Genomic DNA, 109,977 nt, shown 5'->3' with positions numbered 1-109,977 from the left:
AAGGCGCGGCATCTTCCTGGAGGCGGGCGAGGAATTCCGGCGTTTCCACCCGCTCGGCGATCAGCCGGGGCAGCAGGCCGTCCGCCGCCTCGCCGATGCGCACCGCCCGCCCGTTCTCGACATGCAGCACATGGATGCCCGGCACGCGGCTGATCGCCTGCAGCACCTGCGCCTCGCGCTCCTGTGCCTGTGCCGTCAGTTCCCGCTCGCGATAGATCCGCTCCAGCCGCGCATGCCGCGCGCCGAAAAGAATGAGGGCGACGAGCGTCAGGCTGAGGCCGCCGGCAATGCCCCAGATCGCGACGTGAAAATTGTGATTGTCGGAATTGATCTCCGCGCGATCCACCGCCACCGACACGAAGAAGGGGAAACGGTCGGAATGCATGGAATAGCCGACGCGCCCCGCATCGTCCCAGGCGAGGCCGCCTTCGGGGCCGTTGGCCGTGCCGGCGGTGATCGCCGCCTCCGGGAGGATGGTCGCGGCCTGCAACCCGTCGATCTGCCGGTTCGCCGGCACGATGGCCCGCACCACCCCGTCAAAGCCGACGAGAGCAATGAGTCCCTCGCCCTTCGGCAGCAGTTTTTCATAGAACTCGATGAAGTCGGAGATCTGGTAGGAGGCGGCGATGATACCGCGCAGCTTGCCGTCATCGGCGCGCACCGCGCGGGTGAACTGAAGCGACCAGGCCCCGCTGATCCGCCCCTTCACCGGCTTGCTGATGAAGATGCCGGTATCGGTCGGATCATCATTCATATGTACGCGAATATGTTCGCGGTCGGCCAGCGTCACGCCATTGCCCGGCGGCAGCAGATTGCTGGCGACGACGGCCCCGGTGGGATCGACATAGGTCACCTGAATGACCGAGGCGGGCAGGCGGGCGGTGAGCAGGCGGGAGTAGATTTCCTGCGGCGACGCGTCTTCCGGCAGGTTGGCGAAGCCGTCGAGGAAGGCTTCGATCGATTCGACCGTGCGCTCCAGATGAGAGGTCAGCGCGAAGGCCAGCTTGCGCGAGGCGGCGATGGCGACCTCTTCCTCATGCGCGGCATGCAGCTTGATGGCGATCAGCGCCACCGAGGCCGGCAGAACGACGGCCAGCACGAGCACGAACACCAGCAGAAGTCGGTACGAGGCGCCCTTCCATAGCGGCGCGGCAGGGGGAGCGTTCGCCGGCACGGCGGTGGGATCGGGCGGTAGCGTCACCGCCTGCGCTGAAGAATCCGACGTCATCGCCGCCATGTCGAAAAAGGCATGTCGCTGCCGCCTCACCCCGCACCTGTGTCTTCGGGACCGACGGCACCCGGACACTCTTGCAGTTCATTATGTCGTAGTCGCCCCGCCCTGTGGATGCAATCATGCGCACCCGTTAGCGCCTCGCACGACCTGAGATAGCCGAAACAACGCTGAAACCTTGCATTTTCTTGACAGCCGGCGCGGTTTTCTAGCCGGCGCGGTGCCTGCCCTCGCCAATTTGATCCAAAATGGAGCGATCTCCACCGTTTCCCCGCCGGAATGGCAGCGTTTCGGCAGGCTTGTCCGCACACCGCGTGCGATCCTAGCCGCGCTCGTGCCGGTTGAGCGGCGGGCTTTTTCCACGGAGCGGACGATGATGGTCAGGTTGATCTGCGCGCTCATTCTGGGGCTTGCATGCCTCGCCTTGCCGGAGGCCGCGCGCGCGCACGAACTCACCCTGCGCTGGCTCGGCGCCGACGGCCAGGTCGCGCTGGAGAAGACGCTGACGCTCGCCGAGATCGACGCGCTTCCCCAGGTGACCATCGAGACCAGCACACCCTGGACCGAGGGCGTTCAGCGCTTCACCGGCCCCTCGCTCGGCGCGCTCGCGGCGCTGGGCGGCCGGCCGGTGCGGGAGGCGAAAGTGATGGCGCTCAACGACTATGTCGCCCCCATTCCCGCCGAGGACTGGAAGGAGCATGGCGCCATACTGACCACCCGGGTCGACGGCAAGACCATGCGGGTGCGCGACAAGGGGCCGTTCTGGGTGATGTATCCCATCGATTCCGACCCGGCGCTGCGTCAGCAATATTACCAGTCGCGCATGGTCTGGCAGGTCAAGTCCATTGATTTTAGCGCGCAATAGTCGCTCGCCCGGCCTTCTCAAGCTCGGCCTCGTCGTCGCTTCCATTGCGCTCTTTCTCGCAACCGCGCTGGTCTATGTCCTGCAGACCCGCCAGCAGGCCTTTCTCACCGCGACGATCCGCTCCTCCGGCTGGGTGGCCTATCAGGCGCAGCTGGAGTTCGTGAAGACGCAGGCCGAATTCGCCAAGCTCGCCATCGTGCCGAGCACTCTGGGCATGGACAAACTGATGCTGCGCCTCGAACTGCTCCGCTCGCGGCTGCCGCTGCTCTATGATTCCGACGAAGGCCGGGTGCTGAGCGATGTCGTCGACACGCGCGGCCCGACGCAGATTTTCGAGGCCCGGTTGGATGAGATCATCGAGGAGGTGGGAAAGCTCGACCCGGAGGATGGCGGCACGGCGCGAGAGCTGAAGAAGCTAAGCCAGCAGCTGGAGCCGCTCGGCCAGGCGCTGCAGACCATATTGATGCAGTCGGTCGCCTATAATCAGGAAATCTTCCAGCGCGAGCGCGCCATGGCGCAACGACCCGGTGCGTTGCCGCTGGTGATGCTGTTCGTCAGCGGCGCCTGCCTTGCCGCCGTGCTCATCCTGCAGGCGCGCCGCGACCGTATGCGGCTGAACGACGTGCGGGAAGCGCAGGCGGCGCTGGCGGCGATGGAGGAAAATCTGCGCGCCGTCATCCAGGCCGTGCCGGCCTGCGTGGTGGTGACCGACCCGGACACCGACAAGGTGAACTTCATCAATCCGTCCGCCGCCGCCCTCGTCTCGCCCTCGCTGGACGACCCCGCCTGGCCGCGCTTCGTCCGGGCGATCCGCGCCGCCGCCGGCGAGCCCGACACCCGCCGCTGGGGGGCGCTGAGCATGGGCTATGCCCGCAACCCCGGCGACATCATCTCGCTGCGCGGATCGATCGGCACCGTCTTGTGGGAGCGACGCCCGCAGCAGCTCATCGTGGTGGTCGACACCTCGCAGGTGCGCAATGCCGAATTGCAGGTGATGCAGGCGGCGAAGCTGGCGACGCTGGGCGAGATGGCCACCGCCATCGCCCATGAGCTCAACCAGCCGCTGGCGGTGATCAAGATGGCGGTGGCCAATGCCCGCCGCCTGCTCGACCCCCTGCCGGGCGGGGAACCGGTGGCCGCCAAGCTGGAGCGCATTTCGGCGCAGGTCGACCGCGCCAAGCGCATCACCGACCAGGTCCGCCGCTATGGCCGCATGCCGACCCAGCAGCTTCTGCCCTTCTCGCTGCGCCATGCGGTGGAACTCGCCGCCGGCTTCGTCGCCGAGCAGTTCCGCGCCGCCAATATCGTGCTGTCGATCGAGGCGGGCGTGCCGGCCGAATTGCTGGTATTCGGCGAGCAGACCATGTTCGAGCAGGTCATCGTCAATGTGCTGATCAACGCCCGCGACGCCTTCGAATCGCAGGAGCTTCGCGAATCGCAAGAACTTCGCCAGGCGCAGGAAAACCGCGAGCCTCAGGAAAGCCGCGAAGCTCCGGACAATTCTCGGATGCCCGAGGCCGGCGACGCACCGCCGCTTACCGCGGCCGGCGCGGCCCGGCGCGAAGTGCAGGTGTCGATCGGGCGAGTGGAGGAGCACGCGGTGATCGCAGTGCAGGACAATGCCGGCGGCGTGCCCGAGGACATTCTGGAACGCATGTTCGAGCCCTTCGCCACCACCAAATCGACCGAAAAGGGCACCGGGCTCGGCCTGTCACTCGCCCGCAGCGTGGTGCGTGACATGAACGGTAGCATCGTGGCGGAGAATGTCGGGGCTGGCGCGCGCTTCACCATCACCGTGCCGGCCTCGCTCATCAACGCCGCGCGGGCCGCCGCATGAACGCCGCACCCAGCATGCTGATCTGCGACGACGAGGAAGAGCTCGCGCACGAGCTGGGCGAGTATTTCGCCTCGCTGGGCTGGCGTGTCGCCCTCGCCATCACGGCGGAGGAGGCGATCGGGCAGTTGCGCGGCGGGCTGGCGCCGCAGGTGTTGATCACCGATCTGCGCATCGGCGCTGTCGACGGGCGGCTGGTGGTGGCCGAGGCCCGCGCCCTGCCGCCGGCGCTCCGCCCGGCGATGGTCATCATCATCACCGGCCATGTCATGCACAATGTGACGGCGACCGACCTCGACAGCGACTTCCTCTATGTGAAGCCGGTCGATCCCACCGACGTGCTCGACGATATCGGCAGTTTCCTCGCCAGCGTGGCGCCGCCGCCCAACTGAGGGCGAAGGTCGCCCACCCCGCCGGACGACGCGAAGGAACCTCGCATACCGCAATTTGTCATTTCACAATGACGCAAGGCCCGCACTAACATAGTAGTTGTGGCAGTCGCCGAGCGAGACATTGTTTTCGTCGTGAGCGGGCGTGTGGCGGTGCGAATGGTGGGTGCAGCTGGGGTGGATTCGGAACTACCGCGCGTTCTGCTCGTCGATGACGACCCGGACGTGCTGATCGAACTGAGCGAGGGGCTGGCCATGCTCGGCCTGCCGAGCCTGACCGCGAATACGCCGGTGGAAGCCATCGACCTCGTGCAGCGTAACGAGCAGCTGCAGGTGGTGGTGACCGACCTGCAAATGCCGCGCATCGACGGCATCGAGCTGTTGCAGAAGCTCGCCTTGATGGGCCGCAAGCGCCCGCTCGCCACCATCATCATCACCGGCCACGCCTCGCTCGACCGGGCGGTGGGCGCGCTGCGTCTCAATGCGGTGGATTTCCTACAGAAGCCGCTGCTGCCCGAGGAAGTCGCGCAGGCGGTGCGCCGGGCCTTCTCGCTGGTCGAGGACAGCGTTCGGCAGGCCAATGGGCCGGCGCCGGTGGCGGAAAAGCCGGTGGCCCGGCCGAATTACCTGAAGACGCTGGTGGCCGCCCGCGCCGACCGCGACGCCATCTTCCAGTCCGACCTGTTCTCGGACCCGGCCTGGGACATGCTGCTCGACCTCGCGGTGGCCGAAGCCTCCGGCCGGCCGATTTCGGTCACCAGCCTGTGCATCGCGTCGGGCGCGCCGACGACGACGGCGCTGCGGCGGATCGATGAATTGCGCGACGCGGGGCTGATCGAGCGTCGCCCCGACCCCGCCGATCGCCGGCGGATCATCGTCGAGCTGACGGAAAGCGGGCGCCAGCGGATGGAAACCTTCGTCAAGCGCCAGGCCGAGCGTCTAGGCCTTCCCCTGGACTGAGCCGGGCGCTCACGGGCGGCCGGCGGCCGGCGTTCAGCCGACGAACTGGTAGCCGAGATAGCGCTTGGCGTCGATCACGTCATAGCCAAGCTTCATGCGCAGCTTCTTGCGCAGCTTGCTCATATGTCCTTCGACCACGCTCTCGTCGACATCGTCGTTGAAGATGCCGTAGATCGTGTTGAAGATCTGGGTCTTGGTCACCCGCCGGCGGGCGTTCTTGACCAGATATTCCAGCATGTGCCGCTCGCGGCGCGGCAGCGGCAGCGGGGCGCCGTCGATCTCGGGGTCACGGCCGTCGAAGAACACCTTCAGCCGGTCCTCGCGCGCCGCGGCCGGGGCGGCATTGGCGTTGACGCGCCGCCAGATGGCATCGGTGCGGGCGACGATCTCGCGGACATGGACGGGCTTGCGCACCACGTCGTCAATACCGGCGGTGAACAGTTCCAGCGTCTGCGCCAGGCTCTTCTGGTCGCTCAGCGCCAGGATCGGCGCGGCGCTGTGCGAGCGGATCATCTCCGGATAGGTGGGGCGCCGCTCGAAATCGCCGAGCAGAAAACCTTCCACCGCAGCAATATCATTTTCCGAAGCGCTCTCGATCCAGCCTTTGAACTCGTCTTCGTTCAGACCGAAGCTTGAAAAAACTTCCCGCGAGAAGCTGGAGACATAGCTTTCGGCAACAATAGAGCGATCGTCGACGATGACATACATGATTCAATTCCCCTGCCTTGAACCTGCAGTCATGCAATTCGTTGATTGCTGCCTGCACGTGTCCTTGGCCAAAGAACTATTTTGGTAAATATCTCCACTCAAGCCGAGTTGCTTCAGGGTTGGAGTGGGTTTCCCTCCATTCTGGCGGGTATCGCCGTCTCGGGCCGCGTCGCGGCAACGCAAAAGCCGCCCCTCGGGGTAAGCCGAGGGGCGTTGGCGTGAGATCCATCCAATGTGAATCGATCCGGACGACGCCAGCGTGCGCAGGCCCGGCGGCGATGCGCGCGTTACGTGCGCGCCGGGCCGACGGCCGCAACATCAGCCTTCGAACACGGTCTCGATCTTGCTCTTCAGCGTCTGCGCGTTGAAGGGCTTGACGATGTAGTTGTTCACGCCGGCCTTCTTGGCGGCGATGACGTTTTCCGACTTCGCCTCGGCCGTGACCATGATGAAGGGCAGCGCGTTGAGGTCGCTGTCGTCGCGCACCTGCTTCAGCAGTTCGTAGCCCGTCATCGGCTCCATGTTCCAGTCGGAAATCACAAGCCCGTACTGCCGCTCCTTCAGCTTGGACAGGGCTTCGACGCCGTCGGACGCCTCGTCCACGTCTTCAAAACCGATCTGCTTCAGCAGGTTGCGAATGATGCGGACCATGGTCTTGTAATCGTCGACTACAAGAACCGGCATCGACAAATCCACGGCCATAAAGCGCTCCGTCCCTCAGCTAACAAGTTCCACGGGACAGCCACATGCCGCCCTTTCCTAGGTTGATGTTCTGAATTGCAATGCTTGCGCGAAGCTTGCAGGGCGAAACCTAGGGTTATTCTCAGGCGATTGGCTTTGAACTATAAGAAATCATCGAACACTTGCGAGTTAATGGGAGAAATTACATGTCGTCTGCCCGGCGGCCGTTCCGGATTGAAGCGAATGAACGACACAATGGGGCGGGGGAGAAGCACGTCGCCAGCACAGTGACGATGCAGGGCTCCGTCTCCGCCCAAATAAACCGTGTGCTGGAAGAGCTGCACGAGCTGCGCGGCGTGATCGCGCGTTTCGACCGCCGCTGCCCCGAAGCCGACCCCGAATGCTCGCGCCACGCCATGCTGATGGATGTAGAGACGATCCGCCAAGCCATCGACAACACCAAGAACGAGCTTGCCACGCTGCAGGCGGGCGGCGCCAAGGGCGCACGCTTCAACCGCGCGACCGACGAGCTCGACGCCGTCGTCGCCGACACCGAGGCGGCGACCGAGGACATTCTGCAGATGGCCGAGAATATCGACGGCGCGGCGATTTCGCTGGTGGCGGAGCTGGAAGGCAGCCACAAGATGCTGGCGCAGGCGATCCACAGCTATGCCACCCGCATCTTCGAGGCCTGCAATTTCCAGGACATTAGCGGTCAGCGCATCCGCAAGGTGGTCGACCTCATGGTCTTCATCGAGGAGCGGGTCGAGCGCATGTCCAACATCTGGGGCGGGCAGGAAGAGGTCGCGCGCATCGCCGAGACCATCGCCCCCGAGCGCACCGGCGACGAAGCGCTGCTCAACGGGCCGGCGCTGGCGGATGACGCGAACGTCGTCTCGCAGGACGACATCGACTCCCTTTTCGCCTGAGATCAGGCGCAGAAGGCCCGCGACTGGGCGGTCCAGCTTCCGAAGCCGGACCGGACCAGATTGCGGATGACGGCACAGACATAGCGCTTCTGCGCCGGATCATTATCCGGCCCGGCATTGTAGCGGGCCGCCGCCATCGTCCAGTTGCCATGACGCTGCCGCAGTTCCGCAAGGAAGCGGGCGGCGTAGTCGACATTGCGCTCCGGATCGAACATCTCCGCTACCGAGGCGAACTGGTCGCCATGCCAGCGATGGTTGATCTGCATGCAGCCGAGATCGACCAGGTTCACCCCCCGCGCCTTGAACTCCGCCAGCTTGCGCGCGCCATCGGCGGGGCTGGTCGCGACAAGGCTTTTCCCCCCCGCATTCATCGCCAGAGGCTGCAGCGTGCCATTGCCGCCGGTCTCGGTCATGCCGACTGCATAGAGGATCGCCAGCGGCACGCCATGTTTGGCCGAGGCGCGCGCCATCGCCGCCTCGCAGACGCCGAGGCGCGCCCCGGCCGCCGCGCTGGCGGGCGTGCTTGGGGGCTTGCCGGGGGGCGTGCTTGCGGGCGTTTGCGTCGCCGAGGCGTTCGGCGCGGCGGCAAGCTCAGGGCTGCTGGTCAGCAGAGCCGCCATCAACAGCGCGGAAAGCTGCATCTTCATCCTGTCGTCTCCTTCGGCGCGGGTCGGAATCGCCGGAATTCCCCTCGCGGGACCCGCTCCCCTCGCGGCGCTCCCAGTCCGCCGGCGCAAAGGCGTCCTCGCCGGTGAGGCGGGGCGGCAAGCCGGTCTGGCTGATGGTCAGGTCGAGCGGGCCGGCATCGGCATCGGCCAGCGTGGCGATGAGGCTGGCGCGGTCCTGCTCCAGCAGGCGCGCCGTTTCGGCCCGCGCGGCATGAACATGGATCTCCAGCCCGTTGCGGCCGGTGCGCAGCCGCACCGTCACCAGGCCGAGTTCCAGCGGGCGGAGCTGGATTTCCAGTACCCGCACCGGGCCGCGCGCCGGGATGGCCGCGCCGGCGGCGGAGGCGCCCGGCGCTTCCGCGCGCACCGCCTCGGCAAGGATGCTGCCGAGCTGCACCGCCGCCGGCGACGGAGCGGCGCCGGCCGGCGCCGCGACAGGCGCGGGAATGGAGGCGGCGCTGCCGGAAGCCGGAGCGGGGGTCGGGATCTCGGCGGCGATCTCAGGTGCGCCGCGCGCCCGCTCCGCACCTGCCGCGGCCCGCGCAGGCATCCGCACGGCGGGGCGTTCCTCGAGCAGGGCCGTGTCGTTGGAAGGCGGCGGCGCCTCGCCCGCCTGGGCGAACATGTCGACAGCACGCGCGGCGGGACGACGCTCCGTTGAGGCGGGCGCCGGACGGTCGAGTCCCGGCCCTTCGGACGCAACCAAGGCGGAAGCGGCAGAGATGGAAGCGGCAGAAGCCGCTGCGACCGTGCCGGCCGGGACCGCGACGGTCGCAGCCTGCGCTTCGGCTTCCGCCGCCTGCGGAAGCGCGACGGAAGGCCGGGGCGCGGCCGGTGTTTGATCGGGCACGGAAGTCGGCGTCGGCCCGGCCTCGCGCGGCAGTACCGGCGCGAAATGGGTCTCGCACAGCACGACCTTGGCGGTGGGAACCGGCGCCTCGTCCAGCGTGGCCCCCTCCTCCAGCGTCGCGACCATGGCCAGGTCGCCCGTGCCTTCCGGCACATCCGCCTCTTCCGGCAACGCCGAAGGGGCGGGCAGCAGGGACGCGAACATCGCCGCCGGCAGCGGAGACGTTGAGGGCGGTGCGCCGCTGTCGGCAGCCGAAGCGGCGTGTAGCGCTTCCTCCGGGCGTTCCGGCGACGACGTGGCCGCGGACCGCTCGGCCTCGACCGGTAGAGGGCGCGGCGTGCCGTCCTCCGCCACCAAGGATGCGGGCGTCGCATCGAAGCGGGCGGTGGGTAGGCGGGTGGAATCGGCTCTCATCGGCACCGGCGAAGAAGAGGGCTTGGGCCGCTCCGGGCGGGGCGCGGCCTCGTCCGCCGCCATCGATGGCGGGACGGCAGAGGCCTGCGCACCCTCCCCCGCCCCGGCGTCGCGGTCGGACCGGACGGCAGGCACGGGGGCGGTTCGCGGCGGGGTGGGCGGCATCTGAGCCACGGTTTCCGCCTCCTCGCCCGGCAGGGAGAGGGTGGAAGGCGCAGACGGACGCAACGGCGCTGCCGGCGTCGAGATCGTGTGCGCCACGGTGCCGAACGCGGCAGGTCGGGCGGACGCCGGCGGCGCGCCGGAGGCCGCTTCCGCCGCCGGGGCAGGCGGGCGCATCGCCGACCCGATCTCGGCCAGCGCGTCGCCTGCGCCGTTGATGATCGGTTGGGTGGCGGGGGACGCCCCCTGCGGGGCAACCGAACGGGCGGAACGGGCGAGCAGCGCGCCGAGGTCCATCGCCGCCAGCGGCCGCTCCGTCTCGGTCATCGGGCCGGCGGACGCGGCGGCCTGATCCGGGGCCGGCTCGGGAGCGGGCACCGTCTCCACCGCCTCCAGCCGCACCGGCACGCCGAGGCGCGGCGCCGCCATCGCGGAGCGTTCGGGCCGAGAGCTGGCGGAAGGCGACGGCGCCTCGGGCGTGGCGGCGGGCCGTCCGTCCATCTCGGCGAGCAGGGCGGCGAAGGCGTCGCCGCCGTCCCCGCGCTCGGCGCGGCCGGGCAGATCGTCGGCGGTGGCGGTGCGGGCGGCGTTGAGCGGAACCGGGATCATAGCGGCGCGTCTCCCAGGGCTTTGTCGGCGGCCTCGAGCGCGGCCTGGGCCGAAGCCAGCACGGCGGGCGGCATGGCGTCCTTGCCGCCGTCCTTACCCGTCTCCGGGGCCACCGGCCCCTGGGCTTCCGGCGCGCCGGCCTCGCCCCCGAGCCCGGCCGGCGGCGGGACGGGCACATTGACGGCATCGGTGATCGACGCGGCCACCGCCAGCGCCGCGCCGAGCAGCCGCGTATCCTCGCTGCCGAAGCGCTCGCGCGCCACGCTGGCGAGGGCCGCGCTGGCCTCGTCGAAGCGGCCGGGCGCGGCGATGATCGCGGCGGCGCGGTACAGCGTGGCGCGGTCGGCTTCCAGGCTGCCGAACACCGTGCCCTTCAGCACCAGTTCGGAGGCCAGCGCCGCAGCCGTGGTCTTGCCCTGCGCCAGCGCCGCCTGGGCGATGAGCAGCGCGACCTCGCGGCGGCTTTCGGGTTCCAGCGGGGCGAGGAGTTCATGCACCCGGTGGAATTCGTCGGCGCTGTCGATGAAGCTCATCCGCGTCAGCGCGGCGGCGAAGCGCAGGCGGAAATTGCCGGCATAGACCGAGTGGCGGTAGCGGGCGAGATAGGTCGAGGTCAGGCGTTCGAAAGTGGCGAGTTCATTGGCCTGGGCGGCGATGAAGATCTCGCGGCGCAGCGCGGCCTCCTCCACCAGCGTGCCCGGCGCCAGCAGGCGGGCGCGGCCCAGCAGCACCGAGGCGCGCGGCGGGTCGCGACGCACCCACAAAGCGGCCTGCGCCAGCGCCACCTGGCCGGCGAGGCTGTCCGGCAGCTGGCGCGCGTCGATCTCGCCGAGTTGCTTCAGCGCCTCAGGCTCGCGGCCTTCGAGATAGGCGAGCGTGCCGCGCAGCAGCCGCTCATCCACGGCGGGACTGGCACCCTGGCCCAGCACGGCCCGCAGCACGCCCGGCCCGCCGCCGCTGAGCGCGAAGACGATGAGCGCGCGGGCATTTTGCGGGTCGTTCCAGGCGGAGGCGTCCGCTGCGCGGAAGCTTTGGTCGATGCGGGTGATCAGCGCGTTCTGCGCCGTCAGGGCGTTCGGCTCGCCCGCCGCCATCCGGTCCTGCAGGCGCTGAAGCTCGCGCACCTCGCGGTAGAGCGGCGGCGCGGGCGGCATTTCGGGCGCGTTCGCGGCGGAAGCTGCGGCATCCTTGGCAGGCCCGTCCTTGGCGGACGCTTCCTTGTCGGCGGCCTCCGGCGCCGTGGCTTCCGCCGCCTGCGCCGACGAGAACACGCCAAGCGTCGGCAGAGCCAGCAGCGCGGTGGTGCGCTCCATCGGCTCCGGCAGATCAGGCTCCGGCGCCGGCGCGGCGGCGGCCTCGGGTGCCGCGAGGGCGACAATCGGGGCGACAGGCTGGGCGACAGCCGGGGCGACCATCGGCGCCACCGCCGGAGAGACGACCGGGGACAGCGCCGGCGCGGCCGCCGCGCTCGAAGCCGCCGACACGGAAGGCGCGAAGGAACGGGGGTCGAAGGAGTCTGCCGTAAAGGCCAGCGCGGCGAAGGTGTCCGGCCCGACAGCCTCCGACGCCAGCAGGGCCGGCGCCGGCACAAGCCCGGCGAAGGGCTGCCGGATCGGCGCTTCCTCCGCCGCCACGATCGGCACCTCGACGGGCGCGGGCTGGAAGGCGACCGGCGACCGCGCCGGCGCGCCGCCCAGAGCCGGCCGCGCGGGGGGCAGCGGCACGCGCAGCGTCGCCACCCGCGCCACCGGCGCCTCGCTCGCCAGCACCGGCCGCGCCGACGGGAGCGGCACCGGCAGGGTGGTCTCCGGGGTGTCGCGCGCGGCAGCGTTCGGCAGATCGGCCGGTGCCTCCGCCAGCGCAAAAGGCTCCGGGGCACCAGCGTCCGTCTCCACCAGGACAGGGTCCGCAACGGCGGGAGCCTGCGCCGCGAGATCGGCGGGGCGCGGCAGCGGGAGCGGCGCCTCGAGCGGCATCTGGCGGGGCATCTGGCGCGGGGCCGCCGGGGGCATCACCGCCGGCTTCGGCAAAGGTATCGGCACCCGCACGGGCGTGAGTGCGGGCAGCGCTTCTCCATCGCCCGTCTCCTCCCCGCCCGCATCGGCCGGCGTGGCATCGGCGGGGCGCAACTCGCCCCACGGGTCCTTGGCCATGGACGGGCGGCCGGCCAGCAGCAGCGCGGCGAGCAGAGTGGCGAGCAAAGCGACGCGGCTCATCGGGCAGGCTCCTGCAGCACGATTTCGATCCGGCGGTTTTCCGGCGCGTTGGGGTCGGCCTTGTTCTTGAGATTGCGGTCGGCGAAACCGACGATCTGCTGGATGCGCCCTTCCGGGAGCCCGCCGCGCACCAGCATGTAATGGGCGATGTTGGCGCGGGCGGCGGAGAGCTGCCAATTGTCATAGGTCGGCGAGCGGAAGGGGCGCCCGTCCGTATAGCCGCGGATCACCACATCGCCCGGCCGGTCCTTCAAGGTCTGGGCGATGCGCGCCATGGCGGCAACGATGCGCGCATCCGGCACCGCCGAGCCGATGGGGAACATGGAGAAATCGAGGTCGTCGGTCAGGCTGATCACCGTGCCGTCGCCGGTCTTGCGCACCGTCACCTGCGGACCGGTGGCGCCGCCCATGGCGGCGGCGAGGTCGGCCTTGATCTGCTCTTCCAGCTTTTCCGCCGGCCCCTGCGCGCCCTCGGTGCGGGCCGGCCCAGTGGCCGCCACCGCCTTGGCGCTGTCGCCGTCGGGTGTCGACGAGGCAGCCTTGGTCGCGCCGGCAATGCCGCCGGCGCGGGCGGACTCCGGCGTCGGGCCGCCGGCGGGCGAACCGTCCATCCCCTCCACGGCGGGGTTGGGCGTGTCGCGCTTGGCGCCCGCATCCGGCCGTGTGCCCTGCGGCGCGCCGATGCCGGCGGTGCCGGGGGCGGTCGCCTGCGCCTTGCGGGTGGAGGTCATCTGCCAATAGACCGGGTCGAACGGGTCGCGCGTGGCGTCGCCGCTGCCGGTGCCCGGCTCGCTATTGACGCCGATCGGGGCGTCGAGCGAGGTCGGCGTGCCGGGCGGGGCGTCGGCGACGATCTCGGCCAGCACGGCATAGGGGTCCTGGAACAGCGCCGCCTCGCGCGGGCCCTGCTGCACCTCCTCGCCTTTGCCGGTGTTCTCGCCCACCGTGTCCTTGAGCGCGGACATCTGGTCGCCATCGTCCGAGGTGCCGACATCCTTGATGTCCTCGGGGTCGTTCAGTCCCTTGCGCTCGCTCACGCTGTCGGCAAGGTTCACCGGATTGAAGTAATTGGCGATCGCCTTGCGCACATCCTTGTCGGTGACGTTGATCAGCCACATGATCAGGAAGAACGCCATCATCGCCGTCATGAAGTCGGCATGGGCAACCTTCCAGGCGCTGGAATGATGCTCGTGCTCATCTTCCTCGTAGCGCTTGATGATGATCATTTCCTGGTGTTCGGGACCGGCCATGGCCGCCTACTCCTGCACCAGGGCGAGGCGCGCGGCCCAGGCCTGCATCTGCGTCTCGAATGTGGTGGCACCGGCGACGGCGACGATCTCGCCGCCCGCTCCGGCCTCGAAGCACACCGGCGCGCGCGGATCGAGCCGCGCCTGCAGCCCCTCCAGCAGGTCCGCCGGGCCACGCACGTGAAGCAGCGGCGTGGTGCCGTCCGCGAGGGCGCGGGTGATCGCGTGCGCCATGTCCGCCAGCACACGCTCGCGCAGGGCACTCGCGAGGAAGGGGGCGATCACCCGGCCGAGTCGGGTGGCGAGGTCCTCGCCCAGTTGCTCCAGCCCCTCGGCCAGCGCCTGCGCCAGCGGTTCGCTCTCCGCCTGCGCCCAGGCGCGGCGCATCTCGGCCAGCCGCTCCTCGGCCCGGGCGGCATCCTCGGTGCGCTGCCGGTCGAAGCGGGCGCGCGCGGCGGCTTCACCCGCCGCCCGCCCGGCCGCCTCGGCTTCCTGCACCAGCAGGGCGAGGTCCGGCGCCGGGGGAGCGGCGGGGATCGGCGCCGCAATGGGCGACGCCGGATGCGGCGCGGCGGGACGCGCCGGCGCCTCGCCCGTGCGGGGGGCCGCCGGCTCGGCGGCACGCGGGGCGAGGCCGGAATAGTCGGGCAGATGGTCGATGAGCGCCCGCATCAGACCCGGGCCTCTTGCTGCAGCCATTGCCGCAGGATGGCGGCGGCCTGCTCCTCATCGAAGTCGATGATCTGCTCCAGGCGCTTCTGCGGCGAACGGTTCATCTTGCTGGTCAGGTCCTCGATCAGACTGACCGGCTCGGTGACGCCGGGCGTCATGGCGCCGCCGCCGTCAGGCGCCGGCAATTCGCCCATCGCGCCGCCCGTGCCGGCGAGCATGGCGGTCTCGATCAGTTCGGCATCTTCAGGCCGGGCGACGATGGCGCGCACGGCGGGGCGCAGGCCGAACCAGATCAGCAGGACGGCGACGATGAGAATGGTGGCGGCGTTCACCAGCGTGCCGGCCTGGCGCATAAGCACTTCCGACCAGGGCAGCGCCGCCACCGGTTCGAGCTCGCCATTGCCATCGGCGAAGCCGACGGCGGAGACCTTCAGCTTGTCGCCGCGCGCCTTGTCGAAGCCGGAGGCGGCGGCGGCGAGCTGCTCGATCTCGTAGATCTGCGTCTCCAGCGGCACGGCACCATCGCCCGCCCCTTCCGCCGGCACCAGCCGGGCGCGGTTCACCAGAATGGCGATGGACAGGTTCTGCACGGTGAAGCCTTCGCGCACCGTCTCGGTGCTGCGCGAGGAAATCTCGAAATTGGTCAGTTCCTCGCGCCGGTTGGTCTCCTCATTGGAGTTGTTGCCGGCATCCCCGCCGCCCGACTGGCCGGGCATGTTCTGCTGCACCGAGGCCGCCGCCTGCTTGGAGCGGTTCTGCGACGTGCCGGTCTCCTTGACCACGCGCACCGAGCGCTCGGTCTTGGAGGCGGGGTCGTAGGTGGTCTCATTGGTGGTGACGCGATCGATGTCGAGGCGCGAGGTGACGCTGATCTGGAAATTGTCGATGCCGAGATAGGGGGTGAGCGCGCGGCGGATCTTCGCCTCGGTCTCGCGGTTCATCTGCTCCTGCAGCATCGCCTTCTTGCCGGAAGAGGCATTGGCCGGGTCGTCGCCGGAAGCGAGAATGGCGCCCTCGGTGTTGAGGACGGTCACGGCGTCGATCTTCATGCCCGGCAGGGCGGCGGCGACGAGATGGCGGATCGCTTCCGCCGAGGTACCGTCCTCCGCGTTCTCCGTGCGGATCACCACCGAGGCCGAGGCGCTCTGCTGGTCGCGGCGGAAGGAGGCGCGGTCGGGCAGCACGATATGCACCCGCGCCGCCTTGATGCCCTTCATGGTCTGGATGGTGCGGGCGAGTTCGCCTTCCAGCGCGCGCACCTTGGTCACCTCCTGCATGAAGGAGGTGAGGCCGAGCGAGTTCACGTCGTTGAACAGTTCGTAGCCGGAGCTGGAGCTCTGCGGCAGGCCCTTCTCCGCCAGCTGCATGCGCGCGCGGGCCGTGTCGGCGGGGGCGACCAGCACGGCCGTGCCATCGGCGTTCACGTCGAAGGAAATGCCGGCATCCTTCAGCGCGGCGCCGATGCGGGTCACGTCCTCGCGGCTGAGATTGGCGTAGAGCGTTTCGGTCGCGGGGCGGCTGAGATAATAGGCGCCGAGGCCGATGGCGGCGAGCACCGCCAGCCCGATCATCGCCAGCGCGAACAGGCGGCGGGCACCGAGCTGCCGCAGATTGCTCAGAAGCATATCGAGCTGCTGGCGTGCGAACATCTGCTCTCCCGCTCCCTAGATGATGCGAAGGGCCCTTGGCGCGGGCCGCGCGCGGGGCCCGCCAGTGGGGAGGGCCGTTCCGTCGGGAGGAGAGTGCGTCGGCGAGCTTGCCTGAGCGTTGCGCGGGGGAGCGCAAAAAAAGAGGGCCACGCTCCTGGGAGGTGAAGCGTGGCCCAAGGCGCGCCGTGGAACACGGCGGCGGGGTGGGAGAAACCGGGCGCGAACCCGGCCGTATCAGCCGCGGAACAGGCTGAGCACGCTCTGCGAGCTGGAATTGGCGATGCCGAGCGACTGAACGGCGAGCTGCTGCTGAGTCTGCAGCGCCTTCAGACGGGTCGACTCTTCTTCCATGTTCGCATCGACGAGCGAGCCGATGGCGCGGTTGTTGGCGTCCTGCAACGCCTGCACGAAGTTGGTCTGCGACTCGATACGGCTGGCCGTGGAGCCGAGGCTCGTGGACGCATCCGTAAGATCGGTCAGGGCGGCATCGACGATCGAGGTGTAGTTCGCGATCTGGTCGAGGTCGTTCTGGCTCGAGGTCAGCTTGGAAATGTCGATATCCATGATCGAGCTGACCGTCGCCTTGCCGTTGGCCGTGGCGGCCACGCGGGACTTGTCGAGAATGCCGAGGTTATCGGTACCCGACGCGCCGAGCGAGTTCTTCAGCGCGAGAACCGCGCCGTCGAGAGCCGTCTTCTTCGTGGTTTCGGCGGTGGTGAAGGCACTGTCACGGGTGTTCTTCGCCGTCGCATAGGCGGCGTCACGGGCGGCGACAGCCGCGGCGTCCATGGCGCTGCCGGCGAAGGTCGTGTCCGCCGTGCCGATGGCGGTGTCGTAGGCCGTCGTCGCCGTCGTCTTGGCGGTGTCGAAGGCCGTTGTCGCGGTGGTGGCGGCGGTGGAGTAGGTCGCCGACGCCGTGGTCACCGCGGAGTCGACCGCCGAGTGAACGGTGGTGTTCGAATCCAGCAGCTTGAACTTGCTGGTGTCGATGTTGATCGTGTCGACCTGCACCGATTCGCCGGTGCGGGAGAACGAGGCAACCACCGCCTTGTTGGCATTGTAGTTGGCTTCGCTCGAATCCACCGACAGCCAGTTGCTGCCGGAAATGACCGTGCTCTTGGCGTTGTTCTTCACCTCTTCGAGCAGGCTGCCGATTTCGGTCTGCAGCTTGGCGCGATCGGCGTCCGGAGACGCGGCGGTGATGAGCTTTTCCTTCACCTTCTGCAGGGCATTGCGGACGGTGTCGAGACCGGTGTTGACGGTGTCGACCGAGGACTTGGCGAGGCCGAGCGAGTCCTTCACCGCACCGAGCGCACCGTTGTCGGAGCGGGTCGTGGTGGCGATGGACCAGTAGGCCGCGTTGTCCGACGCCGAATTGACGCGCAGGCCGGTGGAGACGCGGTTGTTGGTGTCGTCGAGCGAAGAGTTGATGGTCCGCAGGGTCTGCAGGGCGACCATGGAGGACGTGTTGGTCATAAGGCTGGTCATAGGAATGTCCCTTGAGTTGATGTGAGTTTTTCACGGGACATACCGGGCTTACACCGGCATGGCAGAGGCGGCATCATGCCTTTGATGATCGGGCCCGAGAGCGCGATCCGAGTGCCGGCCCTGAGCGGGCGGGCAATCAATCTGCCATGAAGCGACCTTCGCACGGCAAGCTTGCGCGAGGCTTGCATCCGGCACGGGCCCCGAAATGGCGATGCGAAGCCGGCAAAACGCCGGCGGGGCGGCCCGCTCGCGCGCACCGCCCCGCCATGTTGTCAATCCGTCGGTCTATGAATTGCGTCAGTAGAACGAGCGCACCAGCCCGCCCACCAGAAGATTCCAGCCGTCGATCAGGATGAAGAACAGGATCTTGAACGGCAGGGCAATGACCGCTGGCGGCATCATCATCATGCCCATCGACATGACCAGCGTCGCCACGATCATGTCGATGATCAGGAACGGCAGCATGATCAGGAAGCCGATCTCGAAGCCGCGCCGTAGCTCGGAAATCATGAAGGCGGGGATGAGGATGCGCAGCGGCACCTTGTCCTCCGTCGCCGCCGGCGCCTGGCCGTTGGCGGCGGCGAGGTCGGCGAAGGTCTGCAGGTCCTTGGGGCGCACCTGCGACATCATGAAGTCCTGGAACGGCGCCGCCACCCGCGTCAGCGCCTCCTGCTCGGTGATCTGGCCCTCGGTCAGCGGCTGGATGCCCTGCTGCCAGGCGCGGTCGAAGGTCGGGCCCATGACATAGAAGGTCATGAACAGCGACAGCGAGATCAGCACCATATTCGCCGGCGTCGATTGCAGGCCGAGCCCCGAGCGCAGGAAGGACAAGGCGATGACCAGCCGGGTGAAGCTGGTGACGGTGATGAGCAGCCCCGGCGCCACCGACAGCACGGTGAGCAGGGCGATCATCTGCACGATGCGCCCGCTCGCCGCCCCGCCGCCGGACTGCTGGAGCAGGTCGTTCAGCCCCGGCAGCGACTGGGCGAAGGCCGGCGCGACGAGGACGGCGCTGGCGAAAAGGCCGACGGCGGCAAGGCCGGCCACCGCGAGGGGGCGGGCAAGACGGCGGGCAAACGCGCTCATTGCACCACCATCGTCTCGATGATCAGCTCGTCGATCTTGCCCTCGGTGCGCAGCTTGGCGCGCTCGCTCAAATCCTCGCGCAGGTGCAGAAGCCCGCTCGGCCCTTCCAGCTGGCTGAGCGAGAGCGTGCGCAGATACCCCATGATGTCGTCGCGGATCTGCGCGACGGCGATCTTCGGGTCGGGCAGCGCGTCCTTCTTGAAGATGATCGCGGCCTCGATACGCACGAAGGTCTGCGAGGGTGCGGCGAGATTGGAGACGATCGCCTTCATCGGCTCCATCACCACATCGGTGCCGGCATATTTCAGCGGCGGCGTGTCGGGCTCGGGCGGCTTCTCCTTCGCCTTCTCGCTCACCGTCTTCTCGACGCTGGTGGCGAGCTGGATGCCGAGCCCGCCGCCACCGCCGGCGGCGAGGAGCGTGAGGATGGCCAGCGGCACGATCAGCCCGCCGCCACTTTTCTTGTCGTCGCCTTTGACGGCGGCTGCCTTCGATGCCATGGCCCGCCCCCGTCAGAACGGCGCCACGACATCATAGATGCGCTGGCCCCAGGCGGGCTGCTGCACATCCATGAGCCGGCCGCGCCCGGCATAGGAAATGCGGGCTTCGGCGATCTTGTCGTAGGAGATGAGGTTGCGGCCGGAAATATCGAGCGGGTTAACCATGCCGGCAACGTTGAGCACGCGGACTTCGTAGTTCACCAGGATCTCCTGTGAGCCACTGATCATCAGATTGCCGTTCGGCAGGACGTCGGTGACCACGGCCGCGATCTGGACCTGCAGCTTTTCCGAGCGGTCGATCGAGCCCTTGCCCTTGGCCGCGGTGTCCGAATTCATGGTGAGGTTGCCATTGGCCGAGCCGGCCGCCCCGCTCCAGCCGAAGCCTTCGGCGGCGACGGCGACATCGAGCCCGGCCTGCTGCGCCGATTTGCGCGAGCGGTCGGTCTGGTTGTCGAACTGCGCCATGTCGTTCATGGCGATGGTCACCGTCACCACATCGCCGACCTTGCTGGCGCGGATGCTGCGATAGATGCTCTGCGTGCCCTGGTCCCAGGTCGAGGCGAAGCTGCGCTTGGGCGGCGCGGGGAAGCTCATGGGAATCGGGTCCGTGGGCTGGTTGATGCCGTAGCCGACCGGGGTGAGGCTCGGCCCGAAGGCCAGACTGTCATAAGTCTTCTGGCAGCCGCCCAGCGCGAGCGCGACGAGGGACACCGTGAGGGGAAGCGTCGAACGGGTGCGGGTCACGATGATTTTCCATCCGGAGGCGGCGGGCGCTTGGCGATTCCCACCATCACGCCGGTGAGGCGGGCGGCGCGGGCCGGGTCCATCTCGTTGAGGATCGCGCTGGCGACGCGGGGGTTCAGCTTTGCGAGGATGGCGGCGGCGGGATCGTCGCCCATGATGGTGAGCTGCGCGGCGGCGGCGTCGGGGCGCATCTGCGAGATGACCGAGATCACCGCCGCGTCCGCCTTGTTGAGGAAATCCTCGCGCCGGGTGAGCCATTTCTCGAATTCGGCGCGCTTGGCCTCCAGCCGGGCGATCCGGTCTTCGATGTCCTTCTCCAGCGCGGCCAGCGCCGCCCGCTGGCGGGCGAAGCGGGCATCGCGCACCGCGTCGACCATCGCCTCGCAATACTGGTCGGCATTGTCGCCCTTGGGCGCCGGCGGCGCCGGGCGCGAGGCGGCGATGGGCGCTGCGGCCTCAGGGGCCGGTGCCGTTTCCGCCCGCAGGCTCATCGCACCGAGAAAGCTGGTGCCAAGGGCGAGCGCGACGATGACCAGCGCCTTGACGATGCCGGCGCTGCCGTCGCGGCGCGGCAGCGGCAGGCGGCGGGCGGGCACCGTCCAGCCCATCGCCTCCGCCTCGTTATCCTCCCCGCCGGCCTCGCTGTCGCGGGCGGCGAAGCAGAGGGCGGCGGACAGAAGCCCGAGCAGGCAGCCCACGGTGAGGGCGGCGAGATGGGAGACGACCAGTATCATGCTCATGCGGGAACTCCCGGCTGATGCGCCCTGCGGCGCTTACTGGATGACCAGCTCGGCTTGCAGGGCGCCGGCTGTCTTGATCGCCTGAAGGACGGAGATGATGTCCGTCGGCCTCATTCCCATACGGTTCAGACCTTGCACGAGGGTGTCGAGATCGGGGCCCCGCACCACGCTGAGGTAACCGCCATCCTGCTCGACCTGGACCTCGGTATTGGGCACCACCACCGTCTCGCCATAGGAGAACGGCGCGGGCTGGGAGACCTGCGGCGTCTCGGTGACACGCACGGTGAGATTGCCCTGAGTGACCGCGACGGTGGAGATCTTGACGTTGCGCCCGATCACCACCGTGCCGGAGCGCTGGTCGATGACCACGCGGGCGGGCGCGTCGGTCTGCACCGCGAGATCGCCGACCATGGCGAGGAAGCGGGCGGCGCTGATGCGCGGGGGCCGCAGCACGACGATGGAGCGCTGGTCGCGCGCCAGCGCCGTCGGGCGCACCGGCCCGCCGATCTTGCCATTGTCGGTGACATTGTTGCCGAACCGGGCATTGATGGCATCGGCGACGCGAGCGGCGGTGGCGAAATCGGGGTTGTTCAGTTCCAGCACGAATTGCGGCAGCTCGGCCAGCTCCCCCGGCGCCGGCTTTTCCACCAGCGCTCCGTTGGGGATGCGTGCGGCGGTCGGCACGCCCTGGGTCACGCTCTCGGCCTCGCCGGCGGCGACATAGCCGGTGACGGCGAGCTGGCCCTGCGCCACCGCATAGGTCTGGCCGTCGGCGCTGTTCAGCGGGGTGATAAGCAGCGTGCCGCCCTTCAGCGAGGTGGCGTCGCCGAGCGAAGCGACATTGACATCGATACGCCCGCCGACCCCGGCGAAGGAGGGCAGATTGGCGGTCACCGCCACCGCCGCGACATTGCGCGAGCGCAGCGGCACGCCACGCGTGCTGATGCCCAGCCGGTCGAGCATGGACTGCATGGCCTGCTCGGTGAACGGCGAGTTGCGCAGCGTGTCGCCGGTGCCTTGCAGGCCGATGACGAGGCCGTACCCGATCAGCTGGTTGTCGCGCACGCCCTGCACGCTGGTAATGTCCTTGATGCGGGTCGCCGCCTCGGCCACCGGCGCGAAGGCGAGCACCAGCAGCAGCGCGCACAGGCTGCGCCCGCGCAGCAAGCGCCGTGTCCAGCCCATCATGGCGCGGTCACCTTCACCGAGCCGTCGGCCTGCACGATGCCGGCGACGACCTTGCCGCTGTCGGCGTTCTTCAGCTTCACCATCGCGCCGAGCGCGCCGGATTCGAGCGGGACACCAATCGCGCGGATGCTGAGCCCGTCCTGCTCGAAGCGCAGTTCGGTGGCGACGCCGCGCGTCACCAGCTGCGCCTCCGCGACGGCGGCGACGGGAATGGCGTTGCCCGCCGCCAGCGGGCGGCGCGCCACCTTGCCGACCAGCTGGCCCGGATTGACCGCCAGCGGGTATTGGTGCGCCATCGAGACCGGAAAGGCGCGCTCACCGAGCATGGCGGCGGTGATGGTCTCGCCCGGCGCGATATTGGTCGCGGCGACCGGCAGGCTGATCTGATCCGGCGCGGCGACGGCCGCCGGCGCGGGCGCAACCGGCGCCGGCGCGGGGGGCGCGTCGAGGCCGGACACCGTGTCGGCGATCGGCCGCTGGCGCGCAGTGGCCGGGGCCTGCGCCTGCGCCAAGGCCGGCAGCGTGGCCGACAGAACGGCGCAGGAAAGGGCGAGGGCGCGCACGCCCCCCGGCAGCAGCCGATTCATCGCAGCTATCCTTGTTTAGCGGATGCCCTTGGCAACCGTCGCCGCCATCTCGTCGGCGGCCTGGATCACCTTGGAGTTCATCTCATAGGCGCGCTGCGCCGTGATCAGCTCGGTGATTTCCTTCACCGGATCGACATTCGAGCCTTCGAGATAGCCCTGGTGGATCTTGCCGAAGCCGGCATCGCCCGCCACGCCGGTGACCGGCTGGCCCGAAGCGGCGGTCTCGCGGTAGAGATTGTTGCCGATCGGCTCCAGCCCGCCATCATTGGCGAAATTGGCGAGGCTGAGCTGGCCGAGCAGCTGCGGCGTCGCCTGCCCCGGCGTCTTGGCGTAGATATTGCCGGTCTCGTTGATGACGATCTCGGTGGTGTCGGCGGGAAAGGTGATGGCCGGCTGCACGACATAGCCGTCATTGGTCACCAGCTCGCCGGCCGGTCCCTTGCTGAAGGAGCCGGCGCGCGTATACAGCGTCTCGCCGGTCGGGCCGGTGATCTGGAACCAGCCGCGCCCGTTGATCGCCATGTCGAGCGGGTTGCCGGTCTGGGCGAGCGGGCCCTGCTGGTGCAGGTTGCGCACCCCGAGCGTGCGCACGCCGAGACCGATGAGCGCCCCCTCCGGGATCGGCAGGCCGCCTTCCGCATTGGGCACGCCCTGGGCGCGCTCGGCCTGGTAGAGCAGGTCGGAGAATTCAGCGCGGGCGCGCTTGAAGCCGGTCGTGTTGATGTTCGCGATGTTGTTCGCGATCACCTCGACATTGGTCTGCTGCGCGCTCATGCCGGTGGCGGCGATGGCCAGTGCTTTCATGTCGGCGTCCTCGGGGCAGCCTCGGGCGGCGCGGCGACGGCGCCGCCGGCCGGGATGCGGGAAACAGGGGCGAAGCGATGTCGCGGGCGGCGCTAGATCGCCATCCGCGAGATTTCCTGATAGGCGGCGACCACCTTGTCGCGCACCGCCAAAGCGGTCTGCAGCGTGGTCTCGGCCGCCATGATGGTCTGCACCACATGCTGCACGGAGGCCTTGCCCTGCAGGCCGGTGATGGCGGCGGCTTCCGCCCCCTGCAGCGAGCTGACCGCCTGGCCGGAGATGTCGGCCAGCATGTCGGAAAAGCCGGTGCCCGCCGCCGGCCGAACCGCCGAGGTCGCGGAGGTGGCCGCCGTGGAGCCGGTGCCGCCCACCCCGCGCAGGGTGGAGATCGAATTGAGTGCGTCCATCATCAGCCGGCCCTCAACAGGTCGATGGTCATGGAAATCATCGAGCGTGCCTGCTTCATCATCTGGAGATTGGCGGAATAGGAACGGCCGGCCTCGCGCAGGTCCGCCATCTCCATCAGCACATTCACATTGGGCAGCTTCACATTGCCCTCGGCATCGGCGGCCGGGTTGCCGGGGTCGTGCTCGATGGTGAAGGGCGTGGTGTCGTCGGTGCCGATGGCGCGGATCGCAACACCCGGCCCGGCGCTCAGGCCCTCCGGCACCCCCATATGCACCGTCTTGCGCCGGTAGGGGTCGGCACCGGGCGTGGTGCCGGTGGAGCGGGCATTGGCGAGGTTCTCGGACACCACCCGCATGCGGGTGGACTGGGCCTCCATGCCGGAACTGGCGATGGCGGAGATGGACTTCAGGGAATCGATCATCAGGCGTTCCTCACACTGGCGAGCACCATGCGGTGGAAGGCGCGCACGACGCTCGTGTTCAACGTAAAGGCCCCGCTCGTTTCGGCAGCTTTGACCATCTGCTGGTCGAGGCTCACCGTGTTGCCGGATTCGGAGACTTCCCAGCTGTCCGCCGGTTTCACCTCGGCGCGCATCGCCTCGGCACCCGCCGGGGAGAGATGCCCCGCCGAGGTGCGGGCCTGGGTCAGGTGGGTGCGGTCGAGCACCGTCGAGAACGGCTCCACATCCGCCGCCCGATAGGCCGGCGTATTGGCATTGGCGATGTTCGCGGCGATCGTCGCCTGCCGCACCGACGCCCATTCGGCGTGGCGGGCGGTGAGATCGAACAGGAAGATCTTGTCCAAGGGGGGGTCTCCGCATTCCTACGCGGGGACCGTAGGACCAGAACCTTGCACGAGGCTGGAGCGTTCAGTGCTCGCTGAGCCGGGCCGCCGCCAGCGCCGCCTCGAAGCGGCGGAGATTCTCGCTCTCCGATCCCGTCGCGGTGGCGAACTCGATGGCGTCGATATGCACGCCGACCGAATTCTCGTCGAACACCACATGGAAAGCGGTCGTCATCGCCGGCTGGCGGAAGCTCAGCGCGAGGGAGACATGCGGCGGGGCGCCCCAGTCGCTCTCGATTACCGCATGGCGGTCATAGCTGAGCTGGCCCGGCTTGAGGAACAGCTCGGCCGAGGAGGCGATGAGGTCGTCGATGTTACTGTCCTGGCCGCTGTTGATATAGGCCATCACCACCCCGGCATTGGTCAGGCACAGCTCGGTGAGAAAACCGCGCAGCACCTCGGCCAGCCGTTTTTCATAGGTGAGCAGCGTCAGTTCCGGCAGGCTGGCGATGTCGAGACGGCAAGGCCCCTCATTTCCGCGCATTTTGGCCTCGCGAGTAGATGAAGAAGAGAATCTTGGCGACCGGGCGGTAGAACTCCGCCGGAATCCACTGGTCGACCTCCACCGCCTCATAGAGCGCGCGCGCCAGCGCGCGGTCCTCCACAACAGGCACGCCGGACGTTTCGGCGATGGAGCGTATCTTAAGGGCGATCAGATCCACGCCCTTGGCGAGCACCAGCGGCGCCCCGCCCTTCACCCGGTCATAATGCAGGGCGATGGCGTAATGGGTCGGGTTGGCGATCACGAGCGAGGCGCGCGGCACCGCGCTCATCATGCGGTGGCGGGCGCGTTCCTTCGCCAGCGAGCGCATGCGCGCCTTGACGATCGGGTCGCCCTCGGCCTGCTTGAACTCCTCCTTCACCTCCTGCTTGGTCATGCGCAGTTCGGCGCGCCAGCTCAGCCGCGACCAGACGAGGTCGATGCACACCAGCGCGATGGTGGCGACGCAGACGGCGGAGACCAGCCGCACCGCGAGGCCGAGCAGCATGGAGGGAACGAGCGTCGGGTCGCTCGACATGGCGCCCATGATGCTGTCCTTGGCGGAGAGCAGCAGCATGACGCAGATCGCCGCGACCGCGCCGAACTTGAACAGCGATTTCAGGAATTCGACCTGGCCGTGCCGGCCGAAGATGCGGGTGAAGCCGGAGGCCGGCGAGACGCGCGACCATTGAGGTCGAATGCGCTCGCCCACGAAGCGCGGCATGTTCTGCGCCAGCGAGGCGACGAGGCCGAAGGCGGCGAGCACCAGCGCGATCGGCAGCAGGAAGCGGGCGGCAAGGCCGAAGGCGAGCCAGAACAGCTCCAGCGCATCCTCGCTGCCGGCGATGCGGAAGCCGCCGGGATTGTCGATCAGCCGCGCCATCCCCTCGGTCAGCAGCGTGACCTGCGGACCGGCGAAGAAAGACAGGCTGACGAGAATGCCGAGCAGCGAGGCGAAGAGCGGTGCTTCGCGCGAAAACGGAACCTGTCCCTTTTCCAGCGCGTCGGAGATCTTCTTCTCGCTCGCCTCCTCGGTTTTGCTCTCCTTGTCATTATCCTCGGACATGGCGGCCCCCGGGGTGGCCTGACCTAGCGCACATAGGCTTCGTCCTCGCCGCCGGCGTTGAGCTCGATCTCGCCGCGCCCGGCCATTTCCAGCGCCATGTCGGTGATGGCGCGGCGGGCCTCGTGCACGTCGCGGTGCGAGGCCGGCTCGCTGCTCGTGAGTTCCTGCTCGACCATGCGCCGCACGCGCGAGCCGAGCGACTGCAGGATGATCTCGCGGAACTGCGGATCCGTGCCCTTCAGCGCCATCACCGTGCGGTCGTTCGGCACCTGGTCGAACAGCGCCGTGCGGGCGCGCGGCGGCAGCGAGATGATGTCGTCGAAGGTGAACAGCAGCCCCTTGAGGATTTCCGCCGATTTCGGCCGCGTGCTCGCAAGGCTGGAGAGGACGTTCTCCATGTCGTCGCGCTCCATCTTGTTGATGATGTCGGCGATGCGCGCATGGGTGTCGGCGCCCGCATTGCGGGCGAGGTTCACCATGAAGTCCTCATGGATGGTGTTCTCGATGATCCGCATCGTCTCGTCGACGATCGGCTTGAAGCCGAGCATACGGCGCATCACGGCGTTGCGCATCGCCTCGGGCAGATGGCCGAGCACCTTGGCGGCGCAGGACGGCTTGACCTTGGACAGGATCAGCGCCGCGATCTGCGGGTGCTCCTTGATCACATAGGCGGCGATCGTGCCTTCGGCGACCCCGGAAATACGGTCCCAGATACTGTGATTGGTCGAGCCGAGAATGTCGGTCATGATCGCGGAGATCTGCTCGGGGGGCAGGACCCCGTCGAGCAGCCGCTCCACATCGCTGGGCGAGCCGACCACATTCGCGCCAGCGACGAACTGGGTGGCGAATTCCTCGATGGCGAGCTCGACCTGCGCGGTCGATACCGGGCGCATCTCCGCGATGGCGCGGGTGATCGCCTTGATCTCCTCGGGCTGGAAGTGCTTCATCAGCCGCGCCGCCACCGGCCGGCCCATGGTCATGAGCAAAGCGGCGACACGGTCGGAACCCTGTAGCGGGCGGGCCACCCGAGTGACGGCGGACATGCGCGCTCAACCGTCTCAGCGCGAGAGATCGGCACCGGACGCGCCGACGATCTCGGTCAGCGACACGCCGAAACGGGAATTGTCCTCGTCCACCACCACGACTTCGCCGCGGGCGATGATGCGGCCGTTGACGACGATGTCGACCGGCTCGCCGACGCGGCGGTCGAGCGGCACGATGGCGCCACGGCCCAGCTTCATCAGCTGCGCCACCGGCAGGTGCGCCGAGCCCAGCACCACCTGCAGCGTGACCGGAACGCGCAGCAGCGATTCGAGGCCGCGGCCGCCGAAGCTCTCCTCAACCGTGCCGCTGGCCGACAGCACTTCCGGGGCGAAGGTTTCGTGGCTCATCCGCGCGGGTCCTTGTTCACGGGGGTGGGGAGAACGGCGGCGGCCTCGGCGCGGGCACGGTCGAGCCGGGCGACCAGCGCCTCCGCCTCGCCGATGCGCGTGCACAGCGCCGAAATCAGCTCGCGGCTATCATTGTTGAGCAGGGCAACGGCATCGCGCGCCTCGCCCAGCGCCGCGGCGCTGTCATGCAGCGCCAGCCGGTAGTGGCGCCCGACCGTCGAGAGCTCGTTGAGCTTGAGATACATCAGCACGACGCAGCCGCTCGTCACCACGAGCGCCACGAACAGCACCGCCTCAGCGGGGGAGAATGTCATCGATGAACTCCTGATCGAGGTCGACCGCCTCTTCGATACGCAGCACATAAGACCCTTCAGCTTGCCCGAGGCTGCACCAGAACAGCGGCTGCTCGACGCTCTCCAGCTTGACCCGGCTGCGCGGCGTCGCTTGCAGCGGCAGGATCTGCCCGACTTCCAGCTGCGCGGCGTCGCCGAGCGTGATCTCGCGCTCTTCCAGCACCGCGCGCAGCCGCACCTCGGTGCGCTGCACCTCGCCGCGTATGTGCTTGGTCCAGATCGGGTCGCGCGGGGAGGATTCGCCGGCGGTGGTGCTGGCGAGCTGCTGGCGCAGCGGGGTGAGCGCGCCCTGCGGAATCAGCACGAACATCTCGCCGCCGCGATTGAGCGCCTGCAGCAGGAATTTGGCGCAGATGGCGAGGTTGTTGCGCCGGCCGACCACCGCAAAATCCATGCGGGTTTCCTGGCGCTGGAACTTGAAGCTGACCTGGCTCACCAGCGCGAAGCTGCCCTGCAGTGCCTTCGCCACCTGCTCGAACAAGGCGATGGCGATGCGCAGCTCGATATTGGAGAAGGAGCGCTCGTCATCCACCGGCGGTTCGGAACCGTCGGCGCCGAACAGAACCTCGACCATGCTGAACACGAAGTCGCGGTCGAAGCCGACAATGACGTGGCTGTCCCATTCCGGGGAGTGGAAGACGCCGACGATCGCCATGCCCTCATAGCTGTCGAGCACGTCGCCGATGCGCCCGCTCTCCACCTGGCTCAGCGAGTAATAGGCCTGCGAGGAGGCCAGCTGGCGCAGGCTCTCCGCGCACAGCGTCGCCATGCGGTCGAAGATGACGTGCAGCATCGGCAGCTTGTCGAGCGAAAGCCCGGCAGCGTCGAGCAGAAGGTCGCGAATATCGGCCGGCGTGCCGGTGGAGGGGGTGGCGCGCATGTTCATGTGATCAGGCTGCCTGGGGAACGGCCGTGAGGTTCGGCACGTTGGAAATCGCCTCGGCTTCCACCTCGTCGATGGTCGGGCGCTCGGAGGAAGAGATCGTCTTGCGCCCATGTTCGAGCGCGATCTGCGGCAGCGCCCCGTTCATGTAGGCGATGAGCGACTGCTTCACGATGATGTAGGGCTGGACCTGCTTCTCGCGCATGATCTTGATGTAATGCGCCATCGGCCCAAGGATCGCGTAGGAGGTGTAGATACCGATCAGGGTGCCGACCAGGGCCGAGGCGATGTAGTGGCCGAGGATTTCCGGCGACTGGTCGATGGCGCCCATCGCCTTGACGATGCCGAGCACCGCCGCGCAGATGCCGATGGCCGGCATGCCCTCGGCCACCGTGCTGAGCGCCCCGGCCGGCTTGGTCTTGTACTTCTTGATGGTCGAGATTTCCTGTTCCATCAGCCCCTCGATCTCGTGCGAGCGGGCATTGCCGATGACGATGAGCCGCGCATAGTCGCAGATGAACTGCGTCAGCTCCTTGTCCTTGAGAATGTCCGGGAAGTGCTGGAACAGCGCGGAATTGGCGGGGTCGTCGATATGGCCTTCGACCTCGTTGCGCGGACGGGTGCGCAATTCGCGCATCAGCGCATAGAGCAGGCCGAGCAGACCGAGGAAATCCTTGCGCTTGGGCGCCTTGCCGGCGAAGGCCTGACCCAGCGCCTTGCCGGTGTCCTTGACGGTGGACATCGGGTTGGCGATGAGGAAGGTGGCGAAGGCGATGCCGAAAATAATAACATATTCAAAGGGTTGCCAAATCACTTCGAGATGGCCGCCCATCGCGACGAAGCCGCCTCCAATCGAGGCAAACCCCAGGACGATGCCAATCAGAATGAACAATGCCGACCCCTCCGTTGTTGGCTGAGGGTCTAGGCAAGCAAGATTGCGCGAGGCTGGCCCTGCCCGGCCGGACGGCGCGGAAGCCCGGCGCAAGCTTGCCGCGCCAGGGTGGCGGCCGGACCGGAGCCGGGAACCGCCATGACCACCACCTTCGCGACCTTCCAGTCGCTCACGCGCAACATGACCCGCACGCTCTCGCTGAAGGCGGCGGAGCCTTCGGTGGCGCTGGAGACCAAGCACTTCCTCGCCACCATCCCGAAGATCAAAACGGTCGACGCCTTCCTCAAGAACACCCGCGTCTTCACCTATGCAATGAACGCCTTCGGGCTCGGCGACATGGCCTATGCCAAGGGCTATATGCGCAAGGTGCTGACCGAGGGCATCGTCGACCCCAAATCCTTCGCCAACCGGCTGAATGACGAGCGCTTCACCGCCTTCGCCAAGGCGTTCGACTTCGACAATTTCGGCCCGCTCACCACGACGCGCCCGGCGGCGCGGCAGGATGTGGTCGACGCTTATGTGCGCCAGAAGCTCGAAGTCGATGCCGGGGCGGAGAATGAAGGCGTGCGGCTCGCGCTTTATTTCCAGCGCGAGGCGCCCAAGGTGAAGTCGGCCTATGGGCTGCTCGCCGATCCCGCCCTGTGGAAGGTGCTGAAGACCGTCTACGGCTTTCCCACTGCCATGGCCTCCGCCGACATCGAGAAGCAGGCCTCCGCCGTCACCCAGCGCCTCAAGCTCGCCGAGCTGCAGGACCCGGCCAAGCTCGACCGGCTGATCCGCCGCTTCACCGCGCGCTGGGATGCCGACCAGGGCGTCGCCGCCTCACCGACGCTGGCGCTGTTTCCGGCCAATGGCGTCGGCATGCGCACCGGCATGGCGCTGCTGAACCTCAAATATGGAGGCTGATCCATGCCGAGCCTTTACGTCCCGCTGGCGGCACAGGTCGCGACCGAACGGCGCATGGCGACCATCGCCAACAACATCGCCAATATGAGCACCCCCGGCTTCCGCGCCGAGTCGATCAAGTTCGAGCGACTGCTCTCCACCGCCGGCGACCAGGAAGTGGCCTTCGTCTCCGAGGGCGAGACCTACACCTCGCTCGCCGCCGGCCCCGTCAACTACACCGGCAACCCGCTCGACGTGGCGCCGCAGGGCGACGCCTGGTTCGCGGTGCAGACCCCGGCCGGGCGGGCCTATACGCGCGACGGGCGTCTGCACATCGCCCCGACCGGCGAGTTGCTGACCGTCGATAACCTGCCGGTGCTCGATGCCGGCGGCACCGCGATGCTCGTCGACCCCGCCGGCGGCGAGATCCGCATCGGCGCCGACGGCGCGATGACCCAGGGCGCCAACCGCGTCGGCACGCTCGGCCTGTTCACCCTGCCGGCCGGTGCCAAGCTGACCCGCCAGGGCAATGCGGTCATCCCCGACCGCCCCGGCCTGCCGGTGCAGGACTTCTCCAGCCTCGGCGTGCGCCAGGGCTATGTCGAGGGTTCGAATGTCGACCCGATCATGGAGATGACGCGGCTCATCGCCGTGCAGCGCACGTTCGAGATGGCCGCCCAGGCGGTGCAGCAGAGCGAGGACCAGACGTCCGAGGCCATCCGCACGCTGGGGCCGTCATGAGATGAACGCGCTGGCGCGGCTGGAAGCGGCGGTTCAATCCGGGCTCGACGATCTGCCCTTCGTGCGCGTCTCCGGCACGGTGCGCGAGGTCACGCCGACGCATTTCCGCGTCTCGGGCCTGTCCTCCCATCTCACGCTCGGCGCCTGCGTGTCGGTGGAGGCCAATGGCCGAAACCTGATCGGCGAGGTGGTGCGGCTCGACGAGGGCGGCGCCACGGTGAAGCCGTTCGACGAGCGCGTGCCCATCGGCCTCGGCGCCCCGGCGCACCGCGCCCGCGCCCTCGCCTTCCGCCCGCATGAGGAATGGAAGGGGCGGGTGATCGGCGCGCTCGGTCAGCCGCTGGACGGGCTCGGCCCGCTCACCCTCGGCGACGAGGCGCGCGAATTGGAGGCCGACCCGCCGGAGGCGATGAGCCGGGCGCGCATCCACAAGCCGCTGCGCACCGGGGTGCGGGTGATCGACCTGTTCACCCCCATGGTCGAGGGCCAGCGTATCGGCATCTTCGCTGGCTCGGGCGTCGGCAAGTCCACCCTGCTCGCCATGCTGGCGCGCTGCGAGGGCTTCGACACCATCGTCGTCGCGCTGGTCGGCGAGCGCGGACGCGAGGTGCGCGAATTCCTCGAAGGTCCGCTGGCGCCCAACCGCCACCGCTCGGTGGTGGTGGTCGCCACCAGCGACGAGAGCGCGATGATGCGCCGCCTCGCGCCGCGCGCCGGCTTCGCCGTGGCAGAATACTTCCGCGACCGGGGCGAGCAGGTGCTGCTCATCATCGACAGCGTCACCCGCTACGCCCATGCCGCGCGCGACGTGGCGCTGGCGGCAGGCGAGCCGGCGGTGGCGCGCGGCTATGCGCCGAGCGTGTTCAGCACCCTGCCGCGCCTTCTGGAACGTGCCGGCCCCGGACCGGAAGGCAAGGGGGCGATCTCCGCCATCTTCTCGGTGCTGGTTGATGGCGACGACCATAACGACCCGGTGGCCGACGCGGTGCGCGGCACGCTGGACGGCCATATCGTGCTCGACCGCGCGATCGGCGACCAGGGCCGTTTTCCCGCCGTCAATGTGCTGCGCTCGGTCTCGCGCCTCGCCGACCTCGTCTGGAGCCCGGAGGAGCGCGACCTGATCCGCCGGCTGCGCAGCCTCATCGCCCGCTTCGAGGACACGCGCGATCTCAGGCTGATGGGTGGCTACCACCCCGGCGCCGACCCCGAGCTCGACCAGGCGGTGAAGGTGGTGCCGCGCATCTATGAGGCGCTGTCGCAATATGCCGACGCGCCGCCGAGCCGCGAACCCTTCGCCGAACTCGCCCAGGCGATCCGCGGCTAACCCTACGCGGCTAGCCCTACGCGGCCGCGCCGCGCACGCCAGTCTCGCGCAAGCCTGACAGGGTCAACTGCGGCAACGACACCGAGGAGTGATGAAATGAGCCTCTATGGCATGATGCGGACCGGTGTGTCCGGCATGGCGGCGCAGTCCAACAAGCTGGGCACCATCGGCGACAACATCGCCAATTCGGGCACCACCGGCTATAAGCGCGCGTCCACCGAATTCTCCAGCCTGCTGCTGCAGAGCGGGCCGGGCGAGTACAATTCCGGCGCGGTCAACACCAGCGTGCGCTACGCGGTGAGCCAGCAGGGCGCGTTCAACTATTCCACCTCCGCGACCGATCTCGGCATCCAGGGCAACGGCTTCTTCCTGGTCTCCGATCCAAACGGCACCTCCTATCTCAGCCGCGCCGGCTCCTTCACCGTCGATGCCTCCTCCGGCAATCTGGTGAACACCGCCGGCTTCACGCTGATGGGCTACGACATCACCAATGGCGACCCCAATGTGGTGCTGAACGGCGCCGGCGGGCTGAAGCCCGTGCGCGTCGCCGATGTGCGGCTCGCCGCCAATCCCTCGCGCACCGGCGCCTTCGCCGCCAACCTGCCGGCCGCCGACACGGCAGTGACGGGCAGCACCCCGGCGGCCAACGTCGCCGGCTCGTCCTATTCGCAGAAATCCTCGCTGGTGACCTTCGATAATCTCGGCAGCGAGGTCACCATCGACATCTATCTCACCAAGACCAGCGACAGCCCGATCGCCTGGGAAATGACCACGTTCGACCGCGCCGGCGCGGCGGCGGGCGGCGGCTTCCCCTACGCCAATGCCCCGCTGTCCACCCAGACGCTGGATTTCGACGCGCTCGGCAACCTCACCTCCGCCCCGACCACGGCGCTGAACGTGCCAGGCGGCCAGACGCTGACGCTCGACCTCACCGGCATGACCCAGCTGGCCGACCGCTACACCCCGCTCAACGCCACGGTGGACGGCAACGCCCCGAGTTCGGTGTCGAGCGTCACCATCGACAAGAACGGCGTCGTTTCCGCCGTCGATCTCAACGGGCGCAAGTCGCCGCTCTACAAGATCCCGCTCGCCTTCGTCACCAGCGCGGACAAACTCGCCCCCAAGGCGGGCAATGTGTTCGAGACCACGCGGGAATCGGGCGGGCTGCAGATCGGCTTCGCCAATGAGGGCGGGCTCGGCACCATGGTGTCCGGCGCCACCGAGCGCTCGAATGTCGACATGGCGTCCGAGCTGACCGAAATGATCAGCGCCCAGCGCGACTACACCGCCAACTCCAAGGTGTTCCAGACCGGCTCCGAACTGCTCGACGTGCTGATGAGCCTGAAGCGGTGATACGCCGATGAGCCTGTCGCTCGCCTTCAACACCGCCCGCGCTTCGCTCGCGGCGACCTCAACGCAGATCGAGACGACGACCCGCAACATCGCCAATGCGGGTCAGCCGGGCTCCTCGCGCAAGATCGCCGTCACCACGACGGAAGCGACGGGCGGCGCCTATGTCGTCACCGTGTCGCGGGCGAGCGACGGACCGCTCTATACGCGCATGCTCGGCGCGACCTCGAACGCGGCCGACCGGCAGGCGGTGCTGGATGGGCTCGACCGGCTGCGCACCGGCATGGGCGATGTCACCGGCGACAATTCGCCGGCGGCACGCCTTGGCGCGCTTGGCGACGCGCTCGCCCAGTTCGCCAACGCTCCGGACGATCCCGCGCTCGGCGCCCGCACCGTCACCATGGCGCAGGACCTCGCCACCACGCTCAACAGCGCCGCCACCACCGTGCGCACCGTCCGCTCCGAGGCCGATAGCGGCATGGCGCGCTCGGTGGCACGGGTCAACGATCTGCTCAAGCAGTTCGCCACCGAGAACGACACGGTGGTGCGCGGCACCGGCGCCGGGCGCGATGTCAGCGACGCGATGGACCGGCGCGACACGCTGCTCGCCAGCCTGGCCGAGGAAATGGGCGTCACCGCTGTCTCGCGCGGCAATAACGACCTCGTGCTCTACACCGATGGCGGCGCCACCCTGTTCGAGACCACGCCGCGCAGCGTCAGCTTCGCCACCACGCCGGTGCTCGCCGCCGGCATGGCCGGCAAGGCGGTGATGGTGGATGGCGTCAGCGTCACCGGCGCCGACGCCACCATGCCGCTGCGCTCCGGCCGGATCGCCGGCCTCGCCGAACTGCGCGACCGCACCGCCGTGACGCTGGAGACGCAGCTCGACTCCCTCGCCTTCGGCCTCACTCAGGCCTTTGCCGAGAAGGACCAGACCGGCGGTGGCGCGCCCGACGCGCCCGGCCTGTTCACCGATGGCACGGCGAACCTGCCGGCGGGCCCCACCGGCCTCGCCGCGCGTCTCACCGTCAACCCGGCGGTCGATCCCGCGCAGGGCGGCAGCCCGAGCCGGCTGCGCGACGGCGGCATCAATGGCGCGGCCTATGTGGTCAATACGAGCGGCCAGCCGAGCTTCGGCGCGCATCTGCAGGCAGGTGGCGCCGCGCTGGCCGAGGTGCGCGATTTCGACCCCGCCTCCGGCATTCCCGCCCGCTCCACCATGGCCGATTTCGCCGCCGCTTCCACCGGCTGGCTGGAAGGCCAGCGGCAGGTGGCGGCGCGGGAGACGGAAAGCGAAACCGCGCTGCTCGCCCATGCCTCCTCGGCGCTGTCCAACGCCACCGGCATCAACATGGACGATGAATATGCCCGGCAGCTCGACCTCGAACGCAGCTACCAAGCCTCGTCCAAGCTCATTGCCGTGGTCAGCAGCCTCTATGACGCGCTCTTCCAGGCTCTGAGGTAAGCGATGCACTCCAGCTTTATCTCCACCCTCTCGCTCAACAATGCGCCGCGCGCCGCCCTGCCCCGGCTGCAGAGCGAACTCGCCAAGGCGAGCCAGGAACTCACCACCGGCCGGCGCGCCGATATCGGCCGCGATCTCGGCGTGGCGGTCGGCGAGAACCTCACCCTGCGGCGCGACCAGACCTCGCTGCAGAGCCTGATCGACGGCAATGCCTCGACCGGCGCCGTGCTCGACCGCACCCAGACCGCGCTCGACGACATTCGCGGCCAGGCCGATCGTTTCCTCAGCGCCATGGTCGGCATTTCCGACGCCAATAGCGGCGCCGGCGTGCTGGCGGCGCAGGGACGTTCCGCCCTCGATGCGCTCACCTCGACGCTCAACCTCACCGATGGCCGGCGCTATCTTTTCGGCGGGCTGAACAGCGGCACCAAGCCGATGGCCGGCTTCGAGGAGGGGCCGGAGGCGGCGATAACAGGGGCCTTCGCCGCCCGCTTCGGGCTTGATCCCGCCGATCCGATGAAGGATCCGGCCGTGGCGCAGATCCCCGTCGCCGACCTCGCCGACTTCATCGACACCACCTTCGCCGCCTCCTTCGAGGAGCCGGGCTGGAGCGCCACCTGGTCGGACGCCAGCAGCGAGAACCGCCGCGCCGCCATCTCCTCCACCGCCCAGATCGAGGTCGGCGCCAGCGCCAATGAGCCAGCCATGCGCAAGCTCGCCATGGCATACACCATGATGGCGACGCTGGGAGGCGCCGGGCTCAAGGGCGACGCGCTGAACACCGTGCTCGACAAGACCCGTGGCCTCCTCGGCAGCGCCATTTCCGGCGTCACCGACATATCGACCCGGGTCGGCTCCGCCCAGAGCCGCATCGACGCCGCCGACACCCTGATGCGTAGCGCCATCGACGCCACGGATCGCCGCCTCAACGTGCTCGAAGCCGTCGACCCGGCCGAAGCCAAGACGCGGTTCGACACCATGACCACCCAGGTCGAGATGTCGTACTCGCTGACCGCGCGAATACTTAAACTGTCCATCATGGACTACGTCTAGGACGAAAGGTCTAAAGATGTACCGCTTCTCCTATGCCGAGATACTCGGCGATTCCGCTGCCGAAGCCCGGGACGAGGAGCGCCTCGCGCTCGACCGCGCCATCGACATGCTGACGCGCGCCCAGGCCAACGGCCCGTCCTCGCCGGAGGCCGCCGAGGCGGTGCTCTATCTGCAGAAGCTCTGGGGCTTCCTCATCCGCGACCTCAGCGATCCGCACAATGAGCTGGCCGAGCAGCTGCGCGGCAATCTGATCTCCATCGGCCTGTGGGTGATCAAGGAGGCGGACCAGATCGTTCAGGAACGCTCCTCCAATTTTGCCGCCCTCATCGAGGTCAACCGTTCCATCCGCGACGGGCTGATGTGAGGCGCGGCGATGCAGATTTCCCTCAAGCCCGGTGAACGCCTGTTTCTCAACGGCGCCGTCATCCGCGTCGACCGCCGGGTGACCGTCGAGCTGATGAATGACGTGGCCTTCCTGCTGGAAAGCCATGTTCTCCAGGTCGAGGACACCACCACGCCGCTGCGCCAGCTCTATTTCGTGGTGCAGATGATGCTGATCGAGCCGCACCGCATGAACCAGGCCCAGCGCCTGTTCCGCGAGCAGCTCGCCGCGCTCGTCGTCTCCTTCCGCACCGAGTCGATGGTCGCCGCGCTGACCCAGATCGGCGATCTCGTCGATACCGGCCGCTATTTCGACGCGCTGCGCTCTATCCGCCGCCTGTTCCTCGTCGAGGAGACCATCCTCGGCTGCGACGCGCCCCGGGCCGCCTGAACCTTTTCCGAGCCGCGCCAACGCTGCCGCCCCGCCGCCGCCTGTTGCGTGCGGCCCCAAGGGAGTTCCGCCATGACCAGCATCAACGCCCTCGGTGGCAGCACAAGCGCGGCCGCGCCGGCCAAGTCGGGCGGCAGCACGCTCGACTACAGCGCCTTCCTGCAGCTGCTCGTCGCCCAGATGAAGACGCAGGACCCGACCAAGCCGATGGACAGCGCCCAGTATCTGGGCCAGCTCGCCTCCTTCTCGCAGGTGGAACAGAGCGTCTCGGCCAATGCCAAGCTCGACCGGCTGCTCACCTCCTCCGCGCTGCAGATCGCCGATGCCGCCGTCGGGCGCACCGTCACCAGCGCCGATGGCAGCGTGACCGGACAGGTGGCCTCGGTGCGCATCACCTCGGAAGCGCCGGTCGCCACCCTCACCGACGGGCGGGAGATCACCCTCGGTTCCGGCATCCGGATCGCCTGAGCGATGAACGAGGCCGACGCTCTCGATATCGTCCAGTCCGCCATCTGGACCATCATCATCGCGTCCGGCCCCGCGGTCGCGGCGGCGATGCTGGTCGGCATCGGCGTCGCCCTGTTCCAGGCTCTGACGCAGGTGCAGGAAGTCACCCTCACCTTCATCCCGAAAATCATCGCGGTGCTCATCGTCACCGCCCTCACCGCCACCTTCGTCGGCCAGCAGATCCTCGCCTTCACGCAGGAGGTCTATGGCCGCATCGGCACCGGATTCTGATGCATCATGAGCGCCCTGACCGCCGCACCCGCCACTGAGCGCGCCTCCCGGCGCGACATAGGCTTCGCGGCGGGCATCGTCGCCATCCTCACCATCCTGTTCCTGCCCATCCCGGCCCCGCTCATCGATCTCGGGCTGGCGCTCTCCATCGCGCTCTCCGTGCTGATCCTGATGGTGGCGCTGTGGATCCAGAAGCCGCTGGAATTCAGCGCCTTCCCCACCGTGCTGCTGATCGCCACCCTGCTGCGCCTCGCGCTCGGCATCGGCACCACGCGCCTCATCCTCGCGGAAGGCGGCGAGGGCGTTCACGCCGCCGGACACATCATCAGCGGCTTCTCGCAGCTGGTGATGAGCGGCGATTTCGTCATCGGTATCGTCGTCTTCGTCATCCTGATCACCGTCAACTTCCTCGTCATCACCAAGGGCGCCACCCGCATCGCCGAGGTCGGCGCGCGCTTTACCCTCGACGCCATCCCCGGCAAGCAGATGGCGATCGACGCCGATCTCAATGCCGGCCTCATCGACGACAAGGAAGCCCAGAAGCGGCGCAGCGAGCTGGAGGAGGAAAGCTCCTTCTTCGGCTCGATGGACGGCGCCTCCAAATTCGTGCGCGGCGAGGCGGTGGCGAGCCTGATCATCATCGCCGTCAACATTTTCGGCGGCATCATCATCGGCGTCACCCGTCACGGCATGGCGCTGCACGAAGCGGCGGACATCTATACCCGCCTCTCCGTCGGCGACGGGCTGGTCTCGCAGATCCCCGCCCTCATCGTCTCGCTCGCCGCCGGCCTGCTGGTGTCGAAGGGCGGCACACGCGGCGCCACGGAAAAGGCGGTGCTCGGCCAGCTCGGCGCCTATCCGCGCGCGCTCTATGTCGCCGCCGCCCTGCTGTTCTGCCTGGCGCTGGTGCCCGGCCTGCCGCTGGTGCCCTTCGCCGGCCTCGGCGCCATCATGGCCTTTGTCGGCTACAAGGTGCCGCAGCACCTCGCCCGGCAGAAGGAGGCCGAGCAGGCCCGCGCCGCGCAGGCGCAGCAGCAGGCCGCTGCCGAGGCCAAGGATTCGGTCAAGGAATCGCTGCGCACCGCCGAGGTCGAGGTGGTGGTCGGCAAGCAGCTCGCCACCATCGTGCTGCGCAACCCGGCCGAACTCGCCCACCGCATCGGCAAGATGCGGCGCAAATTCGCCGAGCGCTACGGCTTCGTGGTGCCCGACATCCGCGTGACGGAAGGGCTCGGCCTGCCGGCGAAGAACTACCAGATCCGGCTGCACGGCACCGCCATCACCGGCCATGAGATGCGGATCGGCGAAGCGCTGGTGGTGATCGGCGAAGGCCCGCGCCCGGACGTGCCCGGCGACGAGACCCGCGAGCCGGCCTTCGGCATGAAGGCGCTGTGGGTGTCGGACGCCTATGCCGCCGAGGTCAAGCGCGAGGGCTTCATTCCCATCGACGCGCTTTCCATCATGCTCACCCATGTTAGCGAGGTGGTGTCGAACAATCTCGCCCAGCTGCTGTCCTACAAGGACATGCGCGCGCTGCTCGACCGGCTCGATCCCGAATATAAGCGGCTGATCGAGGATATGTGCCCCTCGCAGATCTCCTATTCCGGGCTGCAGGCGGTGCTCAAGCTGCTGCTGGCCGAGCGCGTCTCGGTCCGCAACCTGCACCTCATCCTCGAAGCCATCGCCGAGATCGTGCCGCATGCCCGCCGTTCCGAGCAGGTGGTGGAACATGTGCGCATGCGCATGGCGCAGCAGATCTGCGGCGATCTTTCCGAGGGCGGGGTGCTGAAGGTGCTGCGGCTCGGCGGCAAATGGGACCTCACCTTCCATGAGAGCCTGAAGCGCGACGCCAAGGGCGAGGTGGCGGAGTTCGACATCGACCCGCGCCTTGTCGAGCAGTTCGGCACCGAGGCCTCTACCGCCATTCGCGAGCGCATGCGCAGCGCCGGCAGCTTCGCCCTCGTCACCGCCCCCGACGCCCGGCCCTATGTCCGGATGATCATCGAGCGCATGTTCCCAGCGCTGCCGGTGCTCTCGCATGTGGAAATCGCCCGCGGGGTGGAAATCTCCTCGCTCGGGGCCATCGCGTGAACAGCGCGGCGGAGGCGCCCCTCGTCGCGGCGTTCCTCATCTTCTGCCGCCTCGGCGCCTGCTTCATGCTGATGCCGGCGTTTTCCAGCAGCCGTCTGCCGGCCAAGGTCCGGCTGTTCCTGGCGCTGGGTATTTCCTATGCCCTCTACCCGCTGCTCGGCGACGGCATCACCCGCACCGTGGCCGGCCTGTCGCAGGCCCAGTTGCTGCTGGCGATCGGCGGCGAACTCGCCACCGGCGGCATTATCGGCCTGCTCGCGCGCATTTTCTTTCTCGCCCTGCAGACGCTGATGACGGCGGCGGCGCAGGCGCTGAGCCTCGCCACCCCTTCCAGCATGATGGCCGACGATGAAGGCCAGGTGCCGGAGATCGCCACGCTGATGGGGTTGTCGGCCATCGCCCTGCTCTTCGCCACCGAGCAGCACTGGGAAATCCTGCGCGCGCTCATCGATTCCTATGCGCGTCTGCCGCCGGCCGGCACCTTCCAGACCGGCGCCTCGCTTGCCTTGGTGGTGGACCGGCTCACCGACACCTTCCTGCTGGCGCTGCGGCTGGCAAGCCCGTTCCTCATCTATTCCGTGGTGGTGAACTTCGCGGTCGGCCTCATCAACAAGCTGACCCCGCAAATACCCGTCTATTTCATTGCGATGCCCATCATCACCGCCGGCGGGTTGCTGCTGCTCTATGCGACGGTGGACGATGTGCTGCGCATGTTCCTGGAGGCCTTCGCCTCCTGGCTGGTGAAAGGCTGAACCATGGTCGCCACACTGCGCAAGGCACGCCGGATCGAATCCGTGCAGGGGCAGATGCACCAGCGCGCCGAAAGCGCGCTCGCCCAGCTGGAGCGGGCGCTGGCCGAGGTGCAGCGGGAGCGGGGCGAGGTGCTCGCCGTGCTCAACAACGAGGCCGTGCCCTCCTTCGTCATCGCCCTCGCCGCCCCGCGCCTGCGCGCGCTCGACGCGCAGATCGCCCGGCTGCAGCAGGAAGTGGCACGCCAGAAGGTGGTCGCGCTCGACGCCGCCATGCGGCTGAAGCGGGCGGAGCGCCTGACCGGCAAGGCCGCCGCCCACGCCAACGCCGCGCAGGAGCGCGCCGATCTCGACGACGCGCTCGAGGCTTTCATCGCCCGGAGTGGCGCAAGCTTCCCGCCAGCCTGACCTGCGAGGCTGCAACCGTCAAAATGTAACGGTGCAGCCGATGAGCATTCAGCCGCCATCCGATATCCTTCTCGACGTGGTGAAAGCCGCCGATCCGCACAAGGCGCAGGCCATGGCGGCGCGGCTGCGCGAGGTCGCGTCCGCCGGTCCGGCCGGGGCCGTGGACCTCGCGGAGGGCGCGCGTTTCGACGACGCCCTCGCCAGCGAAGGTGTCGCCGTTCCGGTCCTCGGTGAAGGCACCGGCCCGCTCGGCGGCTTCTCCGCCCGGGCGCTGTCCAACGCCACCGCTCTCTCCGCCCGTCACGAGGCGCCCGGCGCCTCGCCCTATCGGCGCTTCGAGGCGATGGTGCTGAGCGGCTTCGTCGAGCAGCTGCTGCCGAAATCGAGCGCCACCCTGTTCGGCGCCGGCACCGCCGGGCAGGTCTGGCGCTCCATGCTGGCCGAGCGCATCGCCGACGAAGTGGCGAAGTCCGGCGGCATCGGCATCGCCCAGCACCTCGCCGCCGCGCGGGGCGGGTCCAGCGCATCATGACCGCCAACCCCGCCCTTGCGACGCTGAAGGGCCTGCTCGACCGGCTGGAAGAGACGGTGAAGGAGGAAACCTCCGCGCTCGCCCAGCGCCGGCCGCTGGACTTCGAGGAGATCAACCGCCGCAAGAGCCGCAGCCTGCTGGAACTGACGCGCGCCATTCGCTCGCTGCCCGAAGCGTTCGACGCCGCCCGCGAGGGCGGGCTGTCCGCGCGGCTGGCGCGGCTGCGGGCCGGGCTGGAGGCCAATCAGGACATGCTGCGCATCCATCTTTCCGCCGCGCAGGAAATCGCCGCCCTTCTCGGCCGCGAAATGGGCGAGGCGGAATCCGACGGCACCTACTCCTTCGCCCAGCTCAACCGGCAGGCCGCGCGATGATGCGTCTGCTGTTCATCGGCCTCTGGGTCTGCCTGGTAACGCTGCTGGCGAGCTATGGCGGGGCCTATTGGATGGCGGGATCGGCCGGCGCCAAGAGCGAGGAACCCTACCTCGCCGGGCTCGAATATCGCCGGCTCGACCCCATCAACGTGCCGATGATCATCGACGGCACCGTGCGCGGCTATGTCATCGCCAAGCTGGTGTTCACCGCCGATGCGGGGACGCTGCGCAAGCTGCCGATCGAACCGCAGATCTTCGTCACCAACGCGGCCTTTGACGAGATTTACACTGAAGGCCGCATCGAATTCGGCAAGTTGTCGAAATACAACCTCGCCGAGATGATGGCCAACATTCGCAACAGGGCAAATGAAAAGCTGAAGGGCGAGGTCATAACCGAAATACTCGTCGACGGCATCAACTACATCGACAAGTCCGAAATACGTGCCCTTGTCGACAGGACCGGCGACGCGCCGAAGAAGAAATCATCCGCCGCCTCAGGCGAAAAAGCAACGCATTGATCTCACCCGGAAATGTCCACATGAAGATCACCGGTAAAATCTACTCCATCGTCGCCACGTTGGGCCTGACAACGGCGATCGTCGGCGGCATTTCGGTCTACACGCTGGCGCATGAAACCCGCCTGGCCAACAAGCTCGACCAATTGCACCGCCAGGCCTTCCTCGCCGAACGCATCAACGGCCTGGTCAGCACCGTCGTCATGGACGCGCGCGGCATCTACATGTCGAAGGACACGGAAGCCGCCAAGCCCTTCGTCGCCGGCCTGAAGCGCAGCCTCAACCAGCTGGAGGAGACCGCGCAGGAAGTGACCTCGACCAATGACGCCGATGTGCGCGCGAGCTTCGGCCCGGTCGCCAAGGATGTCGCCGACTTCGTCACCTTCCGCACCGAGACCGCGCGCCTCGCCACCCTGGAAGGCCCGCAGGCGGCTAACACGCAGGGCAACAACGAGGCCAACCGCGCCAACCGCAAGGCGCTGCAGACCTCGCTCAAGGAACATGTCGAGCGGCTGCGCGACATGACCGACCCGCTGCGCGAGGAGTTCAACACCGTCAGCGCCTGGGCCGGCTTCGTCATCCTCTCCGCGACGATCATCGGCCTTCTCATCGGCATCGGCACCGGCCTCTATATCGGCGTCGTCACGCTGAGCCGTCCCATCCGCCGGGTCATCGAAACGGTCAAGGCCGTGGCCAATGGCAAGCTCGATGTCGCGGTCGAGGCCAATCCCGGCAAGGACGAGATCGGTGACCTCTGGCGCTCCACCGGCGAGCTCCTGGGCAAGCTGCGCGATGCCGAGCAGCTGCGCGCCGAGCAGGCCACCAATGCCGAGCGCATGGAAGCCGAGAAGCGCGTCGCCATGCGCGATCTCGCCGACCGTTTCGACAGCGAAGTCTCCGGCGTCGTCCGCTCCGTGGCGGCCGCCGTCACCCAGCTCGAGCACTCCGCTTCCAGCATGAGCTCGTCCGCCGACGAGACCAGCAAGCAGTCCACCGTCGTCGCCGCCGCCGCCGAACAGGCGACGAGCAATGTGCAGATCGCCGCCTCCGCCGCCGAGGAACTCGCCGCCTCGGTGCGCGAGATCGGCCATCAGGTGGCCACCGCCGCCAAGATCGCCGGCGAAGCCACCGAACAGGCGACCGGCACGGCCGATGTGGTGCGCGGCCTTTCCACCAACGCCCAGCGCATCGGCCAGGTGGTGAACCTCATCACCGACATCGCCTCGCAGACCAATCTGCTGGCCCTCAACGCCACCATCGAGGCGGCGCGGGCGGGCGAGGCGGGACGCGGCTTCGCGGTTGTGGCGATGGAAGTGAAGACCCTCGCCGAGCAGACCTCGAAGGCGACCGACGAGATTTCCTCGCAGATCGCCGCCGTGCAGGGCGCCACCAACGACGTGGTGCGGGCGATCGAGAACATTACCGGCACCATCCGCCGCATCGACGAGATTTCCAGCGCCATCGCCACCTCGATCGACGAGCAGGGGGCGGCGACCGGTGAAATCGCGCAGAACGTCCACCAGGCGGCCCAGGGCACACAGGAAGTGTCCTCCAGCATATCGACGGTGAGCGTCGCCGCCGCCGATACCGGCCGCGTCTCCGCCGAGATCGTCCGCTCCGCCACCGATCTGTCGTCTCAGGCCAGCCGCCTGCGCACCCAGGTCGACACCTTCATCGAACGCATCCGCGCCGCCTGAGCCCCGCCGGCGCCGTGCGCGCCGGCTCCGAGATCACCCCAATCCAGTGAGTGTCATGGACGATCTGCTCCGCGAATTCCTGACGGAAACCAGCGAAAGCCTCGACGTCGCCGACGGCGAACTTCTGAGGCTCGAAACCGACCCGAACAACCGGGACATCCTCAACAACATCTTCCGCCTCGTGCACACCATCAAGGGCACGTGCGGCTTCATCGGCCTGGCGCGGCTGGCACGGCTCGCCCATGCCGCCGAGACGCTGATGGATGAGTTCCGCAACGGCCGGCCGGTGAAGTCGGGCGCGGTGGACCTGATCCTGCGCACCATCGACCGGATCAAGCTGATCCTGGCCGAGATCGAGCGCACCGACGGTGTCGAGCCTCCGGGCGCGGACGAGGACCTGATCACGGCGCTGGAAGCGGAAGCCGCGCAGGAAAGCGTCGAGGAAGAGGTGGTGGCCCCGCCGCTCGCCGCCGCCATGCCGGCACCGGTGGAGACCGCCTCCGCCGCCGGCACGCTGGAGCGCGAACTGCTGCCGGGCGAAGTGCCGCTGGACGAGCTGGAGCGCATGTTCCGCGAGACGGCGGTGGAAGCCCGCCCCAAGGCGGTCGCCACGCCCGCCCCCGCGCTCGCGCCGAAGGCCGCCGAGGGCGAGCCGGCCGCGGCCGGACACGACCCGGCGGCTGCGGCGGCGCAGACCATCCGCGTCAACGTCTCCGTGCTCGAACATCTGATGACGATGGTGTCCGAGCTGGTGCTGACCCGCAACCAGCTGATGGAAATCAGCCGCCGCAACGAGGACAGCGAGTATAAGAGCCCGCTGCAGCGGCTCTCCACCGTGACCGGCGAATTGCAGGAAGCGGTGATGCGCACCCGCATGCAGCCGATCGGCAATGCCTGGCAGAAGCTGCCGCGCATCGTGCGCGACCTCGCGCATGAACTCGGCAAGCATATCGAGCTGGAGCAGCACGGCGCCGAGACCGAACTCGACCGGCAGCTGCTCGACCAGATCAAGGACCCGCTCACCCATATGGTGCGCAATTCCGCCGATCACGGTCTGGAGCTGCCCGCCGCGCGGCGTGCCGCCGGCAAGCCGGAGAAGGGCACGATCCGCCTCGCCGCCTATCACGAGGGCGGCCATGTCATCGTCGAGATCGCCGATGACGGGCGCGGGCTCGATGTCAGCCGCATCAAGGCGAAGGCGGTCGAAAACGGCCTGTGCTCGGAAGCCGATGCCGCGCGCATGACCGATGCGCAGGCCTTCCGCTTCATCTTCCAGGCCGGCTTCTCCACCGCGCAGCAGGTCACCAGCGTGTCGGGCCGCGGCGTCGGCATGGATGTGGTGCGCTGCAATATCGAGGCGATCGGCGGCACGGTCGATGTGCGCTCTAAGCGCGGTGAGGGCACCACCTTCACCATCAAGATCCCGCTGACGCTGGCCATCGTCCCGGCGCTGATCGTCGAGAGCACCGGCGAACGCTTCGCCCTGCCGCAGACCTCGGTGGTCGAGCTGGTGCGGGTGCGCGGCGACAGCGAGCATTCGCTGAGCTTCATCAAGCACGCCCATGTGCTGCGCCTGCGCGACCGGCTGCTGCCGATCCTCGATCTCGGCGCGGTGATGGGCCTGTCCTGCCATTGGGGCGAGCGCCCCGAAGGCGAGCTGATCGTGGTGATGCAGGTCGGCAGCCAGCGCTTCGGCGTGGTGGTCGACAGCGTCTCGCACACCGAGGAAATCGTGGTGAAGCCGCTCGCCTCGGTGCTGCGTGGCATCTCCCTGGTCTCGGGCAGCACCATTCTCGGCGACGGGCGCGTCATCATGATCATCGATCCCAACGGCCTGTCCCAGCTCGCCGCCGCCCGCTCGGACAAGACCGGCGAAGCGACCAAGAGCGAGGCGGATGCCGCAAAGAGCGCCGATTCCAACCGCATGTCGCTGCTGCTCTGCCGCGCCGGCGCGGAAGGGCTCAAGGCGGTGCCGCTCGCCCTCGTCACCCGCCTCGAAGAACTCGACGCCGAGGATGTGGAGCGCCTGTCGGATCGCTGCGTCGCCCAGTATCGCGGCACGCTCATCCCGATCCTCTACGCCAATGACGAAGTGGAGCGGAAGACCTCCGGCAAGCAGCCGCTGCTCATCTTCTCGGAAGGCGAGCGGACCATGGGCCTCGTCGTCGACCAGATCGTCGACATCGTCGAGACCGCCTTCGAGCTCAAGCTGTCCTCGACCTCGCCGGACATCATGGGCGGGGCGATCATCAACGGCACCGCGACCGAGGTGCTGGATGTCGCCCATTTCGTGCAGCGCGCCTTCGGCGAAAGCTTCGACATTCCCGTCGGGCATGGCCATGAGCGCAACGGCCGTCTGCTGCTGGTGGACGACAACGCCTTCCATCGCGCCATGCTGGAACCGGTGCTGAAGGGCAACGGCTATGCCGTGACCACCTGCACCTCCGCCAGCGAGGCGCTGGAGAAGCTCTCCGGCGACGCCCGCTTCGACGCGGTGGTCAGCGAGGTCGACCTGCGCGGCCTCGACGGCATCGGCTTCGCCGAGCGCGTGCGCAGCGTGCTGCACATGGAGAACCTGCCGATCATCGCCATCGCCACCGGCGGCGACCCGGATTCCATCGAACGCGGCCGGATGGCCGGTTTCACCGATTATGTCGCGAAGTTCGACCGCAATGGCCTCCTCGCCGCCCTGCGCGAATTCGCGGTCCACGAGGATGAGGAGAAGGCGGCATGAGCACGGCAGCTGCCAATGTGGAAGGGCGCAGCGACGCCCATCAATATGTGACGGTCCGCGTCGGCGGACAGCTCTTCGGCCTGCCGATCTCGTCGGTGAACGAGGTGTTCGTCCCCGACCGCATCACCCCGGTGCCGCTCGCCTCGCGCGAGATCGACGGGGTGCTAAACCTGCGCGGCCGCATCGTCACCATGATCGACATGCGCCGCTTGCTCGGCCTGTCGGACGGCACCCTCGCCCGCATGGCGGTGGGGATCGAGCGCACGGGCGAGGCGTTCGCCCTGCTCATCGACGGGGTTGGGGACGTGCTGCTGCTCGACCCCAGCACCTATGAGAGCAACCCGCCCAATCTCGAGGAAGAGTGGACGCAGTTCGCCGAGGGCGTGCATCGCCTGGAGACGGAGCTGCTCGTGGTGCTCGACGTCGAGCGTGTGCTCGCCACCGTCGGTGGCGTGCGCAGCGCGGCATGAGGGGACGGAGCCGGGAACGAAGCCGATGAAGACGTTTCTTGTCGTTGACGACTCCAGTGTGGTGCGCAAGGTCGCGCGGCGGATGCTGGAAGAATGGGCGTTCGAGGTCGACGAGGCCGAGAACGGCGCCGTGGCGCTCGTGCGCTGCCGCCAGCAGATGCCGGACGGCATCCTGCTCGACTGGAACATGCCGGAGCTCACCGGCGTCGAATTCCTGGAGCAGCTGCGCAACGAGGCCGGCGGCACCGCGCCGCGTGTGGTGTTCTGCAGCACCAATAACGATGCCTCCCACATCGCCTCGGCCCTCTCGGCCGGTGCGGACGAGTACATCATGAAGCCGTTCGACGCGGACATCCTGCGGGAGAAGCTTGTCGAGGTCGGTCTGCTGGAGGAAGAGCCCACATGACGCTCGCACGCCCCCCGGGGGCCCCCGCAACGCCGGCGCAGGCGCAGCCTTCCGGTCCGCCGATCAAGGTGATGATCGTCGACGATTCGGTGTTCATGCGCGGCATCCTGAGCAAGTGGCTCGGCGAATCCGGCGAGTTCGCTGTGGTCGGCACCCATCCCAATGGCCGCCGCGCCGCCGACGATGTCCAGAGTTCGCAGCCGGACGTGGTCATCCTCGATCTCGAAATGCCCGACATGGACGGCCTCACCGCCCTGCCGCTCATTCTTGAGCGCAAGCCCAACACCGCGGTGCTGGTCGCCTCGGCGCTGAGCCGTCGCGGCGCAGAAGTCAGCCTGCGCGCGCTCACCCTCGGCGCGGCGGACTATCTGCCGAAGCCCGACAGCGCGCGCGGCCCGGTGGCGGCGGAAGAATTCCGCACCGAGCTTCTGGCCAAGGCCCGCAGCCTCGGCCAGCGCGTGCGCCGCCGCTCCATGCCGCGCCCGCCGGTCGGCTCGACGGCCGGCACACCCGCTGCCGGCACGCCCGCGACGGCCCCGGCCGCCGCCCCGGCGAAGATTCCCGGCCTCGGCCGTACCGACGGCAAGCTGCGCGCCTATTCGCGCATGCCGCCGGCTCTCCTCGCCATCGGCAGCTCCACGGGCGGGCCGCAGGCGCTGACCAAGCTGTTCGCCGATATCGGTCCCTTCATCAGCCGCGTGCCGGTGCTGGTGGTGCAGCACATGCCGCCCACCTTCACCGCCATCCTTGCCGAGCACATCGCCCGCGCCTCGGGTCGTCGCTGCGCCGAAGGGCGCGACGGGGAAGACCTCGTCGCCGGCCAGATCTATGTCGCGCCGGGCGGCCTGCACATGGACGTGGTGCAGAGCGGCGGCGTGAGCCGGATCCGCCTCATGGACAGCGCGCCGGTGAATTTCTGCAAGCCCGCCGTCGATCCGATGTTCGAATCGGTCGCCGGCATCTATGGCGCCGCGGCGCTGAGCGTCGTGCTCACCGGCATGGGCAGCGACGGCGCGCGCGGCGCGCTGAAGATCGCCGATCTCGGCGGCAGCGTCATCGCCCAGGACGAAGAAAGCAGCGTGGTCTGGGGCATGCCCGGCGCCACGGCGGCGATCGGCGCCTGCGCCGGCATTCTGCCGCTGGTGGAGATCGGCCCACGGGTCAACCGGCTGCTTACGGGAGGCCGTGAATGATCGCGCCTGTCGAATTCGACTTCCTCCGTCGCTTCCTCAAGGAAAAATCCGGTCTCGCCCTCTCTGACGACAAGCATTACCTGCTGGAGACGCGGCTCGACCCGGTGATGCGGAAGGCCTCGATCCCCAATGTGACGCGGCTTGTCGCTGCCCTGCGCGAGCGCGGCACCTCCCCGCTGGCCGAGGCGGTGATCGAGGCGATGACGACGAACGAGTCGCTGTTCTTCCGCGACAAGCGGCCCTTCGAACAGCTTGCCTCGCTGATCCTGCCGGGCATCGTCTCGCGTCGCCCGCCGGGCCAGCCGCTGCGCATCTGGTGCGCCGCCGCCTCGACCGGGCAGGAGCCCTATTCCATCGCCATGCTGCTGCGAGACAATGAGCGGCTGCTCGGTGGAAGGCGGGTGGAGATCATCGCCACCGATCTCTCCGGCGAGGTGATCGACCGGGCGAAGGAGGGTCTCTACACCCAGTTCGAGGTGCAGCGCGGCCTGCCGGTGCAGTATCTGCTGAAGTGCTTCAACCAGGAGGGCGACATGTGGCGGATCAATGCCGACATACGCTCCATGGTCCGCTTCTCCCGGCTGAACCTGCTGCAACCCTTCGGCCATCTCGGGCAGTTCGACATCGTGTTCTGTCGCAACGTGCTGATCTATTTCGACGCGCCGACGAAAAGCGACGTGCTGAGCCGCATTGCCAGCGTCATGGCGCCGGACGCCTATCTCGTGCTCGGCGGCGCCGAGAGCGTGCTCGGCCTGTCCACCGAGCTGGTGCCCGGCAGCCAGCACGGCTTCTACATCCGCAAGAACTGATCCGGCTCCGGCCGTCGCGGCGTCCCCGGCCCTGCCGGGGAAGGACGACGCGCGCCCGGACCGGGCAGGGCCGGCAAGCCGCACACAAGGAAGCCGCCCCCGCGGGCGGCTTCCGTTCTCACGCCCGGCGCGGCGTCACAGCAGCGATTTGCGCAGCAGCATGTGCACGCCCTTATTGCCGTCCACCATCTGCGTCACCCGCAGATTTCCCGCCAGCGAGCACAGCATATAGGCCTGGTTGCGCGAGAGATTGGTGCGCTCGCACACATGCTTGACCATCTCGCGCGTCGCCTGCTTGGCGGCGTCATCGAGATCCTCGTCGAGGCCGATCGACATCAGATGCGTTGCGCTCTCGGCGAAGGGCCAGTCGAGCGCCATGTCCTTGCGCACGGTCAGGCGGAACGTGCCGGTGACGCCGGTTTCCAGCGCGGTGATGCACACCTCGCCATCGCCCTGCACGCCGTGGCCGTCGCCGGCGAAGAACAGCGCGCCCTCGTTGAAGACAGGCAGATAGAGCGTGGTGCCGGCGCGCAGTTCCTTATTGTCCATATTGCCGCCAAAGGCGCGCGGCACCGGCGAGCCGCAACGCCCCCAGGCCGGCGGCGGGGCGGTGGCGATGATGCCGAAGAAGGGGTCGAGCGGAATCTCGGTGCCCCAAGGCATGATGCAGACATTCTTGGCGTGGTCGACCACCGGGTGGATGGTCTCGTAATCGGTGAACTCGTCCGGCAACGTGCCGAGCAGCGGCAGGATGGAGACGAAGCCCCAATCCTGGCGCACCTTCACGTCGAGAATGTCGACCTGCAGCGCGTCGCCGGGCTTGGCGTCCTTCACATAGATCGGGCCGGTGATGAAATGCGGGCCCGGCCCCTGCGGCAGCGTGTCGAGCGCCAGCCGGTAATCGTCCGGAACCGGCAGGGTCTCGGGCAGCGTCTCCTTGCCGCCGGCAGGGAAGGAATGCAGCGTGACCACATCCCCCGAGGCGACTTCGAGCACGGGCGGGGTCTGGCTGTCGAGATAGCCCCAGACCATGTTTTCCGGCGTGGCCGGGATTTCAAAGCGGCGCGACATGGGGAACTCCTGATGCGAGGCGCGAGCGCGTGTCAGACGGCGATGAAGCGGGTGAGATGGGCGCGGCTCATCGCCTCGGCGCGGCCGCGCTCCACCACGGCCCCGCGCGAGAGGATGAGGAAAGCGTCGGCGGTCTCGATGGCGAAGTCGAGATATTGCTCGACCAGCAGGATGGAGAGCCGGCCCTTCAGCGCGCGCAGCACCTCGCCGATGGCGGCGACGATGTTGGGCTGGATGCCCTCGGTCGGCTCGTCGAGGATCAGCACGCGCGGCCGTGTGACGAGGGCGCGGGCAATGGCGAGCTGCTGCTGCTGCCCGCCCGACAGCGCGCCGCCGGGGCGCTTCCACATCTCGGCCAGCACCGGGAACAGGCTCACCGCCTCCTCCATCGCCGCCGTGCCATAGGTGCCATGGGCCCGGGCGGCGGCCTCGATGTTCTCGCCCACCGTCAGTTCCGAGAAAATCTCACGGCCCTGCGGCACATAGGCGATGCCGGCGCGGGAGCGGCGATTGGGCGACCAGCCGGTGATATCCGCGCCGTCGAGCAGCACCCGCCCCGCGCTCGGCGCGATCAGCCCCATCACGCATTTGAGCAGCGTGGTCTTGCCGGCGCCGTTGCGGCCGAGAACGGCCAGGCACTCGCCCGGCGCGATCTCCAGCCCCACCTGCCGCAACACCTGCGAGGAGCCGTAATGCTGGTCGAGTGCCTCGATACGGAACTGCATGCTCAGCGCCCCAGATAGACCTCGATGACGCCGGCATCGGCGCGGACCTTGTCCATCGGCCCTTCGAACAAGGTGCGGCCCTCATGCAGCACGGTGACGCGGTCGGCGATGCGCTCGACGAAATCCATGTCGTGTTCCACCACGATGATGGCGCGGTCCGGTCGGTTGAGCCGTCGCACCAGCTGGGCCGTGCGCTCGGTCTCCTCATCGGTGAGGCCGGCGACCGGCTCGTCCAGCATCAGCACCTTGGGGTCGGAGGCCAGCACCATGCCGATTTCCAGCCATTGCTTCTGGCCATGGCTGAGCTGACCGGCAAGGTGGGTGGCGTGCCCGGCGAGGCCGACCGTCTCCAGCACCTCGCTCACGCGGTCCTCCAGCGCCGGCGCGTCGAGGGCGCGGCGAAAGCCGGCATCGGCGCCGATGGCGATGTGCTGGCGCACGCTCAGCCCCTCGAACACGCTGGGCTTCTGGAACTTGCGGCGGATGCCGGCGCGGGCGATGGCGGATTCGCTGGCCTCTGTGAGGTCGAACGCGCCGTCGAACAGAACCCGTCCCTCCTTCGGCCGCGTGATGCCGGAGATGACATCCAGCAGCGTGGTCTTGCCGGCGCCATTGGGGCCGATCACCGCGCGCACCTCGCCATAATCGATGGCGAGCGACAGGTCGTCGATGGCGCGGAAACTGCCGAAGCGCACGGTGAGGCCGTCGACAAGGAGAGCGGTGACCGCCATCAGCGCCCCTCCTCCAGCGCGGCCGCCGCGCGGCGCGGCCCGAAGGGGCGGACGAGTTTGAACGTCGCCAGATCCATCAAGCCGTTGGGGAAGACAAGCACGACGAGCACGATCAGGCCGGAGAGAATGAACGGCCAGATGTCCGGCGCGGCGAAGGACAGCCAGAACTTCACCGCATTGACCAGCAGCGCCCCGATCACCGCGCCGACGAGATGGCCGCGCCCGCCAATCGCCACCCAGACCGCGATTTCCAGCGACAGTTCCGGCGAGAGCACGCGCGGATTGATGATGCCGACCTGCGGCACATAGAGCATGCCGGCCAGCATGGCGATCAGCGCCGAGAGGCACCACACGCCGAGCTTGAGCCGCAGCGTCTCATAGCCCAGCGTGCGCAGGCGGGTCTCGTCGTCGCGCGTCGCCAGCATCAGCGCGCCGAAACGGCTGCCGACGAGCAGGCGGCAGCCGACCAGCACGCCGGCCAGCACAAGCAGCGAGGCGATGGCGAGCGCGGTGATCATGCCTGATGTGCCCATCGGCCAACCGAACAGCACGGCAAAGCCGGTCATGCCGTTATTGCCGCCAAAGCCGGTGTCGTTGCGGAACATCAGCAGCATGGCGACATAGACCAGCGCCTGGGTGATGATGGCGAAATAGACCCCGCCCACCCGCGAGCGGAACGACACATAGCCGAAGATGCCGGCGATCAGCCCGGTGACCGCCACGGCGACACACAGCGCATAGGGAAAGAACTCGAACCCGGCCCAGTAGAAGGGGAAGTCCTTCCAGCCCATGAACTGCAGGAAGTCCGGCACCGTCCCCGTCACCACGAAGGAGTGCTTGAGCAGGTACATGGCCATGACATAGCCGCCAATGGCGAAGAACAGGCCATGACCGAGCGACAAGATGCCGAGATAGCCCCAGATGAGATCGAGCGCGAGCGCCAGCACGGCGAAGGCGGCGAGCTGGCCGATGGCGTTGGCGAGGTAGCGCGACAGCGCGAATTGCGTGCCGGCGAGCAGCCCCATCGCCAGCGCCACGGCGACCAGCGCCAGAACCAGCGCGAGGAAGGGACGGTCCTTGGACAGCGGCATCATTTGCGGCGCCCCTTCACGGCGAACAGCCCTTCCGGCCGCCATTGCAGGAAGCCGATGATCATCAACAGCACGATCACCTTCGCCGCCACCGCACCCCACAGCGGCTCGATCAGCACGTTGATCTGGCCGATGCCGAGCGCGGCCACCACCGTGCCGGCGATGGTGCCGACCCCGCCGAGCACCACGACCATGAAGGCGTCGACGATGAAGTTCTGGCCCATTTGCGGATTCACCGAATAGATCGGCGACAAAGCGAGGCCCGCCAGCCCCGCAAGGCCGGAGCCGAGGCCGAAGGCCATCATGTCGACGCGGCGGGTGGGAATGCCGATGCAGGCCGCCATGTCGCGGTTCTGCGTCACCGCGCGAATGTTGAGGCCGAGCGGCGTCTTGCGCACCACCGCCCAGGTCAGCGCCAGCGTCACCACGGCGAAGAGAATCGCGAACATGCGGTTCCAGGTGAAGATGAAGTCGCCGATCACAGGCACGCCGCCGGTGACATAGAACGGCGTCTCGAATTGCAGGTTCTGCGTGCCGAACAGCACGCGCACCAGGTTCATCAGGAACAGGCTCACCGCCCAGGTGGCGAGCAGGCTCATCAGCGGGCGCTTGTAGAGATGGCGCAGCAGGCTCGCTTCGAGCGCGATGCCGATGGCGGCGGTGACAAGGAAGGCGACCGGGATGGCGAGCACGAGATACCAGTCGAGCAGGCCGGGCGCGAGGCTGCGCAGCCCCTGCTGCACCAGCCACGTCACATAGGCGCCAATCATGATCAGTTCGCCCTGGGCGAGGTTGATCACCCCCATCAGCCCGAAGATGATGGCGAGGCCGATGGCGGCCATGAACAGGATCGAAGCGAAGCTCACGCCATTATAGAGCGTCGCCAGCGCGTCCCCCAGCGCGATGCCGCGCTCGACCTTGGCGATGCCGGAATCCACCGCTTGGCGGAACGCCGTGTCCGAGGCATAGGCGGCATCGCTTTTCAGCCCGGTGAGCTGGGTCAGCGTGCGGCGGTTCGGGTTCTCGGCGAGGCGGGCGATGGCGGCGAGCCGCAGGGCAGGATCGGCGGCATTCAGCGCGGCGCTCTGGGCGAGGTTCTCGATCTGCGCCTTCAGCCCGGCATCGGTCTCGGCCTGCGCGGCACCCTCCAAAAGGCCCGCCGGGATCAGCGCCGGGCGGCGTTCCAATATCTTCAGCGCCGCCGCCCGCGCACCGACGTTTGGCGCCATGCGCAGCGTGAAGGCGGCGTCGGCGAGTTCATAGACCGGGCGGTTCTTCAGGCTCAGCAGCGGCGTGCGCGGCGTGCCTTGCGCGGCGCGCGGCGCGCCGGTGACGGCATCAATCCCACCACCCGCGAGTACGGCACCGGCCTCGTCGCAGGCGAGCGTGCGGTCGATGGCGGCGCGCGGCAGCGGCGCCGCCCAGGCGCGGTCAGCCGCGTCGCCGCCGGCCGCGAGAGCGGCAAGCGCCGTGCCCGCCTCGCCCATCGCCCCGGCATCGCCGCACATCTTGGCGACGAGCCCGGCGCGGTCCAGCGTCGCAGCCTGCACCGCGACGGGCAGGACCGAAACCAAGCCGGCAAAGACAAGCCAGAACCAGTGTTTCATGCGGAAACTCGAGACGGCCGCCCTCCTGCGAGGGCAGCCGTTTCTTCGGTCGGGAGGGACGGGAAGGCACTCAGCCATAGGGGCTGAACGGCACGGGCTTCGGCGTGTCCTTGGACTGCCAGAGAATGTCGAAGCCCTGCTTGTCGTTGACCGAGCCGATGAACACGCCGCGGGCGACGTAATTGTTCTCCCCGGTCATCGAGATCTTGTAGCCCGACGGGCAGTCGAAGCTCAGGCCGGCGAAGGCCTTGGAGACTTCCGGCACGTCGAAGGAACCGGCCTTCGCGGCCGCCATGGCCCACAGATGCACCGAGTCATAGGCCGACACCATCGGGTCGATGGAGACTTCGCCGCTGAAGGGCACGTTCTTGGCCTTCACATAGGCCGCCCAGTTCTTCAGGAACGCCTCATTGGCCGGGCCCTTGGCGTTCTGCAGATAGGCCCAGCAATTGAGGTGGCCGACCAGCTTGGAGGTGTCGAGGCCCTCAAGATCGGCCTCCACCATGTCGAGGCCGAGCACCGGAATATCGGTGGCGAGAATGCCCTGATTGGCGAATTCGCGCATGAAATCCGGGATCGAATTGCCGACCACGGTGAGGATCACCACCGGCTGGCCGCCGCCCTCATCGGCGAAGGCGCGGATCTGGTTGACCAGCGTCTGGAAGTTGGAGAAGCCGAAGGGGACATATTCCTCCTTCCACGCGCTCTCCTTGATGCCCTTGGACTTGAAGTAGCCCTTGAGCTGCTTGTTGATGGTGCGCGGCCACACATAGTCCGAGCCGAGCATGAAGAAGCGCTTGGCGGAGACGCCCTCGTCGCCCATCAGATAGTCCACCGCCGGCAGCACCGAGCTGGCGGGGGGCGAGTTCACATAGACGACGTTCTTGGAGTTCTCGTCGCCCTCGAAATGCAGGGGGTAGTAGAGCAGCCCGTTCTCCTGCTCGACCACCGGCAGCACGGTCTTGCGCGACACCGAGGTCCAGCAGCCGAACAGCGCCGCGACCTTTTCCTGCTGCAGCATCTGCTTGGCGGACTGGGCGTAGAGCGGCCAGTCGGAGGCGGGATCGGACACCAGCACCTCGATGGTGGAGCCGTTGACGCCGCCCTTGGCGTTGATCTCGTCGGCCGCCATCTTCACGACATAGTTCAGCCGGCCTTCCAGATTGGCCATGGTGCCGGAGGAGGAGAACAGGCAGCCGAGCTTCACCGGGCCGGCGGCGCGGGCACTGCGCAGATAGGCCGGCATGGCGAGGGGAGAAGCGAGGCCGGCGGCCGCAACGCCACTCGCCTGCAGGAAGGAACGCCGCGAGAACTTGACCATGGGACGGACACCTCGATGAGCGGAAGATGCCGCGAATTCTGTTGAACCCCCGTCCCGGCGCAACTTCATATAATGTTCAGCCCTGCCCAATGGCGCGGCACCGGGCCTGCCCTCGCGCCGTTTCTGGCAGGATTGCCACTTGCGGGCGCGCAACTCTCCTCGCCCGCGACCGCACGGGCCGGGGCGGCAACCGCCCGCACCATCCCATGCGGCCAAGCAACCGGGCCAGCTGTGACGCGGCGCAGGATTTCAGTCGCCGGGCGGGGCGAGACGCGGTACTGTGCCCATATTAAGCGCATGCTTATCTGATGTGCGGCTGACGGCCGCCGCGCCAGATGACCGGCTTGGGGTGTGGGGACAGGTTCGACCGTTCGATCCGTCGACATTCATGAGGACGATCCGATGCGACGTTCGCAGTTCACCGAAAGCGAGATCATCCACCTGATCCAGGAGGCGAATGCCGGCGTGCCGGTGGACGAGATCTGCCGCACCGCCCAGGTCTCGCTGCGCACCTTCTACCGCTGGCGCCGCCGCTTCGGCGGGCTGAGCGCGCCGGCGGTGATGCAGATGAAGGAACTGGAAGCCGAGAACCGCCGGCTGCGGGCGCTGGTGTCGAACCTGTCGCAGCAGTTGCACGAACCCCCGCGCACCGAACCGCCCGGCGAGCGGCCGCACCGGCCCGGCCGCCTTCCCTTGCCGGCCGGCGCAATGCCGCCGCACCGCGCCTCGATGCTGGCGGCGGAGCGGTGTGGCGGCGCGGTGGTCGGTCGCTTTGCCGCGGTGCGCGTCAGCCGCTGAGGCGCTGCCGCTTGTTTAGGCGCGCCAAATGGCAAAACTGACAGAATGATCCGGACCGCGCGGCGGAAATAATCATTCCGCCGACCGCGTGTGCGCGGCGCGGCCGCGAATGCTGCGACAGCATCTCCCATCCGCTCCTCTCGGTGGTGCAGCAAGAACATGCCGCCCCTCGCGGCAGATTACTGCGCTCTATTTGCGCTTGCGCCACGCGGCACCCGGTCTTTTCCTTTCCGCCGAGGCTCATGCGGCATTCAGCACGGTGGAGAGCAACCCATGTCCCGGATCACAACCGACGGCTTCAATCGTCGCGGCTTCCTCAAGACCTCGGCCCTGATCGGCGGCGGCCTCATCGCCGCGCCCTATCTCGGCGGGCGCGCCAGCGCCGCGGCGCTGAAGACGGTGAATTTCAGCGAGGCGGTGCATAATCTCGGCTACATCAATCTCTATGTCGGCATGCATTCCGGGATCTTCGAGAAGAACGGCCTCGACATGAAGGTCTCCGCCGCCGGCGGCGACACCCAGACCTTCGCCGCCGTGCTCGGCGGTTCCGCCGATTTCGCCATTGGCGATGCCACCATGGCGCAGATCTCGCGCGAGAATGGCGGTCCCGGCGTCGTGGTCGGCACGGTGGTGCAGCGCGCGCATTATTTCGGCGTGTCGAAGACCATGGAGCCCTTCACCGACCCGATGGCGCTGAAGGGCAAGAAGGTGGTCACCTCGCCCGAGCCCAACACCAATTATTCCGTCACCAAGCGCATGGTGGAAAAGGCCGGCATGAAGCTCGGCACCGATGTCACCATCGTGCCGGTCAATCCCGGCACCGAGATCGGCGCCATGCTCGCCGGCCAGGCCGATATGGCGGTGGCCTATCAGCCGAGCGTCGCCGCGGCCGAAGCCCAGGGCTCCAAGGTGGTGTTCGACTTCTCCAACTATATCGGCCCGTTCTGCAACACCGGCATCATGGTGCTGCCCTCCACCATCGCCAAGGACCCGGCCATGGTGCAGGCGCTGGTGACCTCCTTCGAGGAAGCCTCGCGCAAGACCTATGCCGACCCCGCCTTCGCCAAGAAGGTGGCGCGGCTCGAATTCCCCGACCTGCCGGGCGAGGTGGTCGACAAGGCGATCGACGCCGAGCTGAAATACCTCATCCCGGCGCAGTCGGTGATCACCAAGCCGGACCAGTGGGCCAATCTGATGGACATGCAGCTCTATCTCGGCAACATCAAGGGCACGGTGAAGTTCGACGAAATCATCGACAATTCCTTCGCCGAGAAAGCCATCAAGCAGCTCGGGTGAGCGCGGTGGCACCCCCCGCCATCGCGGGAGGGGCGGCCGCGCCGGCTGGCGCGCCGCCTCTCGTCGTCGAGCACGTGGCCAAGAGCTACGACGCGGACGGGCGCATCGTGCCCGTCATCGGCGATCTTTCGCTGAACCTGAACGAGGGCGAGATCGTCGCCATTGTCGGCCCTTCCGGCTGCGGCAAGACCACGCTGCTCAACACGCTGTGCGGGCTCATCTCCGCCGATGCCGGGCGCATACGCTGGCACGGGCGGGAGATTTCCGGCCAGCCCGCCGGCGTCGGCTACATGCTGCAGAAGGATTTGCTGCTGCCGTGGCGCACCGCGCTGCGCAACGTCATGCTCGGGCTGGAAATACGCGGCGTGCCGCTTTCCGACGCCGAGGAGCGCAGCCATGTGGTGCTCGACAAGCTCGGCCTGCACGGCTTCGCCGAGCATTACCCCACCACCTTGTCCGGCGGCATGCGCCAGCGCGTGGCGCTCGCGCGGACCCTCGTCAACGAGCCGGACGTGCTGCTGCTGGACGAGCCCTTCGCCGCGCTCGATTTTCAGACCAAACTGCTGATCGAGAGCGACACCGCCCGGCTGGTGCGGGAGAGCCGCCGCTCGGTGCTGCTGATCACCCATGACATCGAGGAGGCGGTCTCCATCGCCGACCGCGTCATCGTGCTGACCAAGCGGCCGACGCGGGTGAAGGCGGTGTACGACATCGCGCTCGACAGCGACCGCACCGACATGATCGCCGCCCGCGAGAGCCCCGGATTCGTCGACTATGTCCGACGCATCTGGGCTGATCTCGACGTGGCGCGGAACTAGGAGGAGCGGCATGGACGCATCCACCCGCTTCATTTCCGCCGACACACGCGCCGCCGACGACCACGCGGCGGCGCGCCTCGCCGCCCACCGGCGCGCCCGCCGGCGGGCCACGGCGCTGGTGATCCTCACCCAGATCGCCCTGCTCGCCGCCTTCATCGCCTTCTGGGAATACATGACCGCCTTCGACCGGCAGGCGGCCTTCATGTTCGGCTCGCCCTCGGCCATCGCCGGCTTCCTCGTGACCATGGCCAGCGACGGCAGCCTGTGGCGCGACACCTATGTCACCGGCGTCGAAACGCTGCTGGGCTTTGCCGTCGGCAATGTCATCGGCACGCTGATCGGCCTGTCGCTGTGGTATTCGCGCTTCGTCTCCCGCGTCATCCAGCCCTTCGTCATCGCGCTCGGCTCGATCCCGATCATCGCGCTGGCGCCGATCATCATCATCTGGTTCGGCACCGGGCTGATGTCGAAGATCGCTATGTCGACGCTCTCGGTGGTGATCGTGGCGCTGGTCACCTCCTACAAGGGCGCCATCGGGGTCGACGAGGACCAGATCAACCTGATGCGCACGCTCGGCGCCTCGAAATTCCAGATCTTCCGCAAGCTGGTGGTACCGGCCTCGCTCACCGACATTTTCGCCGGGCTGAAGCTCACCGTCGGCTTCGCGCTGATCGGCGCCATTGTCGGCGAGTTCATGTCCTCCTCGGAAGGGCTCGGCCACGCCATCTTCAAGGCCGGCTCGCTCTACATCATCCCGAAAGTGTTCGCCGCGCTGGTCGCCACCATCGCGCTTGCCCTTCTCCTCACCTTCATCGTCGGCAAGGTGGAAAAGCTGCTCATGCCCTGGCGCCGCCTCGGCTGAGCCGCCCCCCTGCCCCCAGTGCCCAACGGAGTGACCATGACCCAGCGCGTCGCCAAAGAAGGCAACATCAAATACGCCCTCTCCGCCGCCGATGCCTTCATCGCCCGCGTCGCGCCCGGCGAGACCTTCATCGTCGAGTGCGCCATCAACGCCAATGACGGCACCATCCGTCATGTCGGCCAGCAACTGACCGAGGCCGACGTGACCCTGCCCTTCGTCAACGGCGCCACCGGGCCGATCGAGGTCGCGGGCGCCAGGCGAGGCGACATGCTGGTGCTGGAGATTGTGAAGATGGAGGTCGACACGCTCGGCTTCACCGCGCTGTGGCCCGGCATCGGCATGTTCCCGGACTGGGTGCGGCAGAAGGAGTTCGGCCTGCGCACCCATGTGGTGGAGATCAAGGACGGGCTCGTTCACTGGAGCGACAAGGTGAAGCTGCCCATCCGCCCGATGATCGGCGTCGCCGGCGTCGCCCCGGTGCATGGCGCGGTGCTCACCGTGGACAATGGCACCCATGGCGGCAATCTCGACGTGCAGGAGATCACCGCCGGCAACAAGGTGATGTTCCGCGTCAACCATGACGGCGCCCATCTCTTCCTCGGCGACTGCCACGCGCTGCAGGGCGATGGCGAGGCCAATGGCATGGGCGCCATCGAGGTGGCGGCGACGCTCACCGTGCGGGTGACGCTGGAGACGGCCCCGGCGCGGCTCACCCATCCGCGCATCGAGACGCCGACGCATATCTGCACGCTCGGCTGCGCCCGCCCGCTGGAGGACGCGATGCGCACCGCCTTCCAGGAGATGATCTACTGGCTGGAGGACGACTACGGGATCCCGGCGGCGGAAGGCTACATGCTGCTCGGCCAGATCGCCGAGGCCCGCTGCACCCAGGTGGTGAACCCGAAATACACCTATATCTGCAAGGTCGACAAAGCGATCCTCGCCCAGTTCGCGGCGTGATCGGTGCACAGCGGCGGCTGTCACCGCCAGCCGCCGCGTTTGGCACACGCGCTCTACCGCGCCGTCCAGCCTCCATCGACACGCAGGCTGTCGCCGGTGATGAAGCGCGCCCCCGGCGACACGAGGAACAGGATGCCCTCCGCGATATCCTCGGGCGTCGGTAGCTCGTTCAGCGGCACCATGTCGTAGACGAAGCGCCGGAACTCGGCATCCTCGAACATGCCGTGGGTCATCGGCGTCATCACGAAGGTCGGCGCGATCGCGACGACCCGGATGCCGCGCGGGGCGAGTTCCACCGCCATCGCCTTGGTCAGCCCCTCCACCGCATGCTTGGTCATGCAGTAGACGGTTCGCTTGGGCGAGCCGACATGGCCCATCTGCGAGGACATGTTGACGATCACAGCCCCTTGGCCCATCGCCCGCGCCGCGGCCCGCGCCACCCGGTAGACCGAGCGGATATTGAGGTCGATCATCCAGTCGAGCGTCTCGTCATCGACATCGACCATCAGCTTGGGACGATTGCCGCCCGCATTGTTGACGAGAATGTCGAGATCGCGCATCGCCTCGATCCGCGTGAGCAAGGCCGCATCGCGCACATCCGCGGCCCAAGCTTCAATGCGTCCGCCGCCTTCCTGCGCGAGTTCGTCGAGATCGGCCTGCGTACGGGCAACCGCGATCACCTTGGCCCCCGCCTTCGCCAGGGCGAGCGCCGTCGCCCGCCCGATGCCGCGGCCGGCGCCGGTGACCAGCGCCGTCTTGCCCTGGAGCCGCATGGTTCAGCGCTCCTCGGTATCCGCGACGAGACCGGCCGCCTCGATGCCGGCGACCGCGCAGAATTCGTCGACATCCGAGGTATCGCCACTGATGCCGACCGCGCCGATGATCGGTCCGTCCGCGCCGGCGCGCACCAGCACGCCGCCGGGCACCGGCACCATCCGACCATCGGTCGCCGCGGCGAGCGCGGTGAAGAAGCCGGGCATCTTCGCCGCGCGCACCGACAGGCCCCGCGAGGAAATGCCCATGCCCAGGGCGCCCCAGGCCTTCCCGAAGGCGATGTCGAACCGCGCGATCCCGCTGCCGTCCTCGCGGCGCACCAGCGTCACATGACCGCCGGCGTCAAGAACCACCACGGTCAGTGGCTTGGCGTCGCGCCGCCGGCCGTCCTCCAGGGCGACACGGCCGATCACATCGGCCTGAGCCAGAGTGAGATTACCCATGTCACTCTCCCTTGTCGTGCGGCGCGGTCATGCCCTTGAGCACGGCGAACAGCGAGGCGGTGTCCTGCTTGCCACGGCCCTCCGCCAGCGCCGCGTAATAGAAGGGCAGGCTCGCCGCCATCAGCGGGGTGGGCGTGCGCATCTCGCGGGCGAAGTCCATGATGAGCTGCAAATCCTTGATGTAGATGTCCATCTTCATCGTCGCCGGTTCGTAGCGGTTCTCGATCATCATGGGCGCGCGCACGTCGAACATGCGCGAACCGCCGGCCCCGGGACGGATGGCGTCATAGACAAGGTTGAGATCGAGGCCCGCGCGCTCGGCGAGCAGCAGCGCTTCGGCGGTCGATAGATTGTGGATCGTGACCAGCAGGTTCGCGATGTATTTCAGCTTCATTCCGGTTCCGAAACTGCCGCAATAGCGCACGTCTCGGGCGAAGGCGCCGAATGACGCCTCAACCTTCCGGAATGCGGCCTCGTCGCCGCTGGCATAGATGGAAAGGTCGCGTCGTGCCGCCTGCGCGCCGGTGCCGCTCACCGGGCAATCGAGCACATCGGCGCCCTTCGCCGCCAGCGCAACGCGGCACGCCTCTTTCGCCTCGATCGGCAGGGTGCCCATCTCGCAGGCCACCGCTCCGGGTCGAATGGTGTCGGCGATCTCGGCCGTCACCGTCTCCAGTGCCTTCACCGAGGGCAGGGCGAGCAGGAGAATATCGGCGCCCGCCGCCACCTCCCCGGCCGAGCCGACCGGCTGGCCACCCTGCTCTGCCAGCGCGGTCCTCGCGTCGTCGGCGACATCGGTACCGATCACCCGAAAGCCGTCCGCCAGCAGATTAGCGGCATAGGCCGAACCCATAATGCCGAGACCGATGATGCCGACGGTCCCTTTGGTCTCGCTCGTCACGCGTCTCACTCCGCCGCTTGTCGGGAAATGTCGAGAAAATCGCCGACCGCCCGGTTGAAGCCGGCCACGTCTTCCATGTTCGCGATATGCGCGGCGGCCGGCAGCATGTCGAACCGCCCGCGCGGCGTTTCCGCCGCCATCTGACGCATCGCGTCGGCCGGCGCGGCGCCATCCTCGGCACCGACGAGGTAGAGCGTCGGCGGCGCCATGCGCTTGAGATGACGCAGATAATCGAGCCCCTTCAGAGCGTTGGCGCAGCCGATATAGCCGACCGGCGAGGTCGACAGCACCATGCGTGCCGCGCGATCGACGACTTCCGGCCGCGTCTCGCGCGTCGCGGCGGTAAACCAGCGCTCCAGGGTGCCCGAAAGGATCGCCGCCATGCCGCCGGCTTCCACCGCCGCGATCCGCTGATCCCAGCCCGCCACAAAAGGCGGCGGCGCATCGGCGCGCGCATCGGCGCAGATCAGCCGGCCGACGCGCTCGGGATAGCGCAGGCCAAGCCCCAGCGCCGTCATGCCCCCCATCGACAGACCGAGAATATCCGCCTGTTTGATGCCGAAATGGTCCATGACCGCGACGAGATCGCCGATGAGAATGTCGAAGCTGTAGGGCCCGGCCGGCGCCGAACTCTTCCCATGGCCGCGGGTGTCGTAGCGCAACACACGGTAGCTGCGGGTGAGGAACGGGATCTGGTCGTCCCACATGCTGAGATCGGCGGCGAGCGAGTTCGACAGCACGATCCAGGGCAGATGCGTCGCCCCATCGATGCGCACGGCGATCTCGGCATCGCCTGAAATGACGAAGTCGGTCGTCATGGGCGGCTCCTCTCCAACTGTGAGTGCCGGGGCGTTTGCCGCCTCCGGTCCGGGTGAACGCTAGCGACCTCCCCGTCGGGCTCGAAACCATGAGTTCTGATCCGGTCGATCATCAATGCTGATCGCCCGCGCCCTTGGCTCCGGCCCGCGGTGAGCGATTGACAAAACCGTCACGCCACCCTGATATTTATCGAACGATAAACAAACCGCACGGGTTTGAAAAGCCCGCACGTGATTGGCCCCGGCGGGAAAGTGCCTCCGCGTGCCTGCCCTGCCGCCCGGCCGACGCCGGTTCTCCCGGCCGGCGATCAAGAACCAGAAAAGAGAGGAAACCCATGAACATCAATGTCGGCCTTGCCGCCATCGAAGAGGCCTCCCGCACGCTCTCCAACTGGGGGCGCTGGGGCAAGGACGATCACAGCGGCACCCTCAATCACATCACGCCGCAGGACATCGTCGACGCCGCCGGGCTCATCAAGACCGGCCGGGTGTTCTCGCTCGGCATCCCGCTCGACCGCGAAGGGCCGCAAAACGGCCTGTTCGGCGGACGCTTCAATCCGATCCACCAGATGCTCGCCACCGGCACCGATGCCATCACCGGCCAGCAGGACTGGAACAAGATCCGCTATGCCGACGACACGCTGAATCTGTGCGTGCAGGGCGCCACCCATTGGGATGCGCTCGGCCACATCTTCTATGAGGACAAGGCCTATAATGGTCACGACCCCCGTCACATCAATGCGCGCGGTCTCAACGTTCTCGGCATCGAGCACTCCAAGTCGAAGATGAACGGGCGCGGCGTGCTGCTCGACATCGCCCGTTTCCGCGGCGTCGGCTGGCTGCAGGACGGCGAATCCATCTCGAATGACGAACTTGACGCCTGCGCCAGAAAGCAGGGCGTCGACATCCGCCGGGCCGATTTCGTGATCTTGCGCACCGGCCAGATGGAACGCTGTCTCGCCGAGGGCGAATGGGGCGGCTATGCCGGGGGCGACGCGCCGGGCGTGAAGTTCGAGAATTGCTACTGGTGCCACGAGAAGGAGATCGCGGCGATCTGCTCCGACACCTGGGGCGTCGAAGTGCGGCCGAACGAAACCACCGAGGCCAACCAGCCCTGGCACTGGGTGGTGATCCCCGCCATGGGCCTGTGCATGGGCGAGATCTTTTATGTCAAGGAACTCGCCGAGGACTGCGCCCGCGATGGCGTCTATGAGTTCTTCTTCTGCGGTCCGCCGCTGATCATCACCGGCGGCACCGGCTCGCCGATCAATCCGCAGGCGATCAAATAGCGCCGCCGCCTCGGCCAATATCGCAGGGCGGCGCAGACCCGCGCCGTCCCCTCGCTGCTCGCATCATTGGAGCCAATCATGGCTGCCGCCCGCAAGGTCATCGTCACCTGCGCCTGCACCGGCGCGATCCACACGCCTTCCATGTCGCCGCATCTGCCGATCACGCCGGACGAGATCATCGCCGACGCCATCGGCGCCGCTGAAGCCGGTGCCGCGATCCTGCATCTTCACGCCCGCGACCCGGAGACCGGCAAGCCGGACCAGACGCCCGAGGCGTTCGGGCGTTTCCTGCCGCAGCTCAAGCAGCGCACCTCGGCCGCCATCAACATCACCACGGGCGGCAGCCCCTATATGAAGGTCGAAGAGCGTGTGCTGCCGGCGGCGCACTTCAAGCCGGAGGTCGCCTCGCTCAATATGGGGTCGATCAATTTCGGCCTGTACCACCTGCTCGACCGCTACAAGGACTTCAAGTTCGCGTGGGAGCGCCAGCATCTGGAAGCGACGCGGGATCTGGTTTTCCGCAACTCCTTCAAGGACATCGAGTACATTCTCGAGACCTGCTATGGCAATGGCACGCGCTTCGAGTTCGAGTGCTACGACATCGCCCATCTCTACAATCTCAAGCATTTCCTCGATCGCGGCCTGGTCAAGCCGCCGCTCTTCGTGCAGTCGGTGTTCGGCATTCTCGGCGGCATCGGCACGCATCCCGAAGACATCATCCATATGAAGCGCACGGCCGACCGGCTGTTCGGCGACCAGTATCGCTGGTCGGTGCTCGGCGCCGGGGCCTCGCAGCTTCGGGTCGCCGCCATGGCCGCCTCTATGGGGGCCAATGTCCGCGTCGGGCTGGAAGATTCGCTGTGGCTCGGGCCGGGCGAACTCGCGCCTTCCAGCGCCGCGCAGGTGCGGAAGGCACGGCAGATCCTCGAAGGCATGGGTCTTGAACTCGCCACGCCCGATGAGGCCCGCGACATGCTCGCGCTCAAGGGCGCGGACCAGGTGGATTTCTAGACCATGCTGCGCACCGCGATCATCGGGCTCGGCCGCTGGGGCCAGTCTCTCGTGGGTTCTGTCCAGGGGAAAAGCGACCTCATCCGCTTCACCTGCGCCGCGACCGGGACCCGCGCCAAGGCAGAGGGCTTCGCCGCCTCCGCCGGCATCGAACTCAAGGACAGTTTTGAGGCCGTGCTGGCCGATCCCTCGGTCGAGGCGGTGGTGCTGGCGACGCCGCATCTCCAGCACGCCGAGCAGGTCGCGCGGGCGGCCGAAGCGGGCAAGCACATCTTCGTCGAAAAGCCCTTCACCCTGACGAAGGTGAGCGCCGAGCGAGCCGTCGCCGCGGCGGCGCGCGCCGGCGTGACGCTGGCGCTCGGCCATAACCGGCGCTTCCATCCCAACATGCACCGATTGCGGGCTCTCGTGCGGGCGGGCGAACTCGGCACGCCGCTGCATGGCCATGGCGAAATGGCCTCGCCGACCGGCCTGTTCCTGCCGCCCGGCGGGTGGCGCACCGATCCCGATCAGTCGCCGGCCGGCGGAATGACCGGGCTTGGCATCCACCTCGTGGATGGCATGATCGACCTGTTCGGCGCGGTGGAGGCCGTCGCCTGCCAGAGCGTTCACCGCGCCGCGCCCTCGGGCGCCGAGGATACAACCTCGGTGCTGCTGCGCTTCCGGAGCGGGCAGACCGGCTCGCTGCTCGCCTTCACCACCGCGGCGCCGACCTATCGCTTCATGGTCGCCGGCTCGGCCGCCACCGCGACCATCACCGGGGCGACGCTGGACAGTTTCAGCCTGCAGCCGGTGCCGACCGCCTCCGGGGTGCCGGCGGCGCCGACCACGCACGACACGGTGGCCGGCTTCGATACGTTGCGGGCCGAACTCGACGCTTTTGCGCAGGCCGCCCAAGGCGGCACGCCTTATCCCCTGACACCCGCAGAGATGATCCACGGCGTCGCGGTGCTGGAAGCCATCATTGCCGCCGTCGGTACGGACCGCTTCGTCACCGTCGCCTGAGGAGGCGTGCCATGCCTGTATCCGAAGTCCCTGCATCCGCCACGCCGCGCACCCTCATCGTCACGGGAGGCTCCAAGGGCATCGGCGCGGCCATCGCCCGTGCCGCGGGCGCCGCCCGTTATCGGGTCGCCCTCACCTACAAGGATGACGCAGCCGGCGCCGAAGCGGTTGCCGAGGCCGTCACGACGGCCGGCGGCGACGCATTCATCGTCAAGGCGGATGTCGCCGAAGAGGCCGACATCCTCGCGCTGTTCCGCACGGTTGATGCCCGTTTCGGCCCGCCCGACGTGCTGGTCAACAATGCCGGCGGTGTCGGTCCGCTCGGCCGCGTCGAGGCGATCACCGCCCGCGCGCTCACCGACATCATGGCCGTGAACGTCGTCGGCAGCTTCCTGTGCTGCCGGGAGGCGGTGAAGCGCATGTCGACGCGCCGTGGCGGGCGCGGCGGCCTCATCATCAACATGTCCTCGCGCGCCGCCGAACTCGGCGGTGCCGGCGAGTGGGTGCATTATGCGGCCAGCAAAGGCGCGGTGGACAGCCTCACCATCGGTCTCGCGCGCGAGGTGGCGGCGGAAGGCATTCGCGTCAATGCCGTCGCACCGGGTCTCATCGCCACCGATCTGCACGCCGCCGCCGGCGCGCCCGAACGGCTGGAGCGGCTCGGCCCGATGATTCCGATGCAGCGGCCGGGCACGGCAGGGGAAGTTGCCGATGTCGTGATGTGGCTGGCCTCGCCGGCCAGCGCCTATGTCACGGGCGCCATTATTCCCGTCGGCGGCGGGCGTTAGCCGGCAGCGCCATCCGCGCCTTACGGCTTGCGAACGATGACGAGATCATCTTGCATCGTTGACATGATCGAAAATCAGAGTGATTATCAATCGATAAATAAGCAGGAACTGCCGCGCGAAGAACCAGCGGCGGGTGACGCCAAGCCGACCGGGACGCTCGCCTCTCCCGCGCGGAGTCCGTGGGACGCCCCGATCTTCTCTGCTCAGAAACACGTGATCCGGCCAAAGCCCGGGCGCATCGGGAGAAAACGATCATGGCAACACGACGCGGCGCCTTGGCGCTCGCGGCCGCGACGGCGGCCCTCATCCTCGCCCCCGGCGGGTTGACCCCGGCAAAGGCCGACCCGGTCAAGATCCGCATCGGCTGGTCCACCATGCCGGGCCATCTCATTCCGGTGCTCTACAGCAAGCCGGACATCCTCAAATACTACGGCAAGAGTTACACGGTGGAGCCCATTCGGTTCCGCGGGTCCTCGCCGCAGATCACCGCCATGGCGGCGAACGAGATCGACATGGCCGCATTCGGCCCGTTGGTCCTCGCGCTCGCCGCGACCAATGCCCGGCTCGACGTGAAGGTGGTGGCCGACATCATTCAGGACGGGGTCGGCGACAGCCACAGCGAGACCTTCATGGTCCGCGCCGATTCCGGCATCAACAGCATCGCCGACATGAAGGGCAAGCGGGTCGGCACCAACGCCATCGGCTCGGCTTCCGACACCGGCATCCGCGCCATGTTCCGCAAGAACAACATGCAGGACAAGCGCGACTACACGATGGTCGAGGTCGCCTTCCCCAACATCCCGGCGATGCTGGATGAGAAGAAGATCGACCTCGGCACCGTGCTGCAGCCGATGTCGAAGCAGCTGCTCGCCACCGGCAATTACAAGGTGCTGTTCACCTCCAAGGATGCGATGGGGCCGTCGCAGCTCGTCTTTCTCGCCGCCAAGGGCACGTTCCTCGCGGACAACCGCCAGGCGCTGATGGACTTCTTCGAGGACCATGTGCGCGCCGTGCGCTGGTTCACCGATCCCAAGAACCATGACGAGGCGGTGAAGATCATCGCCAACTTCATGCAGCAGCCGCCGGAGTCGCTGAGCTACCTGTTCACCAACGAAGACTATTTCCGCGATCCCTTCATGGTGCCGAACGTGAAGGCGATTCAGGAAAGCATCGATATCGCGGTCGATCTCGGCCTCGCCCAGCGCGGCATCAAGGTCGATCCCGACTATGTCGACCTCAGCTTCGTCAAGGAGGCACAGAAGCGGATCGAGGCAAGCCAATGAGCAGGACCGACGCATCCGCCGCCCCGCGACAGGGCGCCCATCTCGCCAGCGGCATTTCGATCAGCGATGTGTCGCACAGCTACGGTGCGCAGGGCGGCAGCGGGGTACTGGCTCTGGACGGCATCAATCTCGAGATCGGCGATGGCGAGTTCCATTGCCTGCTCGGCCCCTCGGGCTGCGGCAAGAGCACGCTGCTCTATCTCGTCGGTGGCTTCATCCCGGTGCAGTCCGGGACGATCTCCACCGCCGCCGGCCTGGTGACGGCGCCGGGGCCGGACCGCAGCATCGTGTTCCAGAACTTCGCCCTGTTCCCGTGGAAGACGGTGAAGGACAATGTGCTCTACGGCCTGAAGAAAGCCGGCTACCCCAGCGCCGAACGCGAGCCGCGCGCCCAGCGCTATATCGACATGGTGCATCTCACCGGCTTCGAGAACGCCTATCCCTCGCAGCTCTCCGGCGGCATGCAGCAGCGCGCCGCCATCGCCCGCACGCTGGCGGTCGACCCGGGCATCCTGCTGATGGACGAGCCGTTCGGCGCGCTCGACGCGCAGACAAGGCGCGTGATGCAGGAAGAGCTGCGCGCGATCTGGCGCGAGAGCCGCAAGACCGTGGTGTTCGTGACCCATGACGTTCAGGAAGCGGTGTTCCTCGCCGACCGCATCTCGATCATGAGCGCGCGGCCGGGCCGCATCCAGCACGTCATCGATGTCAACCTGCCCAAGGATCGCGGCGAGGAGATCCTCGAAAATCGCGACTTCATCGGGCTCAGCGAGCACATCTGGCGTCTGGTGCGCGAGCAGGCGGTGGCCGCGACGCGGGGGGTGCACTGATGAGCGACATCTTCGCCGGCGGACGGCGATCCTCCGGCTTTGGCTATACCCTCATCGACACGGCCTTCCGCTTCTCGCCGCTGCTGCTGCTGGCGTTGTTCTGGGAGTTTCTCGGCCTCAGCGGCATCGTCTCGCAGCAGATGCTGCCCGGGCTCGGCGAGGTGTTTTCCGCCTTCGTCCAGATGCTGGTCAATGGCGACCTGCTCTACAACACCGCCCGCTCGATCAGCCGCGCGGCGGCAGGACTGGGCGCTGCGGTGATTGTCGGTGTGGTCATCGGGCTGATGATGGCGCAGTTCCGCCCCGCCCGGCTGCTGGTCAATCCGATCGTGCAGATCTTCTACCCCATGCCGAAATCCGCTCTGATCCCCGTCGTCATGATCTGGCTGGGCCTCGGGGATTCCTCCAAGATCCTGCTGATCTTTCTCGGCTGCCTGCTCCCGGTTGTGGTCGGGACGTATAATGGCGCGCGGGGCGTCAACCCGTTCCTGCTGTGGTCGGCGGCAAGCCTCGGTGCCTCGCGCTTCGACGTGCTGCGCGAAGTCGTGCTGCGCGGGGCGATGCCGGACATTCTCAACGGCTGCCGCACCGCGCTCGCCTTCTCCTTCATCCTGATGGTGAGCTCGGAATTCGTCATCGCCACCGATGGCGTCGGCTTCATGATTTCCTCGCTCGGCGACGGCGGACAGTATCCGGCCATGTTCGCCGCCATCTTTTTCGTCGCTGGCATCGGTTTCGCGGCAGATCGCCTCTACGCGATGTTCGCCCGGCGCTCGCTGCGCTGGAGGGAGGCGTGATGACCATGGCTCAGGCCCGCGACATCGCTCCCGACAGGCCCGCCAGGAAGGTGACGGCGCCGCGTCCGGCCGGCCCCCTCTCAGCGAAGACGGTCGACACCCTCGTTCAGATCGCGGTGGTCGCCCTGCTTGCCGGCATGTGGGAATTCGGCGCACGCTTCGGCGCGCTCAACCCGTTCCTGCTGCCGCCGCTCAGCGTGGTGCTGGGGCGGATCTGGGAGGATGTGCTCGCGGGCAACGTGCTGGTCGATCTCGGCCTCACCCTGTATCGCGCCTTGCTCGGCTTCGTCATCGGCGCGGCGATCGGCATTCCCGCCGGCATTGTGATGGCGCGTTCGGCAGTGATGCGCTGGTTCCTCGACCCGCTGGTTTCCATCGGCTTCCCGATGCCGAAGATCGCCTTTCTGCCGATCTTCATCCTGTGGTTCGACATTTACGACACCTCGAAGATCATCATGGTGTCGTTCTCCTGCTTCTTCCCGATCGTCGCGGCGACCTATGCCGGCTGCTCCGGCCTTGACAAATGGCCGATCTGGTCGGCCCGGTCGCTGGGCGCCAAGGAGTCCGCGTTGCTGTGGGAGGTGTATCTGCCCATGGCCATGCCGCAGATCATCACCGGCCTTCAGGTCGCCTTGCCGACCGGCATGATCACCACCATTGTCACGGAAATGCTGATGGGTGGACGCGGTGTGGGGGGCTCGATGATCATGGCCGGGCGCTTCGCCGACTCGGTCGGCGTGTTCGCCGGCATCGTCCAGATCATCCTTCTCGGTTTCATAGTGGTGAAGAGTCTCGAAATCGTCCGCCGCCGCCTGCTGATCTGGCATCCCGAGAGCCGGCGGTGACAGGCCGTCCCCCCACCCTGGCCGGCGCGCCGCCGCTCGTCGCCTATGGCGTCGCGAAGGCACCGGCCAATGGCTCCCTCGACGGTTTCCTCCGGATGCCCGTGCGTCCGGGGGAATTGCTGCGTCTCAACGACGAGGCGTTCGATCTGCCGCCGCCCGCGATCGGGCAGGAGAACACGCCAACGGATGTCCGGCTGGCCGAGCATCTGAAGCGGCTGGCCGGCGGGTGGAACCGCAGCGCCGGCCTGTTCATCGACTTCTATTTCGCGCATCTCCGCGCGATCATCGCTGGCCATCGCGAGGAGATCGGCGAGCGTTTAGGGGGGATGGCCGGGCTCTTCGTGCCGGAAGACGTGCTCTACGCCGCCCCCCTGCCGCTGCCGCGCGCACTGGTGCCGCTGGCTGCTGGGGTGCAGATCCCGGTGGACATGTTCCTGTGGCTTGGCGAGACCGCCGCGGCCGTGCTTTTCGAGCCCTCGGCCCTGCTCCCATCGGCCGAGCGCCGACGGCAGGAGCACCTCGCCGCGGCGGGAATAACCGTGCGCAGGATCAGCGCCGCCGATCTTAGCCGACCCGGCCTCTTCGCCGAACTGCTCGGCGAACGCGGCAACGGCTTCTGGCGCGACAATGTGCTGCCCATCGCGCCCGGAGCGCCCCGGCTGCCGAGCTTCTAAACCGATTACCGGCTCGCCGTGCGATACCAGTCGGCGATCGCCTCGCCGGTCATCATCGCCACCTGCGGCCGGGTGCGCACATAGTCCAGCAACTGTTCGAAATAGCCGATGCGGTGCGGCACGCCGGTAAGATAGGGGTGCGTGCTGATCGCCATCACCTTGGCGTTCTCCGCGCCCTCCTCCCACAACCGGTCGAACTGCAGCGTACAGCGGCGCAGAAAGGCGTCGGAAGGCTGATGCTGCACGGCATGCACGACGATGTCGTTGGTCTCCACCGAATAGGGGACCGACAGCATCGGCCCATGGGCGGTGGCGAGTTCCAGCGGCAGGTCGTCGATCACCCAATTGGCGACATAGCCGACGCCGGCCTCCTTCAGCAGGTCGAGCGTCGCATCGTTTTCGGTGAGGCCGGGACTTTCCCAGCCCGGCGGCGGGCGGCCGGTAAAATCACGGATCGCCTCCACCGTGTCGAAGATCGCTTTGCGCTGGTCCTCCGCATGATGCATGGGCTGCTGCACATAGCCGTGGCCCATGAACTCCCAGCCGGCATCGCGCGCCGCCCGCGCCACCCGCTCATAGGAACGGCAGACATGGCCGTTCACCGCGAAAGTGGCGCGAAGCCCGCGGGATTCGATGGCTTTAAGCAGCCGCCAGAAGCCGACCCGCATGCCGTATTCATGCCAGGCCCAGTTGGGCAGATCGGGCATCAGCGGCTGGCCCATGGGCGGCGGCAGCACGGTGCGCGGCATAGGCCGGGCGATGGACCATTCCTCGACATTGACGATGATCCAGACCGCGACGCGGGCATCATCGGGCAAATGCAGGCGCGGCCGGTCCGGAAAGGCGAGATAAGGCGCGCGGTCGCTGAGAAGGCTCATGCTGCGGCTCCGGGCATGGCAGAGGGAATCCGAGGGGCGCGGCGGGCCGGCGTCACCCGATCGTGTGGGCCGCAGCCGCCGCGTACTCGACATTGCCGCCGCCATAGCGGCGGACCCGGACATTGGCCTGCTCGGCATGGCCGAGGAAACCTTCGAGCACGCAGAGCCGCGAGCAGTACGCGCCAATTTCCGCGCTCGCTTTGTCGCTGGTCACCTTCTGATAGGTGCAGGTCTTCAGGAATTTGCCGACCCAGAGCCCGCCGGTGTAGCGCGCCGCCTTCCTGGTCGGCAGCGTGTGATTGGTGCCGATCACCTTGTCGCCATAGGCGACATTGGTGCGCGGGCCGAGGAACAGCGCGCCGTAATTGCGCATGTTGTTCAGGAAGTAGTCGGGGTCGGCGGTCATCACCTGCACGTGCTCGGATGCGATGCGGTCGGCCTCGGCCACCATCTCGTCGAGGCTGTCGCAGACAATCACCTCGCCGAAATCGCGCCAGGAAACCGAGGCGATCTCGCGGGTCGGCAGGATGTCGAGCAGTCGCTCGATCTCGGCCATGGTCGCGCGCGCCAGCGTCTCGGAATTGGTGAGCAGCACCGCCGGCGAGGTCGGTCCGTGTTCGGCCTGGCCCAGAAGGTCGGTCGCGCAGATCTCGGCATCGACCGTAGCGTCGGCAATCACCAGCGTTTCGGTCGGGCCGGCGAACAGGTCGATGCCGACGCGGCCATAGAGTTGCCGCTTGGCCTCGGCGACGAAGGCATTGCCCGGCCCCACCAGCATGTCGACCGGCGCGACCGTTTCGGTGCCCAGCGCCATCGCGGCCACGGCCTGTACCCCGCCAAGCACGAGAATTTCGTCGGCTCCCGCCAGATGCATCGCCGCGACGATGGCGGGATGCGGTCCGTTCTCGAAGGGCGGGGCCGCCGCCACGACGCTCTTCACGCCGGCGACCTTGGCGGTGACCACGCTCATATGGGCGGAGGCGACCATGGGATATTTGCCGCCCGGCACATAGCAGCCGACACGCTCCACCGGCACATTGCGGTGGCCGAGCACCACGCCCGGCAGGGTTTCCACCTCAAGGTCGGTGATGCAGGCGCGCTGCTTCTGGGCGAAGTTGCGCACCTGTGCCTGGGCAAAGCGGATGTCGTCGAGATCGGACTTCGAGACCTTCGACAGCGCCGCTTCGATCTCCGGCTCGGACAACTTGAAGCTCGCCGGCGACCATTTGTCGAAGCGCTCGGAAAAGGCGCGGACCGCCGCGTCCCCGCCGGCCTCGATCTCCTTCAGTATGGTCTCGACCGTGGCGCGCACCTGCGCATCGGCGTCGGCCCGCTCCGCGCTGGAGCGGGCGGTCTTCAAATGGCGGGGCATGTTTTCCTCCCGGCCCCTCGGTGGAGCCACATGTGGGCGCGAGCGGCGAGGCGCGGCGCGGTCCATCGCTATCCGTTCTTATTTATCGAGTGAAAACTAAATGACCGAGACGTGTCAAGCCTTGCCGGGGTCCACCCGCCCATGTTATTTATCGTTCGATAATTAATAGGAAGGGAACGCCATGCACGCCACCGGCCTGAACCATCTCTCGATCAGCGCCCGCGATGTCGACGAGTCCGTTCGCTTCTATGTCGAGCTGTTCGGGATGGAGATCATCCCGACCTATAATTTCGGCTTCCGCACCCAGTATCTGCGCTGCGGCAACCAGCAGCTGCACATCTTCGGCCTGCCCGACGCCACGCCGAACTTTCAGCATTTCGCTCTCAACGTGGACGACTTCATGGGCGTGTATGAGCGGGCGCGCGACGCCGGCCTCATCGACCACACGACCTTCGGCAATGGCGTGAACGAGATGCCCGACGGCACGGTGCAGCTTTATCTGCGCGATCCCGGCGGCAATCTCGTCGAGGTCGACTGGCCGGATGTTTCCAGCCTCGACACCTCGCGGATTCCCGAGCTCAAGCGTCTCGCCGACCGCTTCGAGCAGGTTGGCGAGAATCTCGAGGCGACCCTTTACCTCGACCGCCGCCGGCACGCGTGAGGGAGGCGGTGATGAGCGCCACGATCTCGGTGCCCGCCCTCGCCCGCTCGCCCGAGGAGCGGCGCCACGATGAACTGCTCGGGCGCGCCGTCGAACTCGCCTCGGTGTTCGCCGAACGCGCCCCGCGCACCGAGGATTTGCGGCGCCTGCCGCCGGAAAGCGAGCGCGATCTGCATGAGAGCGGCCTCTACCGGATGCTTCAGCCGCAGGCGGTCGGCGGCGCCGAACTCGGCTATGAAAGCCTGATCACCATCGGCGCCGCGCTCGCCGCCGGCTGTGCCTCGACGGCGTGGAATCTCACCAACCTCGCCAGCCATCACTGGATGCTGGCCATGTTCCCGCCGGCCGCGCAGGACCGCGTCTGGAACGAGGACCGTGACGCGCTCATCGCCTCCTCCTTCGTCTTTCCCGCCGCCAAGGTGACGAAGGCGCCAGGCGGCTATGTGCTTTCCGGGCGCTGGCCCTTTTCCTCGGGCGTCGATGTCTGCGGCTGGAACATGCTCGCCGGCATCCTGCGCGCGGACGGCGCGGCGCCGGACCACCGTGTGTTCCTGCTCCCCCGCGCGGACTACAGGATTCTCGACACCTGGCAGGTCACGGGGCTCAAGGGCACGGGCTCCAACGACGTGGTGTGCGAGGAGGTTTTCGTGCCGGAGGAGATGACCGTCTCGGTCGCGCATCTGAAAGGCGGCGGGACGCCGGGTGCCGAGCGGCATCCCGCGCCGCTCTACCGCCTGCCGGTATTCGCCCTGTTCCCGGCCATCCTCTCGGGTGTCGGGCTTGGCAATGGCGAAGGCGCCCTCACCGATCACGTGGCGTCCACCCGCAAGCGTGCGGCGAGCTATACCGGCGCGCGGCTGGCCGAACTGCAGAGCGTGCAGATTCACATCGGCAGCGCCGCGACCCGGCTGTCCCACGCCCGGCGCATGATGCTGGCGATCTGCCATGAGGCGATGCGCGATGCCGCGCGCGGCCATGTCCCCGACCCGGTGACGAAATTCGCCTATCGCCGGGATCTGGCCTTCGCGACCGGCTTGACGACGCAGGCGGTGGACGAAATCAATGGCGCAGGCGGCGCGCAGGCGCTCTATCTTTCGGGCAGCGCGCAGCGCCGCTTTCGCGACGCCCATGCTATAAGCGCCCATATCGCCTTCAGCACCGATGTCGCCAACGCCGCTTTCGGGCGCCTTGCGCTCGGCATGGAAGCCGACAACCCGGCCGTGTGAGACGCGCCGCGACAGGGATATCGACGCAAGATCAATGGACGGCCCGTCATCTCCCTCCGCTGAAGCCGCCGGCACGGTTCGCGCGGCCCGGCGCACCCGCAACAAGCCCGAAGACCGGCATCGCGAATTCGTCCGCAAGGCCATCGAGCTGTTCGCGGAGGTCGGGTTCGAGGCCGGCACCCGCGAACTTGCCCAGCGCCTTGGCGTCACCCAGCCGCTGCTCTACCGCTATTTCCCCAGCAAGGACGACCTGATCGCCGCCGTCTACCAGGAAATCTACGTCAATCGCTGGAAGAGCGAATGGCGCGAGGGATTGATGGACGAGAGCCGCCCGATCCGCGAGCGCATCATCCGCTTCTATGAGGACTACACGCGCACCATCTTCACGCCGGAATGGATCCGCATCTACATCTTCGCGGGGCTGCGCGGCGTCGACATCAACCGGCGCTATGCCGCGAAGGTGGAGGCTGAGATCCTGCGGCCCATCACCTTGGCAACCCGGCAGAGTTTCGGGCTGAGCGGGAACGAACCGCCGAGGCCGGAGGAGGTCGAATTGTTCTGGACCCTCCAGGGTGGCATCTTCTATTACGGCGTCCGCGAGATCGTGTACCAGTTCCCGATGCCGGTCGACCGGCCGACCATGATCCGCAACGCGGTCGACACCTTCCTCACCGGCGTCGGCCCGGTGCTGACCCACCTCGCCGGTCGGGAAACCGAGGACAACGCAAAGCGTTAGACGATTGGCCCATTGGGCCTCGAACATCTTCGCTTTGATCGAACGTCCCCCGCGCGTATGATCCACCGGTAATTGTAGCCGTGGAGAGTGCCCTGTGTCCCTTCAGCCCGTCGCGGTCGCGGACGACGAATCGACAACGCTCGGCATCGAGATTTACGCCCGGCTGCGCCGCGACCTGATCGCCGGTCATCTCAAGCCCGGCGAGCGGCTGCGCTTTCGCCAGCTGAGCGCGATCTATGGCGTCGGCATCGCGCCGCTGCGCGAGGCCCTGTCGCGTCTGGTGTCCGATCAGCTGGTGCGTTTCGAAGGCCACCGTGGCTACACCGTCGCCCCGCTCTCGCTGTCGGACCTGCATGATCTGTGCGCGCTGCGCACCGAGCTCAGCTGCAACGCGCTGCGCCGCGCCATCGCCCGCGGCGATGAGGATTGGGAGGCGGAGATCCTGGCCGCCCTGCACCGGCTGGAGCGCACGCCGCTGCCGCATTCGGTCGAGGACCGCAAGACGGTGGACGAATGGGAGCTGCGCCACGACCGCTTCCACTACAGCCTGATCGCCGCCTGCGACTCGCCCTGGCTGCTGCATTTCTGCGGGGCGCTGTCCGATCATTTCCAGCGCTATCGGCGCGGCGTGATCGTCGTGACCTCGTCGTCGCAGGAGCTGCTGAAACGCGTGCGCGACCAGCATCGCACCATCGCGGAAGCCGCGATCGCCCGCGACGCGGACCGCGCCACCGCCGTGCTCGCCGAGCACTTTCAGGGCAGCGTGGAGGTGGTGATCCGCAACTATGAGGAGGTCTCCCGAAGCCTCTCGGCGGGCAATGGCGACGAGGGAAACTAGCCGCGAGGCGAACAAACAACACTCGCCTTTATTGACATAGCTATTTTGTTCGAACATCCTTTTGATTAACAATCAGAAGGACCGTTCGACGGGTCTTGTCCGCGTGGGTCCATCCGGGAGGACTGCGCATGCTCGACCACACCAGGGTTGCCGACGTTAAGATCGACCTGATCTCCGGCATGAAGCTCATCGCCCATGACCCGATCGCCGGCTTCGGCGGCATCGGCGAGGGCATGTCGCTCCAGAAGGCACCGGATGGCCGCCGCATTCTCTGGCTCGCGCATGAAGGCCCGCCGAAGAACTTCACCGGCGTCGACGTCACCGATCCGGCCCGCCCCAGGGTAATCGTCCAGACCGACCTGCCGCATAACCGGGTGCGCTCGAACTCGCTGGAGACCTCGGGCAATCTGATGGCGGTGGCCTATCAGACCTATGAGCACGGCGCGCAGCCGGCCGGCATCGAGCTGTTCGACATCTCCGTGCCGGAGCATCCGCGCTCCGTCAGCTTCTTCGACTGCTCCGGCCCGCATTCGCGCGGCGTGCATCAGGTCTGGTTCGTCGATGGCGAATTCGTCCACTGCGCGGCCGGGGCGCCCGACTTCACCCCGCGCAACCCGCTCGACGACCAGCCCTACCGCATCATCGACGTGCGCAACCCGTCGAAGCCGGTCGAGGCCGGCCGCTGGTGGATGCCGGGTACGGCCGAAGGTGACGACGCCCCACCACCGCCGCGCCTGAAGATCGACACCGGGATTCGTTGCCACAACACCAATGTCTACCCGGCCCGCCCGGACCGCGCCTATGTCGGCTATATCGACGGCGGCTTCTTCGTGATGGACGTTTCGGACAAGTCCCGCCCGACCGTCATCTCCCGCTTCAGCCCCAATCCACCCTTCCCGGGCTTCGCGCATACGCTGATGCCGCTGTTCGGCCGCGATCTGGCGGTCGCAAGCCATGAGTGCATCCATGATGACGGCTTCGACTGGCCGAAGCTCACCTGGATTCTCGACATACGCTGCGAGGACAATCCGGTGCCGCTCGCGACGTTGCCCATGCCCTCCTTCGACGAATATTCCCGCAAGGGCGGCCGGTTCGGCTGCCACAATCTGCATGAAAACCCGCCACGCGAGACGGCGCTGCACTCCGAGACCCTGCTGTTCTCGACGCTGTTCAATGGCGGCCTGCGCATCCACGACATCAGCGACCCGCTGATTCCGCGCGAGGTCGGCGCCTTCGTGCCGGCCGCGGCGCCCGGTGCGCGCGTGCCGGCGACCCAGATCAACGAGGTCTATGTCGACGAGAACGGCATCGTCTACTGCGCCGACCGTCACGCGGGCGGGCTCTATATCTTGGAACTCGACCTCTAGGGGGAGACGCCGCCATGATCCCCGTCGTGCTGATCACCGGCTTCCTCGGCAGCGGCAAGACCACGCTGCTGAACCATTTGCTGCGCGATCCCGGCATGGCGGACAGCGCCGTGATCATCAACGAATTCGGCGATGTCGCCATCGACCATCTGCTGGTCGAGAGTTCGATCGAGAACACCGTCGTGCTGCAGAGCGGCTGCATCTGCTGCACCGTGCGCGGCGACCTTGTCGATACGCTGGACGACCTGACCGGCAAGGCGGCACGGGGCGAGGTTCCGCCCTTCTCGCGCATCGTCGTCGAAACCACAGGCCTCGCGGACCCGGCCTCGCTGGTGCAGATGTTCCTGACCGAGCGCACGCTGGCGGAGCGCTTTGCGTTGCGCGCGGTGGTCACCACGGTCGATGCCGCCAATGGCGCCGGCCAGCTCGACGAGTTCGAGGAGTCACGGCATCAGGTCGGGCTCGCCGATGTGCTGGTGCTCACCAAGTCCGATCTCGCCACGCCGGAGGCGATCGCGACGCTGCGCGAGCGGCTGAGAGCGATAAACCCCGGCGCTGAAATCCTGACCGTGGTTCAGGGACACATCGCCCCGGACGATCTGTTCGCCCACGCCGCGCGGGCACCGACGCGCGACAGCGGCGACGTGCTGCGCTGGCTGAACGACGCCGCCTTCGCGGCCGCTCACGCGCCCCACACACCGACCGGGCAGGCGCCTTCCCACCACGACAAGGGCATCCAGGCATTCGCGATCACGCTGGATCGGCCGGTCAGCCGCGACGCGCTGCGCGGATGGCTGCGCGCCATCCTCTCGCTGCGCGGCCGCGATCTCCTCCGCATGAAGGGCATCGTGGCGCTGCGCGGCGAAGCGGCGCCTCTCGTCGTCCACGCGGTGCAGAACGTGCTGCATCCGCCGGTGCAGCTGGAGGCGTGGCCGAGCGCGGACCACACCACGCGGATCGTCTTCATCACCCGCAATATACCGCCCGCCGCGCTACAGCGGAGTCTGGACACCCTTGCGATGGGAAACGCCGCGTGATGCCGGATCGCGCCCTTTGGAACGACCCACCCCCGCGCCCTCATCGGCCACGATGCAGTGCGAAGTTCCAGTAACGACTAAGCATTGGTATACATAATTCAATAATTTTGTAAGTAATGCTGACATTCCCGCTTCCTCCGGACTTTGTTTTATTTCTCTTATATTAGCACGGGAAATTTTCATTTAAAAGAATATCGGCTGTCGCTTTCTGGATTAGGCGCCAAAAGCGCTCCAGTTGACCTAGAGACTGACGCGCCTCCTGACCGTGGGGCGCGCAGTCAGACCGTGCGCCAGCGGAAGCCAGACCTCAAAACACCCGAGGAGGCTGGCGTTTTACATTATCGATACATAATCGATACCGATTTGTACTATACAAATGCCGTTTCGACATGGGTTACGTAGCATATTTATTTCATTTTAACTTGACATCACCGGACGGTCGCCATTTCCTCTGCACCACAAGACGTCAAAAGACGCTGTGCCGCCGCAAGCCTGGGAAGGAACGCCACATGATTCAGACAAACACTGAGATGCGGCCACGCGTGCCGCTTCATCTGCGCCTGAAGCACACCGCCATCGCGTTCGCGCTTGGCGCCGCCTGCCTCGCCGCGCCCACCGCCCTGCAGGCGCAGGGGGCCCCCACCGGCCCGATCGAAATCACCACGGGCACCAGCCCGGGTGGCACGCCGGATGTGCTGATGCGCCGTGCCGCCAAGATCCTCAACGAGCAGAAGATCATCACCAACCCGCTGGTGGTGCAGAACCGCACCGGCGGCTCGTGGATGGTCGCGGCCAATTTCGTCATGGGCAAACAGGGCGACCGCAACGTCGTGCTGTGCATCGCCCAGCCGATCCTGACCACGCCGATCACGCAGGGCCTGCCGACGCTCTATGACAAGCTGACGCCGATCAGCATGTTCATCCAGGGCGATCTGGTTCTGGTCGTCCAGGACAGCTCGCCGATCAAGGACATGAAGCAACTCGTCGAGCTGGCGGCCAAGCGCGAACGCTCGGTCAAGGTCGCTGGCGCCCAGTCGGGCTCCACCGACCACATGGTGTCCGGTCTGGTCGAAAAGGCCGGCAAGGTGAAGCTGAACTACGTGCCGTTCGACGGCGGCGGCGCCGCGCAGGCGGCCTTCCTTGGCGGCAATGTCGACTTCATGACCCTGACGCCGGGCGAAGCACTGCCTTTGGTGAAGGCCGGCAAGGCGCGGATCATCGCGATCCTCGCCAGCGAGCGTCGCACCGCGCCCGAGCTGAAGGACATCCCGACCGCGAAGGAGCAGGGCTACGATGTGGTGTGGGGTCAGGCCTGGGGCCTTGCCGGCCCGCCCGGTCTCGACGCCGAGACGGTGAAGTTCTGGGACGACGCCATCGCCAAGCTGGTCGCCAACCCGGAATGGCAGGCGAGCCTGAAGGAGAACTTCCTGCGCAGCCAGATGATCCCGGCGGCCCAGGTGAAGCCCTACATGCAGAAACTGCATGACGAGCATCTCGCTCTGCTGCGCGACCTCGGCCTCGCCAAACCGACCACGGTGCAGTGAGAAGCTGACCCGGCGGGCCGGGCGAACCCCGGCCCGCCACTGTCCGTCGTCACGCAGGGGTTCGGCATGCGCTCAACCAACATCATCGCCGCACTGGTGCTGCTCGTCCTCTCCGCCACGGTGCTGCTCGGGACATGGCAACTGCCCTATTGGGCGGACTTTGCCCCCGGCTCGTCATTCGCCGCGTTCTGGGTCGGCGTGATCGGCGTCGTTCTGGCACTCGGCCTTCTCGTCACGTCGGTGATGGAGGACAGCGCCGAGCCCCACAGCTTCCCCGGTCGGTCCGGCCTCCTGCGCATTGCCGCGCTCACCGCCGGGCTCTGGCTGATGGTGCTGTTGATTCCGTCGCTGGGCTTCGTCACCGCCAGCGTCCTGTTCTGTCTGTTCCTGCTGCTCGGCATCGAGCGGCGGCCGGTCATGGCCAGCCTGTTCACCACCGTGATCGTGGTCGGACTGGTCTATGGCGTCTTCATCGCGTGGCTCGGCATCGCTTTGCCGACCGGCCCGCTCGGCATCTGAGGCGAGGGACCGCACATGGACGCACTCGTCTCGCTCGCCAACGGTTTCGCCGTCGCGCTGACGCCCACCAACCTGCTGTTCGTGCTGATCGGCGTCACGCTCGGCCAGCTTATCGGCGCGCTGCCCGGCATCGGGCCATCGGCCGGCATGGCGCTGCTGCTCCCCATCACCTTCGGCCTCGATCCCGTCACCGCGCTCGTGATGCTGTCCGGCATCATGTATGGCGGCATGTATGGCGGCACGCTTACCTCGGTGCTGGTGAACGTCCCCGGCGAAGCTGCGAGCGTCATGACCGCGATCGACGGCAACCAGCTTGCGAAGCAGGGACGCGCCGGACAGGCGCTGGCCGTGGCGGCCATCGGCTCGTTCCTCGCCGGCATCGGCTCCGTCACCGCGCTGGTGTTCCTGACCCCGGCGCTCAGCGCCTTCGCGCTCAATTTCTCCGCGCCGGAATATTTCCTGCTGGCGCTGCTCGGCATCACCGCCACGGCGAGCCTCGGCACCGGCTCGGCGCTCAAGGCGATGATCGGCGCCACGCTCGGCCTGATGATCGCCCTGGTCGGCACCGACCCGATCCAGGGCACGTCGCGGCTCACCTTCGGCTCGCTGGAGCTGCTGGAAGGCATCGATTTCCTGCCCGTCGCCATCGGCGTGTTCGGCATCGCCGAGATCCTGGTGTCGATGGAGCAGACCCAGTCGGGTCAGGTCATCCGCACCCGGCTCAAGGATATGTGGCTGACGAGCAAGGACTGGGCGGAATGCCGGATGGCGATCGTGCGCGGCGGCTTCATCGGCTTGCTCATCGGGCTGATGCCCGGCGCCGGGCCGACGGTTGCGGCGCTGCTCGCCTATGTCGTGGAGAAGAAGGCGAGCCGCCACCCGGAGAAGTTCGGCCATGGCGCGCTCGATGGCGTGGCCGCGGCGGAATCCGCCAACAATTCCGCCGCCCATGGCGCGATGATCCCGATGCTCGCGCTCGGCATTCCCGGCTCGGCCTCGACCGCCGTGCTGCTTGCCGCGCTGGTGCTGCTCGGCATCCGGCCGGGGCCGATGCTGCTCACCGAGCAGGCCGATCTGGTCTGGGGCCTCATCGCCTCGATGTTCATCGGCAATGTGATCCTGCTCATCATGAACCTGCCGCTCGCCCCGCTGTTCGCGAGCGTGCTGCGCATTCCCTATTCCTACCTCGTCGCCGGCATCCTCATCGTGTCGCTGGTCGGCGCCTACGCCATCAGCCTCAGCCTGTTCAATGTCGGGCTGACGCTGCTGTTCGGCATGGTCGGCTATCTCATGATCCGCGCCGACATACCGCGGGCGCCGCTGGTGCTCGCCGTGGTGCTGGCGCCGATGATGGAAAGCTCGCTGCGCCAGAGCCTGATGCTGTCGGAAGGCAGCGCCGCGATCTTCGTGCAGCGCCCGCTTTCCGCGGTGCTGGCCCTGCTCGTCATCGGCTCGCTCTGCCTGCCCCTGCTCAGCTTTCTCCTCGCCCGCCGCGCGGCGCGCCGTGCCGGCGTTGCCGAGGCCCTGTCGCATTCCTCTGACTAGGACATCAGCATGACCTCTCTCGCGCCTGCCGCTCCCGTCATCGACGTTCACGCCCATATCCTCACCGAGGACATGATGGCTCGCATGCGGCGCGAGGCGCCCGAGATCGGGCCGACACTCTCGGAGGTCGATGAGGAGGGCGGCGTCCTGAAGGTCGGCGACATCGTGCAGCGGCCATTCCCGCGCGGCGGCTGGGATCTCGACCGGCGCTTCGCCGATCTCGATCATGCCGGCTTCGATCTGCAGGTGCTCTCCAACTGCCCGCAGACCTTCCTTTACGAGCGCGAGGCGGCGCTCACCGCCGCGCTGTGCCAGATCCAGAACGAGGCGATCGCCGATCTGGTACGGCGCCACCCGACCCGCTTCCTCGGCATCGCCACCCTGCCGATGCAGGATCCCGCCCGCGCGGCGGACGAGCTGCGGCGCGCCGTGACCAAGCTGGGGCTGAAAGGCGCGCAGATCGGCTCGCACATCGAAGGCAGGAACCTTGACGACCCGGCGCTGGAGCCGATCTGGGCCACCGCCGAGGAACTCGGCGCCTTCCTGCTGATCCATCCGCAGAAGACCGCGGCCGCCGACCGCACCAACGCGTTCTATCTCAAGAACCTGATCGGCAACCCGCTTGAAACCACCATCGCCGCGGCCTCGCTGGTGTTCGGCGGCGTGCTGGAGCGCTACCCCGACCTGAAAATCTGCCTGGTGCATGGCGGCGGCTTCCTGCCGTTCCAGACCGGCCGCATGATTCATGGCTGGAAGGAGCGGCCGGAATGCCGGCGCTTCATCGGCGAGAGCCCGGAAGTCTCGATCCGCCGGCTGTATTTCGACACGCTGACCCATTTCGGCCCGGCGCTGCGCTATCTCACCGATACGTTCGGCGCCGATCATGTGCTGCTGGGCAGCGACTACCCGTTCGACATGGGCACGCTGGAAGGGGCCCGGCAGGTCCGCGCCGCCGGCTTGTCGAAAGCGGACGAGACCACGATCCTTGGCCGCACCGCCGCCGGCTGGTTCGGTCTCGACGCGCAGACCCGCAAGGCGGTGAACGCATGAGCACGCAGCCATCCGCTCCCGCCATCCTGCGCCCGAACGACCTGCCCGTGACCGAGCGTGGTGGCGGTGCCCGCACCGTCCGGCTCGTAACCGCCGAGATCGGCTCGCAGAAGCTGCTGAACGGCATCACCCGCTTCGGGCCGGGCGCGGCCATCCCGCTGCACAGCCATAATTGCGAGGAGAGCGTGATCATCCTCGAAGGCGACGCGGAGTTCGAGATCGACGGCGTCACCTATCAGCTGTCGCAGCACGACACGACCTGGATTCCCCCTGATGTGCCGCACCGCTTCCGCAACGCCTCGGACAGCGCGCCGCTCGCCATCTTCTGGACCTATGCCGATGTCGAGGCCACCCGCACCCTGACGGCAAGCGGCGAGACCCGCTCCATCGCTTCCGAACATTCGGCAGGCCCGAAAACCCCTTCCGCAGGTACGCCCCAATGAACGCCGCCGTGAAGCCGGATTCCGGCGCCCCTGCCACTCTTCCCCCCGCCGCCCTTGAAGGTCTGATCGCCGACGCGATGGAGGTGTGCGGCCTGCCGGCCACGGACGCGCAGCGCGTGGCGACCCTCATGGTCGAGGCCGACCTGACCGGTGCCGACGGCCACGGCATTTTCCGCCTGCCGCAATATGTGAGGCGGCTAAAGGGTGGTGCGGTCAATCCCACCCCGACCATTTCCGTCGCGCGATCCGCCCCCGGCGTCGCGCTGGTCGACGGCGATAACGGCATGGGTCACCTGGTGATGTCGACCGCGGCCGATACCGCCGTGGCGATAGCCCGCGAGATCGGCGTCGCCTGGGTCGGCGTGCGCCGTTCCAACCATGCCGGCCCGGCCTCGCTCTATGTCGACATGCTGGCAAGGCGCGGCATGGTCGGCATCTACTCGGTGGTCGCGAGCTCCAACCACATGGCGATCTGGGGTGGCACCTCGTCCCTGCTCGGCACCAACCCGCTCGCCATCGCCATTCCCGCCGGCGAGGGCAAGCCGCCGGTGCTGCTCGACATCGCCACCACCGTCGTCTCCTATGGCACGGTGAAGAAGCATCTGTTGAACGACGTTCCGATGCCCGAGGGCTGGCTGGTCAGCAAGGCCGATGGCCGCGCCATCACCGACCCCAAGCGCAGCGGCGAGGGTCTGCTGCTGCCGATCGGCGGCTATAAGGGCTCTGGCCTCGCCTTGATGCTCGGCCTGCTCGCGGGCACGCTGAATGGGGCGGCCTTCGGCAGCGAGGTGGTCGATTTCAACGCCGATTCCTCCACCGAAACCAATACCGGCCATTTCATCCTGGCGCTGGATGTCGGCCGCTTCATGCCGCCGGATGCCTTCGCGGCGCTGCTGGCGACCCAGCTTGATGAGCTGCGCAACGACACTCCCCTGCCCGGCACGGACGGCGTGCGCATTCCCGGCGACCGCCGCGCCGCGCTGCGTGAGGCCCGCGCCCGCGATGGCGTTCCGATGCCAGCGGCGCTGCAACAGCAGCTGGACACGCTCGCCGCCGATCTCGCCATTCCCCCGCTCGCCCGCCGCGTATGAAGGAACGTCATCCTTTCCGCCAGGGCTGACGCCAAAGCGAACCACAGCGGTGCGTTCACGGCCGCGGACGGCAGGAGAACCGGCCGTCACGACGACGCGCCGGCGACCCCATAGAGCCCGGCGCGCTCGCCCCAGACCCGGCCGATCCGCGCCGTTTCCTGCGCGAGAATGTCGAGAAAGGCCGCGGCGGCCGGCTCCAGCGACCGCCGCGCCGGCTCGATCTGCACAAGGTCGATTCCGAGCGGGGGATCGTCGATCGGGTTGACGGTGAAGCGGCGCATGGCCTGCGCTCCGGCCGACCATTCGACCTCCTGCGCCATCATCAGCCCGGGCAGGATCGCCACCCAGTCGGTCGAGGCGACGAAGTCCAGCGTGCCCATCATGGCATCGAGTTCGAGCCGCTGCTCCACCGCGACGCCGTTCGAGGCGAGATAGGTCTCGATACTGGCGCGCCGGGCGTTCTGCGCGCTCGGCACCACTACTTTCAAGGGGCCGAGATCGGCCAGCCGCACCGGCCGCATATGCTCCCGCTCCGCGTCCACCGCCGAGACCAGAACTTCCGGCGTATAGGCGAACCGCGTGGTCTTCACGCCCACCGTCGCGGTCGAGGCCGGCACGATGGCGAAAGCGAGCTCGCCGGCCCGCACCTGCTGGGTCAGGATCGCCGAATAGGCTTCGGTCACGCGCACCACGACATTGGGATGCAACGCGACGAAGCGGGCGAGCGCCGGGGCCAGCACGGAGCGGGTCATGGTCGGCATCAGTCCCACCACCATCTCGCCGTCCAGACCGGTACCGAACCGGCCCACCGAGCGATTGGCCGCCTCGTTGAGCCGCAACAGCTCGATGCAGTGCCGGTAATAGCTCTCGCCGGCCGGTGTCGGCTGCACGGTGCCGCCACCGCGCGCGAACAGCTTCACCCCGAAGCGGTCCTCGATCTTGCGGATGTGCTGCGAGACGCCGGACTGGGTGGCGTTCTCGCGCTCGGCGGCGGCGGTGAAGGAGCGCTCCTCATAGGCCGCCACGAACAGTCGGATATCCCGCAGGGTCTCGCTCATCGCCATTATGTTTCCTGATGGAGGCGAGCATATCATATCATTTCTACAGCGAGCACGACCGTTCTAACGTCGTCCTCATGAGCGAACATGTCATCGATTTCCGGTCCAGCGACGATCATGGTCATTTCCGGCGGGCGCTCGGGCGCTTCGCCACCGGGGTCACCATCGTCACCACGCGCACGGCCGACGGAAAGCTCGAAGGGCTGACGGCCAACAGCTTCTCCTCGGTCTCGCTCGACCCGCCGCTGGTGCTGTGGAGCCTGCGCCGACAGGCGCCTTCCCTCGCGAACTTCACGATGGCGGGCCATTTCGCGGTCAATGTCCTCGGCACCCATCAGAAGCATCTGTGCCGGCATTTCGCGACGCCGCAGCCGGACAAGTTCGAAACCGTCGCGCACCGCATCGGTGATCACGGCGCGCCGCTGATCGAGGAAGCGATCGCCCGTTTCGAGTGCCGCACCGAGCAGATCATCGAGGCCGGCGACCATCTGATCTTTCTCGGCCGGGTGCTGCGCGCCGCGCATCGCGACGGTGAACCGCTGATTTTCGCCACCGGCGCCCTTTGCAGCGCCGCCACTCTGCCGGCCGACACGCCGGCCCATGACACCACCGCGAACAACGCTGTCGCGAACCGGGAACGCGCATCATGAAACTCGGCTTTTTCACCATGCCGATCCACCCGCTGCACCGTCCGCTGAGCGAGACGCTGCAGGAAGATCGGGAATTCTGCCTCATCGCCGAGAAGCTGGGGTTCTGCGAAGGCTTTTTCGGCGAGCATGTGACCGACGGCGCCGAGACCATCACCTCCTCGCTCATCTTCATCGCCTGGCTGCTGAACGAGACCAAGACCATCAAGCTCGGCTCCGGCACCATCAACCTGCCGAACCAGCATCCCGCGCGCGTGGCCGGCGAGGTGGCGATGCTCGATCATATGGCCAAGGGCCGCTATCTCATGGGCATCAGCCCGGGCGGCCTGCTGTCCGACGCCGAAGTGTTCGGCAATCTCGACAAGAACCGTACCGAGATGTTCGTCGAGGCCATCGACCACATCCTCGCCATCTGGTCGGGTGAGCCGCCCTACAGGCTCGAAGGCAAGTACTGGAACATCACCACCGAGCGCACCTACATCCCCGCGCTCGGACAGGGGGCGATGCACAAGCCCTATCAATCGCCGCACCCCCCCATCGTCGTCACCGCGGTCGCGCCGTTCTCCAAGGGCGTGACCGAGGCCGCGCAACGCGGCTGGGACCCGATCTCGGCGAACTTCCTGCTGCCGTGCTGGGTAAAGACCCACTGGCCGCGCTATGTCGAGGGTTGCGAGAAGGGCGGCCGGCCGGCCGACCCCGCCAACTGGCGCGTCGCCAAGAGCATCTTCGTCGCCGATGATCTTGCCACGGCGAAGCGCTACGCGACCGAGCCCGGCAGCCCCTATTATGCCTATTACAACTCGCTGGCGACCAAGCTGGTGAGCAATGGCCGGGCGAACCTGTTCAAGCGCGACCCCAACGCGCCGGACAGCTCGGTGACGGTCGACAGCGTGCTGTCCGATCTCGTCATCTGGGGCACGCCGGACAAGGTTGCCGACGAACTCGCCGCGTTTCAGGATGAGGTCGGCCCGTTCGGAACCCTGCTCTATGCCGGCCATGACTGGGCGGACAAACCGCTCGCCATACGTTCCCTTGAGCTGATGGCGGAGAAAGTGATGCCGGCAGTCAATGCCGGGCGCCATTCCGCAGCCGCCGAATAGCATTCTCAAGATCAAAAGCCGCCGGGCAAGGCGGCAGGGGAGGACCATATGATCCGCGCCGCAATCGCCGGCCTTGGCTGGTGGGGCAAGCACATGATCCGCCGCATGGCGGATTCCGACCAGCTCCGCATCGTCGCCGCCATGGACACCTCGGACGCGCAGGCCGCCTTTGCCGCCGAGCATGGCGTCCCGCTCACCACGAACTGGGACGACGTGCTGTCCGATCCCTCGATCGACGCGGTGATCCTGTGCACCCCGCATTCGCTGCACACCGCGCAGGTCGCCATGGTCGCGCAGGCGGGCAAGCATGTGTTCTGCGAGAAGCCGCTGGCGCTGACACGTGCCGACGCCGAACGTTCGGTCGCCGCCTGCCGCGCCGCAGGTGTCCGGCTCGGCATCGGGCATGAGCGCCGCTATGAGCTCGCCATGCTGCAGATCAAGGAGCTGGTACAGTCCGGCGCGCTCGGCACGATCATGCATGTCGAGGCGAATTTCAGCCACGACAAGCTCGCTTCCGTGCCGAAGACCGACTGGCGGGCCTCCACCGTGGACGCTCCCGCGGCCGGCATGACCGCCATGGGCATTCATCTGACCGACGGTTTTCTCGAACTGTTCGGCCCGATCAGCGAGGTCTATGCCGCGACCTCGACGCGGGCGACCGACCGGCCGAATGGCGATGTGGTCTCCGTTCACACGCGCTTCGCCTCCGGCGCCACCGGCTATCTCAACGCGATTCTGGTGACGCCGCTCTATATCGGCATCACCGTGTTCGGGACCGAGGCCTGGGTCGAGGCGCGCAACCAGACGCACCCCGACACGCCGGGCCCGACGACGCTGACCATCCAGCACAAGGACGGACGGCGGGACGTGCGCGAATATGAGTGGACCGACACGGTGCGCGCCAATCTCGAAGCCTTCGCCCGCTCGATCGAGACCGGCGCGCCCTATGTGTTCACCGACGAGCAGAAGATCGGCAACATCGCCGTGCTCGAAGCGATCTGCCGCTCGGTGGCGACCAACATGCCGGTCGCGGTCGAGGCCGCCGCGCCGTCCGGCCGTCCCTCCCTCGCCGCCAGCGCCTGAGGAGGTGACATGAACAGCCAGACCGGCACTCCCCCGCGCTACCGCGAACTGAACCCCGCCGATCTCGACGCCGAGCAGCTGCGCATTTTCGATGCCATCGGCCGTCCGAGGGCCGGCGCGGTGCCGGCGCCCTTCCACATCTATGTCGAGAGCCCGGAACTGGCCGAGACCGCGCAGGCGGTCGGCGCCTTCTGCCGCTATCGCACCGGCCTGTCGCCGCGCCTCTCGGAACTCGCCATCCTTGCCACCGCCTCCTTCTGGGGCGCGGAATATGAGTTTGGCGTGCATGCCGGCGAGGCGCGCAAGGCCGGGGTGCCGGAATTCGAGATCGAGGCGCTCGCCGGCGGACGCCGTCCGGATTTCACGGATGACGACGCCGCGCTGGTGCATGATTTTTCCGCCGCGATCTACCAGCACAAGGACGTGCCGGACGATCTGTTCGCGGCGGCGGTGACGCGCTTCGGCCGTCGCACGGTGATCGAGTTGACCGGATTGCTCGGCTACTACTCGATGCTTGCCATCGCCCTGCGAGTGTTTCGGGTTCCCTCGCCCGCGTGAGAGGATTTGCGTTCAGCACGAAGGGCGCGCCACAAAACAACAGGTGCCCTTCCCGGAGGAAGACGCCATGGAATTGCGTAGCATCGAAGCCTTCGTGCGCGTTGCCGAACTTGGCAGCATCACACGCGCCTCCCGCGATCTCGGTATCGTCCAGCCGGCGCTGAGCCGGCATATCCAGCGCATCGAGACCGAGATCGGCGCCCAGCTCCTGGTCCGGTTGCCACGCGGGGTGCAGCTCACCCTCGCCGGTCGTCGTTTCCTCCAGCACAGCCGCCGCATCCTCCAGGAAGTGGCGCATGCCGCGCAGGAGATGAACATTGGCGGCGACGGCGTGTCGGGCAAGGTGGTGGTCGGCATCTCGCCGACCCTGTCCTCGCTTCTCGCCCCCGGCCTCATCGAGCGCTGTATCGCGACCTACCCGGCAATCAACCTCACCATCGTCGAGGAATTCACCCGGCGGCTGCAGGTCGATCTGGTCAATGCCCAGGTCGATCTCGCCCTGCTCACCAACCCGCCGCCGAACCGTGCGCTGCGCTTCACGGCGGTGCTGACCGAGCCGATCGTCGTGGTGATGCCGCGCCAGCAGCGCGGTGTCTCGCCGGTGGTGACGCTGGATGAGCTGGCCTCGACCCCCATGCTGGTCACGCGCGGCATCCGCGCGCTGGTCGACGAACAGCTCGCCTCGCACGGCGTCTGCGTCGAGGTGGATTGCGAGATCGACGCGGTGGAAGCCATTCGGCGGATGCTGCTGCGTGGGCGTGGCGCCTCGATCATGCCGATCTCGACCTTTCGCAAGGAGATCGACGAAGGCCAGCTCACCGGGCTGGCGGTTGGCGGCGTCAATCTCAGCCGCACCATCATGCTCTCGCATGTCGGCGACAAGGTCAGCCCGGCGGCGCATGCGGTGATGGGACTGCTGCGCGCCGAAATCGACGCCCTGGCCCAGCGCGGCCTCTTCAGCGCGCTCCCCGACACCAACGCCTCGCACTGGGCGGCGCCGCAGCGCCGGACTCTTGCCGGCGTCGCCTGACTTCCCTTTCGCCTCCCAAAGCAAAACGGCCGGGCTCCCTGCCCGGCCGTTGTCGTTTGAGCCGGAGAGCGGCTCCTAATCCGCGCTCTCCTCGAAGGCACGCTGGCGCGTCATGCGGATCATCGGCGCCACCAGCACGATCAGCAGCAGCACCGTCAGCACCAGGAAGCTGAGGCTGATCGGCCGCTGGACGAAGACCATCGGGTCGCCATGGGAGATCAGCAGCGCGCGGCGCAGCGTTTCCTCGATCATCGGGCCGAGGATGAAGCCGAGCAGCAGGGGCGCCGGCTCGCAATGCAGGCGCTTCATCAGATAGCCGAACGCACCGAACACCGCCGCCAGCACCACATCGAGCGCGTTATTGTTGATGCTGTACACGCCGATGCAGCAGAACAGCATGATGGCGGGATAGAGCATGCGGTAGGGCACCGAGAGCAGCTTCACCCAGATGCCGACCAGCGGCAGGTTGAGCACCACCAGCATGAGATTGCCCAGCCACATCGAGGCGATGAGGCCCCAGAACAGATCCGGACGCTGGGTCATGAGCTGCGGGCCGGGCGACAGGCCCTGCATCATCAGCGCGCCGATCATCAGCGCCATCACCGCGCTCGACGGCAGGCCCAGCGTCAGCATGGGGATGAAGGCCGTCTGCGCTGCAGCGTTATTGGCCGCCTCCGGCCCGGCGACGCCGGCGATGGCGCCCTTGCCAAATTCGCCGGGGGTCTTCGACAGCTTCTTCTCCAGCGCATAGGTGGAGAACGACGCCAGCACCGGCCCGCCGCCCGGCAGCAGGCCGAGCGCGCCACCGAGCAGGGTGCCGCGCAGGGCCGGCGGCACAAAGCGGCGGAAATCCGCCCAGCGCGGCCAGAGCCCGCGCACTTCCTTCACGAAGCTGCGCTCCTCGTCCTTCTGCGTGAGGTTCGAGATCGTCTCGCCGATGCCGAACATGCCCATGGCGATCACGGCGAAGTCGATGCCATCGGCAAAAGCGGGAACGCCGAACGTATAGCGCTCCAGGCTGGTATTCGCGTCAATGCCCATCGTTCCGAAAAGGATGCCGACAAGGATCATCCCCACCGCCTTGACGACCGATCCGTGCGCAAGGATCACGGCCGCCACCAGGCCGAACAGCATCAGCGAGAAATAGTCGGCCGGCCCGAAATCGAGCGCCACCTCCGCCAGCGCCGGTGCGGCCACCGCGATCACGACGGTCGCCAGCGTGCCGGCGATGAAGGAACAGAGCGCCGCGGTGGCGAGCGCCAGCCCGGCCTGTCCCTTGCGGGCCATCTGGTAGCCGTCAATGGCCGTCACCACCGAGGAACTTTCGCCGGGAAGATTGACGAGGATCGCCGTGGTCGAGCCGCCATATTGCGCGCCGTAGTAAATGCCGGCGAGCATGATCAGCGCCGCCGGCGCCGGCAGCGCGAAGGTGACCGGCAGCAGGATCGAGATCGTCGCCACCGGCCCGAGGCCGGGCAACACGCCGATGATCGTGCCAAGCAGCACGCCGAGAAAACCATAGACCAGGTTCGCCGGCGTCATCGCTACCGAGAAACCGAGGAAGACATCGTTGAAAAGTTCCATGACCGCCCCTCACCACAGATGCGTGGCGGGCAGATGGAGGCCCAGCCCATAGGAGAACAGGAGCAGGCAGAAACCGACCAGCCCGACCGCGAGCAGCCCGGTCTCCAGCGGCCTGTAGTGTTTGCCGGCGATGCGCGCGCCAATGACGACCACCAGGCCGGCGACCGGGAAACCCCAGTCCTCGATCAGCAGGCCGAACAGCAGGATGCTGACGATCAGCAGCCCCAGCGGCCGGAAGTCGATGGACCCGACCTCTTCGGTCTCGGTAAGGAAGGACCGCAGGACGAGGATGCCGCCGAGCAGGATCAGCCCGCAGCTGATCATCAACGGGAAATAGCCGGCACCCATGCGGGCCGCGGTGCCGATGGGATAGTCGGAACCGATGATCATGGCGACCGCGCCGAGGGCGCAGAAGAACAGCCCGGTCACGAAATCGGAGGAAATCCTGATGTCCATGCACAACCCCAATGGATGGTTCGTCGCAGCGTCATGGCCGCGTCGAGGGGGGAGGATCGGTCGGAGCGACGAGGGGCCGACGCCGGGGGCGCGGCACCTTCGCCGGTGGGACATCAATCGGCCTTGGCGCCGATATCCTTGATGACGGCGCTCCATTTGTCGGCATCGGCCTGGATATAGGCCTTGAAGTCGGCCGGGCTGGGGCTCGACACTGCGCTGACGCCGGCATCCGCCATGCGCGCCTTGATGGTCGGATCCTTCATCGCCTCGACGATGGCGGCATGCAGCTTGTCGATGATCGGCTGCGGCGTGCCGGCCGGCGCCAGAATGCCCTGCCAGGACGAGGACACGCTCTTGGGGAAGCCCTGCTCGGTCATGGTGGCCACGTCGGGCAGTTGCGACACGCGTTCCTTGGTGGAAACGCCCAGCGCCTTGAGCCGGCCGCCCTTCACATGGTTGATGCCGGACGAGATGGTCACGAACATCAAGCTGACATGGCCGCCCATCACATCGGCCGTGGCCGGGCCGGCACCGCCCTTATAGGGGACATGGATCATGTCGAGCCCCGCTTCGCGACGGAACGCCTCCATCTCCAGCCGGTTCACCGAGCCGGTGCCGGGCGAGGCGAAGTTCACCTGCCCGGGGCGGGCCTTCACATACTCGACCAGTTCCTTGACGTTGTTCGGCGGGAATTGCGGGTTGGCGATCAGCAGGCCGGGCGTGTCGGCGACGATGGAGATCGGGATGAAGTCCTGCAGCGGCTTCACCCGCAGGCTTGAGAACAGCGACGGGTTGATCGACACCGTGCCGACATTGCCGAGGAACAGCGTGTAGCCGTCCGGCTTGGCCCGGGCGGCGAAGTCCATGCCGACATTGCCGGCCGCGCCGTCACGGTTCTCGATGACGATCTGCTGACCGAGGATCTCGGAGAGCCGCGGCTGCAGCAGCCGGGCCGCAAAGTCCGACGCGCCACCGGGCGCGAAGGGCACGATCAGCGTGATCGGCTGGTTCGGATAGTCGGATTGTGCCGAGGCGGGACGCGGGGTGGCCAGGCCGACGGCGAGTGCGGCGGCCGCGCACACGGCTAAGGAATTCACGGCACGGCGCGTGACGGACGTGTTCATCGTTCCCTCCCAGGATAGCCGCGCCGCTTATTGTTCTGGCTGACGCCGGCTCGCTTTGGCGATGTCAGGCACGGCACTTTCAGGCCATGACGGCCTCACGCATCATCTCGCGCTCGCCTTCCACTTCGAGCGGCAGCTTCACCGGACGCTTGAGTTTGGCGGAAAGATCGAGCGCCTTGGTCAGCATGAGCCGGTTATGGGCCTCGGCCGCGGTCGCGTGCTGGGTCGGAAGGTCGAGCGCGATGCGGTTGAGCCAGGATTCCGTCTCGGTGCGCATCGGGCCGCGCAGCTCGCCAAGGGCCATGTCGCCCGGCGGATAGCTGCCCATAAAGTCGACGAGCCGGGTCTTGTCCGGCAGATAGCCTTCTTCCTGCGGCGCCGACACCGCCAGCACGATATCGCGATGGGTGTCATCGATGGTGAGCACGCCGGTGGTGCCGACAATACCCACCTCGAGGCTGTAGACCGCGCCAGGCCAGGTCACCGGCAGCGCCCACGAGATGGCGAGGTGATAGACCGAGCCGTCGCTCATCATGATCATGCCGGCCGTGCCGTCGATGCCCTGCCAGTCGCTGCCGAGCACCTTGTCGACCGAGCGGGCATAGACCTCGACCGGGGTCTTCGCCTCCAGGTACCACATGACGATATCGAGGGCGTGGGTGCCGGAAATCACCATCGGCGAGATGGTCTTGGGCGCATCCGAGCGCCGGTAATTGTCGATGGCGACCAGCCGGTTCATGAAGGCGCGGGACGTCACCATGGTCACGTCGCCGAGCGCTCCCGTGCGCACCTTTTCCTTCGCGGCAAGCCAGCGCCGGCGGAAGCGCTGGGTATAGCCCACCACCGCGTCGACACCGGCATTCTCGATCTCGCGCAGCACCCGCAGGGAATCGTCGAGATGCGTGGCGAGCGGCTTTTCGATCAGCATCGGCAGGTTGCGCTCAAGCGCCGCCATGACAGGATCGACATGCAGATGCTCGTCGGTGGCGACGATCACCGCCGTCACCTCGGGCCGCTTGAGCAATTCGCGATGATCGGTGGTGATGAAGTCGGCGCCGATCTCGGCGCCGACGCGCTGGCCGCGTTCGGGATTGATCTCGGCGAGGCCGATCCACTCCACCGCCGGATGGCGCGCGGCGACGGCGCCGCGAAACAGGCCGACACGTCCGGCACCGACGATGGCGAGGCCGATACCCTTGGGCGACGGGCGACGCATCACCGCGCTCCCTCTGCCGTTGCGGCGCAGACATCGGCCTGCGGACGCGCGTTGATGGCGTCGTCGTCCATGTTCCTCATGGTTTCCACCCGTTCAATCATTGTTGTTGAGGGTGAGCGGACCATGCGTTTCCAGGCCGCGCAAATGCTCTTTCGCCATTGGGACATAGTGAAAGGGCATGGATGCTGGACCGGCACCAAGGCCGGAGCGGCACCTCCAGGCGACAATTCGACAATTCGTCGGAATTTATTGACTTGTGGAAAATGTTCAAACATCGTTCATATGTTAATCTGATCCGGCATGGCGCACCCTTCTGCCTGGAGCGTGCGCTCAACACGTCCGGACCTTGATCCCGACACGGCAAACCGAGAACGGGCCGGCGGGACTGCAACGGGAGGAAGCCACACATGTCCGCACAAGCCGCCATGTCGCGTGAAACCAAGAACGAAGGCGCGGTGAAAGCCGGCGAAGGCGCCTATTTTTTCGACCTGCTCACCCTCGACAAGATGGAAGCCGGCCCGACCTACAGCACCGCCATCGGTCCGGTGGTCGAAGGCGAGCGCACGCAGGTCGGCTTGATGCGCAAGGCGCGCGGCACGGGCGCCCGGCCGCATTCACACCCTAATGAGCAGTGGAACTACGTCATCCAGGGGCGGCTGCGCGTGAACATCGAAGGCGAGCCGGAACGGATCGCCGGTCCCGGCACGCTGATCTTCTTTCCCGCCAACAAGATCCATTCCACCGTCGCCCTGCCGGACGAAGACGTGATCTTCTTTGTCGCCAAGGATCTGTCCTTCGGCATTGCCGGTGTCGCCGCCGACGGCAAGAACACCGGCGCTTTCTATGAGAAGGGCTTCGAGCCCAAGGCCTGATGCAGGCCTGATCGCCCGGGAGACGCGGCTGCGCCAACACCCGCGTCTCTTCTCGACCGCCCGCACCGCGCCGGTGCGCGCGGGCCGGCAAGCGCACAAAAACCGCGCGGCCAAAACCTGGGAGGAAACCACATGATCAAACTCGCCGCCGGCCTTGCGGCCGTGATGCTGTCTGTCGCCGCCGCCCCGGCGGCGCAGGCGCAGGCCTATCCCACCAAGCCGATTGAACTTGTCTGCTCGACCTCGCCCGGCTCCACCGCGGCGCAATGGTGCCAGCTCATGGCGCAGGTGCTCTCCAAGCCCGACGTGATCGGCAAGCCGGTGAACGTGGTCTACAAGGGCGCCGGCTCCGGCAATGAGGCGGCGGTCTATGTCATGAGCCGCCCTGCGGATGGCTACACGCTGCTGCACGCCAGCGCGAGCTTCTCGGGCTACATGAACCTGCCGACCTTCTCGGCCAAGCCGGATGATTTCGAATTCCTGGTCAAGGTCGAGAAGTTCGTCTACGCGCTCGCCGTCCGCTCGGACAGCAAGTACCAGACCTTCGGTGAACTGGTCACCGCCGCCAAGCTGGCGCCGGGCAGCATCGGCGTCGCCGGCAACAAGATCGGTTCGATCCACCACAAGCACATCCTCTCCGCCTTCACGGCGGCGGGCGCCAACGTCAACCACATTCCCTATGAGGGTTCGGGCGACGCGATCCGCGACCTGCTCGGCGGCCATGTGCCGGCGGGGCTCGGCACGATCGGGCAGATCATGCCGCATCAGGAAGCCGGCAAGCTGCGCACCTTGGTGGTGCTCAACGAGACGCGCTCGCCCAAAATGCCCGATGTGCCCACCATTCAGGAGCTCGGCTACATCTACCCGATCTCGCATCAATGGCAGGGCATCTTCGTCAAGAAGGGCACCCCCGACGACGTGAAGGCCAAGGTGCGCGCCGCCTTCCAGAAGGTGGTCGATGGGCCGGAATATGCGGAATATCTGAAGAACAGCCCGCATGTCGAAAAGGCGTTCGAGACCGATGGCGCGAAGCTGAAGAAGTCGTTCGACGACGAACTTCAGGGCTACCGCACCTTCATGCAGCAGAACGGCATTCTCTGAGCCACGACCTTCTGTCCGCGCCCGGCCAAGGGGCGCGGACGGCCTGTCAACGGCCCCGATTCAAGGGAGCATCGCTATGGAAGAGCGTGGCATCGTCAATATCAATCGCGGCGTCGCGGAGGTGGTCACCGCCCTCGTGGTTCTCGCCGCCGTCATCGCCCTGTTCGTCAACAGCCTGAGCCTGCCGCCCTCGCCCATGCGCGGCTATCCCGGCCCCGGCTTCATTCCCCGCATCATCCTGCTCTTCACCGGCGCCTTCGCCCTGCTCTGGCTCGGCCGTCTCTATCTCGGCCGGGGAGGCCGCCGGCACGATCCCGGCTCGCCCGAAGCGGAAGCGGAGGCCGCACCGGTCGTCTTCGAGTATCGCGATTTCGCCCTCGCCATCGGCGCAGGCGCGCTGTTCGCGGTCGGCCTCGATACGGTCGGTTTCGAGGTCACCTGCGTGGCGATCACCTTCGCACTGCTCTATCCGCGGCTGGACTCCCCCGCGATGAGCGCCGTCGCCGCCGTCGCGACCATGCTGACGATCTATCTCGTCTTCGTGCTGGCCCTCGGCGTGTCGATCCCGCTGGCCTTCCTGCCCAGCTACATCACCTTCTGAGGAGGCCGCGATGGAGGTTCTACTCGACAACCTGATCCCGGCGACGCTTCTGGTCCTGTCGCCGACCAATATCCTGATCATGCTGGCCGGCGTCGTCGTCGGCACGGTGCTGGGCGCCCTTCCGGGCTTCGGCGCGGCGCAGGCGCTGGCGCTGATGTTCCCCTTCACCTTCTTCATGTCGCCGGAAGCGGGAGCGCTGTTCTTCATCTCGATCTATGCGGCGGCGGAATATGGCGGCTCGATTCCGGCCATCCTGATCCGCACGCCCGGCACCGCCGCGGCGGCGATCACGCTGCTCGATGGCTACCCCATGGCCCAGCAGGGCAAGGCGGCCCGCGCGCTCAAGATTTCGCTCTACACCGGCGTGGTCGGCTCGATCGCGTCCAGCCTGATCTTCCTGTTCGCCGCGTCGGGCCTCGCCTGGGTCGGCCTTCAGTTCGGCCCCAGCGAAATGTTCGCGGTCGGCGTGTTCGGCCTGTCGATGATCGGCTCGTTCTTCGGCAACAGCCCGGTGAAGGGTTTCGTCGCCACCGGCATCGGCCTGTTCCTCGCCACCATCGGGAGTTCCGGCTTCGCCGGCCTGCGCTTCACCTTCGGCCTGGAATCGCTGATGGAAGGCCTCCCGCTGATCGTCGTCATCACCGGCCTGATGGCGATGCCGGAAGCGTTCCGGCTGCTGATGGCGCGCAAGAGCGAGGCGGGGCTCGACCTGCAGTCGCTCAAGGGCGCGGATCGCGAGAAGAACCGTGTCGGCTGGAAGGAGATGAAGAAGCTCTCGCCGACCATGCTGCGCGCGACGGTGATCGGCACGGCCATCGGCGCTATACCCGGCCCCGGCGCCACCGTCTCCTCCATCGTCGCCTATAATGAGGAGCGCCGCGTCTCCAAGCACCCGGAGAAATTCGGCACCGGCTGCGATGAAGGCGTCGCCGCGCCGGAAACCGCCAACAACGCCATCGTCGCCGGCGCGCTCATCCCCTCGCTGGCACTGGGTGTGCCGGGATCGGGCGCCATCGCGATCCTGCTCGGCCTGCTGATCTCCAAGGGCGTGGTGCCCGGCCCGCTGCTGTTCGAGCGGAACGGATTGCTGGTGATGGCGGTCTTCGTCGGCCTCATCGCCTCGGCGCTGCTGATGCTGCTCGTCGGCATGGCGGGTATCCGGGTCTTCGCGCTGGTCGCGCAGATTCCCCGCTACATTCTCGGCCCGTTCGTGCTGATCCTTCTGACCGTCGGCGTGTTCGCCGACCAGACCTACACCCCGCACATCATCATGGCACTGATGCTTGGGGCGGTCGCCTTCTGGTTCGAAAAGATCCAGATGCCGGTGATCCCGATCGTGCTCGCCTTCGTCATGGGTCCGATCGTCGAATCCAATCTCAACCGGGCCATGGTGATCCATGGCGGCGATCTCAGCTTCATGCTGACCCGGCCGATCACGATGGGCCTGCTGCTGATCGCCTTGATCACCGTGGTTCTGGCCTTCCGGCGGTCGAGTCAGGCCCGCCGGAGCGGCACGCGCCCGGCGACGGCGTGACATGAAACGACCGGCGCCACGGGCGCCGGTCGCTTGACGGCATCGCTTTGCTGAAGGTCAGGAAGCGGCGATCATCGCCGCTTTCAGATCGTTGATCTGGGCGATGGAGCGGTTCGACAGCGGCAGGTCCACCGGCTCGTTGACCGCCGCCGAGAGATCGGCCGCCAGATAGCTCTCCATCACCATGCGGGCATGCTCGGGCGCCACCATGGGCGCGCGGTCGAGCAGCACCGATTCAAGGAAATGCAGCGTCTCCGGTCCCATCTGGCCGGCAAATACGTGATCGACCTGCTCGCCCGGCATGGTCGACATCGGGAAGCGCGTGCCCCCGCTTACCGTGCTCAGCCAATTGTCGCGCTGCGTGTCGTCGAGGATCAGCGCGCCCTCGGTGCCGGTGATCTCGATCCAGGTGCCGCAATAGTTGGGATAGGCCGGCGGCAGGTTCCAGCCGCCGCCGATCACCACCAGCATGCCATTATCCATGGTCACGGTGGACCACATGCAGTCATAGGAGCCGTTGACGGCCTGCATGTAGCCATAGGCGCCCTGCGAATAGACGCGGACAGGCTTGGCCGGCTCCAGGAGCCAGAACACGAAATCGAGGTCGTGGGTCGATTCCATCGCGGCCGGCGACAGCTTCACCCGCGAGGCGATCTTCTTGCCGAGGCTGCGCGACAAATGGCGTGACACCATCACATTGACCACGCGGCCCAGAGTCCCCTCGGCGATCTGCTTCTTGGCGTAGGCGATCTTGGGGTTGAAGCGCTGCGAATAGCCGATGGTGAATTTCACCCCGTTGCGGTTCGACAGCTCGATCAGCTCATTCGCCTCCCACAGCTCCATCGCGATCGGCTTCTCCAGCAGGACATGCTTGCCGGCCTTGAGACAGTCGCGGGCGATCGGGTAGTGCGTGCTCTCGGGCGTGGTCGAGATGTAGACCACCCGAATGGCGTCGTTTTCGACGATGTCACGATAGTCGAGGGTCGCCGTCGCCGCGTTGGTGAGGGTGCGCACCTCCTCGAGCCGCTCGGGCCGGATGTCACAGATGTGCAGCTTGTCCACCAGTGCCGATCGCGAAAGGGTCTCGGCGCGGATCCCGCCGCACCAGCCCGTGCCAATGACCGCTACCTCGACCTGCCGCATGATCTGATCTCCTTCCGACCCATCGCACCCGGCGATCGGGAATGCTGGAGACTACCGGAGCTAAATGCCGTAGCGGCAATGCTTTTCGGGCATGCAACCATCAGATCCGGGCATGCGAGACGGTCCGGCTGCGGGCGGGCGCGGGCGCCCGGCCGTCAACGCAGCGGGCGGGTCGCCACGCGGCGGAGGGCGGACCGCCCGAAAAACAAAACCCGCAGCCGAGGCTGCGGGTTTTGTCGTCTTAGTGGTTGCGGGGGCAGGATTTGAACCTGCGGCCTTCAGGTTATGAGCCTGACGAGCTACCGGGCTGCTCCACCCCGCGTCAGAGACGGGAAGTCGCCGTGGCGTCTTGCCGATGGCGGCTATCTAGCAATCCGCATGGCCAAATGAAAGGGGTCCGGGCTATCTTTTTGTCACCCTATCGTCGTCTCGGGCGTTGAGAAAGCACCTAACAGGCTGATTTGGAAAGGTGTTTCATCGTGGAGAAGGTTTCGGACAGCGCTGCGGCAACGGTGGATAGCCCCGCTCCGGCGGACGGGACGCCGCCCACGCGCCTGGCGCTGGCCCTGGAGGACGCCTTCACCGAGGCCCGCGACGCACTTGCTTTGAGCGATCCGGAAGCGGCGGTGCATGGGGTGCGCAAGGGCTTCAAGCGGCTGCGGGCGCTGTTGCGGCTCGCCGAGGCCGCCCGCGCGCGCACGGTTTCCCAGCGCGCCCGCGCCGCCCGGCGCGCTTTGGCGGAAACCGCGCGCCATCTCGCCCAGGCCCGCGACGCGGCGGCGCGGGAGGACGCGCTGGACGATCTCGTCGCCAAGGCGGGCCTTGCCAAGGCCACCCGCCGCGCGGCCGGCCGCGCTCTCGCCAGCACCGACGCGCCGGCGCCGCAGGGCGATGGCGTCGGCGTGCATCGCGCGGCGCTGGAGGCGGAGATGGCGGCTTTGGCCGAGGCGCTGCCCCGGCTCGGCGCCGCGCTAGGTGACGACGCGCTGTGTACCGCCCTCGCCCGCTCCTATGCCAAGGCGCGCCGCGCCGGCCGCGCGGTCGACCCCGCCGACGACGACAGCCTGCATGAGCTGCGCAAGGATGTGATCGCCCAGCGCTACCAGATGGAGCTGGTGATCGCCGATTGGCCGGCACTCGGCCAGTTCTGGGTCGACGAATTGCAGCGGCTGCGCGACAAGCTCGGCAAGCATCACGATCTCGCCGTGCTGCGCACGCTCGCCGAGGCGCAGCCTGCCCGCGCCGGCCGGCGCCCGGCCTGGTGCGCCCCGCTGCTCGCCGCCATCGCCGCGCGGCAGGGCAAGCTCGCCCATTCCGCCCAGTTGCTGCACGCCCGTCTGTTTGCGGAAAAGCCGAAGGCCTTTCGCCGCCGGCTTTCCGCCTATATGTCTGCTGTATCCGAGCGGAAATAGCGGGGCCGGGACGCCCATGCCGCGCCCTTGAGGAGCTTTGGAACCGCCCATGTTCGTGCGGCAGATGCACTATCTCGTCGCTTTGGCCCGCGAGAAGCACTTCGGCCGTGCGGCGGCCGCCTGCCATGTCACCCAGCCGACGCTGTCCGCCGGCATCCGCAAGCTGGAGCAGGAACTGGGCGTGCCCATCGTCGCGCGCGGCCATCGCTTTCTCGGCTTCACCGCGGAAGGCGAGCGGGTGCTCGGCTGGGCCCGGCAGATCGCCGCCGATTATGAAAGCCTGAAGCAGGAAAAGGTGGAGACCGGCAGCAGCATAACCGGCACGCTGCGCGTAGGCGCCATTCCCGCCGCGACCGCCGCCGCCCCGGCCCTGCTCGCCCCGTTCCGCGACCGCCATCCCGGGGTGAAGGTGCAGATGCTCACCCTCTCCTCGGCGGCGATCCAGCGCGGGCTCGACGCGATGGAACTCGACGCCGGCATCACCTATCTCGACAATGAGCCGCTGAACCGCGTGCGCCGCGTGCCGCTCTACCGCGAGCATTATGTCTTCATCACCCGCCCCGACGAGCCGCTCGCCCGCCGGCGCAGCCTGCGCTGGGCGGAGGCGGCGGCGCAGCCTCTGTGCCTGCTCACCCCCGACATGCAGAACCGCCGCATCATCGACCAGGTGATGGCCGAGGCCGGCCTCGCCTCCGCCCCGGTCATCGAGACCAATTCCTTCATGGGCGTGTGGTCTTTCGTGCGGCGCGGGCCGTGGAACAGCCTGGTGCCGGAGGCGAGCTTTCGCGGACTGGGCGACGGCGTCGATCTCGCCGCCGTGCCGCTGGTGGACCCGGTGCATGTGCAGCCGATCGGCCTTGTGCTCTCCGAGCGCGACCCGCTGAGCCCGGTGGCCGGCGCGCTGCACCGGCTGGCACAGAAGCTGGCGCGTGAAGGGACGCTGGAAGGCCTGTTCAGCTGAGGCAATTCCTGCCGGGCGCAGGACGGTTCTGCGATAGAAATTACGTCTCTTCAAACCGTTGCAGCACGCCGGCAGGCTCACAGCGCGGCGGACGCGCCCCGCCCCCCCCCCCCCCCACGCGTTTCGTCGCCCACGCCGAAGCCCGCCTCGCACGCAACGCATCACACCGCAGATGCGGCTACCAGAGCGGCGGTCCGGGACGGCCGCTCTCGCCCCAGCCCCGGACGAGAGGCGGCCGGCGGCGCGAACCTTCATATCCGCCGTCTATCAATTGTTCACCGCTTTCAATTTGAAGCGCCGTCGCCCGCGGGCCAGTGTCGGCGGGCCGGCGAGAGGCGGGGCCGATCACCCCGCGCCGCCCGGCACAAGGACGACCGCCGCGCCGTTTCGGGACTGTCACCCCGCACCGGCCACCCTGCAGACATGAGACGCCGGCCCGGCCGGCAGGCAGGCTCTGCCGCGTGACGCGGCGGCAACGTCCCCGCTCAACCCCAAGCGAGGAAATGGCCCGATGGCGAAGGTTCTGTGCGTTCTCTACGATGACCCGATCGACGGCTACCCCACCACCTATGCCCGCGACGACCTGCCGAAGATCGACCATTACCCCGGCGGCCAGACCCTGCCGACGCCGAAGGCGATCGATTTCACCCCGGGCACGATGCTGGGCAGCGTTTCCGGCGAGCTCGGCCTGCGCAAATATCTCGAATCCAACGGCCATACACTGGTGGTGACCTCCGACAAGGACGGCCCGGATTCGGTGTTCGAGAAGGAACTGGTGGACGCCGACATCGTCATTTCCCAGCCCTTCTGGCCGGCCTATCTCACGCCCGAGCGCTTTGCCAAGGCGAAGAACCTCAAACTGGCGCTCACCGCCGGCATCGGCTCCGACCATGTCGACCTTCAGTCGGCTATTGATCGCGGCGTTACCGTTGCGGAAGTCACCTATTGCAACTCGATCAGCGTCGCCGAGCATGTGGTGATGATGATCCTCGGCCTGGTGCGCAACTATCTCCCGGCGCATGACTGGGCGCGCAAGGGCGGCTGGAACATAGCCGACTGCGTGAAGCACTCCTACGATCTGGAAGCGTTGAGCGTCGGCACCGTCGCCGCCGGCCGTATCGGCCTCGCTGTGCTGCGCCGTCTCGCGCCGTTCGACGTGAAGCTTCACTACACCGACCGTCACCGCCTGCCTGAGTCGGTGGAGAAGGAGCTGAACCTCACCTGGCACGCCTCGCCCACCGACATGTACCCGCATTGCGATGTGGTGACGCTGAACTGCCCGCTGCATCCCGAGACCGAGCATATGGTGAATGAGGAAACGCTGAAGCTGTTCAAGCGCGGCGCCTATATCGTCAACACCGCGCGCGGCAAGCTGTGCGACCGCGACGCCATTGCCCGGGCGCTGGAGAACGGCACGCTCGCGGGCTATGCCGGCGATGTCTGGTTCCCGCAGCCGGCGCCGGCCGATCACCCCTGGCGCACCATGGCGTGGAACGGCATGACGCCGCACATGTCCGGCACCTCGCTCACCGCCCAGACCCGCTACGCCGCCGGCACGCGGGAAATCCTTGAATGCTTCTTCGAGGGACGGCCGATCCGCGACGAATATCTCATCGTCCAGGGCGGCAACCTCGCCGGCGTCGGCGCGCATTCCTATTCCAAGGGCAACGCGACCGGTGGCTCGGAAGAAGCGGCGAAGTTCAAGAAGGCGGTATAGATCGCGCCCAAATAAGCCGGCTATTCGTCGTTCGCCGCGAACGGACGACCGCTCTCCCAAAGGCCCGACTGGGGCGTGTCGTGTGAACCACGGCGCGCCCTTTTTGTTGCGTCGCCCGCCGCCCCTCGCGGGCGCGCGTCCCAGATGAAACGGGTGCCGGCGCGTGGGTTTGCAGCCTCTGCAGGTGATGGCCGGACTGGCGCTGAGCGTTTGGGGATGGGACGGCCAAGTGTTCAGGCGCGGCAGTGAGAGCCCCAGAGAGCAAAAGCGGGAGGCGAAGGGCCCGCCGCAGCCGATCTGCGTCATGTGGCGTTCCCCCGCCGAGCGAGAAGGACGTGGAGGGGAAGTCGCCCGGCGCGGAAGGGCGCCGGTTCCGCGTGGTGGTGACCCGGCTCAGGACCCGCGGATGAGACCGCGTCTCCTTGGTCGTCATGCCTCAGGCCGGCGGCGCAGCCGCTGGCTTTCGCACGTCGTGCGGCCCAGCGGATGTGGCCTTTGGCATTGCCCGCGCCTCGTCGCCCGTCCGCGAGGGGCGTCGGCTCTCGTCGGGGCGCGTCGCCGCTATGTCAGCAGCGCTCGCATAACGAAAACCCCGCCTGTGATTTCTCACGGGCGGGGTTTTCTTGGGTTGTGAAGAAGCTTTTTTGCTGTGCTTAGCAGGCCTGGCAGCGACCTACTCTCCCAGGTCTTGAGACATAGTACCATCGGCGCTGAGGAGTTTAACGGCCGAGTTCGGGATGGGATCGGGTTGGGGCTCCTCGCAATGGCCACCAGGCCGGCGAAGCACAGCATTTTGCGAAGCAAGGACCCTATTATTGGGTCGGCGCGTTTGCGCCTGGTCTTTGGATGTCTTTGATCCTTGATGGGATGGCCATCGAGGATGAGAACGATCAAGCCAATCGAACGATTAGTACCGGTAAGCTCAATATGTTGCCATACTTACACACCCGGCCTATCAACGTGGTCGTCTTCCACGGTTCTCAAGGGAATACTCGTTTTGAGGTGGGTTTCCCGCTTAGATGCTTTCAGCGGTTATCCCGTCCGTACATAGCTACGCTGCACTGCGGCTGGCGCCACAACAGCTCCACCAGAGGTACGTTCATCCCGGTCCTCTCGTACTAGGGACAAATCCTCTCAATATTCCTACACCCACGGCAGATAGGGACCGAACTGTCTCACGACGTTCTGAACCCAGCTCACGTACCACTTTAATCGGCGAACAGCCGAACCCTTGGGACCTGCTCCAGCCCCAGGATGTGATGAGCCGACATCGAGGTGCCAAACGATGCCGTCGATATGGACTCTTGGGCATCATCAGCCTGTTATCCCCGGCGTACCTTTTATTCGTTGAGCGATGGCCCGTCCACGTGGGACCACCGGATCACTATGGCCGACTTTCGTCTCTGCTCGACTTGTCAGTCTCGCAGTCAGGCGGGCTTATGCCATTGCACTCGACGACCGATTTCCGACCGGTCTGAGCCCACCATCGCGCGCCTCCGTTACTCTTTGGGAGGCGACCGCCCCAGTCAAACTGCCCACCATGCAATGTCCCGGATCCGGATGACGGACCGCGGTTAGACATCCATATCTATAAGGGTGGTATTTCAAGGATGGCTCCACGAGAGCTGGCGCCCTCGCTTCAAAGCCTACCACCTATCCTACACATACCGACACGAATGCCAGTGCAAAGTTGCAGTAAAGGTGCACGGGGTCTTTCCGTCTGACCGCAGGAACCCCGCATCTTCACGGGGAATTCAATTTCACTGAGTCTATGCTGGAGACAGCGGGGAAGTCATTACGCCATTCGTGCAGGTCGGAACTTACCCGACAAGGAATTTCGCTACCTTAGGACCGTTATAGTTACGGCCGCCGTTTACCGGGGCTTCGATTCAAAGCTTGCACCTCTCCTCTTAACCTTCCGGCACCGGGCAGGCGTCAGACCCTATACGTCATCTTGCGATTTCGCAGAGCCCTGTGTTTTTGCTAAACAGTTGCCACCCCCTGGTCTGTGCCCCTCCACACTGGTTGCCCAGAATGGAGGCCTCCTTATCCCGAAGTTACGGAGGTAAATTGCCGAGTTCCTTCAGCATAGTTCTCTCAAGCGCCTTGGTATACTCTACCAGTCCACCTGTGTCGGTTTCGGGTACGGTCTATGTTGTGGGAGCTATTTCCTGGAACCCCTTCGAAGCCAGAACAGAACCAATTCGTCTGACAACACACGGGATTCGTCACTACCCACAGGCTCAGGAATATTCACCTGATTCCCATCGACTACGCCTTTCGGCCTCGCCTTAGGGGCCGGCTAACCCTGCGCAGATTAGCTTTACGCAGGAACCCTTGGACTTTCGGCGACAGTGTCTCTCACACTGTTTGTCGTTACTCATGTCAGCATTCGCACTTCCGATACCTCCAGAGGCCCTCACGGGTCCTCCTTCGCAGGCTTACGGAACGCTCCGCTACCGCTTGCCCGAAGGCAAACCCTAAGCTTCGGCGCGTGGTTTGAGCCCCGTTACATTTTCGGCGCAAGAATCCTAGACCAGTGAGCTGTTACGCTTTCTTTAAAGGATGGCTGCTTCTAAGCCAACCTCCTGGTTGTTTTCGGACTCTCACATCCTTTCACACTTAACCACGACTTGGGGGCCTTAGCTGTAGGTCAGGGTTGTTTCCCTCTCGACGACGGACGTTAGCACCCGCCGTCTGTCTCCCGCGCAGTACTTCCAGGTATTCGGAGTTTGGTTAGGTTTGGTAAGATGGTAAATCCCCCTAGCCCATCCAGTGCTCTACCCCCTGGAGTATTCACGCGAGGCACTACCTAAATAGTTTTCGCGGAGAACCAGCTATTTCCGAGTTTGATTGGCCTTTCACCCCTAGCCACAAGTCATCCGAGACCTTTTCAACGGGCACCGGTTCGGTCCTCCAGTGCGTGTTACCGCACCTTCAACCTGCTCATGGCTAGATCACTCGGCTTCGGGTCTAATCCGACGAACTGAACGCCCTGTTCAGACTCGCTTTCGCTGCGCCTACACCTATCGGTTTAAGCTTGCTCGCCAGACTAAGTCGCTGACCCATTATACAAAAGGTACGCAGTCACCCAGGACGAACCTTGGGCTCCTACTGTTTGTAGGCATCCGGTTTCAGGAACTCTTTCACTCCCCTTGTCGGGGTGCTTTTCACCTTTCCCTCACGGTACTTGTTCGCTATCGGTCGCTGAGGAGTACTTAGGCTTGGAGGGTGGTCCCCCCATGTTCAGACAGGATTTCTCGTGTCCCGCCTTACTCGAGGATGAATGCTTGCATTACGTGTACGGGGCTATCACCCACTAAGGCTCGGCTTTCCAGACCGATTCCGACTAAACTCGCACATTCAGGCACTGGCCTGGTCCGCGTTCGCTCGCCACTACTGACGGAGTCTCTGTTGATGTCCTTTCCTCCGGGTACTTAGATGTTTCAGTTCCCCGGGTTCGCTTCAAACCCCTATGTATTCAGGATTTGATACCTTCATCATGACCAACCGTAATTCCAAAGACCTCAAGACTCGGGATCGCTCCGAAGGTCCAAGACTTCAGAGTCCACAATACGGAAGGTCGAAGGTGGGTTTCCCCATTCGGAAATCCACTGGATCAAAGCTCGTTCGCAGCTCCCCAAGTGACTTATCGCAGCGTACCACGTCCTTCATCGCCTCTCAGCACCAAGGCATCCACCGAATGCCCTTAAGACACTTGATCGTTCTCATCTTCGATACCCACCCCATGGAACTCTAAACACGAACCGGGCTCCGTCCGGGTGTGCAACCCGAGCGGCGGTGCGTGGGGGCGTGGCGGTTTTGAGAGACCCGCCACACGGCATCAAAGCTATTTCTAAAGACCAGCTTGCTTCGCAGTTGTCCGAGGAC

The 109,977-nt window shown here is 67.1% G+C and carries 110 protein-coding genes, 1 tRNA gene and 2 rRNA genes (1 of these 113 only partly in view); 65 read left to right on the top strand and 48 right to left on the bottom strand.

Annotation, left to right across the window (positions count from 1 at the left end; all coding sequences use genetic code 11):
- On the bottom strand, positions 1–1,228 hold the 5' portion of the coding sequence (locus ACP2AH_RS05175; protein WP_425104831.1) for an ATP-binding protein. It extends 947 nt beyond the left edge of the window; only the first 1,228 of its 2,175 coding nucleotides appear in the window; its start codon is at positions 1,226–1,228; the stop codon falls past the left edge of the window.
- Positions 1,229–1,604: 376 nt separating this feature from the next.
- Here ACP2AH_RS05175 and ACP2AH_RS05170 point away from each other — a divergent pair, with 376 nt between their 5' ends.
- The 4 genes from ACP2AH_RS05170 to ACP2AH_RS05155 all read left to right on the top strand — a co-directional run bounded on the left by ACP2AH_RS05170 (position 1,605) and on the right by ACP2AH_RS05155 (position 5,279).
- Positions 1,605–2,096: a hypothetical protein gene (locus tag ACP2AH_RS05170; RefSeq protein WP_425104830.1), complete on the top strand. Its 492-nt coding sequence runs from the start codon at positions 1,605–1,607 to the stop codon at positions 2,094–2,096.
- Positions 2,077–3,933, top strand: coding sequence for a sensor histidine kinase (locus ACP2AH_RS05165; protein WP_425104829.1), 1,857 nt, complete (start codon positions 2,077–2,079; stop codon positions 3,931–3,933). The genes ACP2AH_RS05170 and ACP2AH_RS05165 overlap by 20 nt, the downstream gene beginning before the upstream one ends.
- Entirely contained in the window at positions 3,930–4,322 is a 393-nt protein-coding gene (locus ACP2AH_RS05160) for a response regulator (protein ID WP_425104828.1), read from the top strand. Before ACP2AH_RS05165 ends, ACP2AH_RS05160 begins: the two co-directional genes overlap by 4 nt.
- 156 nt (positions 4,323–4,478) lie before the next feature.
- On the top strand, positions 4,479–5,279 hold the full coding sequence (locus ACP2AH_RS05155) for a response regulator (protein ID WP_425104827.1): 801 nt from the start codon (positions 4,479–4,481) through the stop codon (positions 5,277–5,279).
- A 33-nt stretch (positions 5,280–5,312) separates the two neighbouring features.
- Here ACP2AH_RS05155 and ACP2AH_RS05150 read toward each other — a convergent pair whose 3' ends face one another.
- Complete coding sequence (locus ACP2AH_RS05150; protein ID WP_425104826.1) at positions 5,313–5,987, bottom strand: response regulator transcription factor; 675 nt, start codon at positions 5,985–5,987, stop codon at positions 5,313–5,315.
- A gap of 318 nt (positions 5,988–6,305) precedes the next feature.
- Entirely contained in the window at positions 6,306–6,689 is a 384-nt protein-coding gene (locus tag ACP2AH_RS05145) for a response regulator (RefSeq protein WP_371347755.1), read from the bottom strand.
- Between the two features lie 185 nt (positions 6,690–6,874).
- Here ACP2AH_RS05145 and ACP2AH_RS05140 point away from each other — a divergent pair, with 185 nt between their 5' ends.
- Complete coding sequence (locus ACP2AH_RS05140; protein WP_425104825.1) at positions 6,875–7,597, top strand: protein phosphatase CheZ; 723 nt, start codon at positions 6,875–6,877, stop codon at positions 7,595–7,597.
- 2 nt (positions 7,598–7,599) lie between these two features.
- Here ACP2AH_RS05140 and ACP2AH_RS05135 read toward each other — a convergent pair whose 3' ends face one another.
- The 24 genes from ACP2AH_RS05135 to motA form a co-directional block, all read right to left on the bottom strand.
- Positions 7,600–8,244 carry a lytic transglycosylase domain-containing protein gene (locus ACP2AH_RS05135; protein WP_425104824.1) on the bottom strand — a complete coding sequence of 215 codons (645 nt, stop codon included), beginning with the start codon at positions 8,242–8,244 and terminating at the stop codon, positions 7,600–7,602.
- The gene (locus tag ACP2AH_RS05130) at positions 8,189–10,300 is read right to left on the bottom strand and encodes a flagellar hook-length control protein FliK (RefSeq protein ID WP_425104823.1); all 2,112 of its coding nucleotides are present in this window, start codon (positions 10,298–10,300) and stop codon (positions 8,189–8,191) included. The genes ACP2AH_RS05135 and ACP2AH_RS05130 overlap by 56 nt, the downstream gene beginning before the upstream one ends.
- A complete protein-coding gene (locus tag ACP2AH_RS05125; RefSeq protein WP_425104822.1) occupies positions 10,297–12,516 on the bottom strand; it encodes a hypothetical protein in 2,220 nt (739 codons plus the stop codon). Before ACP2AH_RS05125 ends, ACP2AH_RS05130 begins: the two co-directional genes overlap by 4 nt.
- Positions 12,513–13,766 carry a MotB family protein gene (locus tag ACP2AH_RS05120; protein WP_425104821.1) on the bottom strand — a complete coding sequence of 418 codons (1,254 nt, stop codon included), beginning with the start codon at positions 13,764–13,766 and terminating at the stop codon, positions 12,513–12,515. The genes ACP2AH_RS05125 and ACP2AH_RS05120 overlap by 4 nt, the downstream gene beginning before the upstream one ends.
- 6 nt (positions 13,767–13,772) lie before the next feature.
- Positions 13,773–14,435 (bottom strand): hypothetical protein, encoded by a 663-nt coding sequence (locus ACP2AH_RS05115; protein WP_425104820.1) that lies wholly within the window; start codon positions 14,433–14,435, stop codon positions 13,773–13,775.
- Positions 14,435–16,084 (bottom strand): flagellar basal-body MS-ring/collar protein FliF, encoded by a 1,650-nt coding sequence (fliF, locus tag ACP2AH_RS05110; RefSeq protein WP_425104819.1) that lies wholly within the window; start codon positions 16,082–16,084, stop codon positions 14,435–14,437. Before fliF ends, ACP2AH_RS05115 begins: the two co-directional genes overlap by 1 nt.
- Before the next feature lie 234 nt (positions 16,085–16,318).
- Positions 16,319–17,572, bottom strand: coding sequence for a flagellin (locus ACP2AH_RS05105; protein ID WP_425104818.1), 1,254 nt, complete (start codon positions 17,570–17,572; stop codon positions 16,319–16,321).
- 297 nt (positions 17,573–17,869) lie between these two features.
- A complete protein-coding gene (fliP, locus tag ACP2AH_RS05100) occupies positions 17,870–18,658 on the bottom strand; it encodes a flagellar type III secretion system pore protein FliP (protein WP_425104817.1) in 789 nt (262 codons plus the stop codon).
- A complete protein-coding gene (locus tag ACP2AH_RS05095; protein ID WP_425104816.1) occupies positions 18,655–19,158 on the bottom strand; it encodes a flagellar basal body-associated FliL family protein in 504 nt (167 codons plus the stop codon). Before ACP2AH_RS05095 ends, fliP begins: the two co-directional genes overlap by 4 nt.
- A gap of 12 nt (positions 19,159–19,170) precedes the next feature.
- Positions 19,171–19,902 carry a flagellar basal body L-ring protein FlgH gene (locus ACP2AH_RS05090; protein WP_421699465.1) on the bottom strand — a complete coding sequence of 244 codons (732 nt, stop codon included), beginning with the start codon at positions 19,900–19,902 and terminating at the stop codon, positions 19,171–19,173.
- Positions 19,899–20,642, bottom strand: coding sequence for a MotE family protein (locus tag ACP2AH_RS05085; RefSeq protein WP_425104815.1), 744 nt, complete (start codon positions 20,640–20,642; stop codon positions 19,899–19,901). Before ACP2AH_RS05085 ends, ACP2AH_RS05090 begins: the two co-directional genes overlap by 4 nt.
- Positions 20,643–20,675: 33 nt before the next feature.
- On the bottom strand, positions 20,676–21,827 hold the full coding sequence (locus tag ACP2AH_RS05080; protein WP_425105357.1) for a flagellar basal body P-ring protein FlgI: 1,152 nt from the start codon (positions 21,825–21,827) through the stop codon (positions 20,676–20,678).
- A complete protein-coding gene (gene flgA, locus ACP2AH_RS05075) occupies positions 21,827–22,417 on the bottom strand; it encodes a flagellar basal body P-ring formation chaperone FlgA (RefSeq protein ID WP_425104814.1) in 591 nt (196 codons plus the stop codon). The genes ACP2AH_RS05080 and flgA overlap by 1 nt, the downstream gene beginning before the upstream one ends.
- 15 nt (positions 22,418–22,432) lie before the next feature.
- Complete coding sequence (flgG, locus tag ACP2AH_RS05070) at positions 22,433–23,221, bottom strand: flagellar basal-body rod protein FlgG (protein ID WP_425104813.1); 789 nt, start codon at positions 23,219–23,221, stop codon at positions 22,433–22,435.
- 92 nt (positions 23,222–23,313) lie between these two features.
- On the bottom strand, positions 23,314–23,631 hold the full coding sequence (locus tag ACP2AH_RS05065; protein WP_425104812.1) for a flagellar hook-basal body complex protein FliE: 318 nt from the start codon (positions 23,629–23,631) through the stop codon (positions 23,314–23,316).
- On the bottom strand, positions 23,631–24,050 hold the full coding sequence (flgC, locus tag ACP2AH_RS05060) for a flagellar basal body rod protein FlgC (RefSeq protein WP_425104811.1): 420 nt from the start codon (positions 24,048–24,050) through the stop codon (positions 23,631–23,633). The genes ACP2AH_RS05065 and flgC overlap by 1 nt, the downstream gene beginning before the upstream one ends.
- Complete coding sequence (gene flgB, locus ACP2AH_RS05055) at positions 24,050–24,433, bottom strand: flagellar basal body rod protein FlgB (protein WP_425104810.1); 384 nt, start codon at positions 24,431–24,433, stop codon at positions 24,050–24,052. The genes flgC and flgB overlap by 1 nt, the downstream gene beginning before the upstream one ends.
- 64 nt (positions 24,434–24,497) lie before the next feature.
- Complete coding sequence (locus tag ACP2AH_RS05050; protein WP_425104809.1) at positions 24,498–24,956, bottom strand: hypothetical protein; 459 nt, start codon at positions 24,954–24,956, stop codon at positions 24,498–24,500.
- Positions 24,943–26,019 (bottom strand): EscU/YscU/HrcU family type III secretion system export apparatus switch protein, encoded by a 1,077-nt coding sequence (locus ACP2AH_RS05045; protein ID WP_244450436.1) that lies wholly within the window; start codon positions 26,017–26,019, stop codon positions 24,943–24,945. The genes ACP2AH_RS05050 and ACP2AH_RS05045 overlap by 14 nt, the downstream gene beginning before the upstream one ends.
- A 23-nt stretch (positions 26,020–26,042) precedes the next feature.
- Positions 26,043–27,062 (bottom strand): flagellar motor switch protein FliG, encoded by a 1,020-nt coding sequence (locus ACP2AH_RS05040; protein ID WP_244450435.1) that lies wholly within the window; start codon positions 27,060–27,062, stop codon positions 26,043–26,045.
- Positions 27,063–27,077: 15 nt separating this feature from the next.
- On the bottom strand, positions 27,078–27,410 hold the full coding sequence (fliN, locus tag ACP2AH_RS05035) for a flagellar motor switch protein FliN (protein WP_307021848.1): 333 nt from the start codon (positions 27,408–27,410) through the stop codon (positions 27,078–27,080).
- Positions 27,407–27,724, bottom strand: coding sequence for a hypothetical protein (locus ACP2AH_RS05030; protein WP_425104808.1), 318 nt, complete (start codon positions 27,722–27,724; stop codon positions 27,407–27,409). The genes fliN and ACP2AH_RS05030 overlap by 4 nt, the downstream gene beginning before the upstream one ends.
- Positions 27,705–28,649, bottom strand: a complete 945-nt coding sequence (locus ACP2AH_RS05025) for a flagellar motor switch protein FliM (protein ID WP_425104807.1) — start codon at positions 28,647–28,649, stop codon at positions 27,705–27,707. Before ACP2AH_RS05025 ends, ACP2AH_RS05030 begins: the two co-directional genes overlap by 20 nt.
- 4 nt (positions 28,650–28,653) lie before the next feature.
- Positions 28,654–29,538 (bottom strand): flagellar motor stator protein MotA, encoded by an 885-nt coding sequence (motA, locus tag ACP2AH_RS05020; RefSeq protein WP_425104806.1) that lies wholly within the window; start codon positions 29,536–29,538, stop codon positions 28,654–28,656.
- Positions 29,539–29,676: 138 nt separating this feature from the next.
- Between motA and ACP2AH_RS05015 the strand changes: the two genes are divergently transcribed.
- From ACP2AH_RS05015 to ACP2AH_RS04910, 22 genes are all read left to right on the top strand, one after another.
- Positions 29,677–30,444 carry a DUF1217 domain-containing protein gene (locus tag ACP2AH_RS05015; RefSeq protein WP_425104805.1) on the top strand — a complete coding sequence of 256 codons (768 nt, stop codon included), beginning with the start codon at positions 29,677–29,679 and terminating at the stop codon, positions 30,442–30,444.
- Positions 30,445–30,447: 3 nt separating this feature from the next.
- A complete protein-coding gene (flgF, locus tag ACP2AH_RS05010) occupies positions 30,448–31,164 on the top strand; it encodes a flagellar basal-body rod protein FlgF (protein ID WP_425104804.1) in 717 nt (238 codons plus the stop codon).
- A gap of 1 nt (position 31,165) precedes the next feature.
- The gene (gene fliI / locus ACP2AH_RS05005; protein WP_425104803.1) at positions 31,166–32,488 is read left to right on the top strand and encodes a flagellar protein export ATPase FliI; all 1,323 of its coding nucleotides are present in this window, start codon (positions 31,166–31,168) and stop codon (positions 32,486–32,488) included.
- Positions 32,489–32,584: 96 nt separating this feature from the next.
- Positions 32,585–33,841: a flagellar hook protein FlgE gene (locus tag ACP2AH_RS05000; RefSeq protein ID WP_425104802.1), complete on the top strand. Its 1,257-nt coding sequence runs from the start codon at positions 32,585–32,587 to the stop codon at positions 33,839–33,841.
- 7 nt (positions 33,842–33,848) lie between these two features.
- Positions 33,849–35,303, top strand: coding sequence for a flagellar hook-associated protein FlgK (flgK, locus tag ACP2AH_RS04995; RefSeq protein WP_425104801.1), 1,455 nt, complete (start codon positions 33,849–33,851; stop codon positions 35,301–35,303).
- 3 nt (positions 35,304–35,306) lie between these two features.
- The gene (locus tag ACP2AH_RS04990) at positions 35,307–36,356 is read left to right on the top strand and encodes a flagellar hook-associated family protein (RefSeq protein WP_425104800.1); all 1,050 of its coding nucleotides are present in this window, start codon (positions 35,307–35,309) and stop codon (positions 36,354–36,356) included.
- Positions 36,357–36,372: 16 nt separating this feature from the next.
- Positions 36,373–36,720 carry a flagellar biosynthesis regulator FlaF gene (gene flaF / locus ACP2AH_RS04985; protein WP_421699448.1) on the top strand — a complete coding sequence of 116 codons (348 nt, stop codon included), beginning with the start codon at positions 36,373–36,375 and terminating at the stop codon, positions 36,718–36,720.
- Between the two features lie 9 nt (positions 36,721–36,729).
- Positions 36,730–37,128, top strand: a complete 399-nt coding sequence (gene flbT, locus ACP2AH_RS04980; RefSeq protein ID WP_244450423.1) for a flagellar biosynthesis repressor FlbT — start codon at positions 36,730–36,732, stop codon at positions 37,126–37,128.
- Between the two features lie 72 nt (positions 37,129–37,200).
- Positions 37,201–37,596: a flagellar hook assembly protein FlgD gene (gene flgD / locus ACP2AH_RS04975; protein ID WP_244450422.1), complete on the top strand. Its 396-nt coding sequence runs from the start codon at positions 37,201–37,203 to the stop codon at positions 37,594–37,596.
- A 3-nt stretch (positions 37,597–37,599) separates the two neighbouring features.
- Entirely contained in the window at positions 37,600–37,866 is a 267-nt protein-coding gene (gene fliQ / locus ACP2AH_RS04970) for a flagellar biosynthesis protein FliQ (RefSeq protein WP_307021828.1), read from the top strand.
- 6 nt (positions 37,867–37,872) lie between these two features.
- Entirely contained in the window at positions 37,873–39,957 is a 2,085-nt protein-coding gene (gene flhA / locus ACP2AH_RS04965; RefSeq protein ID WP_425104799.1) for a flagellar biosynthesis protein FlhA, read from the top strand.
- Entirely contained in the window at positions 39,954–40,709 is a 756-nt protein-coding gene (locus ACP2AH_RS04960; RefSeq protein ID WP_425104798.1) for a flagellar biosynthetic protein FliR, read from the top strand. The genes flhA and ACP2AH_RS04960 overlap by 4 nt, the downstream gene beginning before the upstream one ends.
- A gap of 3 nt (positions 40,710–40,712) precedes the next feature.
- The gene (locus ACP2AH_RS04955; RefSeq protein WP_425104797.1) at positions 40,713–41,114 is read left to right on the top strand and encodes a hypothetical protein; all 402 of its coding nucleotides are present in this window, start codon (positions 40,713–40,715) and stop codon (positions 41,112–41,114) included.
- 40 nt (positions 41,115–41,154) lie between these two features.
- Positions 41,155–41,646 carry a rod-binding protein gene (locus tag ACP2AH_RS04950; protein WP_425104796.1) on the top strand — a complete coding sequence of 164 codons (492 nt, stop codon included), beginning with the start codon at positions 41,155–41,157 and terminating at the stop codon, positions 41,644–41,646.
- On the top strand, positions 41,643–42,020 hold the full coding sequence (locus tag ACP2AH_RS04945; protein WP_425104795.1) for a hypothetical protein: 378 nt from the start codon (positions 41,643–41,645) through the stop codon (positions 42,018–42,020). Before ACP2AH_RS04950 ends, ACP2AH_RS04945 begins: the two co-directional genes overlap by 4 nt.
- Positions 42,017–42,538 (top strand): hypothetical protein, encoded by a 522-nt coding sequence (locus ACP2AH_RS04940; RefSeq protein ID WP_425104794.1) that lies wholly within the window; start codon positions 42,017–42,019, stop codon positions 42,536–42,538. Before ACP2AH_RS04945 ends, ACP2AH_RS04940 begins: the two co-directional genes overlap by 4 nt.
- Before the next feature lie 20 nt (positions 42,539–42,558).
- Positions 42,559–44,232 carry a methyl-accepting chemotaxis protein gene (locus tag ACP2AH_RS04935; protein ID WP_425104793.1) on the top strand — a complete coding sequence of 558 codons (1,674 nt, stop codon included), beginning with the start codon at positions 42,559–42,561 and terminating at the stop codon, positions 44,230–44,232.
- Positions 44,233–44,287: 55 nt separating this feature from the next.
- Complete coding sequence (locus tag ACP2AH_RS04930) at positions 44,288–46,966, top strand: chemotaxis protein CheW (RefSeq protein WP_425104792.1); 2,679 nt, start codon at positions 44,288–44,290, stop codon at positions 46,964–46,966.
- Positions 46,963–47,436: a chemotaxis protein CheW gene (locus tag ACP2AH_RS04925; protein ID WP_244450412.1), complete on the top strand. Its 474-nt coding sequence runs from the start codon at positions 46,963–46,965 to the stop codon at positions 47,434–47,436. The genes ACP2AH_RS04930 and ACP2AH_RS04925 overlap by 4 nt, the downstream gene beginning before the upstream one ends.
- 25 nt (positions 47,437–47,461) lie before the next feature.
- Positions 47,462–47,842 (top strand): response regulator, encoded by a 381-nt coding sequence (locus ACP2AH_RS04920; RefSeq protein WP_425104791.1) that lies wholly within the window; start codon positions 47,462–47,464, stop codon positions 47,840–47,842.
- Positions 47,839–49,035, top strand: a complete 1,197-nt coding sequence (locus ACP2AH_RS04915) for a protein-glutamate methylesterase/protein-glutamine glutaminase (protein WP_425104790.1) — start codon at positions 47,839–47,841, stop codon at positions 49,033–49,035. Before ACP2AH_RS04920 ends, ACP2AH_RS04915 begins: the two co-directional genes overlap by 4 nt.
- On the top strand, positions 49,032–49,844 hold the full coding sequence (locus tag ACP2AH_RS04910; RefSeq protein ID WP_425104789.1) for a CheR family methyltransferase: 813 nt from the start codon (positions 49,032–49,034) through the stop codon (positions 49,842–49,844). Before ACP2AH_RS04915 ends, ACP2AH_RS04910 begins: the two co-directional genes overlap by 4 nt.
- Before the next feature lie 135 nt (positions 49,845–49,979).
- On the opposite strand, the gene ACP2AH_RS04905 is transcribed toward ACP2AH_RS04910, so the two are convergent.
- The 6 genes from ACP2AH_RS04905 to ACP2AH_RS04880 form a co-directional block, all read right to left on the bottom strand.
- Entirely contained in the window at positions 49,980–50,915 is a 936-nt protein-coding gene (locus ACP2AH_RS04905; protein WP_425104788.1) for an acetamidase/formamidase family protein, read from the bottom strand.
- A gap of 32 nt (positions 50,916–50,947) precedes the next feature.
- The gene (urtE, locus tag ACP2AH_RS04900) at positions 50,948–51,640 is read right to left on the bottom strand and encodes an urea ABC transporter ATP-binding subunit UrtE (protein ID WP_425104787.1); all 693 of its coding nucleotides are present in this window, start codon (positions 51,638–51,640) and stop codon (positions 50,948–50,950) included.
- A gap of 2 nt (positions 51,641–51,642) precedes the next feature.
- Positions 51,643–52,371: an urea ABC transporter ATP-binding protein UrtD gene (gene urtD, locus ACP2AH_RS04895; RefSeq protein WP_425104786.1), complete on the bottom strand. Its 729-nt coding sequence runs from the start codon at positions 52,369–52,371 to the stop codon at positions 51,643–51,645.
- Entirely contained in the window at positions 52,371–53,465 is a 1,095-nt protein-coding gene (gene urtC, locus ACP2AH_RS04890) for an urea ABC transporter permease subunit UrtC (RefSeq protein WP_425104785.1), read from the bottom strand. Before urtC ends, urtD begins: the two co-directional genes overlap by 1 nt.
- Positions 53,462–55,069 carry an urea ABC transporter permease subunit UrtB gene (gene urtB, locus ACP2AH_RS04885; protein ID WP_425104784.1) on the bottom strand — a complete coding sequence of 536 codons (1,608 nt, stop codon included), beginning with the start codon at positions 55,067–55,069 and terminating at the stop codon, positions 53,462–53,464. Before urtB ends, urtC begins: the two co-directional genes overlap by 4 nt.
- A 70-nt stretch (positions 55,070–55,139) precedes the next feature.
- Positions 55,140–56,390 carry a transporter substrate-binding protein gene (locus tag ACP2AH_RS04880; protein WP_425104783.1) on the bottom strand — a complete coding sequence of 417 codons (1,251 nt, stop codon included), beginning with the start codon at positions 56,388–56,390 and terminating at the stop codon, positions 55,140–55,142.
- 402 nt (positions 56,391–56,792) lie between these two features.
- Here ACP2AH_RS04880 and ACP2AH_RS04875 point away from each other — a divergent pair, with 402 nt between their 5' ends.
- The 5 genes from ACP2AH_RS04875 (at position 56,793) to ACP2AH_RS04855 (ending at position 61,124) form a co-directional block, all read left to right on the top strand.
- Complete coding sequence (locus ACP2AH_RS04875; RefSeq protein ID WP_425104782.1) at positions 56,793–57,188, top strand: transposase; 396 nt, start codon at positions 56,793–56,795, stop codon at positions 57,186–57,188.
- 273 nt (positions 57,189–57,461) lie between these two features.
- Positions 57,462–58,484, top strand: coding sequence for an ABC transporter substrate-binding protein (locus tag ACP2AH_RS04870; protein WP_425104781.1), 1,023 nt, complete (start codon positions 57,462–57,464; stop codon positions 58,482–58,484).
- Entirely contained in the window at positions 58,481–59,302 is an 822-nt protein-coding gene (locus ACP2AH_RS04865) for an ABC transporter ATP-binding protein (RefSeq protein WP_425104780.1), read from the top strand. Before ACP2AH_RS04870 ends, ACP2AH_RS04865 begins: the two co-directional genes overlap by 4 nt.
- 10 nt (positions 59,303–59,312) lie before the next feature.
- Positions 59,313–60,164 (top strand): ABC transporter permease, encoded by an 852-nt coding sequence (locus ACP2AH_RS04860; protein WP_425104779.1) that lies wholly within the window; start codon positions 59,313–59,315, stop codon positions 60,162–60,164.
- A gap of 36 nt (positions 60,165–60,200) precedes the next feature.
- Positions 60,201–61,124 carry an acetamidase/formamidase family protein gene (locus ACP2AH_RS04855; protein WP_425104778.1) on the top strand — a complete coding sequence of 308 codons (924 nt, stop codon included), beginning with the start codon at positions 60,201–60,203 and terminating at the stop codon, positions 61,122–61,124.
- A gap of 53 nt (positions 61,125–61,177) precedes the next feature.
- Here the strand turns inward: ACP2AH_RS04855 and ACP2AH_RS04850 are convergent, their stop codons facing one another.
- From ACP2AH_RS04850 to ACP2AH_RS04835, 4 genes are read right to left on the bottom strand one after another with little or no spacing between them, the layout of a single operon-like run.
- A complete protein-coding gene (locus ACP2AH_RS04850; protein ID WP_425104777.1) occupies positions 61,178–61,897 on the bottom strand; it encodes an SDR family NAD(P)-dependent oxidoreductase in 720 nt (239 codons plus the stop codon).
- A gap of 3 nt (positions 61,898–61,900) precedes the next feature.
- Positions 61,901–62,341 (bottom strand): GlcG/HbpS family heme-binding protein, encoded by a 441-nt coding sequence (locus tag ACP2AH_RS04845; RefSeq protein ID WP_425104776.1) that lies wholly within the window; start codon positions 62,339–62,341, stop codon positions 61,901–61,903.
- A 1-nt stretch (position 62,342) separates the two neighbouring features.
- Positions 62,343–63,242, bottom strand: a complete 900-nt coding sequence (locus ACP2AH_RS04840; RefSeq protein WP_425104775.1) for an NAD(P)-dependent oxidoreductase — start codon at positions 63,240–63,242, stop codon at positions 62,343–62,345.
- 5 nt (positions 63,243–63,247) lie between these two features.
- Positions 63,248–64,060, bottom strand: coding sequence for an alpha/beta fold hydrolase (locus ACP2AH_RS04835; protein ID WP_425104774.1), 813 nt, complete (start codon positions 64,058–64,060; stop codon positions 63,248–63,250).
- Positions 64,061–64,395: 335 nt separating this feature from the next.
- Between ACP2AH_RS04835 and ACP2AH_RS04830 the strand changes: the two genes are divergently transcribed.
- From ACP2AH_RS04830 to ACP2AH_RS04790, 9 genes are all read left to right on the top strand, one after another.
- The gene (locus tag ACP2AH_RS04830; RefSeq protein WP_425104773.1) at positions 64,396–65,349 is read left to right on the top strand and encodes a cyclase family protein; all 954 of its coding nucleotides are present in this window, start codon (positions 64,396–64,398) and stop codon (positions 65,347–65,349) included.
- A gap of 78 nt (positions 65,350–65,427) precedes the next feature.
- A complete protein-coding gene (locus ACP2AH_RS04825) occupies positions 65,428–66,360 on the top strand; it encodes a 3-keto-5-aminohexanoate cleavage protein (RefSeq protein ID WP_425104772.1) in 933 nt (310 codons plus the stop codon).
- A gap of 3 nt (positions 66,361–66,363) precedes the next feature.
- Positions 66,364–67,365: a Gfo/Idh/MocA family protein gene (locus ACP2AH_RS04820; RefSeq protein ID WP_425104771.1), complete on the top strand. Its 1,002-nt coding sequence runs from the start codon at positions 66,364–66,366 to the stop codon at positions 67,363–67,365.
- Between the two features lie 11 nt (positions 67,366–67,376).
- Positions 67,377–68,153, top strand: a complete 777-nt coding sequence (locus ACP2AH_RS04815) for an SDR family oxidoreductase (protein ID WP_425104770.1) — start codon at positions 67,377–67,379, stop codon at positions 68,151–68,153.
- A 254-nt stretch (positions 68,154–68,407) separates the two neighbouring features.
- Positions 68,408–69,436: an ABC transporter substrate-binding protein gene (locus ACP2AH_RS04810; protein ID WP_425104769.1), complete on the top strand. Its 1,029-nt coding sequence runs from the start codon at positions 68,408–68,410 to the stop codon at positions 69,434–69,436.
- Entirely contained in the window at positions 69,433–70,266 is an 834-nt protein-coding gene (locus ACP2AH_RS04805) for an ABC transporter ATP-binding protein (RefSeq protein ID WP_425104768.1), read from the top strand. Before ACP2AH_RS04810 ends, ACP2AH_RS04805 begins: the two co-directional genes overlap by 4 nt.
- The gene (locus tag ACP2AH_RS04800; protein WP_425104767.1) at positions 70,266–71,063 is read left to right on the top strand and encodes an ABC transporter permease; all 798 of its coding nucleotides are present in this window, start codon (positions 70,266–70,268) and stop codon (positions 71,061–71,063) included. Before ACP2AH_RS04805 ends, ACP2AH_RS04800 begins: the two co-directional genes overlap by 1 nt.
- Positions 71,063–71,908 (top strand): ABC transporter permease, encoded by an 846-nt coding sequence (locus ACP2AH_RS04795; RefSeq protein ID WP_425104766.1) that lies wholly within the window; start codon positions 71,063–71,065, stop codon positions 71,906–71,908. Before ACP2AH_RS04800 ends, ACP2AH_RS04795 begins: the two co-directional genes overlap by 1 nt.
- Positions 71,905–72,582 (top strand): hypothetical protein, encoded by a 678-nt coding sequence (locus tag ACP2AH_RS04790; RefSeq protein ID WP_425104765.1) that lies wholly within the window; start codon positions 71,905–71,907, stop codon positions 72,580–72,582. Before ACP2AH_RS04795 ends, ACP2AH_RS04790 begins: the two co-directional genes overlap by 4 nt.
- A gap of 5 nt (positions 72,583–72,587) precedes the next feature.
- On the opposite strand, the gene ACP2AH_RS04785 is transcribed toward ACP2AH_RS04790, so the two are convergent.
- Positions 72,588–73,460, bottom strand: coding sequence for a polysaccharide deacetylase family protein (locus ACP2AH_RS04785; RefSeq protein WP_425104764.1), 873 nt, complete (start codon positions 73,458–73,460; stop codon positions 72,588–72,590).
- A 52-nt stretch (positions 73,461–73,512) separates the two neighbouring features.
- Positions 73,513–74,832 (bottom strand): histidinol dehydrogenase, encoded by a 1,320-nt coding sequence (gene hisD, locus ACP2AH_RS04780; RefSeq protein WP_425104763.1) that lies wholly within the window; start codon positions 74,830–74,832, stop codon positions 73,513–73,515.
- A 181-nt stretch (positions 74,833–75,013) separates the two neighbouring features.
- On the opposite strand from hisD, the gene ACP2AH_RS04775 reads away from it, so the two are divergent.
- The 12 genes from ACP2AH_RS04775 (at position 75,014) to ACP2AH_RS04720 (ending at position 86,889) form a co-directional block, all read left to right on the top strand.
- The gene (locus ACP2AH_RS04775; protein WP_425104762.1) at positions 75,014–75,493 is read left to right on the top strand and encodes a VOC family protein; all 480 of its coding nucleotides are present in this window, start codon (positions 75,014–75,016) and stop codon (positions 75,491–75,493) included.
- A gap of 11 nt (positions 75,494–75,504) precedes the next feature.
- Positions 75,505–76,719 (top strand): acyl-CoA dehydrogenase family protein, encoded by a 1,215-nt coding sequence (locus tag ACP2AH_RS04770; RefSeq protein ID WP_425104761.1) that lies wholly within the window; start codon positions 75,505–75,507, stop codon positions 76,717–76,719.
- Between the two features lie 34 nt (positions 76,720–76,753).
- Positions 76,754–77,455: a TetR/AcrR family transcriptional regulator gene (locus tag ACP2AH_RS04765; RefSeq protein ID WP_425104760.1), complete on the top strand. Its 702-nt coding sequence runs from the start codon at positions 76,754–76,756 to the stop codon at positions 77,453–77,455.
- 94 nt (positions 77,456–77,549) lie between these two features.
- The gene (locus ACP2AH_RS04760) at positions 77,550–78,293 is read left to right on the top strand and encodes an FCD domain-containing protein (protein WP_425104759.1); all 744 of its coding nucleotides are present in this window, start codon (positions 77,550–77,552) and stop codon (positions 78,291–78,293) included.
- 128 nt (positions 78,294–78,421) lie between these two features.
- Positions 78,422–79,660 carry an LVIVD repeat-containing protein gene (locus ACP2AH_RS04755; RefSeq protein WP_425104758.1) on the top strand — a complete coding sequence of 413 codons (1,239 nt, stop codon included), beginning with the start codon at positions 78,422–78,424 and terminating at the stop codon, positions 79,658–79,660.
- A 14-nt stretch (positions 79,661–79,674) separates the two neighbouring features.
- The gene (locus ACP2AH_RS04750; RefSeq protein ID WP_425104757.1) at positions 79,675–80,697 is read left to right on the top strand and encodes a CobW family GTP-binding protein; all 1,023 of its coding nucleotides are present in this window, start codon (positions 79,675–79,677) and stop codon (positions 80,695–80,697) included.
- Between the two features lie 509 nt (positions 80,698–81,206).
- Complete coding sequence (locus tag ACP2AH_RS04745; RefSeq protein ID WP_425104756.1) at positions 81,207–82,241, top strand: Bug family tripartite tricarboxylate transporter substrate binding protein; 1,035 nt, start codon at positions 81,207–81,209, stop codon at positions 82,239–82,241.
- A 66-nt stretch (positions 82,242–82,307) separates the two neighbouring features.
- Positions 82,308–82,760, top strand: coding sequence for a tripartite tricarboxylate transporter TctB family protein (locus tag ACP2AH_RS04740; protein ID WP_425104755.1), 453 nt, complete (start codon positions 82,308–82,310; stop codon positions 82,758–82,760).
- Positions 82,761–82,775: 15 nt separating this feature from the next.
- Entirely contained in the window at positions 82,776–84,305 is a 1,530-nt protein-coding gene (locus tag ACP2AH_RS04735; protein WP_425104754.1) for a tripartite tricarboxylate transporter permease, read from the top strand.
- 9 nt (positions 84,306–84,314) lie between these two features.
- The gene (locus ACP2AH_RS04730) at positions 84,315–85,355 is read left to right on the top strand and encodes an amidohydrolase family protein (protein WP_425104753.1); all 1,041 of its coding nucleotides are present in this window, start codon (positions 84,315–84,317) and stop codon (positions 85,353–85,355) included.
- A complete protein-coding gene (locus tag ACP2AH_RS04725; RefSeq protein ID WP_425104752.1) occupies positions 85,352–85,798 on the top strand; it encodes a cupin domain-containing protein in 447 nt (148 codons plus the stop codon). The genes ACP2AH_RS04730 and ACP2AH_RS04725 overlap by 4 nt, the downstream gene beginning before the upstream one ends.
- Positions 85,795–86,889, top strand: coding sequence for an Ldh family oxidoreductase (locus ACP2AH_RS04720; RefSeq protein WP_425104751.1), 1,095 nt, complete (start codon positions 85,795–85,797; stop codon positions 86,887–86,889). Before ACP2AH_RS04725 ends, ACP2AH_RS04720 begins: the two co-directional genes overlap by 4 nt.
- Positions 86,890–86,975: 86 nt before the next feature.
- On the opposite strand, the gene ACP2AH_RS04715 is transcribed toward ACP2AH_RS04720, so the two are convergent.
- Positions 86,976–87,947, bottom strand: coding sequence for a LysR family transcriptional regulator (locus ACP2AH_RS04715; RefSeq protein ID WP_425104750.1), 972 nt, complete (start codon positions 87,945–87,947; stop codon positions 86,976–86,978).
- 77 nt (positions 87,948–88,024) lie between these two features.
- Between ACP2AH_RS04715 and ACP2AH_RS04710 the strand changes: the two genes are divergently transcribed.
- From ACP2AH_RS04710 to ACP2AH_RS04690, 5 genes are all read left to right on the top strand, one after another.
- Complete coding sequence (locus ACP2AH_RS04710; protein WP_425104749.1) at positions 88,025–88,597, top strand: flavin reductase family protein; 573 nt, start codon at positions 88,025–88,027, stop codon at positions 88,595–88,597.
- The gene (locus tag ACP2AH_RS04705) at positions 88,594–89,694 is read left to right on the top strand and encodes an LLM class flavin-dependent oxidoreductase (protein WP_425104748.1); all 1,101 of its coding nucleotides are present in this window, start codon (positions 88,594–88,596) and stop codon (positions 89,692–89,694) included. Before ACP2AH_RS04710 ends, ACP2AH_RS04705 begins: the two co-directional genes overlap by 4 nt.
- A 48-nt stretch (positions 89,695–89,742) precedes the next feature.
- Positions 89,743–90,777 (top strand): Gfo/Idh/MocA family protein, encoded by a 1,035-nt coding sequence (locus ACP2AH_RS04700; RefSeq protein WP_425104747.1) that lies wholly within the window; start codon positions 89,743–89,745, stop codon positions 90,775–90,777.
- Between the two features lie 9 nt (positions 90,778–90,786).
- The gene (locus ACP2AH_RS04695) at positions 90,787–91,335 is read left to right on the top strand and encodes a carboxymuconolactone decarboxylase family protein (RefSeq protein WP_425104746.1); all 549 of its coding nucleotides are present in this window, start codon (positions 90,787–90,789) and stop codon (positions 91,333–91,335) included.
- A gap of 67 nt (positions 91,336–91,402) precedes the next feature.
- Positions 91,403–92,365 carry a LysR family transcriptional regulator gene (locus ACP2AH_RS04690; protein ID WP_244450366.1) on the top strand — a complete coding sequence of 321 codons (963 nt, stop codon included), beginning with the start codon at positions 91,403–91,405 and terminating at the stop codon, positions 92,363–92,365.
- 75 nt (positions 92,366–92,440) lie between these two features.
- Here ACP2AH_RS04690 and ACP2AH_RS04685 read toward each other — a convergent pair whose 3' ends face one another.
- The 4 genes from ACP2AH_RS04685 to ACP2AH_RS04670 all read right to left on the bottom strand — a co-directional run bounded on the left by ACP2AH_RS04685 (position 92,441) and on the right by ACP2AH_RS04670 (position 96,745).
- Complete coding sequence (locus tag ACP2AH_RS04685) at positions 92,441–93,949, bottom strand: tripartite tricarboxylate transporter permease (protein ID WP_425104745.1); 1,509 nt, start codon at positions 93,947–93,949, stop codon at positions 92,441–92,443.
- Positions 93,950–93,958: 9 nt separating this feature from the next.
- A complete protein-coding gene (locus ACP2AH_RS04680; protein WP_425104744.1) occupies positions 93,959–94,405 on the bottom strand; it encodes a tripartite tricarboxylate transporter TctB family protein in 447 nt (148 codons plus the stop codon).
- 113 nt (positions 94,406–94,518) lie between these two features.
- Positions 94,519–95,529 carry a Bug family tripartite tricarboxylate transporter substrate binding protein gene (locus tag ACP2AH_RS04675; protein WP_425104743.1) on the bottom strand — a complete coding sequence of 337 codons (1,011 nt, stop codon included), beginning with the start codon at positions 95,527–95,529 and terminating at the stop codon, positions 94,519–94,521.
- 79 nt (positions 95,530–95,608) lie between these two features.
- Complete coding sequence (locus ACP2AH_RS04670) at positions 95,609–96,745, bottom strand: Gfo/Idh/MocA family protein (RefSeq protein ID WP_425104742.1); 1,137 nt, start codon at positions 96,743–96,745, stop codon at positions 95,609–95,611.
- Between the two features lie 407 nt (positions 96,746–97,152).
- Here ACP2AH_RS04670 and ACP2AH_RS04665 point away from each other — a divergent pair, with 407 nt between their 5' ends.
- From ACP2AH_RS04665 to ACP2AH_RS04650, 4 genes are all read left to right on the top strand, one after another.
- Positions 97,153–97,617 (top strand): cupin domain-containing protein, encoded by a 465-nt coding sequence (locus ACP2AH_RS04665; protein WP_425104741.1) that lies wholly within the window; start codon positions 97,153–97,155, stop codon positions 97,615–97,617.
- A 132-nt stretch (positions 97,618–97,749) separates the two neighbouring features.
- On the top strand, positions 97,750–98,718 hold the full coding sequence (locus ACP2AH_RS04660) for a tripartite tricarboxylate transporter substrate binding protein (RefSeq protein WP_425104740.1): 969 nt from the start codon (positions 97,750–97,752) through the stop codon (positions 98,716–98,718).
- A 76-nt stretch (positions 98,719–98,794) separates the two neighbouring features.
- On the top strand, positions 98,795–99,319 hold the full coding sequence (locus tag ACP2AH_RS04655) for a tripartite tricarboxylate transporter TctB family protein (RefSeq protein WP_425104739.1): 525 nt from the start codon (positions 98,795–98,797) through the stop codon (positions 99,317–99,319).
- A gap of 10 nt (positions 99,320–99,329) precedes the next feature.
- Entirely contained in the window at positions 99,330–100,853 is a 1,524-nt protein-coding gene (locus ACP2AH_RS04650; protein ID WP_425104738.1) for a tripartite tricarboxylate transporter permease, read from the top strand.
- A 57-nt stretch (positions 100,854–100,910) separates the two neighbouring features.
- Here ACP2AH_RS04650 and ACP2AH_RS04645 read toward each other — a convergent pair whose 3' ends face one another.
- Together ACP2AH_RS04645 and ACP2AH_RS04640 are read right to left on the bottom strand one after the other, a co-directional pair.
- Positions 100,911–101,996: a Gfo/Idh/MocA family protein gene (locus ACP2AH_RS04645; protein ID WP_425104737.1), complete on the bottom strand. Its 1,086-nt coding sequence runs from the start codon at positions 101,994–101,996 to the stop codon at positions 100,911–100,913.
- 245 nt (positions 101,997–102,241) lie between these two features.
- Positions 102,242–102,318 (bottom strand) — tRNA-Met (locus ACP2AH_RS04640).
- A 157-nt stretch (positions 102,319–102,475) separates the two neighbouring features.
- On the opposite strand from ACP2AH_RS04640, the gene ACP2AH_RS04635 reads away from it, so the two are divergent.
- The 3 genes from ACP2AH_RS04635 to ACP2AH_RS04625 all read left to right on the top strand — a co-directional run bounded on the left by ACP2AH_RS04635 (position 102,476) and on the right by ACP2AH_RS04625 (position 106,086).
- Positions 102,476–103,408 carry a CHAD domain-containing protein gene (locus tag ACP2AH_RS04635; RefSeq protein ID WP_425104736.1) on the top strand — a complete coding sequence of 311 codons (933 nt, stop codon included), beginning with the start codon at positions 102,476–102,478 and terminating at the stop codon, positions 103,406–103,408.
- 49 nt (positions 103,409–103,457) lie between these two features.
- Entirely contained in the window at positions 103,458–104,369 is a 912-nt protein-coding gene (locus ACP2AH_RS04630; RefSeq protein WP_425104735.1) for a LysR family transcriptional regulator, read from the top strand.
- 511 nt (positions 104,370–104,880) lie between these two features.
- On the top strand, positions 104,881–106,086 hold the full coding sequence (locus tag ACP2AH_RS04625) for an NAD-dependent formate dehydrogenase (RefSeq protein ID WP_425104734.1): 1,206 nt from the start codon (positions 104,881–104,883) through the stop codon (positions 106,084–106,086).
- 660 nt (positions 106,087–106,746) lie between these two features.
- Here ACP2AH_RS04625 and rrf read toward each other — a convergent pair.
- A 5S ribosomal RNA gene (gene rrf, locus ACP2AH_RS04620) occupies positions 106,747–106,861 on the bottom strand.
- 111 nt (positions 106,862–106,972) lie between these two features.
- A 23S ribosomal RNA gene (locus ACP2AH_RS04615) occupies positions 106,973–109,810 on the bottom strand.
- Between the last annotated feature and the right edge of the window lie 167 nt (positions 109,811–109,977).

It is taken from the genome of Ancylobacter sp. (assembly GCF_965249975.1).
Classification (GTDB): domain Bacteria; phylum Pseudomonadota; class Alphaproteobacteria; order Rhizobiales; family Xanthobacteraceae; genus Ancylobacter.
This window is presented reverse-complemented; position numbering and strand designations above follow the sequence as displayed.

What these genes read in the sequence shown, in the direction of transcription:
- ACP2AH_RS05170 (WP_425104830.1), top strand. Translation starts at nt 1,605, where the DNA reads ATGATGGTCAGGTTGATCTGCGCGCTCATTCTGGGGCTTGCATGCCTC.
- ACP2AH_RS05160 (WP_425104828.1), top strand. Translation starts at nt 3,930, where the DNA reads ATGAACGCCGCACCCAGCATGCTGATCTGCGACGACGAGGAAGAGCTC.
- ACP2AH_RS05155 (WP_425104827.1), top strand. Translation starts at nt 4,479, where the DNA reads ATGGTGGGTGCAGCTGGGGTGGATTCGGAACTACCGCGCGTTCTGCTC.
- ACP2AH_RS05150 (WP_425104826.1), bottom strand. Translation starts at nt 5,987, where the DNA reads ATGTATGTCATCGTCGACGATCGCTCTATTGTTGCCGAAAGCTATGTC.
- ACP2AH_RS05145 (WP_371347755.1), bottom strand. Translation starts at nt 6,689, where the DNA reads ATGGCCGTGGATTTGTCGATGCCGGTTCTTGTAGTCGACGATTACAAG.
- ACP2AH_RS05140 (WP_425104825.1), top strand. Translation starts at nt 6,875, where the DNA reads ATGTCGTCTGCCCGGCGGCCGTTCCGGATTGAAGCGAATGAACGACAC.
- ACP2AH_RS05135 (WP_425104824.1), bottom strand. Translation starts at nt 8,244, where the DNA reads ATGAAGATGCAGCTTTCCGCGCTGTTGATGGCGGCTCTGCTGACCAGC.
- ACP2AH_RS05130 (WP_425104823.1), bottom strand. Translation starts at nt 10,300, where the DNA reads ATGATCCCGGTTCCGCTCAACGCCGCCCGCACCGCCACCGCCGACGAT.
- ACP2AH_RS05125 (WP_425104822.1), bottom strand. Translation starts at nt 12,516, where the DNA reads ATGAGCCGCGTCGCTTTGCTCGCCACTCTGCTCGCCGCGCTGCTGCTG.
- ACP2AH_RS05120 (WP_425104821.1), bottom strand. Translation starts at nt 13,766, where the DNA reads ATGGCCGGTCCCGAACACCAGGAAATGATCATCATCAAGCGCTACGAG.
- ACP2AH_RS05115 (WP_425104820.1), bottom strand. Translation starts at nt 14,435, where the DNA reads ATGCGGGCGCTCATCGACCATCTGCCCGACTATTCCGGCCTCGCCCCG.
- fliF (WP_425104819.1), bottom strand. Translation starts at nt 16,084, where the DNA reads ATGTTCGCACGCCAGCAGCTCGATATGCTTCTGAGCAATCTGCGGCAG.
- ACP2AH_RS05105 (WP_425104818.1), bottom strand. Translation starts at nt 17,572, where the DNA reads ATGACCAGCCTTATGACCAACACGTCCTCCATGGTCGCCCTGCAGACC.
- fliP (WP_425104817.1), bottom strand. Translation starts at nt 18,658, where the DNA reads ATGAGCGCGTTTGCCCGCCGTCTTGCCCGCCCCCTCGCGGTGGCCGGC.
- ACP2AH_RS05095 (WP_425104816.1), bottom strand. Translation starts at nt 19,158, where the DNA reads ATGGCATCGAAGGCAGCCGCCGTCAAAGGCGACGACAAGAAAAGTGGC.
- ACP2AH_RS05085 (WP_425104815.1), bottom strand. Translation starts at nt 20,642, where the DNA reads ATGAGCATGATACTGGTCGTCTCCCATCTCGCCGCCCTCACCGTGGGC.
- ACP2AH_RS05080 (WP_425105357.1), bottom strand. Translation starts at nt 21,827, where the DNA reads ATGGGCTGGACACGGCGCTTGCTGCGCGGGCGCAGCCTGTGCGCGCTG.
- flgA (WP_425104814.1), bottom strand. Translation starts at nt 22,417, where the DNA reads ATGAATCGGCTGCTGCCGGGGGGCGTGCGCGCCCTCGCCCTTTCCTGC.
- flgG (WP_425104813.1), bottom strand. Translation starts at nt 23,221, where the DNA reads ATGAAAGCACTGGCCATCGCCGCCACCGGCATGAGCGCGCAGCAGACC.
- ACP2AH_RS05065 (WP_425104812.1), bottom strand. Translation starts at nt 23,631, where the DNA reads ATGATGGACGCACTCAATTCGATCTCCACCCTGCGCGGGGTGGGCGGC.
- flgC (WP_425104811.1), bottom strand. Translation starts at nt 24,050, where the DNA reads ATGATCGATTCCCTGAAGTCCATCTCCGCCATCGCCAGTTCCGGCATG.
- ACP2AH_RS05050 (WP_425104809.1), bottom strand. Translation starts at nt 24,956, where the DNA reads ATGCGCGGAAATGAGGGGCCTTGCCGTCTCGACATCGCCAGCCTGCCG.
- ACP2AH_RS05045 (WP_244450436.1), bottom strand. Translation starts at nt 26,019, where the DNA reads ATGTCCGAGGATAATGACAAGGAGAGCAAAACCGAGGAGGCGAGCGAG.
- ACP2AH_RS05040 (WP_244450435.1), bottom strand. Translation starts at nt 27,062, where the DNA reads ATGTCCGCCGTCACTCGGGTGGCCCGCCCGCTACAGGGTTCCGACCGT.
- fliN (WP_307021848.1), bottom strand. Translation starts at nt 27,410, where the DNA reads ATGAGCCACGAAACCTTCGCCCCGGAAGTGCTGTCGGCCAGCGGCACG.
- ACP2AH_RS05030 (WP_425104808.1), bottom strand. Translation starts at nt 27,724, where the DNA reads ATGACATTCTCCCCCGCTGAGGCGGTGCTGTTCGTGGCGCTCGTGGTG.
- ACP2AH_RS05025 (WP_425104807.1), bottom strand. Translation starts at nt 28,649, where the DNA reads ATGAACATGCGCGCCACCCCCTCCACCGGCACGCCGGCCGATATTCGC.
- ACP2AH_RS05015 (WP_425104805.1), top strand. Translation starts at nt 29,677, where the DNA reads ATGACCACCACCTTCGCGACCTTCCAGTCGCTCACGCGCAACATGACC.
- flgF (WP_425104804.1), top strand. Translation starts at nt 30,448, where the DNA reads ATGCCGAGCCTTTACGTCCCGCTGGCGGCACAGGTCGCGACCGAACGG.
- fliI (WP_425104803.1), top strand. Translation starts at nt 31,166, where the DNA reads ATGAACGCGCTGGCGCGGCTGGAAGCGGCGGTTCAATCCGGGCTCGAC.
- ACP2AH_RS05000 (WP_425104802.1), top strand. Translation starts at nt 32,585, where the DNA reads ATGAGCCTCTATGGCATGATGCGGACCGGTGTGTCCGGCATGGCGGCG.
- flgK (WP_425104801.1), top strand. Translation starts at nt 33,849, where the DNA reads ATGAGCCTGTCGCTCGCCTTCAACACCGCCCGCGCTTCGCTCGCGGCG.
- ACP2AH_RS04990 (WP_425104800.1), top strand. Translation starts at nt 35,307, where the DNA reads ATGCACTCCAGCTTTATCTCCACCCTCTCGCTCAACAATGCGCCGCGC.
- flaF (WP_421699448.1), top strand. Translation starts at nt 36,373, where the DNA reads ATGTACCGCTTCTCCTATGCCGAGATACTCGGCGATTCCGCTGCCGAA.
- flbT (WP_244450423.1), top strand. Translation starts at nt 36,730, where the DNA reads ATGCAGATTTCCCTCAAGCCCGGTGAACGCCTGTTTCTCAACGGCGCC.
- flgD (WP_244450422.1), top strand. Translation starts at nt 37,201, where the DNA reads ATGACCAGCATCAACGCCCTCGGTGGCAGCACAAGCGCGGCCGCGCCG.
- fliQ (WP_307021828.1), top strand. Translation starts at nt 37,600, where the DNA reads ATGAACGAGGCCGACGCTCTCGATATCGTCCAGTCCGCCATCTGGACC.
- flhA (WP_425104799.1), top strand. Translation starts at nt 37,873, where the DNA reads ATGAGCGCCCTGACCGCCGCACCCGCCACTGAGCGCGCCTCCCGGCGC.
- ACP2AH_RS04955 (WP_425104797.1), top strand. Translation starts at nt 40,713, where the DNA reads ATGGTCGCCACACTGCGCAAGGCACGCCGGATCGAATCCGTGCAGGGG.
- ACP2AH_RS04950 (WP_425104796.1), top strand. Translation starts at nt 41,155, where the DNA reads ATGAGCATTCAGCCGCCATCCGATATCCTTCTCGACGTGGTGAAAGCC.
- ACP2AH_RS04945 (WP_425104795.1), top strand. Translation starts at nt 41,643, where the DNA reads ATGACCGCCAACCCCGCCCTTGCGACGCTGAAGGGCCTGCTCGACCGG.
- ACP2AH_RS04940 (WP_425104794.1), top strand. Translation starts at nt 42,017, where the DNA reads ATGATGCGTCTGCTGTTCATCGGCCTCTGGGTCTGCCTGGTAACGCTG.
- ACP2AH_RS04935 (WP_425104793.1), top strand. Translation starts at nt 42,559, where the DNA reads ATGAAGATCACCGGTAAAATCTACTCCATCGTCGCCACGTTGGGCCTG.
- ACP2AH_RS04930 (WP_425104792.1), top strand. Translation starts at nt 44,288, where the DNA reads ATGGACGATCTGCTCCGCGAATTCCTGACGGAAACCAGCGAAAGCCTC.
- ACP2AH_RS04925 (WP_244450412.1), top strand. Translation starts at nt 46,963, where the DNA reads ATGAGCACGGCAGCTGCCAATGTGGAAGGGCGCAGCGACGCCCATCAA.
- ACP2AH_RS04920 (WP_425104791.1), top strand. Translation starts at nt 47,462, where the DNA reads ATGAAGACGTTTCTTGTCGTTGACGACTCCAGTGTGGTGCGCAAGGTC.
- ACP2AH_RS04915 (WP_425104790.1), top strand. Translation starts at nt 47,839, where the DNA reads ATGACGCTCGCACGCCCCCCGGGGGCCCCCGCAACGCCGGCGCAGGCG.
- ACP2AH_RS04910 (WP_425104789.1), top strand. Translation starts at nt 49,032, where the DNA reads ATGATCGCGCCTGTCGAATTCGACTTCCTCCGTCGCTTCCTCAAGGAA.
- ACP2AH_RS04905 (WP_425104788.1), bottom strand. Translation starts at nt 50,915, where the DNA reads ATGTCGCGCCGCTTTGAAATCCCGGCCACGCCGGAAAACATGGTCTGG.
- urtE (WP_425104787.1), bottom strand. Translation starts at nt 51,640, where the DNA reads ATGCAGTTCCGTATCGAGGCACTCGACCAGCATTACGGCTCCTCGCAG.
- urtD (WP_425104786.1), bottom strand. Translation starts at nt 52,371, where the DNA reads ATGGCGGTCACCGCTCTCCTTGTCGACGGCCTCACCGTGCGCTTCGGC.
- urtC (WP_425104785.1), bottom strand. Translation starts at nt 53,465, where the DNA reads ATGATGCCGCTGTCCAAGGACCGTCCCTTCCTCGCGCTGGTTCTGGCG.
- urtB (WP_425104784.1), bottom strand. Translation starts at nt 55,069, where the DNA reads ATGAAACACTGGTTCTGGCTTGTCTTTGCCGGCTTGGTTTCGGTCCTG.
- ACP2AH_RS04880 (WP_425104783.1), bottom strand. Translation starts at nt 56,390, where the DNA reads ATGGTCAAGTTCTCGCGGCGTTCCTTCCTGCAGGCGAGTGGCGTTGCG.
- ACP2AH_RS04875 (WP_425104782.1), top strand. Translation starts at nt 56,793, where the DNA reads ATGCGACGTTCGCAGTTCACCGAAAGCGAGATCATCCACCTGATCCAG.
- ACP2AH_RS04870 (WP_425104781.1), top strand. Translation starts at nt 57,462, where the DNA reads ATGTCCCGGATCACAACCGACGGCTTCAATCGTCGCGGCTTCCTCAAG.
- ACP2AH_RS04860 (WP_425104779.1), top strand. Translation starts at nt 59,313, where the DNA reads ATGGACGCATCCACCCGCTTCATTTCCGCCGACACACGCGCCGCCGAC.
- ACP2AH_RS04855 (WP_425104778.1), top strand. Translation starts at nt 60,201, where the DNA reads ATGACCCAGCGCGTCGCCAAAGAAGGCAACATCAAATACGCCCTCTCC.
- ACP2AH_RS04850 (WP_425104777.1), bottom strand. Translation starts at nt 61,897, where the DNA reads ATGCGGCTCCAGGGCAAGACGGCGCTGGTCACCGGCGCCGGCCGCGGC.
- ACP2AH_RS04845 (WP_425104776.1), bottom strand. Translation starts at nt 62,341, where the DNA reads ATGGGTAATCTCACTCTGGCTCAGGCCGATGTGATCGGCCGTGTCGCC.
- ACP2AH_RS04835 (WP_425104774.1), bottom strand. Translation starts at nt 64,060, where the DNA reads ATGACGACCGACTTCGTCATTTCAGGCGATGCCGAGATCGCCGTGCGC.
- ACP2AH_RS04830 (WP_425104773.1), top strand. Translation starts at nt 64,396, where the DNA reads ATGAACATCAATGTCGGCCTTGCCGCCATCGAAGAGGCCTCCCGCACG.
- ACP2AH_RS04825 (WP_425104772.1), top strand. Translation starts at nt 65,428, where the DNA reads ATGGCTGCCGCCCGCAAGGTCATCGTCACCTGCGCCTGCACCGGCGCG.
- ACP2AH_RS04820 (WP_425104771.1), top strand. Translation starts at nt 66,364, where the DNA reads ATGCTGCGCACCGCGATCATCGGGCTCGGCCGCTGGGGCCAGTCTCTC.
- ACP2AH_RS04815 (WP_425104770.1), top strand. Translation starts at nt 67,377, where the DNA reads ATGCCTGTATCCGAAGTCCCTGCATCCGCCACGCCGCGCACCCTCATC.
- ACP2AH_RS04810 (WP_425104769.1), top strand. Translation starts at nt 68,408, where the DNA reads ATGGCAACACGACGCGGCGCCTTGGCGCTCGCGGCCGCGACGGCGGCC.
- ACP2AH_RS04805 (WP_425104768.1), top strand. Translation starts at nt 69,433, where the DNA reads ATGAGCAGGACCGACGCATCCGCCGCCCCGCGACAGGGCGCCCATCTC.
- ACP2AH_RS04800 (WP_425104767.1), top strand. Translation starts at nt 70,266, where the DNA reads ATGAGCGACATCTTCGCCGGCGGACGGCGATCCTCCGGCTTTGGCTAT.
- ACP2AH_RS04795 (WP_425104766.1), top strand. Translation starts at nt 71,063, where the DNA reads ATGACCATGGCTCAGGCCCGCGACATCGCTCCCGACAGGCCCGCCAGG.
- ACP2AH_RS04785 (WP_425104764.1), bottom strand. Translation starts at nt 73,460, where the DNA reads ATGAGCCTTCTCAGCGACCGCGCGCCTTATCTCGCCTTTCCGGACCGG.
- hisD (WP_425104763.1), bottom strand. Translation starts at nt 74,832, where the DNA reads ATGCCCCGCCATTTGAAGACCGCCCGCTCCAGCGCGGAGCGGGCCGAC.
- ACP2AH_RS04775 (WP_425104762.1), top strand. Translation starts at nt 75,014, where the DNA reads ATGCACGCCACCGGCCTGAACCATCTCTCGATCAGCGCCCGCGATGTC.
- ACP2AH_RS04770 (WP_425104761.1), top strand. Translation starts at nt 75,505, where the DNA reads ATGAGCGCCACGATCTCGGTGCCCGCCCTCGCCCGCTCGCCCGAGGAG.
- ACP2AH_RS04765 (WP_425104760.1), top strand. Translation starts at nt 76,754, where the DNA reads ATGGACGGCCCGTCATCTCCCTCCGCTGAAGCCGCCGGCACGGTTCGC.
- ACP2AH_RS04755 (WP_425104758.1), top strand. Translation starts at nt 78,422, where the DNA reads ATGCTCGACCACACCAGGGTTGCCGACGTTAAGATCGACCTGATCTCC.
- ACP2AH_RS04750 (WP_425104757.1), top strand. Translation starts at nt 79,675, where the DNA reads ATGATCCCCGTCGTGCTGATCACCGGCTTCCTCGGCAGCGGCAAGACC.
- ACP2AH_RS04745 (WP_425104756.1), top strand. Translation starts at nt 81,207, where the DNA reads ATGATTCAGACAAACACTGAGATGCGGCCACGCGTGCCGCTTCATCTG.
- ACP2AH_RS04740 (WP_425104755.1), top strand. Translation starts at nt 82,308, where the DNA reads ATGCGCTCAACCAACATCATCGCCGCACTGGTGCTGCTCGTCCTCTCC.
- ACP2AH_RS04735 (WP_425104754.1), top strand. Translation starts at nt 82,776, where the DNA reads ATGGACGCACTCGTCTCGCTCGCCAACGGTTTCGCCGTCGCGCTGACG.
- ACP2AH_RS04730 (WP_425104753.1), top strand. Translation starts at nt 84,315, where the DNA reads ATGACCTCTCTCGCGCCTGCCGCTCCCGTCATCGACGTTCACGCCCAT.
- ACP2AH_RS04725 (WP_425104752.1), top strand. Translation starts at nt 85,352, where the DNA reads ATGAGCACGCAGCCATCCGCTCCCGCCATCCTGCGCCCGAACGACCTG.
- ACP2AH_RS04720 (WP_425104751.1), top strand. Translation starts at nt 85,795, where the DNA reads ATGAACGCCGCCGTGAAGCCGGATTCCGGCGCCCCTGCCACTCTTCCC.
- ACP2AH_RS04715 (WP_425104750.1), bottom strand. Translation starts at nt 87,947, where the DNA reads ATGAGCGAGACCCTGCGGGATATCCGACTGTTCGTGGCGGCCTATGAG.
- ACP2AH_RS04710 (WP_425104749.1), top strand. Translation starts at nt 88,025, where the DNA reads ATGAGCGAACATGTCATCGATTTCCGGTCCAGCGACGATCATGGTCAT.
- ACP2AH_RS04705 (WP_425104748.1), top strand. Translation starts at nt 88,594, where the DNA reads ATGAAACTCGGCTTTTTCACCATGCCGATCCACCCGCTGCACCGTCCG.
- ACP2AH_RS04700 (WP_425104747.1), top strand. Translation starts at nt 89,743, where the DNA reads ATGATCCGCGCCGCAATCGCCGGCCTTGGCTGGTGGGGCAAGCACATG.
- ACP2AH_RS04695 (WP_425104746.1), top strand. Translation starts at nt 90,787, where the DNA reads ATGAACAGCCAGACCGGCACTCCCCCGCGCTACCGCGAACTGAACCCC.
- ACP2AH_RS04690 (WP_244450366.1), top strand. Translation starts at nt 91,403, where the DNA reads ATGGAATTGCGTAGCATCGAAGCCTTCGTGCGCGTTGCCGAACTTGGC.
- ACP2AH_RS04685 (WP_425104745.1), bottom strand. Translation starts at nt 93,949, where the DNA reads ATGGAACTTTTCAACGATGTCTTCCTCGGTTTCTCGGTAGCGATGACG.
- ACP2AH_RS04680 (WP_425104744.1), bottom strand. Translation starts at nt 94,405, where the DNA reads ATGGACATCAGGATTTCCTCCGATTTCGTGACCGGGCTGTTCTTCTGC.
- ACP2AH_RS04675 (WP_425104743.1), bottom strand. Translation starts at nt 95,529, where the DNA reads ATGAACACGTCCGTCACGCGCCGTGCCGTGAATTCCTTAGCCGTGTGC.
- ACP2AH_RS04670 (WP_425104742.1), bottom strand. Translation starts at nt 96,745, where the DNA reads ATGCGTCGCCCGTCGCCCAAGGGTATCGGCCTCGCCATCGTCGGTGCC.
- ACP2AH_RS04665 (WP_425104741.1), top strand. Translation starts at nt 97,153, where the DNA reads ATGTCCGCACAAGCCGCCATGTCGCGTGAAACCAAGAACGAAGGCGCG.
- ACP2AH_RS04660 (WP_425104740.1), top strand. Translation starts at nt 97,750, where the DNA reads ATGATCAAACTCGCCGCCGGCCTTGCGGCCGTGATGCTGTCTGTCGCC.
- ACP2AH_RS04655 (WP_425104739.1), top strand. Translation starts at nt 98,795, where the DNA reads ATGGAAGAGCGTGGCATCGTCAATATCAATCGCGGCGTCGCGGAGGTG.
- ACP2AH_RS04650 (WP_425104738.1), top strand. Translation starts at nt 99,330, where the DNA reads ATGGAGGTTCTACTCGACAACCTGATCCCGGCGACGCTTCTGGTCCTG.
- ACP2AH_RS04645 (WP_425104737.1), bottom strand. Translation starts at nt 101,996, where the DNA reads ATGCGGCAGGTCGAGGTAGCGGTCATTGGCACGGGCTGGTGCGGCGGG.
- ACP2AH_RS04630 (WP_425104735.1), top strand. Translation starts at nt 103,458, where the DNA reads ATGTTCGTGCGGCAGATGCACTATCTCGTCGCTTTGGCCCGCGAGAAG.
- ACP2AH_RS04625 (WP_425104734.1), top strand. Translation starts at nt 104,881, where the DNA reads ATGGCGAAGGTTCTGTGCGTTCTCTACGATGACCCGATCGACGGCTAC.